Origin of the sequence: Candidatus Protochlamydia phocaeensis, from assembly GCF_001545115.1 — a bacterium.
GTDB lineage: Bacteria > Chlamydiota > Chlamydiia > Chlamydiales > Parachlamydiaceae > Protochlamydia_A > Protochlamydia_A phocaeensis.
On record NZ_FCNU01000019.1, the window covers coordinates 1 to 104,733 of the forward strand.

The window sequence follows — 104,733 nt, forward strand, 5'->3', positions numbered from 1 at the left end:
CCCTCAAGAGAAAAGCCGCGTGCAGCCGAATGGCGAGCAAGCGGCCTAAAATTTGAGTTCTTTAAAATTAAAAAAACAGTAAAATAGGAACCTCATATGTCTGTACGACCAAGTCCCTTATGACACACTTTGGCAAAGCCATTTCTATTCAATCTTAAGCTATGAATTACCATTAATTTGCGATCTCTCTTTTTGAGCAAATACAATTTTAACACTAAACTTCTTTATCATCTGAAGGCGAAGCGACGTACACCACATCTGAAGAAAAATCAAAAATCCACGGTTCAAGAAAAGTTGTTGAAAAAACCTCTAATTTATATCCATTAGAAAAGGTAAAAACTGGATCAACAGATAACTGAGTTGATTGAATATCAATTGCTACGATTGAAAGATTCTTTATTTTTTGGATTGATATAATAGATTCTTCGTCATAGCAACCGCATTCTAATTTATTATGATCTATTAGTCTCCAACATCCTATTGTTGAAAAGCTCCAATCTTTACCGATAAGAATCAGGTTTGGATCATTCCATTCTACAGAATCAATATGTAATGGTAAAAAGCGGGCTACGTTTTTAATTATTTTTTTCATCATTATTGTAACTCTAAATGTGAATAGGTTCTTGTAAAATTTAATCTTTCTGTTTTGCTTAATCCTTTCGGTGGCTGGGGTGGTTTTCCTGTAAATGGATTTATAGGACCCTGATTGGCATTGGTAAACGAAGCACGAACAGGAGCTTTTCCAGAAGAATTCATTATTCTTACTTTCATTTTATTTGAAAGAATATATCCTATACCTGGTGATTCTGTAGCAAAAGTTTCAAAACCAGCTCTTTGAAATCCAGCTTCTAATACCTTACGGCTTGTAGGAATAGCTACACCATTGGAACCAACAATGAAATCAGGTACTGTTGCTGCTACTTCTGTAGTTTGAGATAAGACCTTAGAACTATGGCCTAGTAACTGTTTGTTTCCTTGTTTAGCAAACGCTTTAGCTGCTTGATTGCAAAGAATCTGAGAAGTTCCTCGCGCAGCGCTATAGAGCAATCTACCTACATTTATGGCGTTCACTGCTGTCATCACAGTTTCACCGGCCCATACTCCCGCCTCTTGAGCCATAGCGAATCGATCCATTCCTGAAAAATGCTTGCCAAAATCTCCATTCAAAACATCCACAGCTCCGCCATACTGCTTAGTAGCCGTATCAATGGGACTTGCAAAGCCATTCCCCATTCCTTGCCCAAGACCCTTGAAAAAATAACTGGTGTGCAGTCTTGAAGAAAAATCGGCTTGAGCAGCAAAGCTCTCAAAGTCGAGGGCTTGCATTCTCTCGGAAAAAGACATATGCGTCAAATCAAGATCAAATAATCCAAGCCAATCAACATGCATCAAAGGATTATTGTGCACATACGCATACAGATTCGGCCCATCTTCAAATCCTAAGGGATCGGGATTGATCCACTTTCCCATCGCCGGTGAATAAAAACGGTTGCCAAAGTAAACAAGATCACCTACTTTTCGTTTACCAGCAAAACGCCAGGGATTCGCTAGAGATTGGCCTTGAGACTCTTCACATTCTCCAAACGCACTGTAGCGATACCATTTTTCTGAACCATCAATAGAAAGTAAGCAACAGATATTGCGACGGTGGTCCTGAACAGGGAAATAGACTTGGCGATCTAACTCCAAAGCAAAAACAGGCCTACTATCTTCCTCAGGATCAATAATGCGTAAATTTTTTAATTGATCATTTTCCCAAGAACCGATTTCCTGCTCGCCCTGATAAAGTAAATAACAAGAGGAAGAGTCTTCCTGGATTTCAAGACAGCGCCCTAATCCATCATAAATGAAACGCGTCGTTATCCCCTCTTTTGTTAAGCTAGATAAGCGGTCCAACCCATCATATGCATAAATGATGGATGGGAAAGTTTGCCCAATAAGATTCCCATTGGGATCATACTGATATTCGCTTGCCGCATCTTTAAGCAGTTGATTAAGCGCATTCACTTCATGATGATGACCATTATATTCGCGGCGGTTATGCAATGAATCATACACATAATCATTTGTCAATAAGCCCGCTTCCGCAATTAATTGATTTAATCCATCATATTTAAAATGTTCGGACCATTCACCTGCAGGGTCCATAATGTGGTCAGCCAATAAATTGCTAGATGCATCGTAGCCTTGAATGAATTGATTCCAGTGCGGGCTTTCGATGGACAAGGGTCTGCCAAGCACATCGAAGCGATAATCAATTTGGCCTAAATTAAAAGGCAATCGCTGAGCCAATAAACGGCCGGCCCAATCATAGCGCATAGTTAAGCAAGCATAAAGGCTTTGCTGCTCTTTGTTTAAACGCTCGATTTTTTTTATGTGGAAAGCATTGTAATCATATCGAATCGAAGAGCCATCAGGCAAAATGATATGATTAATTCGATCAAAGGCATCATAGCCATAGCGTAAAATAATTTGATTTCCAAAATCTTCTTCTATCAATCTGTTAAAACAATCATATGTGCGTTTTTGCTGCCGCTGCCGAATCGCATCAGCCATTCCAATCAAATTGCCATGCAGATCGTACTGATAAGAATAAGAAAAACTGCCATCGCTTGAATAAAGGGAAACTAAATGCCCTAAAACATCGTACTGATAACTAAGAATGGTACCATTCGGCTTAGTCTTTGCCACTACGCGTCCAAGCCCATCATATTGATAGCAAAGTGTTTTTAAAGCTGGCTTTTCAGTAAGCTTTTCCACCCAATCACGATTATTATAGCTCCATTCCAAGGTATAATAACGCTCGATTATTCCATTTTTGATAACGGCTTCTTTTTGTTGCGTGAGGTTTCCTTTGGCATCATAAGCAAATAGAGTGGAGGCTATTAAATTAGGAAAATAAATATCCTTTTGAACTACATGCGAAAGAGCATCATGGACTTCGACAGTTTGGCAGCCTGACGGTTCTATTACCGTGCGCTTAAGGACGGCTTGGCCTAATAAATTCCAATGTTGATAGTCATAGCAATAAAGAGTCAGCTGCCCTAAGGCATCCTTCTGCCATTTAGGAACGCCCCAAGAATAATAGCACGTTTCTTCCAGTGCATACATATCCTGGTTTTGGTAAATCCGATGTTGAATACAATTGCCATGAATATCATAGGCAAAAGTTTCCTTTGCAAATACCTGGCCTGTTTCATCGATCTGCTGTTTGGAAAGAACGCGGTCTAAAAGATCGTATTCCTTAGCTTCTACTTGCTGCTGGCCATCCTCTCCATGGTGAATGATCTTTTCTAACCTTCCCAGAGCATCATAGTGATAAGTGATACAGCGTCCCTGAGTGGCCTCCCCTATTTTTCTTCCGGCTCCATCGTATTTATAGCAAGTCATCACACCCATGGGATCTGTGTAGCTATATAAACGCGGGCCTTTATAAACATAGCTTTCTTGCTGGACTAGATTTCCTTGAATATCAAGAACTTCTTCCTTGGTAAGTTGGCCTTTAGCATCATAGGTATAACGCCGGGATCCTCCATCCGCTTGCCAAGCCTGCTTTAACAAGCCGTTGGGATAATAAAGGAAACGCTCGATCGCCCCATCCGGATGAGCAATGCATATAGGCTTGCCGTAAACTGTATAAGAAGTCTTGGTCGTGTGATTATTTTCATCCGTTTCTTCAACAATTTGATTTAAAAGATTATATTTCCTGGTAATTGTCGGATGGATTCCTTGTCCATCTTGATTAACAACAGCAGGTTTTACCCAGCTTATTTGACGTCCCAGCCGATCGTAAGCATATTGGGTCACTTGCCCATAAAAATCTTGTTCGGAGATCAGGCGGCTAAGGGCATCATAGGTATAGGAATGGCAAAAAATAAGCCCATCCGCCGGATGGTGTTCCTCTTTTTTAGTTAAGCGATTGGCTTTATCGTAAAAATAAAGAGTCTTTTTCCCGGATCCAATCATCTCTTCCGATATCTTATTATCGTTATCATCGTAAGCATAAACAATGAGGCGGTTAAGAGGATCTGTTTTCGAAACAATTCGATCCTTGCAATCGTATTCTGTTTTTAGCTCGTATCTAAATTGATGATTCGCATCATAGATTTTTTCGCTAACGGCTAGTCCGCGTGCATTATACGTAAATGCCGTTGTCTTTAGATCAACGAGATTCCAGGCCGTATCATGATTTTGATAGCATTCCCGAATACTCGTAGGCTTTCCTAAGCTAGGAGATCTGCTTTGAAGATCAATTTCAATTTGTTTGACATGCCTAACTGTTACATCCGTTAAATCAAAATGATCGTATGAACTGCCATCATCTTCAATAGTTTGAATGAGTACGCCATAAGGATGGTAATAATGAAAGGTACGCTCTTGAATTTTGCCGCCATAAGACACGAATTTTCCGATCAGCTGATTCGTACCAGGCTTATAAATATATTCAATCTCAACTCCTTCAGGAGTCGATTCTTTTATTAGTAAATTAAAGCCATCCTTTGAATATTGATAAGATTTTTCATAGCTTTCGACAAAACCGGATAATTCATCCGACTCAGTAAAAGCTTCCGGTCCTGCACCTGTTAAATTGCCTTTTAGTTTTTCCCTCGTACAATTGCCACGACTATCATATTGATACGTAAATTTCTGCACTATTTGCCCGGAAGAATTTACAATTTCTTTTGAAGAAAGCCAGCCCTCTTTTCCTTCCCCTGTTGTCCAACTAAAACGCTCTTCTTTTAAGAGCTTGTTTTTTTGGGATTGGCTCTGTAATCCCGTGTCATAATAGCAGATGCTCGTCAATCGCTTGTTACGGCAAAATTGATAAGCGGTCAATTGATGGAGGGCATCCAATACCAGCGTTTCATTCTTTTTATAAATAAATTGGTAGAAAGCCATTTCTTCTGCATTGGGGCCGACCGGGGCTATCAGACTTTTAACTTTCCTTTCATCATCATATTTAATTTTTAAAAATCTACCGTCCGGCTTTGTGACTTTTCCAATTTTAAGCGCCCCTTTTTTACTATCGTCTGTTAAATGATAGGAAACAGGAGTGTGCTGAGGAGAGTGGACATGCTTCAAAAAGAAATTGGTTTGAAAGCTACTTTCACTCGAGCTTTTGATCGTATGCTTCTCTTTTTCCCTTAAGTAATAAACTTCATCTCCACGGTTACTTTTGACAAGCACATAGTCGCTCGAATAGTGAAAGTTAATTTCACTAAAAATCGTTTTACCCGTTGCATCGGTCAGCCAAATTTTGAGCGGACAATGTTCTCCATTAATATTGGCGTAGCTAAATTTAACACGGTTACCGCTAGGACGAGTTTCTTCTTGCAAGTCATAAAAACAGTGTTCTTCCCCGGTACTTAAATTTTTAATTCTCTCATACATTTGATACGTTCGCTGAGAGCCATTACCTAATTTAATTTTCCACCCTTCTTTATCAAAAACGCCTTGCGTACTCGCCACATTGGTATGCGAGCTAAGGCCGGGCCTAGAGAGATTTGTATACCCTTTTTCCAAAAGACGTTTATCGATTCGATAAGTTGAATATAATCCTTCCCTGCTTCGATAAGGAATTGAAAAGCCTTCCCGCTCTTCAATCAATGCATAGTGATGCTTATCTTGCTTTTGAGGCTCAAGAGCGTTAAAAGGAAAATTAGAGCCAAATCCGAATCCTAAAACGGAAGAGAAGAGATGACCGCTATCATAATAGCGATTTAGATTAAGGGATTCGACATTATCAATAGAAATGTCGTTATTGACCTCAAAATAATCGCCTGAAATGACATTCACGCAATCCGCTACAGTAGCAATAGGCTCGCACTCAGCTGTAAGGCGAATGTCTTGATCCAATGCAGAAATTGAGAACACCTTCCCAAGAGTTAGCCAAAAAAAGAATAAAAAAATCCTAATGTTTTTCATCCTAACTCCAAAAAAATGAATGAGGAGGCTAGAATGTAAAAAAACGAATTTTAATTTCAACGTTTAGTTATAAAGATAAGGAAAAAAACTATAGAATTTTTATGAAAAGAACCCTTTGCATTCGTTCTAAATTAAAAAAAGGCGCTTTACCAAGTGTGCGTGAATGGTTTCGCACTTTAAAGGAAAGAATTCATGAAACAATGGCAACTCTTGAACAAGAAGGCGTCATTATTGAATCCGTTTTCTTGGATCGAATAGGAGAAGACGATTTCTTAATCTATTATATGAAGGCAGAAAACATTGAGAAAGCTTTAGAAATATATAAAAAGTCTACTTCTCCTATTGATCTTTATCATAAAGAAAATTGGAAGCTATTTTCGGAAAGCTCTATCGTCCTTGAAGAGCTTATGGATTTAGAGAGATTTAGTTAACCGAATTTCCTAGTGCGTATCGTCAATTAGATCGTTAGCAGTTTAAGGAACATATCCTAAGATAGGGTATTAAAAGCATACTTTATAGTAAATTTTTCTCCTTTAATGAGAAAAATAGGTTTTAATATCCTTTTAAGAGATTTCTGTCATTTTACCAAATTTCAACTCGTCTGTTGCTTAAAAAATTCTTTTTATTCAGATTTTGAAATAAAAAATACACTATTTACAACAACAAACTTTACATTTAGCAAGGTAGTTGAAAAATTAATTCAAACTATTAATTAAACAATGTGAGAATTAAGAGATATTATTGGAACGCCTCATGTCACTGCAGATCCTTGGTACACATCGGGGAAATTTCAAATTGTTGCAAAACAATACTACAAATAAATTTACCTCTTAATGTGAATTTTTGGCTTAATTTTAGATTATAAGCCTTCGTTAAGGATGTCGTCGAATGGCGAATTGTCCATATTCCAGCTTATTTTCTCCCTAAGAGAGAAAAAGAACTCGAATCGGGACTATTGTGAATTTGACGGCAGTCTTTAACAGCATACCTATAAGTGGGAAATGCCTTAAGAGGATATATTAAAACCGCTACTGACCCAGATTCGATTTCTTTTCCCATTTTTCACCCTTTTTCAACTGTTTTCTCTAGAATCACTAGATGAAAATAGTATCATTTAAAATTAAACCGCGAATCAATTTTATTTTTATTAAATTATATTAAAGGCAAAGAATTTAATTATTAAACAAAAACTAATAATTAATTCCTGTAGTTGATATGATAGATTTCTTTTTTAATTGAATAGGAAAAGTGTAGCATGCAGCGGATTGTCTTTTTTATTTTTTCACTTCTCGCTTTGTTTACCCAACGCATTGATTTAACAGGCCAAGAAGAGGTTGCGCTTGTGGAAGACCGCGCCTTGCTTCCTCTCTTGACGCCCACTCTTGCCGATAGGCAAACGCTAAAATTGAAGTTGGCCAATGGCCTCCAAGTCTATCTCATCTCGGATCCTTTAGCAACGCAATCAGGAGCTGTCCTAACCGTGCAAGCGGGAAGCTGGGACGATCCCGATGACTATCCGGGGTTAGCCCACTTTTTAGAACACATGCTATTTTTAGGAACAGAAAAGTATCCGGTTGAATCGGACTATCATGCTTTTATCCGTTCCCATAACGGAAAATTCAATGCCTATACGTCAAGCGATTATACCCTTTACCTTTTCTCGATTCATCATGCAGGCTTTAAGGAGGCTTTAGACCGCTTTTCTTTCTTTTTCAAAAAACCGCTGTTTAATCCGTCAGGAGTTGCGCGCGAGCTGCAAGCAATCGATCAAGAATTTGCCAAGAATTTTACCAATGAAGGGATTCGGGAAAATGCCGTACAAAAGGAATTAAGCAATCCTGAGCATCCCTATCATCGTTTCAGCACGGGCAATTCGCTCACTCTGTCTGCCGTTTCTCAACAGACGCTAAAAAAGTGGTACGAAGAGCATTACAGCGCCAATCTCATGCGCCTGATTGTGTATTCCCCTTTGCCGCTTTCCGCTTTAAAACAGCTTGTTCTCGAACATTTTAGCGATGTTCCGAACAGGCAGCTTCAGCCAAGCCGGCCAGCTGTTCCCCTCTTAGATCCTCGGCGCAAAGCCAGCATCGCTTATATTGCTCCTTTGGCTGACCAGCGGACGCTTCGCTTGACATGGGAGCTTCCCTCCGATCTGGATCCCCACCAGATAGCGAAACCGGAAGCCTTAGTTAGCTATGTTCTGGGCCATGAAGGACCTGGCAGCTTGCTAGCCTTTTTAAAAGCCGAAAATTTAGCTGAGAATTTAGGCTGCTCAGGCTACCGCCTGGGTTCCCGGCATTTACTTTTTTCTTTATGCATTCATTTAACCGAGGAAGGATTAAAGAATGTTGATACCATCCTAGCGCACTGCTTTGGAGCCATTGATCAGCTTAAAAGCCAGGATTTTCCCGCTTATATTTTTGAAGAAGTGAAAAAAATGGCGAGCATGCGCTATCAATACCAGTCAAGAGAAAATCCTTTTAACTATTTAATGCAAATGGGAGGCTGGCTAGCCCAGGAAGAGTTAGAGACTTTTCCAGAAAGAACGCTGATTCCGCAAGCGTTTGACCCCTCTTCCCTTCATCGCTTTTTGGATGCTTTAAGCCCGCGCAATGTCCATATCCATGTGTTGGCAAAGCCAGACCGCCTTCCCATTCCCCTCGAACAGAAAGAGCGTTGGATGGGCGTCGATTATGAGACTCGGCCGATTCCCGCAGAACAGCTCACGCGTTTGGGCCAGGCGAAAAGGCATTCCCAGCTATACTTGCCTACTCCCAATCCTTTTATTCCTCAACAATTGCAGCTTGCCTCCCTTTCAACAAAACAAGAGAAAAGTGGCCTGTCTATCCCCCGCCCTGCTCTTTTAATGGATACCGAGCAAGGCCAACTCTATTTTGCTAAAGACGCTTATTTTGGCTTGCCGCAAACCGTGTGGTCGTTTGAGATTCAATCCCCCGAAATTGATCAAGGCAATCCCCTCAAAGCTGTCTTAACGGACCTTTATACTAAATGTTTGCAGGAAGCCCTCAATCCATTCTGCTATCCCGCTCAAATTGCCGGTCTTGAATACGAAGTAAAAGAAACAAGAAAAGGCCTGCTATTTACCATCAAAGGGTATAGCGATAATGCCGAACAGCTATTTGATGCCATCTTGCAAAAGCTAAAGGCATGCCGGCCATCCGAGCAGCTTTTTCACACCCTGAAGCAAGCCTGCCTGAGAGAGTATCAAAACGAGGGATGCCAAGGCTCTCTCCAGCAAGGAATAAAACTATTTCAAAGCCTTATTTATGAAAGACACTCCACTCACTCTCAAAAAGTAGCCGCTCTCCAAGAACTCTCTTATAAGCAATTCTTAGACTATCTCGAGCATTTGTACGATCAAGCCTTTATCCGCAGCCTCTTTTATGGCCATGTGGAAAAAGAACAGGCGCTTCGGGCATGGGACAAGCTTCACACGGCATTGGCCAACAGCCCTTTTCCAAAAGAGCAGCACCCCATTGAGCGCATTATTGCCCTGCCTGACCAACAAGGCCCGTTTTTCATTGAGCTTGCTGTCAATACGCCCGCGCATGCCGCCATCTTAGGCATAACTACACCGGACTTCTCTTTTAAGAAGCGTGCGGCCCAGCAGATTCTTTCTCAAGCGATGACCAGTGCCTTTTATGCCACCCTTCGGACTCAGCAGCAAACAGGATATTTGGTTCATAATAGCGCTGAAATATTCGATAAACACTTATTTAGTTTCTTTTCCGTCCAATCCCATACCCATGATCCACGCGATTTATTGGCCCGATTCGAATTATTTATTGAAAGTTATCTACAAGAAATGGCAAAAAGTGAGCTAACAAAAGAGCAATTTGAAAAGATTCGCCAAGCTCTTCTTACAACCATCAAACAGCCGCCGCAAAGTTTGATGGAGATGGGCGATCTGCTTAGTACTTTGACCTTTGTTTATGAAGCGGATTTCGATTGGATAGAGAAACGCCGCCAAGGATTTGAAGACTTGACATATGACGAATGCATAGATATGGCTCAGCAATTTCTAGGAAAACACAATAAAAAGCGGTTAGCGATTTTAGTTAAAGGGGACATTCCCGCTCATAAAAACTTCCGCTATCAACCTTTAAAAGATACGCAAGAGATTCGATGCATGTGCCATTATACCCAGCCTGCCGAGTAGACGATGATTGTTGAGACATGGCATTGGATTGGATTCAACTTTGTCATTTTCCTCATTTTAGGATTCGATCTTTGGCATGCCTATGTCAAACCGCATGCCATTTCATTTAAAGAAGCCCTTCTGACATCGGCCGCTTGGATTGCCTTGGCCCTTTTGTTTAACGTCTGGCTTTACTTTGCTTTTGGCCCGGATCCTGCGCTTACTTTTTTGACAGGCTATCTTTTAGAAAAATCCCTTAGCGTCGATAATCTTTTTATTTTTCTTCTCCTCTTCTCCCACTTCAATGTGCCGGATCGCAGCAAACACAAAGTGCTGTTTTATGGGGTTCTAGGCGCCATCATCATGCGCGGCCTATTAATTTGGGGAGGCATTGCCCTCGTCCAGCATTTCGATTGGATCTTTTACGTTTTCGGAGCCTTTTTAATTATTACGGGAATCCGCTTGGCTTTCAAAGAGGAAAAAGAAGTTGAATTTGAGAAAAATTTCGCCTATCGCGTATTGCAATCTTGGATTCCTCTAACCTCTCAGTTTCATGGCCAGCGTTTTTTCGTTAAACAGAATCAAAAATGGCTCGCCACGCCTCTCTTGCTCGTCCTGGTTTTAATTGAATTAGCGGACCTGGTTTTCGCCATTGATTCCATTCCAGCCATTTTGGGGATTACAACAGAGCCTTTTATTGTTTATACATCCAATATTTTAGCGATTTTAGGACTGCGGGCGTTATTTTTCGTGTTGGAAAGCCTCATGAACCGCTTTTATTTACTGCATTACGCATTGGCTTTAATTTTGGGCTTTATCGGTTGTAAAATGCTCCTTCACGATGTCGTCGAGATTCCCACGCTTTTAACGTTGGGCATTGTCATCCTGCTCCTGTCTCTTGCTGCTTTGGGCTCCTTTTTATTTCCTCTGTCAGCAGAACCAAGCCAAAAGGACCAACTCCACCAATCCAAGAAATAACCCGATCAAAGCTCCCAATCCCTGCAATTTAAAAATTTCTTTTCTCCCCTCTTTATAGATAGAGGCGCTTGCTGCTTCAAGATCTAAGGCATCAATTTTGGCTTTCACCAACTTCTTTAAATCAAATTCTCGTTCAATTTTTTGGATCAGATTGTTCTTAATAGAAGGTAAAGCCTTTAAAATTTCCACTTTCGCCTTAAGTTTAAAGCGCTCGATAAAAGGGCCTGCCAAAAACATGCCTGCCATTGGAATCTGCGAACGAAATTGATCAACCAGTGCTTCTAAGCGCTGATCTAAAATAGGAGCCACCTCTTCTTCTAAATCAATGGATTCTATTTTCTCAGCTAAATTCTGCTCCGTCCCTATTTCCGCCAAAGCCTTCTCTGTCATCAATTGACGCAAGCGCTCTTGCTTGCTGGGAATAATCGAATAAAAAAGTAAACGGCAAATTAATCCAATGGAAATCCACCCAATAATAGCATTGCTCGCAAGAATAAGAAAATAACACGCTCTCATATCAAAATCACTTGTAATAAATTAAAATAAATTATATAATTGAATTTGAATTTTTTATTAAGGGTTAATATGTCTTTAGAAAAAAAGCTAAAAGAAAAAATTCAACAGACCCAATTAAAAATGCAAGAAATTAGCATTAACATGGAAAAATTGGAGCGCGAATATCAGCTGCTTCTGGAAGAATTGGCTTTAACTCCCGATCAACTTAAAAATTATGTTGAAGATTCCAATAACTTTTCTCCACCTATATGGGAACAGTTGCAAAATGACAAGCAAAAACTGGATGAAAAGTTGGACTTAGACTTAAAAAGCGTTCGCGATCCTTTAAAAATTCAGAAAACCCTTTCCGAAAGCAGCCATGTCCGCCAACATTGGATTTTTGTACGCTAAAATGCAAGTGCTGCTTTAAGCGATTCATTCATTAAAGCGGCCCTATTCTTACCAAGCATTATTTTCACGCTTAAAATACGCTGTCCTTATTATCCTTATTTTACTATTCAATCCTGTTAAAATTGGACAGCTTGTCCTTCCCGCCCTTTAGTCTGTTGTCCGTTCAATGCGGAAGAAGACAGGCTGTCATAGAAAGGATAGGCACTTATTTTAATTTATCAACCTGATTTGGCATTTTTTGCCCTTTGGACTGCGTCAAAGAGAAAAAATGCCAAAATCAGGTTATTAGGCTTAAGAGGCCCTAAAGATTAATAAGACTTGGCAAAAATCGCATCCAGTGTGGCTTCTCTGCCCGTTAGGACGCATCGCCCTTTCGTCCCGCTTTGCTCGATCGGCAAGCAGCGGATCGTCACTTTTAACTCTGCCAGCATCTCTTCCGTCGCCGGATCGCCGCACCATTTTGCCAGCACAAATCCGCCATGAATCTCCGGCTTTTCTTCGCTTTTCGGCGTAAAGAACTCGCGCATCTGCTCGAAGTTCTCAATATGGCGGTAGATATGCGCATCGCGATAGGCTTTTGCTTCATTGTAATAATTTTGCTGGATCTCTTCCAGCATAGGAACCACTTGCTCAATAAGTTGACCGATTGAGAAGGACTGCTTCTCTTTGACCCCTTGATCGCGTCTAGAAACCATGACTGCTTGGGATTCCAAATCACGGGGACCCACTTCCAAGCGCAACGGAATGCCTTTTTTAATCCATTCCCAGCTTTTTTCTCCGCCCCTTTTATCGCGCTTGTCAATGTGGACGCTCACAGGCTTGCCATAGAAAACTTGCTTTCTTAGATCTTCTGCCAAGCGTTCAGCATAGCTGAGAATATCTGCTTCCAGCTCCGGCTTGGGTATGATTGGAATAATGACGATCTGCTTATGGGCAATGCGCGGCGGAAGGCGAATGCCGTCATCATCTCCATGGCACATGATCAGACTTCCGATTAAGCGCGTCGTCATTCCCCAAGAGGTTGTATAGGCATATTCCAATTGGCCTTCCTTGTTGCTGAAGCGTATGTTGGACGCTTTAGCAAAATTCTGACCTAAATAATGAGATGTACAAGATTGAAGCGCCTTGCGATCTTGCATCATGGCTTCCAATGTATACGTATTTTGCGCACCAGGAAAGCGCTCCCCTGGAGATTTCTCTCCTACAATGACGGGAATGGCAAGCACATCTTCAACAAACGAACGATAGACTTCCAACATCTTCAACGTCTCTTCCACAGCCTCTTCATGGGCGGCATGGGCCGTATGGCCTTCCTGCCACAAAAATTCAGTCGTCCGCAAAAAAATCCGCGGGCGCATTTCCCAACGCACGACGTTGGCCCATTGATTGATCAGCAAAGGCAAATCCCGATAAGATTCGATCCAGCGGGAAAAGGAGTCGCCGATGATCGTCTCAGAAGTCGGACGCACAACGAGCGGCTCTTCCAATTCACCCGAAGGAATGAGGCGTCCATTTTTTTCTTCCAGACGATGATGGGTGACAACTGCACATTCCTTTGCAAAGCCCTCGACGTGGGCGGCTTCTTTTTCAAAGAAACTTAAAGGAATGAAAAGGGGAAAGTAGGCATTCTCGTGTCCTGTCGCCTTAATTCGATCATCGAGCTGACGCTGAATATTTTCCCAAATCCCATATCCCCAAGGTTTAATGACCATGCAGCCGCGTACGGGCGAATTTTCAGCCAAATCTGCAGCCTTAATGGCTTGTTGATACCATTCTGGAAAATCTTCTTCTCTTACAGGGTTAATCGCGCTTTTGTCTTTATTTTTTGTCATAACAGTCTCTTTAATAATCAATAAGGATTAAGCATACAAAATCGAGAATTCCAAATACAGCATAAAATTTTGTTGATTCCGGTCTTAAACAACTTCTTGCTGCAAAGCTTCAAAGATCGCTTGTTGCAGCCGGTTTTCCGTCTGGCTTAGCCGGCCAAAAGAACGCTCTCCAATTGCGATGACAGGACGGATATGGGTTAAGGCGTTGCATAAATAAACAACAGCGTCAGAGGGAATATCCTCCAGGCGCGCCTTCAAAAATTGAATATTTGCTTTCAGATAAGGGAGGAATTGGTTTAATAAAATGCCTTGAAGATAGGGAAGCGCAGGATCTGGAAAGAATAATGTCTCATCGCTTAGCCAAAAAAGGTTAGAAAAAGCGGTCTCTAATAGATGATTTTTACAATCGCACACAATGGCATCTGCATAGCCTTGGCGGCACGCATACTCTTGAATAACCAAGCGGTCTAAATAGGCTAAGCTTTTGCAGGCAGCAAGAGGACGAACCACAGGATAAGGGAAAAGACATAAACGAACGGGAGAAAAGACTTCAAAGCGATAAGGTTTAATGGTCAAGAGCACGAGGCCTGCTTGCCGGCGGGGCAGCCGCAAAGCGGAATCATTGCCGCCCGTCACGACAATTTTTAAGCGCCAGGTCCCTTGCAGCGCTTGATTTTTTCGGATCAGCTCTCCGATCCATTCAAAAGGAATAAGCGGCGGCTCCATATTGAGCTGTCGGCATTGCTGATATAAGCGGGCAAGATGGGCTGAAAGAAATTCGATTCTGCCTTCATTTATTCTTATCGTGGTAAAAATTCCATCACCAAACAGAAACCCGCGATCAGTAACAGGCACACGGGCATCCGCCTCCCGCACACACTCTCCATTTAGGCAGACCCACCTGTCTTCTTCTAACACAGTCCTTCCTGCCTCGCCACTTCTTCAAATTCTGGCAGTAAACACCTGGCAACCTTTTGCAATTTTTTAACTTTTCTTCTTTTTCTATTAGTCATATCCGTTTCGACGCACTTATCTTCTCTTGAGGCCTTGCAGGCTTGCCCTTCTTGAGATCCAATTCGCGCGCTATCGCTGATAGGAGGATGAATTGCCTCGTCACGTAGGGGCTTTTCCACGGTGTTCTCTCTCATAGTTGTGTTTTCTGAGACGACCCGAGGTGCTTGAACAAGAATAATTGCTTCTGATGTTGGATCCGATAATCTATTGTCGTGACTTATAGAAAGAGGGAGCGCTTGTCTGTTATGGATCCTTAACGAGGTAGCCATACAAGGCCTCGCCGTTGATTGATATCCTCGGTTCAAAACTCCCAAAATCAAGCTGATGCATAAGCAACCCAGGAAAGGTGTCAAAATACCTTGAATGGCAGCTTTAAATGTTAACGGAAGAAAAGGCGAAAAGAAGTCCAAGGTATAAAGCAGTCCCATGGCGCCAAGAGCAATCTGGGTAATTCTTTCAAACATTTGCCAAGAGCGCCTATTTTCCTGTGGAAAATAAGAACTGACACGCATACATCCCACATCCCACAGCACTTGTTGCATATATCCTATATTTTGAATCCAGCCCATTTTGCCTCAATTTGAATCAATGAAGACAAGATCTTACAGCCTCCTTGCATTTCAAGTAAGGGGGTTTTTATGACATTTTTTTAAGAGCCATTCTATAAAGAGCTCCTAGCCTGAATTTTGAGTTTATTTAATTGCTTGCCAATTGATTGAGTGAATCCTCTTTTTTCGAATCGGTGTTGCACTCAATCAAGTGGCTTATTTTGGCTGCTCCTGAAGGCTGGAAATTAAGCCTATTTAAAGGAGCGATTCCAAATCTTTTTGCAGGCCATCTAATGTCTTCCATTGATTGTCTTCTTCTACAAAAGACCGTTTAAGAGAGGACAGATGCTGAGCAATCGCCTTGCAATGAGAACTGCTGAATTGCAACAGGCGGGAATTTCCTTTTTGAGAAGGCCTGAACGTCAGAATTAGTCTGGAGGCTTGAATAGCCGTTTCATAGCGCTCTTCTATTGAAAGGTAATGGAGCATGAGGCTTTGGAGTAAAGGCGGAATGACGAAAGAATTAGGAGCGGGGCTATGCATTAAAGAATAGTCCAAAAGATCTTTTATCCAGCAAGATACATCAAGGCATATATAAGAGGAATAATAAGTTTCTTGCCAATGTCCAATCATCTTTAATGGTATGGCCTCTTCCCCAAAGAAAGAAAGAAAATAGAGCAGCTTTGTAGGCATGATTGATTCTTTTTGTATCTCTTGCAAGCTTGTATTCCAAAGAGATAAAAGCTTATTGGAATGTCCTCCAGTCTGATCTATCGAGTCTTCAAAAATCTTTATGCCATATTGAGTCACATGGTCGTTGAAAGCACGCACAGTCAAAGAATGGGCTTGCATATACTCCACTGCCAAATGAAGAGCAAAGGGATGGCCCTTGAAATAGTGAATTAAGCGTGAAATCTCCTTTTCATCTGCATGTAAATAGAACTCTTTAAGATATTGAGTGGCCTCAGAGGTGGTAAAGGATTGGATTTGAATTAATTCAAATTCTAGGAGTCTGGAATATTCGGGTAAACGAGAGGTCAGCAGCAAACACCCATTGCGATTGGGCAAATACTTGCTAAGCATCTCAAAAACCGCATGCGTATTCATTCCATCCAAAATTAAAAGATAGGAAATGCTCCATTTCTCAAGAGTTGATTTGAGCCATTTTAAGCGTTCTTCAGTGTTCCCGCTCGGAATATTTAGTTCATTGGCCAGGGCTAAAAAACTTTGAATAAGGCTATCGCAAGAGTCTGCTTTGATGGTGTAAATAAAATCATATTGAGTCCGATAGCGGTGCGCATATTGGCTCGCCAGTTCGCTCTTCCCTACTCCCGCCATGCCTGTCAAGCAAATGCGCGAGGCGCTTTGATTGGCAACAAGCTGAGTAATTTTTTCAAGCTCCTTTTCACGACCAATAAAATGCCCAGCGGAAGAGGGGACAACAAAAGTCTGAATCTTGTCTGCCACTCGATTGATCGATTGATCGACCGCCTTTTTTTTCCAGGCAGCTTGTTCTTCTTTCCATTTAGCAACTGCAGCTGTATCTATCACTCCCTTTTTAATCATATTCGCTTGAGAGGCAAATCGCTCGCTTAATTGGTTTAATTCTTGCGTTAGAATGCCGCGCATACTGGCCAATAATTTAAAAAGATTTATATAATAATGAGAGAAAATATCCTCTTCGCATGGCATGATCAAGTCCAAAAAACCGAAAGGCACCGCAGTATCTTTATTTCCCTTTAAGACGAGAGCAAAAATCGATTTTATATCCTTCCAGCGCTCTTTTGCCAGCCGTATTTGCTGTGTCATCCCGTTAAAAGTCTTATTATATTGATCGCAAATAGTTTTCATTTCTGTCGTACAAAGAAGAAGGACTTGATCGCTTTTTCTAATTAGCTCAGATACCCCAACAGGTTCTTTATATATTTCTCTTAATCCTATGTAGCCAAGAGCGGAAAGCGTCTCGATACCCGCCTTTTCCAAATCGGGAATAAGACTACTCGTTAACCAAGTCTGAATGGTTTCATCCTTTTCATAAAAAGAGATAAAACAATTTGTTTGTCTTTGAGAAGAAGGCAATTCAAATGCCCTCAAGCACTCTTCAAAAGAGAGCCGTACCGCATCTTTTTGCAAAATCAGTTGATTCAGCCTAGGCTCAGGATAGATGTCCGCCAATTGAATCAAATCCTCCCTTGGAATTTTCTCCAGAAAATGCGCCCATTCTAAATCACTTCCTGCGCTATCGATTAAAGAAACGGCTTTTAATAAGCAACTAGCAGCCGCTTTTTCATCCCTCAAAACATAATGATAATGGAAAAGCGCGAAATAGCCATTTACGGCCTGCTCAATCTTGCCTAAGGCTTCATAAGAAAAAGCGCAAAGGGCTAGCTTGACAACAGAGCATTTACCTGAAGGCTTCTCAGTTGAAAACCTAAGCAAAGAGGCAAAGAAAGCGTCTTCTTCTTTGTATAGATCTAAAGTGAATTTGAATTCTTTCTGATCGGATTCCAGGGGAAGATAAGAGCTTAGATCCGCCTCTATCAGAGAGTAAAGCCAATTTTTTTGTTCATCCTTCATGCGATGAATGGCTTGATGAATAGCCTCTTTCTCTTTTAGCGGGCGAAGAGTTAATTTCTCTTTATATTTCTCCATTACGACATTATAGCAAAGCATGACTTGAAACAGATTTTTCTCCGCAATTGCCTTGACTTTTGAAATTAATTGATCTGCATTCGCTAAATTTTCTTCCGGGAAAGCTAATTTAATAAAATCATTTAGTGTCCAATCTTTCGTACTTAACGTATGCCTTGATCCATCGGAATACTGAATAAAAGCCCATAAATTTTGATCTGAATGGTAAAGGGAGACTTGACGTCCCGCATTTTTCCAACAGCCTAAAAATAGGGAAGTTTTGAAATCATGGGTAAGAGGAGAACTAACAAGATTTGCTATTGGAACTGTCATGATGTTTAATTTCGCTATTATTTAATAATAAAAAAATAACATTTTAATTATCCCATGTTTTCCAGCAAATAAAATATTAAAATGGAAATTAAATTATAACAAAAATTTTTTCAATAAAGATTTATTTTTATTAAGGCTAGCTTTTTTGCATATGAGCCGCATAAGCTTCTCAATAAGGGGCAAATTCTCCATTAATTCGAGAATTTCAAACTAGAAACCGTTATGACTTCAGAGAGCATTTCCAAGAATTTTAAAAAGAGATTCGCCTTTAAATAAAGTCTCTAGATACTCTTGCTCGGGACTGGAATCAATGACTATTCCTCCTCCTAATTGCAAGTAAATGCTCTTGCCCTTAAAGACAAGGGTACGGATGGCAATATTCAAATCGAAATCGCCTGTTCCGGTCATGTACCCTAAAGAGCCCGTATAAGCGCCTCGCGGCTTTTTCTCTAATGCTTGAATGATTTCCATCGCCCTTAATTTAGGGCATCCGGTGATTGAGCCGCCAGGAAAACAAGCGCGAATGATTTCCAAAGAAGTGAGCTCGTTTCTGGCGCGAGATCGCACCAGGGAAAGAAGATGAAAAACATTTGTATATGCCTCGCAACGCCAAATCTCCGGCGTTTCTACACTGCCAGTCTCGCTTACCCTTCCCAAATCATTGCGCATTAGGTCTGTAATCATCAAAAGCTCGGCTCTCTCTTTAGGCGATGCCAAAAGCTGGCGCTTGAGAGATTCGTCCTCTTCTATACTTTTTCCTCTTTGAATCGTTCCTTTGATCGGCCGAGTCTCCAAACGATTTCCTCTTTTTTGCAAAAACCTCTCGGGAGAAGTGGAAACCAGGCAAAAATCCGACCTATTCAAATAAGCAGAGAAAGGAGCCGGATTGAGCTGGGAGACTTGAGAAAAGACATCAAAAGGCCTCCTGATGCCATCAAAAATGAAAGATTGGGACAAATTGACTTGATAGACATCTCCCGACCGTATCCATTCCTTGGCTTGTTCAATTTGATTTAAATAAAGGTCTTTGCGATTAAGAAAAGGGCGAAGAGATAAAGGACCGGCCGGGCGCTGCTTATCGTCAACAGCAGCCTTGCTTTCCCTAAACGCCTGCCATCCCTCAGGAATTGATAAACGCTCCATCCATTGCCGCTCATGCACTTGCAGCAGGGGCATCGCAAAGGCAGACAAAATGACAGTGGCTGACGAGGAGGCGTGATCGTACACTAATACAAGCGCGCAGCGCTCCCAATAGGCATCAGGGGTATAATCCGCCTGCAAATAAGGCAAAGGCTTATCGGGATCGGCGAATGCGCCCATTTCGTATCCTAGAAAGCCGAAAGCATAAGAATCGGCCTGTGTGCCAAGGCGGGAGAAAAATACTTCCTGAAGGCCTTCCCAGGGATTAGAAAAGCGGTAATGCTGGGCCTCTCTTCCGCTTTGCCATCTTATCTCTCTCTCCTTCACACTCACGCTTTCATAAGGGAAAAGGGCCAAGAAAGACTGCTTTGCCGAATCCAGGCTGCCGCCGGAATAAAGCAAGCATGTTCCTGGATAATCAGCAAAATAATTAGCGGCGGCCAGCAAGCTGGTCGATGTAAAAGATGTTAAGCGAAGCGTATGATGCATGTAAAAAAGAGCGCCTAAGCCTCTTCTGACTGAAGCTCATCTGGAATTTTCATATTATGATAAACGGCATCGACGTCTTCAAGCTCTTCTAACCAATCAATTAAGGCCAAGTTCTCTTTTGCCGTTTCCGTATCGCATTCGACATAGGATTTTGGAATCATTTCCAATTCCGCCTCTTCGCAGGCGAATCCCAAATGATTGATGGCATCCTTGACGGTATACAAATGTGCAGGATCGGTCGTAATAATATACATCTCGTCCGTCGCTTCGAAATCTTCAGCCCCAGCTTCGGAAGCAGCTAAAAAAAGCTCTTCTTCTATGGCATTTTTTTTGGCGATCTGGATGACCCCTTTACGGTCAAAATTGAATGTCACCGCTCCGGGGCTTGCAATCGTCCCTCCACGTTTGTTTGTAGCAATACGCATTTCGGAAGAGATGCGATTCTTATTATCCGTCATGACATCAACGACAATACCCACCCCGCCATGCCCATAAAGCTCATATGTCATTTCATGGTAATCGGCTTGATCTGCACTGGACGCCTTCTTAATATTACGTTCGATATTTTCGTTGGGCATATTCGCCGCACGCGCTTTTTGAAGGGCTAGGCGCAGGCGAGGATTACTCTTGAAGTCCGGCCCGCCTAATTTAACCGCGCTAATAATTTCCTTCGCAATGCGAGAAAAAATTTTCCCTTTCTTAGCATCGGCTTTACCCTTGCGATGTTTAATATTTGCCCATTTACTATGACCTGCCATGAATGATCCTTAAGAAATTAAAAGTTACAAGAAGAATTAAATAAATAGCACTGGTTATCTCGAATCCATTGTTGTGCTTGGGAATAGTATTTAAATTGTTTTTCGCGTTCCTTAAATGCCCTACTGTGAATATGTTTTAACCCATTTTTATCCACATAAGTGGGGCAGACATAGTGCAGCATCTCATGATAGACGACATACGAGACAAAATAATCAGGAAAATGCTTATTATCAAGCAAACGGTTAATTTTAATAAGTTTGAGCGGATCATGATACAAACCAAAGGTAATGCGGCTGCATGCCCTGCGGCGCGCATTGCCAAACCATGTGATATGCAGCTTCAACGATTGATCAAAATATTCCTGATTTAAATTGCAGTAAATCTGCTTTAAATCATAGATGCGTCCCTTTGTTTGGAGCTTGCTTAAATCCAACTCGTGAGAATAGTCGAGTTTTTGCAAGTTGTCTTCAATATAGGCCTTAATGCTGGGACCTATTTTTTTATGCTCTCCCTTGAGATAACAAGCGAGCTCTTGCATAATATTATGCGGAGCTTGCAAGAACATGCGATGCAAAGATACCTTGGTGCAATCCGGTTCCCATTTTACACTCAGCATGGTTGAGCGATTATCATTAATTTTTAAATGCAGCTTGATTCCTACTCTATTCTCGAGCTGCTCTTGAAATGTTAAAGCTTGTTTTGGATCGTAAAACATAAAAAATTATAAAAATCTCTCCATAAAAACACGTCCGACATAGCGATCGCCTTCTTTTATCCACGCATCCTGACGGCCGAATTCTTTAAAACCAAAGCGTTTATACAAACGCATAGCAGGATTTTCCGCATAAACCTGCAGATGTAAAAGTTCGATTTTAAATTTTTCTTTTGCCAAATGAATAATGCTATTCATCAGATAAGTGCCAATGCCTCGATTGCGAAATCCCTTTCCGACAATGATTCCAAACTCGCATTGATGAGCCAGCTTACGATAAGGCTGCAGATAAAGCGTGGCCATTCCACAAGGAACCCCATTAACTAGAATGGTCAAGCTGCATTTATAGCGATGAAAGGCAATCCAACGCATGACAGCATCATCGATTTCAACTTCGTCTTCCATAGGAAACCAGCGCAACACACCAGGCTCCATCAGCCATTCCTTCAGATACGTGGCGTCTCCCAGCTCCGTATAGCGAAGTTCTACGCCCGGAATAATCTCAGCTGGCTTATTATCTTCTTCATTCTCTGGTTTATTTTCCGCTTCCATTAGCCAAACTCCTTTAAATAAGCGTTAACAAATTCATCGATTTCCCCATCCATAACGGCTTGAATATTTCCCGATTCCACTTTAGTACGGGTATCCTTTACTAAAGTATAAGGCTGGAAAACATAATTGCGGATTTGGCTTCCCCAAGCGTTTTCCATCTTTTCTCCCTTCAGGGAATTAAGAGCCTTTTCGCGCTCCGTTACTTCTAACTCATATAGCTTTGAACGCAGCATTTGGAAGCACGCTTCTTTATTCTGCACTTGGCTTCGCTGAGTTTGGCATGAGACTACAATTCCAGTAGGCAAGTGAGTTAAGCGAACAGCAGAATCGGTTTTATTGACGTGCTGACCTCCCGCTCCCGAGGAACGGTAAGTATCAATTCTCAGATCTTCCGGCCTAATCTCGATTTGAATATCATCTGTAATTTCGGGAGACACATCTACAGAAGCAAAACTCGTATGCCTTTTGGCATTGCTGTCAAAGGGCGAAATGCGAACTAAGCGATGCACGCCCTTTTCAGCTTTGGCATAGCCATACGCATAGCCGCCTTGAAAGCGCAACGTGATGCTCTTTAAGCCGACGACCTCTCCTTCAACAAAATCAATGATCTCCACCTTCCAACCGCGCTTAGAAGCCCATCGTTGATACATTCTGGAAAGCATGTGAGCCCAATCGCACGCTTCCGTCCCTCCCGCTCCAGAATTGATTGTCAAGTAACAATCTTTGCCGTCCATTTCACCAGACAGCATTCTTCTGACCTCAAGATCGCTCAGTTGTTTTTCAATTTGATCCAATTGCTCTAATAGCTCATCAATCAAGGCCTGTTCATTTAATTCAAAGGCCTCGGGCAATAAGGCTTTGACATCTTCAAAACGCCTTTTTAAATCCTGATAGGGCATTGTCCAGGCCCGCAGCTGATTGCATTCGTTAATGACAGCCTGGGCTTGTTCGGAATGACTCCAAAAATCGCCCTCTTCCATCAATGTTTCTAATTCCTTTACTCGCGCTTCCTTAGAAGCCAAGTCAAAGATACCTCAACATATGAAGTTGCCTTTCTTCTATTCCTTTTAAGCGTAATTGTGTCTCGTTATTCATAAATCCTCTCTACTGATTGTTACAAAAATACTTGAAAATATTAAGAAAGGGCTTAAATTTAAATGCTAGGCCTTTCTAATTCAATAGCCTTGTTTTCAAACAAAAGCTCATCCATAAGTTAGGGAATAATTTAGCGATTCTAATTTAAAAAGTCAAAAATCTAGAAGCCCTAGGCCTTAGAGGGTATATTATAACCGCTAATGACCTAAATTCGCATTCTTTTCCCCTAGGAAGCGATAGGAAAGAACAGGCAATATTCACTCAATATGGCCCGTTCTCCCCTATTGCCTCCTAAGAGAAAAATAACCTCAAATATAGGTTATTATGGATTTTAATATCCCCTCTTAGAGGGTGTATTATAACCGCTAATGACCTAAATTCGCATTCTTTTTCCCCGTAAGATGCTATTTTTTCCAAGGAAAAAGCATTCGAATAGGGCTCTTGACTATACTTCTTGGGAGTGGTTGCAAAGTCTATTGCCTAGATTGAGCATTAATCAAAATTGTTCTATTAAGAATAAAATTATTATACCCTTTTTTTGTTTAAATTTCAATTATTTGAAAACACTTTACTATTGATTTGATACAGTCACAAACATATTTAAAATATTAAAAAATAATTTATTAAAATTTTATCTTAATCGGAATGCAAATTCTTTTTTCCTAAGGATGTTCCCAAGTTTCCAATGGCTTAGAGGATGGATTAAAACCGCTAATGACCTAGATTCGCATTCTTTTCTCCTAAGAAGAGATAGGAGAAAATACCCTCAAATATCGATTATTATGGATTTTAATATTTTCCTAGGCAAGTGAACGCAAAAACCTTGCTCTTGCAGTGACTTGTTGGGAGCTTTAGGCTGTTTGAATGTCCCTCCTTCTTCTCTTTTTTAAGCCGTAGCTAGTGGCGGTCATCACAGCAGCTAAAAAGAGAAAATAGAGGGGCATAGGCTCGACATTCCCATTATGCAAATACCCCATTAAAAAGGTCAATCCGGCAATAAGGAAATAATAAGCTAAACCAAAAAGTGCTCCAGCCGTGCCCATGGTCTCTCGATAATCCGTCAGCGCCTGAGACAAGGCATTGGGAATAATCAATCCGATTCCAAAAAATAACAGGCAAATTAAAACAAGAATGGCACCTAAGCGAACAAAGTTGACTTCCTGCAAAAGGCCTAGATATGCCCACCCTGTCAATCCGATTGAAGCGAGCATTGCACAATAGCAGCCTAACCGGATGATCTTTTCTCCACTCATTTCTTGTCGGTTCAGGCGATGCGAAAGAACAGAGGCTCCTATGCTTCCCAAGGCAAGAACCATTCCAAACAAGCCATATTGTCCAGGAGTGAAACCCAAGCATTCAATAAAAATAAAGGGCGCTTCAGCATAATAACTAAAAATTATGCCGTTGCAAGCTCCAATTAAGATGGCATAGGCCCAAATCTTCCCATCAGTCAAAAATTGACCGGCCACTCTTTTAAACGGCATTCCTCCCTTTCTTTCTCCTTCTTTGGTTTCAGGCAAAACCCAAAAGCAGTAGCTGAGGAGAGCCAGGCCCATGCCCACTAAAACGACAAAGTTTCCGCGCCACCCGGCCAGTTGATCCACTCCCCCTCCAATCAAAGGGCCGACAGCAGGCGAAAGAGCCAGTGCCCCCCCCACGACTGAAAAAATCTGATTGCGCTTAGCCCCTGTATAAAGATCGCGAATCATGGTCTGGGTCACAACAGATCCCGCACTGGCTCCGCAAGCCTGAATGAAGCGCCAGCCCAGCAATAGGGCAATCGAAGAGGATTTATAGCACCCCCAGCTCCCCACACAATAAATCGATAAGCCTGCCAGCAGCGCAGGACGGCGTCCGATATAATCCGATACCACGCCCCATAAACAAACGCCCAAGGCAAACCCAATAAAGTAAATACTAAGCGTAAATTCCGCCCATTTTTCATTTACCTGGAGGGCATGGGCCAAATCCGGCAAAGAAGGCGTATAGATGGTCTCGCTCAATTGAGGAAATCCCAATAATAATACGATCAAAAATAAAGAAAGCGTCGCTTTCTCTTTCACCTTAAACATGATATTCCCCTTTCCTTAAAAACACTCCTTTAAGAATAATTCCTCATTTTGTTATTTACAATACATCCATAATTAAACCATTGTTAACTTTAAGTTAACAATAAAGGACAATTCATGCCTTCGCTAGATCGCTTGAGCTTATTTGTAAAAGTTGTAGAAGCCAATAGCTTTATTGCCGTTGCCGATCAGCTGAATTTATCTCGGGCAGCAATTAGCAAGCAGATTGCTTTATTGGAACAAGAATTGGGAGTCAAGCTCATGGAGCGCACGACGCGACGCTTGAGATTGACGGAAGCGGGCGAGCTTTACTACGCGCGCTGCAAGCACTTATTTCAAGTTATGGAAGAGATGCAGGCCATGATGTCGACCTTACGCAAAGAGCCAACAGGAACGCTTAGAGTGATCTGTGCACGCTATTTTGGAGAAAAGTATGTGATCCCGCATTTAGGAGAGTTTTTGGCCGCTTATCCACGCTTGAAAGTAGACTTGGAATTAGCGGAAAGGGTGCCCAATCTATCAAAGGAAGAAATTGATCTGGTGCTGGGCATGTCCATTCCGGGGCCATTGGAAGCTGTTCAGCGTACGATTAGCCAAACGCGGTATGCTATTTGTGCTTCTCCTGCTTATTTCGAGCAATTTGGCATTCCGAAGAAGCCAATGGATTTGGTGGGGCATCGCTATTTAACGCATAGCATGCGCCAACCCGATGATGTCTTAGAATTTGCAGAGAATTTGCAAATTCATATCGATCCTTTTTTGCGGCTAAACGATGCAAATGCCTTGTTAACATGCGCACTAGATGGGCTAGGAATAGTAAAATTGCATTACTATATGGTTAAGGAGGCATTAAAAGAACAAAAACTAGTAGAAGTCTTAACGCAGTACAGCCAACGCATTTACCCTATTTACGTCTGCTATATTCAAAATCGCTATCTGTTGCCCAAAATTCGCCATTTTATTGATTTTATGCTAGCAAAAGTAGACAAAGACCTCAGCCGGTAAATGCAAAAGCAGAGCAATTTTAGACAAAAATATATCCCCGCAGGCCACTCCCCTTTAAGAAACCATCCATTTGCTGACGGCCTGTATACACTTCATCTCTAAAGGGAAAGAAGGCCAAGATATTTTCTTTACCGAAATCGGGATAATCGGGAAACCATTTTTCTGCCATTTTAGATATTAGCCCCCGAACCGCTTCACTATCTCTTAAATCGGAAATCTTTCCCATGCGATCAATAATTTCTTCCACACAGCCTTTAAAGGGATTGAGGCCACGCTCTTTTATATAATCGGCATAATGAGATTCATATTGCTGCAATTGCGCTTCAATAAAATCAGCATCTATCGTAACAACCCCTCCACCTTTGGCATAGACCCAAGAATCGCCATGAAACCCCTCCATTCCCATAATGGAGACTTGATGCCCTTTACCGGCCTTGGTCATTGCCTGGTAATTGTTATAAATTTCCTTGTCCAATTTCATAAGTGAGTCATTTCGAGTAAAAAGCAATCCGACTTTTCCCTCGACCTTGCTGATTTCTTTGCTGGTTTCCCAGGCAGGAGCAATGATCTTGGCTGCTAAATGAGCGAGATTTTCTACTTGGCTATGTGCCCATTGAAGCAAATTTTTCTTTATTTTAAGCAATTCTGCCTTTATGGGAGCTTGCTCTTCTGTTTTAATAGCTTCTGCTTTTTTCTCTAAGTTGCCTACAAACCCGTTAATTGTCGATTCGGTTTGTTCTGCAACGATCTCCTTGAAATCGGCATAAGTTTGGTCCAAAAACAAATTCATTTTAGGATGCTTGGCCGCCAAATATGTCGCTGGACCGCCGCTCATGCATAAGGCTTTGCATAATAGCTTTTCATCAGGGACAGGATGATGCTTTTGAATATGATTATAGACTGCTTCCATATTCTTTTTAAAAGTCTCGCCGCTTGGAACTCCCTTGCTTTCCCCATAGCCGGCAAAATTAAATCCCATGACATCCATGCCGCGCATCAGATAGGCAAGCATTTCCCGCTTATGCATTTCATAGACACCCGCATTACCGCTGCTCAGGATAACCGTTCCCCCACTGGATTTTTTGTCCAAGTCAATGTCTTTATACTCATAACTGTCTGCTAATTGAATTCCTTGTTCGGCGAATTTATCATAGTCCTGCATATCTTCTTGCGGAAAAAAGTAGACCTTTTCTCCTAATTGATACTTTGTAAAACCGGCTTCTGCAATTCCCATTTCCTCTAATGTTTTGGCAGCAGAAGGGCTTTTTAAAGCAGAAGAGGGAAAGCCAAATCCCGTTGAAGTTTTTTCGGTCAATGGCTCTTCTTTAAACTGATAATTAATGTCTTCAGTTGTCAGTGCATAATGAATATTTTCATCTTTATACCACTCGTCAAGTTCATCCATATCTTTCTGTTGAAAAATAAAAACATCTCCCCTTTCATCAGCCGCGGTAATTATCCATCCATTTTGGATTAAAGGGTCTAAGGCACCTAGAATAGAATCGATCTGATCTTCTGGAAGTTTAAATCCCGAAAGGGCTTCCGTTCCTCCCTCTCTGACATATTTAACCAGCTTGGCGTTCGTTCCTTCTAAAGCTGCCTTTATTGTCTGGACTTGATCTGCCGCTAAATTTCCGTCGGAATTTAAAACGGTGTCCACTCTGCTCAATGCCTCTAAATCTTTGTGTTGGAAAATGAAAACGTCTCCATTTTCATCCGAATCGGTAATCACCCATCCATTGCTCGTTAAGGGATCTAATGACTCGCGAAGGGCATCGACTTGACCTTGCTGAACTTTAAATCCAGAAAGGACCTCTTTCCCTTCTTCTCCTTTATCCCTGGTATATCTAACCACGGCAGCCTGTGCGCCTTTCAACGCCTCCTTCATTGTCTGGATCTGATCGGGTAATAAATTTCCCTGGGAATTTAAGGCAGCTTCAAAATTATTGGACCTAACAACCGCTATTTGCCCGCCTGCTTCTTTCAATTTGGCTCTAAATTTATCCGCCGATAAATACATGCCATCCAAAGTCGAGTTAGTCGATTCATCAATAATTGTAGCGGGCTCCCCTCCTATAGCCTGCATCTGGGCCCGTGTCTTGACGCCTGCTTGCTTGCCTTTTTCCATCCCCTCAATTTTGCTTTTAATTTCCACTCTCTTAGACGCTATCGTATCTAATTCCTTTTGTATGTCTTGCAACGGCTCCTTGATTTTCTCCGCATGGGCTAATTCCATCTCTCGCCTTTTCTCTAGCACGCCTGTTTGCTCCTTAAATAGGAGGTCAAATTCCTTACCTAAACTTTCTGTCTCGCTCGGCGTTAAATTACCTGATAGTAAGCGACTTGAAATTTTGTCTATTTCCTCTTGCATTCTATCATTCTCTGCACTCAATTTCCTATATTCTCGATTCTTGCTTAATCCGTTTTGGAGGGCTTCCTTCTTCTCTTCTAATTTTTTCTCTTTGCTATCAAATAAGGCCAATTGTTTATCATAATGCGCTCGTTTACTTACGCCTACTTCTGTCCATCCATGATAAATTTGCGAGCGAACCTTATCCATTAATTTACCCACAAAACTAGTGACAAATTTTTCAAAAATTTTCTGCATATCCCCTTTAAAAGACGATTGCTCCTTAAAAATCGAGACCGCAACGCCCTCTAATTGAACGGAATCCAGCCGCTTATCCAAGGCCTCCAGCATCGATTTTGCTTTCATTAAGGCCTTCTGCTCTTCCTTCTTTTCAGTCGGCTGCATGATCACTTTTACTTTATTCTCAATTCGTGCAGAAATTTCCTTATTCAATTCTCTTAGCTCTGACTTGATCTGCCCTCTCAACTGCGCCTTTTGTGCCTCTACCCCTTCTAATTTAGCTGTGTCTCCGATATGCCCCATTAATGTTTCAATTTTCTCGGTTAATTCCTTATCGAGGCTATTCAACCCCAAGCGGCCTTTCTCTAAAATAGGTGAGGATACGCCCGTCGGAGAGGGAGCAGAAGAGGTATAATCTCGCACAATAGATTGAAGATTATTTTGAATAGACATAGTTTCACTTTTTAATTTAATTATAAATAACGCGAACACTATTAATTTCATTATATCAAAAACTAAAATACTGTTAATATTTTTAAAATAAAATTTTAATTTATTAAATTAATAAAGAATTTAAGATAAATTCAAATAGAGGAATTTGCTTTAAAATCAGGAAGAACTCATAGTCGAAAAAGACGGGGCACAGCCAAGCTTGTCTCTGTTTTTTGAGATAGAAGGGGGACTCTAAAGAATAAAGGCGGTATGTTTAATAAAGCCTCTTTTGAAGCAGTTAAGACAGCCTCTTTCGAGGAGCGTTTTTGCCGGCCTCTTTACGAAAGCTATTGTTTTGCTCGGATTCCAGAAACAATTAAAGGCCTTTTTTTAGGACATCTGCCCGGCCAAGGCCTTCCTTGTGACGTTCTTTCGGATACATGCCGCACTTATCAACGCGTGATGGTATTATTTATTGATGGCTTTGGATGGCGTTTTTTAGGCAAATATATCGATCAGCTTCCTTTTTTGAAAAGATTTAAAGAGCGAGGCATCATTTCCAAGCTGACGTCGCAATTTCCCTCCACAACCGTTGCCCATCTCACTTGCATGCATACGGGGCTGCCTGTTGGACAAAGCGGCTTATATGAATGGTACTATTATGAGCCTCTAGTCGATGCCATTATTTCTCCTTTTCGCTTTTCCTTTGCCGGAGACTCGCGAGAATTGTCATTGGAACAAACAGGCCTGGCCTATCAGCAGTTTTTTCCTAGCAAGACTTTATATACGCATCTTCAATCATTCGGCATTCCGTCTTATCTTTTTTATCATAATGCTTATGCCTTTTCCCCTTACTCTCAAACAACAGGCCGAGGAGCTGGTATCATTCCTTACAGCTCGTTTTCAGATGCCTTAAATAAATGCGCAGAATTGCTTAAGCAGCAATCGAGAGGGTATTTCTTCTTATATCTATCCGACATTGATACCAAGAGCCATCAATATGGCCCCGATTCTAAAGAAGTGGATCAAGAAATTGAATCGTATTTTACAGAATTGGAAAAGACTTTCAGTCATCATCCAGCCTTTCTAGATCCTCAAACGGCGATTGTATTGATGGCTGATCATGGACAGACGAACACGTCTCCTCAGCAAACTTTTTATCTTAACCTGCAACTGCCGCAAATCAAGGAAGCCATTCAGGCAAATAAACAAGGAAAGCTGCTTGTACCCGCAGGATCGCCGCGCGATTTATTTCTGCATATTAAAGAAGAACAGTTTGAAGATACTTACGCTTTATTGGAGCAAGCCCTAGAAGGAAAAGCAAAGGTATACAGCACTCAAGCGCTAATAAAAGCTAAGCTACTTGGTCCTTCGCCTCTTTCCTCAGCCTTTTTAAATCGGGTAGGCAATCTGGTCATCCTGCCTTATGAAGGCCAGTCTGTTTTTTGGTACGAGCAGGACCGCTTTGAACACCGCTTTTACGGCAATCATGGGGGATTGACGCGGGAAGAAATGGAAACCGTTTTTCTTTTTATGGAAGGCTCGACCATTTGAATCAATCATTCGGAATAGCCTGGATAGCCGCCTGCCCGATTTTTTCTCCCAATGCCTTTCCCACTTGATCATCGATGGGAAAATGCAACCCGCACCAGATGCGCGACCAACCGGCCTCATGAGCCAAATCAGACCAAAGCGATTGAGCTTGAGGAAAAAAATAGGCGAGAATGACTCGTGAAGTAGAAGCAATAGTGGAATGCCCGGAGGGATAGCTGGGATGATTGGGTACTGCAATGAACGTCTTCAATTGATTATCCAACATAGAAGGACGCTTGACCCAATAGGTGTACTTTGAATCAAAGGCCGCAATTGTTGCATCCTCAATGCCCATGGCAAGAGTAGCCCTGACAAGCAGCATTTGAGCAAGCGGAATATGCTGGTTCCACATATAATCATTGGCAATCTTAAGCCAATCGCCGCTTTGCGAAGCACCTTTTCGGCTGATTCCTGCCCAAAAATAGACGAGCCTTTTCTTATCCTCGCCGGCGGTATCGCATGCTAATTTGACAGCCTGCACTTGGTCTTGCCAGAACAAATTGTCATCAGGCGGAGCGGCAAGGCGGAATTGATCTCCCGCCAGCAAAATCCACGGCTTCCAAGAGCCGATCTCTAATCCCCAAAAGGGCTCTTTTCCCGCCCAATAGCGCTCTCCCTTTTTAATCGGATAAGGACGGCTGTTTCTTAAATCTTCTTGTAATCGCGCCTTTATCTTGGCTATGACAATATCAGCCAAGGTCTCAGAATAGATATCTTTTTCCGCTTCATTTTGCTCTTGTCCCGGCTGTAAAAAAGGAAAAAAAAGCGCTAAAGTTTTTCTAGATATCGGATCAAACGAGCCTTCTAAACGCTTTTTTAATCGATAGGACAAGCAAGCGACTTCCCGCTGTGCCACGCAAAGATAAGCTTCGATGCGGGACGCCTGTTCTTCGGCCTTATTTTGATAAATAAAATGAAACGTTTCCTTATCCCATCGGCTTAGCTCATTTCAGCTCATTTCTCTGGGAGATTCCAGGTGGGCAAGCAAGGACAGGTCTGCCTTCGTATAAGTAAAATAGGGCGAGTAAAGAAAAGCGCCCTCCCCCTTCTCTGCAATCAGGCTCTCTTCAAGGAAACAAGATAAACACGAGATCAATAGAATAATAAGGGTAGGCTTGAATCTTACCGTCATAGGCTTCTCCGATTGAGAGCTTGTTGTCGAAACTCATAATGCAATTAGCAATTTGAAAACAAGCCCTGAGAGAGGGGGATTAAAGCCCATCATAACCTATATTTGAAGTTATTTTCCCCTAAGAGAGACCATCAAATAAGGAATCTTATTGCCTATAGGCCATTCATGCTTTCGACGATAGTCTTACAACCTTTCAAAATAAAAGGCCAGCGCGTTGAATTTCATCCTTTAAAGCCTTAAGCCGGCGAAAAGCCTGCATAAAGGTTTTAAAATAAATTTCCCAGCCCTCTTCTTGTTGAAGATCTTTATAAATAGAGCGTATCAACTTAAGATAGTCGCACGCTTTTTGATAGTTCTCCCGATTGCGCTCTTCGACAAGCTCTTGCACGGCATCCTGATAGATCTTAAGCGCTATCAGAGGATGCTTATGTCGCGCTTCGGATGCCAAACGCAAAGCCAATAGCGTATAATGGATATCTTTGAAAAGCCCTTGTCCCCTTAACAGGTGTTGGTTAAAAACATCGATTGCCCGAACGAGGTCCTTTTCATCTAAGTAAATTTCAAGAAGAAGAAGGGAATAGTGGAGATCGCTTAAATGCTCTAGGATTTCTTGGCGTACGCGTGTCCATTGTTCAAGTGGTTCAGCCAGATCTCGGACGTCTTGATAATAGCTGAACTGCGGAGAAGCATAAAAAACTTTTAATGCATACTTCAGTGCCTGTTCTTGTTTTTCGTTTTCCTGATAAAATTTTTTTAGCCAACGAAGAGATTGAAAATCCGATCTTTCCTTCAAGAAATCTAGGACCAATTGCTCAGCCATCTCCTTTTGTCCATGTGTCAGAAAAATATTAGCAATGGACAGCGTTTGAGACAGGTATTCCCGTTGCTTTGCCGCTCGCAGTGCCTCTTCTGGCATCTTTAAAGCCAATAAGCTATCTACCAATTTCTGCACCTGGCCTGTCTGACGATAATGGCTTAAATATACCTCGGGCTCCAATTTATCCCTTTGCAGATCAATCAAAAAATCCTCTAGACCGCTTTCCTCTCCTTCTCGGTCGGAAGATGGCTGATACGCAGCTTGAATGGCATGAATCCAAGAGATCACCCGTTCGCGCTCGGATGAATTGGCGCGCTCTAAAATCACGCGCTTAGCCTCTTCTGCCCCAATAGCATAGTCGCGATAGAGTTGTTCCTCAATCAACCTAAAAAGAACCTGAAGTCCTCTCAAGCGCATAGGATGGGATTCCGGCAATTCCTTCAAAGCCTTCTCTAAGCTTTGCACGCTTCCCTTAACTTCTTTAGCTAGGCTTCCCCATGGATCGCCATGCTCATCGAGGTAATTTAAAATGTGCTGGATAAGAACTTGATTAACCCGCACGCCTTCTTCTATCGCTCCCTCCTCCACTAGCTGATCTGCATCTGAGCGAATTTTTTCCAGCGCAAACGCTATCTCGATCAAGCCCCCTTCATCTGAATGATACCAGGGAAACTCCGAAACGCGGAAAGCTTCTTCAATCCGCCGAAAGTACTTTGCTAAGCGAGGAGAGCGGCTGCTCTTCAAATTTTGGTGAAAGGCTTGAATGATCTCGGGAGATCCTTCGACTTTGTCTTCTAATAAGTCGATAAGCTCCAATAAAGCCGAAGCGTCATACTCTTCTAAATCGGCTTTTAATCCCTTCCATTGAGGAAAAAGCTCTGGCATTTCCAGCCAAGACAATAAGAGGGCGGCCACATGCTTGCATTTGCCTGTGCCTCCTATCGGACAGGAGCAATAGCTTTGCTGAATGCCCTGCGCATCCATAATTACTTCAACTCGATAAGGATCAAACTCATGTCCCTGGCAAAAAGCAGATAAAATCTGATTTTTTAACTTCCCCTGGCTGATCGCTTTGTTCGTCGCATAGCTCTCGCCTCTTTGAAAACTGGAAAAGCCCACATAATTTTGAATAAATTCGCGATTGAGAATAAATTTTTTAGCCAATGAATTCCTCATTAATACCTGGCCTTTGAGAGACAATCTCTAAAATTAATTAATGGGAGAAAAGACAAGCGAATGAAATGCAAATCAAAAAAAGCATTAGAATAGAATTACAATAAATCCCTTTATATCTCTATTATAACACATTTTAAATTATAGTTTAATTGTTTACTCAAACACTTTAATAAAATAAATCAATTATCATTAAGATATTAAATAGTTTTTTTGATTACTATTAGTTATTATTAAATATGATATAATAAGATTAGAGGATAGGCTAATTTTAAATCTTTAAGTTACAAAAACTTGAAAAAACGAAAGTTCTTAACAAATTGAATTTATTTTCTTTAATTATAGTTTTTATAATATCAAGCACTTTGTTTAATTAAAAGATTTTGATTCTAAGTCACCAATAAAATAGGCTTTTTTCTCTCAAAAAAAATAAGAATTCTAATTCTAGCACCTGTGCTTGATTAAGGTTCTTCGGAGAGGATATGACAGACAATAAAAAAAACTCGAAAAATTTTAATTTAAAGAACTTAATTTTAAATATAATTAGTTGTGGATTTTATAATTATCTTCATGGCAATCAATTACGTTCTGGTTTAGAAAATGCTGTGCGAGAATCAGATTTGGATCAGGTAATTTTTTTTCTAGAAGAAGGAGCTGAGGCAAATGACTTACCGATACTAAAAACAGCCATATTTAAGAATAATAAATTAATTATTGAATTACTATTAAGTCATGGGGGAAAGGCTGATATTAGTCCTCCACTTATGGATAAATATGACGGAAAATATCACACTTTTTCTGAGACACATAAAACTTATCCATTATTAGAAATTGCGATTGAAAATGAAGACATTTTAACTATAAGTTTACTGCTAAAATATGGTTTAAAAGCTTGCGAAGGTTTATTTCAAGCCCTTAAAACTAGAAATATCAAAGTTATTAGCTTGTTAATTGATAAAACTACTAACGAAAAAAAAATTATACATATATTCAAAAGATTCTTTTTTGAGTCAAATACGAAATTTAACTTCTTTTATGATAAATTAAACATTGAAGAACACTTAATCTGGGATAAAATTCTTCTCTTGACTGCTATTTACATGAAAGATATAGATGGAATTAATTTGATATTGACAAATTATCAACCTGATAATGATGTTTTATTTGATTCTGTAAAAGATAGTAATTATAAGATGTTTTGTCTTTTGTTAAACTGTTTTTTAAGTGAAGATTGTGATGTTGATTTGAATTTAATTCGAGATGATCAACAAAAAACATTGTTACATGAAATAGCCATTAATGGAACTAAAGAGCAAGCTGTTTTTTTGTTAAATAAGAGCAATTTAAAAGTAATCGATATAAATGCTATAGATAAAGAAGGCCATACTCCACTTTATTATGCTTTAGCTAATCAAAATCAATCTGTTGCTCATTTTTTAGAAAGTATTGGTGCTAATTTGTGATACTGAATACTATTGGAAAATATTTTTAACACAATTTCAAAATTTATCTCATACGCGCGATCAAAAGTGCCTTCTAAATTCGGAATTGGGGAATAGCATTCAAGGTCTCAAGAAAACCTAAAATGACCTTTTTAAATGCATCAAACTCCTCATAATAAGTAAATAACCACTTCTTTTTCCATTTCCACAGACGTTCAATTGATGAAGATTTGAGCTATAAAAGGATGTATTAAAACCCATAATAGCCTATCTATATTTCTCCCTAAGATACTCTTGCTCCCTATGCCCTATATAGGGCGCAAGAGTACTTAGGGAAAAGAACTCGAATCTAAGGCCGAGAAGCAAATGTCTGTTTAAGGCGTTGAAGCTCCTCTTCAAAGGAAATAGGAACATCATCTATATCCAGATGTTGGAAATCTGTCCCTCTTTGCTTGGCCTCGCGAGCGCCGGCTGGATTGATCATTCCAAGCGATTTGACTCTTGTGACAGAGTAGCCATGCTGCTCAAGTTGTTCGAGTTTGTGACGATTATTGGATAGGCAAATGATATCGCGGCTAGACTGCAACCAATCAAGTACAATGGAAGTCAGCTGATAACCGGCTTTTTGATTTCCCAATCGCGCGTCAGCAAGCACGCCTAGAGATTCATATCCCTCTTTGATTGAGCAATCAAAGAGCTGTTCGGCTGTATTCTCTCCCAGCTGTCTAAGTAAAGCGCGATTATAAAGATCATAGACGAATTCCTGTTCTGTCAGCCCGCTCCCCATTCCGCTTTGAGAATCCAAATGCATTAAAATCAATCCAGGTCCTGATTGAGCTGGAAGATGCCTACCCTCTTGCAGGATAAATTGGGATTGCGTCCATTTCTCAAAGTCTTCTCCTCCTTTTAAATCTGGCAGTTGAACGGGATTTAGGTGAGCTGCCAGCTCACGTATGCTTGCCCATTGATAACAACAATTGCATCTTTGCGATCCAAATAGAAAAGAGGGAATGCAGGCGGATTCGGAGCGTAAAATGATTCGGCCTTCATAAATATTTCCCACCAGTCCAACATTGACCGTCTCTTGCCCCAAGCAGGGATGATAGACGCTGCAAGCCAGATGACGCGTAATATAAGGCTTGCCTGTTAGCGGAGAAGAGCAAAAAAGCGTGGCGCCTCTGTTAGCAACAATCAACGCTTGAGAGGAGGGATGAAAAGAGGCTTCAAAGATTTCTAGTAGATCGATCTTAGCCTGACTCTGTTTCAAGCAAGGTCCAAAGTAGGCCACAATCTCTTTCAAAATCTCTCGGTTAGCAATCGAACAGATCCCCCCTGTTTGATTTCCATAAAGAGATAATACGTTGGCATATATCCTTTGCTGCTGCTGTACTCTTTGAATAAAGCGGTTCATATTATCTTGAATGGACCAAGAATGTGAAGAAGAGAAGACTTCTTGCATATCACGTCTCAATTTAAAATTGATTTCTTATACAAAGAGAAAGCCATGTTTTCGCAAGAGAATTTCCTTGTCAATAAAAACTCTAAGAGGGTTTTTAAACCGCTAATAACTAAAGTCGCGTTTTTAATCCTATCTCCTTCTAGAGGTTTTAACACCCTACGTGCATTTAAAAATGGAATAAAAAAAACTCAAAATATAATTTAAATTTAATTAATCAGCCTAATGAGGTCTTTCCATCTATGAAAGATTTAGATCAACTTAACGAGCAAGAAATCCTAGCTTTGGCCATTTCCCTAGAAGAAGAAGACGAGCATTTCTATTCAGACTTAAGTGCAGCTATCCGGCCAGATTTTTCTGCTTCAGCGACTATGTTTGATGAAATGGGAAAGGAAGAATCCAACCATCGCCACAGATTAATTGATTTATACCGTAAAAAGTTCGGCGAGCACATTCCCTTTATTCGCCGCCAAGACGTAAGAGGCTTTATCCAACGTAAATCTATCTGGCTATATCAACCCATTAACTTGGAAAAAATTCGCAAACAAATTGGCGCGATGGAAGCAGAAACAATGCAATTTTATAAGAAAGCTGCAGACCGCATGCAAGATGCAAGTATTCGTCAACTACTAGATGATTTAGCGCAGGCGGAACGCGGACATATCCAACTCGCCGAAGATCTAGAACATAAAAATATTAACGATAATGTTAAGGCTCAAGAATTAGAATCTCAACGCAGGCTCTTTTTACTGCAAATTGTTCAACCCGGTCTGGCCGGTTTAATGGATGGATCTGTTTCCACATTAGCTCCCCTTTTCGCAGCCGCCTTCGCTACCCATAATAGTTGGACAACTTTTGTGGTTGGCTTGGCCGCCTCGGTAGGAGCAGGCATTAGCATGGGCTTTGCAGAAGCGCTTTCTGATGATGGCGCTCTGACTGGCAGAGGCCATCCTTTATTGCGTGGCAGCATTTGCGGATTGATGACTGCTTTAGGAGGGATCGGTCACACGCTTCCCTTTCTCATTCCCAATTTTATGGTCGCCCTCCTCATTTCGATCACAGTCGTTTTAATAGAGCTTTTGGCCATTTCATGGGTACGCCACCGCTATATGGATACTCCAACGCTCTACGCTCTCGTACAAGTTCTGCTAGGTGGCCTTTTAGTTTTTCTCTCCGGTATTATTATTGGCAGTTCCTAGGGCCTGTTGTCAATTAGGCAATAGCCCAGCTTTGAAGTTATTTTCTTAGATGGAAAAGAATTGAAATAGGATTTACTGCTAATGATACACCCTCAATTTGTCTTCTTCTTCCAAATAAAAACTCAATCTATTGATTATAAATCATTAATATTCTTGATTAAATTAGCTTATTTAATTAGGCTTGTAAGCCTCTTAATCTCTTAAGCAACTATGTTTAAAGGTATCACTCTCGTTTTAGGGGCTTGCTTGGTCTGGGGACTCATCTTTGTCATTCCCGGACTTTTAGAAGGATTCAGTCCCCTTGAAGTCGCACTAGGACGCTATTCATGCTTAGGCCTTATCTCCTTGTTTTTTATGCTTTCGCAAGGTCTTAAAAAATGGTTATCTTTTCCAGGAGCTATATGGAGCCAAGCGTTCATTTGTTCCCTAGTTGTCAACGTCCTATATTATATCTCTTTAGTCTTAGGCTTGCGCTATGCAAGCGCTCCTGTTACAGCCCTGATCTTAGGCTTAAGCCCCATTACGCTTGCTTTTTATGGAAATTGGAAACAAAAGGAATGCGCTTTTCGAGCCTTGATTTTTCCAACTTTCTTAATTGGATTAGGTCTTCTTTTGGTCAATTTGCAAGCCTTTCATGCCCATCCTTCCTCTTCTTTCAGCGACTACCTCTTTGGAATAAGCTGCTGCCTTTTTTCCCTAATCGCCTGGAATTGGTATATTGTCTCAAATGCTCAATTTCTTAAAGCCAACCCATCCCTGTCTTCTAGCGATTGGTCAACTCTAATCGGCGTAAGCACATTGGGCTGGGTCCTCTTATTGGGACTATTCATTTTTTTTATGATGCCTACCGAGCAAATGGCAAAATATGCCATTCTAGACGACAATTTAAAACGCTTTTTTCTTGGTAGTTTTATCTTAGGCTTGGTCTGCTCCTGGATAGGTTCCTACTTATGGAATCGAGGAAGCCTCTTTCTGCCCGTTTCGCTAGCCGGCCAATTGACCATTTTTGAGACCATTTTTGGCCTTATCTTTGTCTATTTCTTAGAGCACCGGCTCCCTAGCGCCCTAGATCTACTAGGCATTTTCACTCTTTTAACCGGAGTCGCTATCAGTATGCACGTATTCAACCGCTCGCACGCTTCTATTCATTCCCCAACAGGTTCCCTTTCCCATTCTCAATAACAACGCCTTTAATTGTTTGAATAATCCCATTTTACACAGCTTTCAAAACTTATTAATCAAATAATTACAAATTATAATTAAAATTGATTTTATAGTTAAATTTAATGCTAAAGATCGATAATTTTGATATAATATAGTTATAGATTTTATAAAATAAAACAAAGCCATTTATACAAATAATTAATTTTTAATAATAGGCGTGATATGGATGCTCATACAATAGACGCTTCATCGATTGTCCCTACTCCCATGGATACGCATAGTGTCGATGTTGCATTGGACCGCGTTAACAATTTTCTAGGACATGCCTTCGCCATGGTTGGGCATTTAGAGAAGCAAAATGTGCCCGAGCAGGTAGAAGTAGGAGAAAAGACGGCTTATTCCATTGCCAAGATTTATGCTGAAGCGCGAGTAAATATTGAAACGATAGGCGCACGGATAAAAGAGCAGGAGTATATGAAGGGCGGCTCCGCTCTTACTAAGAAAGAGATTAAAAATCTAGCCAAGCTGATGAAAAAAGCGGAAAAGGAGATCACGAAGGAAATCTGGAAAGCGCAAATTAAAGTAGCAGCTCAAATTGGTTCCGAGGGGACAGATGGAGTGAGCAATGAAAAGGTGCGCAGCAGGATTAAAATTTTGGCCAAGGGCGGCTGGAAAGCTAAAATGATCAGATTGTTTGTTCTTACTTCTAAAACCAATCAACAAGCCATTAATGGATTTAAGAACGCCCAGCTCATCTTAGATGCGGCCAGTAAGCGGGATATCGGCAGTGCTAAAGCAGAGGAATCGCAAATTCAACAGGATAGACGAGTAGAATTTGAAGACTTTCAGAAGGGAGAGGGGTTAAAACGACGCGCAGGCATTATTGGATTGAACGGCATTTATCGGGTTCAAGTGACCTTTTCGGATAAGCAGATTCACAAACAGCTAAAGTCTTATATCGCCCAAGAGCTCAGCCAAACGGAACGGACGACTCTTACTAAGGACATATCGATTGAAGGAGAGAACAAGACAGTCAAAAGCACCTTGATTCCCTTGAATAAGGAATTCGATCAGATACTCAACCTAGGTATCCGAATATTCGAAAAAATATTTGGCGCGAAAGGTGGCGTATCTAGCGTAAACCGTCAGGAACCTCATTTGGTGAATGGCTGGGACTCTCGCTTAGAAAATGAAAAAGGCGAAACGATTTATGAAAGCTTAAGGCACGGCATTACATCTGATAAATTTGAGGGAAATGCCGAAATACGCAAAAAGAACTCCCGCCAAGCGGCAGGCGAGCTCTTAAAAGCAGCTGTGCTTAAGGAAATTGCTTCGCGCGGATTAACGTTAACGCAAGCCCAACAGCAAGGCATCAAACTTAATTTTAATTCTGTCAGCTTGGTCACTCCAGACGATTTGCGCGCATTTGCCCATGGAAAGTCTAGCGAAAAAGGCATGCTGCTCGATCAAGTCGAGGCCTTGCATAGCTTTGAAGATGAAAATGGGAAACCAATTGACTTTGATCTAGGCGATGGGATCAAAATTCCCCTTCAGCTGAATGTCAATACGTTTAACTTTGGGGTCAATGCTGGAGCCGTAGATTGGGAATTGGGAACAATTAACCAATACAAGCAAAACCTCAAAGCTTTAAAAGGGCTGCAGAAACAAGTGGAACAGCTTAAAGAGCATATTTCCGATGAAGGTGATAAAGCCAATTTGGATTCACTAATGAAGGATATCAATGCCTTAATGAAGGATCGAAAGGCCTATCTCAGCGGAGATAATCAATATGAAGTCGGTGCAAAGATCGTCAATGTCACCAATTTAATGGACCGCATTGTGAAAAAGGAAAAGGGCAAAGGCACTGATTTGGAGAAAATGGGCTTCAAGAGCGCCTTCAATTGCATGAGTGGTAAAGACCGAACGGGAGTGATGGACTGCATTGCTAAAACTTATGCAACGATGGCGGATATAAACGGCACATTTCCTACAACGGAAGAGCTTAGGGATAATCAGCAAATCCGCGCCCAATTCCAAAAGATTGTCGTCCCTCTCCTCTTGCAATCAGGCAGTTTGGAAATCACTTATACGAATACCGGAGCCATAGGCTATAAAGTGACCAAACATGCCCTTATTGGCGGAATGTCACCCGATCATTTTTTGGATATAATTGGCCTATCCAAAACAACATCTAGCTAAAAAGTTAGCCAGCCGGATTTATTTCATTTTATAGGCTCGAGATAAAAAACCCTTCTCTATCTCGAGCCTTCTTCGAAGGCTAAAACTCATATAGCGTAGATTCAAATGCCTTCTTCTAGAGAGAAAGTAATCTCGAATCGAGGCGATGGATTCGACACCAGTCTCTCATTAGCCTATTCGGATTTATTTGATGATTTCATGTTAAATGATTAAAATAGAGCACGATTGATTTAATTTAACGGGATTAAAAATATATTTTAAGTTAAAGTGTGCTAAATGGTGAACGAGAGACCTATGCATCACTTAAATCTACCTAAAACGCTCTTGGCCTTCTTTTGGCATTTTCTTAAAAAATATTGGATATGGCTGGTTATTATTCAATTATTCAGCTTCGCTTGGTCGCTCGACCACACGCTGTGGCCCTATGTGATCATGAAGATCATCGATACAATTACAAATTTTGCCGGAGACAAAGCTGAAGCATGGCATGCATTAGCCACGCCTATTATCATGGGGATCAGTTTATGGCTAACTGTTGAAATTTCTTTCCGCCTCTCGGGCATCTTGACAGCTTATATCATTCCTCGCATTGAGGCAGATATACGCATGAATATGTTCGAATATGTCATTCATCATTCCCAGCAGTATTTTAGCTCACGCATGGCCGGAGCCATTGCCAATAAAATTTCTGACATGCCCCAAAGCATGACGCGTCTGCTGCAACAACTCATGCATTTGTTTCTGCCCGTTGGATTGGCACTCATTATTTCTACCACTTTGTTTGCTTTTATCAGTCCCCTATTCGCCTTAATTTTGCTAACTTGGATCGTCATCCATATGGGGATTTGCCTGGCTTTTGCAAGAAAATGCGATGATTATTCCAATATTCATGCGGAATCGCGCAGCATTTTATCCGGCAAAATTGTCGACAGCTTAGCAAATAATGCCAATATCCGCATCTTTGCCAGGAGCCGTTTTGAATCTCGTTATCTCTCGCTCTTTCAAAAAGACGAATTGAAAAAACATTGGCAATCGCTGTGGTATATAGAAAAGATGAAGATTGCGCTTGGAATAGCGAATTTCTTAGGCGCCTGCATCGCCCTTAACTGGTATATGCTTTATAGCTGGCAGCAAGGCCATTTATCCGCTGGAGAAGTGGTGTTTATCTTCAATACGACTTGGAATATTACCATGATGGCCTGGATTGCCGGACTTGAGCTTCCCCAGCTTTTCAAGGAAATCGGCATATGCCGCCAAGCCTTGACCATTATTCAAGATTCTCACGATATTACAGACGCCCCAAATGCCAAACCGCTAAAGGTTCCGCAAGGAGAAATCGTCTTCGACCATGTCACCTTCCGCTATCAAAAGCATCAAAACCTCTTTCAAGAAAAGAACATCGTCTTGCATGCAGGTGAAAAAGTCGGATTGGTTGGTTTCTCGGGATCGGGTAAAACAAGCTTTGTCAATTTGATTCTGCGCAATTACGATATCGAAAAAGGCCGCATCCTCATTGACGGCCAAGACATTGCTAAAGTAACTCAGGATTCTTTGCGCGAGCAAATTTCGATTATTCCCCAAGATCCCTCGCTTTTCCACCGCACGCTGATGGAAAACATCCGTTACGGACGCTTAGATGCAACGGATGAAGAAGTCATCGAAGCCTCTAAAAGGGCCCATTGCCATGAATTTATTGAAAAGATGCCGGATAAATATCACACCCTAGTCGGTGAAAGGGGCACGCGTCTGTCCGGAGGACAACGCCAACGTGTCGCTATTGCCCGTGCCATCTTAAAAAATGCCCCTATTTTAATTTTAGACGAAGCAACCTCCGCACTCGATTCTGTGACGGAAAAAGATATCCAAGAAGGTCTAGATATTCTCATGAAGGGCCATACCACGCTTGTCATCGCCCATCGCCTATCCACTCTATCCGGCATGGACCGCATTTTGGTATTTAAAGACGGCAAAATTATCGAAGACGGCACCCATGAAGAGCTCTTGCAAGCGAATGGCCATTACGCTCAAATGTGGGAAATGCAAGCCGGCGGATTTTTACCAGAAAAACCGGGCGAAGGCGAAGAAGAAGCAGAGGAAGAAGAGTCGTTTTGAAAGAACATGTCTCTCCGAACCGATCGCCTTATTCTCATTGTTTTCAATGAGATTAATTGCAGTTTTTTATTTATTTAAATAAAATTACCTCTCCTTTCTTCACTTCAACTAGGAGAGTAATCAAATGTCTACTATTTCTTCCGTTCAAAATTGCCCATTTTGCGTCGATAATCCTCGCGGACTGCAAATCATTCATAATCAAGTGTTATTTCAAACTCATAATTGGACGGTTGTTTTTGACCATAAGCCGATGACAAAGGGGCATTTGATCGCTCTTCCTACCCTCCATCACGATACGCGCTTTGATTTAACTCGAGAAGAAACAGCGGACTTTTATGAAGTTCAACAACGCATCCAACGGATTTATAGACATGTATTTGGACATGACGCTTGTTTGTTCTACGACAAGAATAGGCTAGGAATTCCTCATTTCCAAATCCATGTCATGCCTGCAACGTCAATATGGCAGCTGATCTGGCTTCAAGTGAAGTTGTTTTTTAGATCCTTCCCCATTCCCGTATGGACGCTTAGCCCTCAGCGTTTGCAAGAGCTTAGACAAGAATTCACTGTTCCTGAAATGCAAGAAGGCTATTCCCCTCTTCATTGCTGCGAAGAACATTCTACAGCAGAGACTTAATTTGATCGATAGCCAAGAAGGCCGTCTGATTGGTCGGTAAAATAGCCATTTAAGATGGGTTTTATTTAAACTGCAGAGCCTACAAAGAAATAGAACGCTTTTTATTTCTTTGTAGGCTCTGCAGTTTTAAAGCTACATAATTAAAGAAATATTTCCGCAAACGGGTGCTATTCTTTGCTTTATTGGCTAATGATGGAAAAGCAAATCTTAACTTGAGTTTGGAGCTTTTTATTCTGAAGTTAAAAGCCGGCTATTCTGTGGAATTAAATGGGATCGGGCTCAAGTTGCTTCAATTCTTCTACTTCTTTCATGGGCAGCCCCAACTCCTCTGCCAAATTTACTTGACTTTGAATGATCGTTAAACGCTTTTCTAATACGGCATAGACTCTTTTTTTTAAGTTTGCTTCTTCAAATGTCAAAGGGTGGCCGCTCCACAATTTTTGTAAAAACTCTACCGACTCTTGATAAAAATCAAGCTTTGCCAAGACTTTATCCGGCACTTTCTCTCGGCTGATATGTAAACCCGGAATTTGCTGGACAATTTCTGCAGCAGATAAATTCCCTTGAAATAAAACCGGGAAGCTTTTTTCCAAGGCATCGAGTAAGGCAATTTCTTTTTTGACTAAAATAGGATCTCCCATATTGGCTTTCAGCTCGATCTCTGCGCGCTCTCTTCCGGCTCCATACACAGCAGCCTTTTTATAGCGCTCAATGGCATGCATGCAGCTAAAATCGGTGGGAAGATAATAAGAAATAACTGTTGATCCATTGATTGGAAATCCATCCAGCTTCCTGCCTTGCCTTTCTCCTATTCTTAACTTTTCCAGGCCGTCTTTGGTCGTCTTATTGTCAGCTGCTTGAAATATTCCATCGGCTTGATAGCGATCTCTACCAAACTGCATATCTCCTTGCCGTTCTCCTTGTTTTTTGAGGGTCGTATTCGGATCTACATCAACGCGATTGACTCCTGTCGCTCCAATAAAAACATGCAAAGAAAAGCTGCCATCCACGTGCTCTAATAGCATCACCTTCCGATCATTTTGGGCGAGAATACGCGATTGATTTTGAATAACAGGAGTAGAGACAGATGCATTTGTGCCATAAATATCTATTGTCGATTGGGAAGGTCTTCCCAATAATGTTTCCTGCTGCGTAAAGACATCTTTCAATTGTGCAAAAACCTCCAGCTCTTGCTCCATTTCGATTTTCTCGGCAGGTGTGAGATAATTCGCTTGGGTTAAATAAGCCTGTCTGTCTAATAGACGTTTTTCAAGGAGCTTGACAGCTTCCAAATTGCTAAGCGGTTTGCCATTTACAGGGGCCACATAATTGTGAATGTCGGCCGGCGCCAGACGCTGAATAACCTGAACAGCCCCTTCACTTTTTAAAGCCCGGTACATGCCTGCCAATAATTCATGCTGAGCCTGCTTAAAAAGAGTCCGGGTATTGGATTTTTTTAAAATGGATTGCTTGAGCTTCATGGCCGCTTCTTCTTTCAGATCAGCCGTTTGCAGCCTATCTAGCTGACCATTCAGCTCGCTTCTTTGTTGATCGGTCAGCCTGGTAGGCAGCATGCTGTCATTGGCTTCTCTCCCCAATAAGTTTTTTATACTGAATTTATATTTCTCTGCATAATAAGTAGGATCATCGCGTTTTAATTGAGCTTGACCGACCGCTTCTTGGTTCAAAGCCTTTCCTGTTAGCTCTTGAAGCTCGTCAAACTGATCGGATGAGAGTTCTTTAAAGCGCAAGCGGGCATCTGCATTGCTAATGACGATGCGGCTTGCCTCTGTTGCCCCATACATCGCTTCAAGCTTTCTTTCTTTGCTAATGACTTTGCCTAAATACGCTTCGCGGGCTTCGGGAGTAAGATCGCGCTTAAACCAATCATTGACAGTCTTGTATTCATAAACGGATTGGCCGAATAGATAGCGGGGGCCTCGATAATAAAATTGCTCTGTCTTGACGCCTTCTATCGTGCTGACTTTTTTTGATAAAACCTCAATAGATTGAATTCCCATTTTTCGAGAAAAACGGGCAATTTGATCTAACGTTTTACCAAAAAAATAAGGCTGATTATAAAAAATCCCCAACACACGCGTTAAAAAGCGATAAAATCCCTTCAGTAGACTAGCGCCAACCAAATGACGCCTTGTCAACTTTTGCATAATCTTAGCCGTACTTGTATACTCAGCGGCAAAAACATCCGATAACTCCCGCTGTACATCCGACAAGGTATTCAATTGCCTAGGGCCCAAAGCCCTTAATTTGTCTGTTGCTTGCTTCATTTTGGAATAAGGAACAAGCGGCACTGTTCCCTCCTTCCAAGGCATTTCGCCGGTTGGAACGGGCTTGATAGGCAAAGGCGGATGTTCAGGATATTTTTTTATGAAAACATCCAGCGCATCTAAAAGATCGGCACGCTGCACCCACGCTCGAGAAGAAGGATCAAATTCAATCTCCCGAAATTTACTCTCTAATAACTGATAGATATAAGCGCGCTCAGGACCATTAAAGTCATAATCCACAATTAATTGGTACAAGTCTTTAAATTGGACAGCACTGGATAAGGGCTTATTGATTAAAGCTGTGATTTTAATTAATAAATCAGCAGGCCCCTTCGCTTGATCAAGCGATGAGGAACGATCCGCTTCTGCTTCTTGAGTCAATATACGTTGAGCAATTTTTTCAAGCCCTTGCCCATTCAATTCAGTCGATGGAATAGAATGGCTAGAGTCAAAAGAAGAAGATAAGCCAATTTTAAGAGGAGAATGAAAAGGAATCATATCAAACTTATCTTTAATAATGTTATTTATATTATAACAAAACACAAAATTCAATTAATCATTTAAATAAAAAAAATAACATCTAAGCTTATATATATAATAAAGACCGTGTAAATATTTATTATAACTTTTTACTCTATTAAGAGCGTATATTAAAGCTCAAATTTGACTGACCAAAGGTAAAAAGACTCCAAGCTCAGGTTGTTAGGGATCGATAGGCATATAGAGACCTGACACAGGCAAATTTCTCTGGATTCTGAATCCTTCAAGTTTTATTTTTAAGAAGGCATCTCTTATGCGTATTCCCTGTAATTTTTTGGCAAATGAGGAATTTTCATGGTTGAATAGAAGGAACAACCAAAGGAGTGATCATGAAAAGCGTGGTTTTTTTTCTAAGAACAGTCATGTGTTTATTTATCTTGCAAAGCAGTCTTTATGCTGAGGTTGTTGATTTTGGTGATCGGCAGGAATTCATATTAGATACTCATACCACAACTTTTAATCAAAAAGACTTTTCCGATTTTAAAAAATGGCTGCTTGCTTTAAATCCTTCGATACAAAAAAAAACACTCATGAGCGCTACTATACTTGCCGTCTTTTATCCACAAAGCCCTTCTATTACGTGGGCAAAAGCCAAAATGCCTTCAAAAGAATTCTCCTCTCTTCTAAATAGTCCTGTATTAACCCCTTCGGCTACCATCACCCCAGTTATGGGCAATTATAATTACATGCCCAATTATGCCTTCTGGGTTGACTTTGCCAATGCAAAGAGCTTTGGAGGAGGATTTCGCTCGAGAGGGAATGTACAAGAAGAGCGCATGTTCATGGAATTTCCCCAGCTTGCCCAACTGGCTTACGCAAAGAGAAATAATCCCCTTCTTCCAGTCAACAAACAAGGCGATCCGGAACCTTTCTTAATTTTCCAATTAGTCAGACGATTTGATATTTCTCAAGTTCCCTATGGCAAGAGCCTGGATAAAGCAAGTACGAGTCAAGTGCTTAATGGAATTGTCCAATTGCCACAGCCTTATCCCCTCGCTCATATTATTGGACTGGCCGCCAAAGATTGGTCAAAGATTCCTGCGAATTGGAGATCTTATTCAACGGATGATCTGCGCGACCTTCTTAAAGCCGCTCTTCTGGGCGATTTAGGAGCCGTCAACTATCAGCTCGAGAATGGACTCGCCACCCCAGAAATTCATAGCGGGCTATGGGGAGCAGGCGCGTTTAAAAACAGTGTGAAAATGATAACCGCCATTCAAATCTTAGCAGCCTATATGGCTCAGATGAAAAAAGGAGCGGTCATTACCAGCATTAACTTATTTTTGCATGGTATTGATCCCTCTTTAATTGCCTTAATTCAACAAGAGATTTTATTGAATCTGCAACAGGGAAAGACGCCTAACGATTTGCTGCAAATGTATCATGATCGGCAAGAAGAGGATCCATCATGGGCTCCCCAGCTTACTTAGAGGGTAAAAAGGGCATACTCTTAAGATGCTTTAAAATTAATCAGGGCCTTCAAACTTTCCTAAGAGAGGATTAAAATCCAATGCTAGCCCTATTCGTTTTTCTCCTTTAGGATGTGTTTCCTAAGAAGGGACATTGCCTAATTGACAACGCGCCCTAAAGGCAATAATTTCGAATATAAGCCAGATGCGTTTAGATCAGCCTAGTTTTATAGGGTTCGCCTAGCGAAAAAACAATTGTCAAATTATTGCGCAACTCTTATGAAAATTCATTAACCATCAGGCATATAAACTCACAGCGCAGATCATTAAATAAAGGAGGCTTAAATGCCTGCTCTTAAAGCTGGAACAAAAGCACCTCAATTTCGGCTACCCGTTGCGCCCGATCGGCACATTTCTTTAAAAGATTTTAAAGGCCAACCCGTTGTCCTTGTCTTTTATCCAGCCGATTGGAGCCCTGTATGTAGCAGCGAATTGGCTCTTTACAATGAAATTTATGCAGACCTTAAGAAAGATTACAATGCCGAGCTCCTAGGCATTTCAGTGGATGGGGCTTGGTGCCATTTGGCTTTTGCCGACCAACGCAGGTTACGCTTTCCACTCTTAGCGGACTTCGAGCCCAAAGGAGAGGTTGCCAAGCTTTATGGAGTCTATCGCGAAGATGACGGAACTTCAGAACGCGCTCTTTTTGTCATCAATCAGGAAGGCCTCATCCAGTGGAGCTCTGTTTCGCCTATCGAGATCAATCCAGGCGCAGACGGCATTTTAAACGCTTTGGATACCTTGACTAAAAAAACTTCTATCTTAGGATAAAATAGCATGCCTAATCTGACTGTACCTGTTACGGAAAATGACCATATTTTAGGCTCCATCGAGGCCCCGTTGACTCTATTGGAATATGGAGATTATCAATGCGCTCTCTGCAAACTAGCCAATCCCGTTCTCAAACAGATAAAAAAGGAAATGGGAGATCAAATGCGCTTTGTTTTCCGCAATTTTCCTCTTCAAACAAGCCATCCCGACGCTTTTATGGCAGCCACAGCAGCCGAGGCAGCCGGCATGCAGCAAAAATTTTGGGAAATGCACGATTATCTCTATGAACATCAAAAAGAGCTAAGTCCCGAAAACCTGATTGCTTTTGCCGAAGCTTTAAAACTTAACTTAGAACAATTTAAAGAGGATTTAAAATCTGAGTTTATTTCAAAAAAGCTTGAAGAAGATTTCCGCGGCGGTGTGCGCAGCGGAGTCAATGGAACGCCTTGTTTTTTTATCAATGGCGAACGCTATGACGGCGGATTATCCTACGATGAACTCCTATCCACATTGAAGCAAAAGCTAACGTCCACCTAGGCACGCTTTATTCCACTTATTCGAATTCGAAGGCATAGTTATACGCGCAAGAACTTGGAATTGAGTTCTCGCCTGAAAAAAAGAAAACCCCATGGGATTTCTAATGGAAAAATTAACTCTCCTTCCTATCACCTTTCAAGAGCTTCAGAAAGAACATTTTGCCCTTCTTTTAAAATGGATGCATATGCCGCATATCCAGCAATGGTATGCTGCTAATAAAAAATGGTCTTTGGAAGATATCTCGCGCTGCTACGATCCGTCTTCTCTTAAACAAAAAGCAATCAAAAGTTTTATTATTTCAGCAGCCCATACTCCCATTGGCTATATTCAATTGTATCCTGTACAAAACTATCCTTGGGAAGACCAAGACCTAACAGCCTTGCCCGCTTCGCTTGCCGGAGTAGACTTTTACATTGGCGAGCCTTCTTTTTTAAGAAAAGGCTATGGATCAGCAGCTTTGCAGCAGTTTTTAAAAGACAATGTCTATCCTTTTTATGAGGCTTGCTTAACAGATCCTTCAATCAATAATATAGCAGCCATCGGCTGCTATAAAAAATGCGGTTTTGAACCGCATCAGATTGTCTGGCATCAAAAGCAAGAATTGCTGCTTTTAAAAAAGCTGCGGTCGAACAGCCTTAAAACAGAAGAGGCGGCGATTCTTATTAGGCCTCCTTATTTGACAGATGCTTTATCCTTAATTGATTTAATTGAACAGCTAGGCTATGCATTGACGCACGACAACATGCTTGAAAATCTCAGGCTCTATCAATCCCACCCTCATTATCAGGCTTTTATTGCAGAGTGCCATCATAAAGTTGTCGGTTGCCTAGCTGTGCACCTCTTGCAAGCCCTCCATAGCCCCATTTTCATGGCTAGGATTACCTCCTTAGTCGTTGATCAATCCATGCGCCGCCAAGGAATTGCTTCGCGCCTGGTTCAAACAGCAGAGGCCTTTGCCCGAGAAAAAGGCTGCCAAGTCATGGAACTGACCATGGGAAAGCATCGAAAAGACCGTGGATCGCATGAATTTTACCAGCACATGGGCTATACGCTCCAGCATGCAAAGCTTTATTGGCGGAAAGAGCTCTTAGCATGAGTTTTATCCTCTTTAAAATTTGCTTCAGAAGAAGCATGAGCCTCTATAAAACGCGAAAACCACGTTATCCTACTCTGAAGCAAGTCCAGCATCGATTGAGGATCGTGCGGATAATGGGACATTCCAGAGTAAACGATCATTTGGACTTCCCCGCCTTTTTGCTTGAACAAGCGATAGAGTTCATCTCCTTGTCCGATTGGGACGCGCCTATCTTTATCTCCATGCTGGATTAATAAAGGCGTAGAAACCGCCTTCAAATGAAAAAGGGGAGAAAAGCGTGCATATAAAGCAGGACTTTGCCAAAGAGAAGAGCCAAAATAATCAGAGAGGAAGCCGGGCACATCTGTTGTTCCATTAAAGCTTATGCAGTTGCTGATAGCCGCTCCCACTACGGCTGCTTTAAACTGGGATGTGCGGGAAAGAGCACAAAGCGTTAAGTATCCTCCATAGCTCCATCCCATTATGCCCAGCCTTTTTTCGTCTGCTATGCCAAGTTCAATCACATGGCGTATGCCTTGCATTAAATCGTCGCAGTCTTTGCCTCCCCAATCTTGAAAGTTGGCATAGCGAAAGGTTTTGCCATAGCCTGTTGACCCACGAACATTGCAGCGTAAGACGGCATAACCGGCTTGAGCTAAAGCGGCAATAGGTCCATATGTAGAAGGCGAGGCGATGAAATGTTGAGAAAAAACACCAAGCGGACCTCCATGCACAATGATAATTAAAGGATACGCTTTTCCTTTCTGATAATGAATAGGATAAGTCAATAACCCCTCAATCTCTATTCCATCCGTTGATTTCCATTGCAAGACAGAAGTCAAGGCAGTTGAATAAGCTAGGCATTCTCGGTTGACTTGGCTGACTTGCTGCAGCCTTTGATCCGCCAAATAGAAAAGATGTGCCTCAGGAGGCTCATTGAGCCTTTCACTATTTAGTCCAAAGATTCCTTTAGAAGCATTCCAATGAACTTGAGAAAAGGCAATCCCTTCGGGCGTGATTACGTACGCATCTTTTGCATCGATTGAAAGCGCAATAATGGCCTGATTAGTTCGATAATTTTCCATAACATAGATAGATCGGCCATCAGCGGACCATCCAATAATTTTAGAGGGAAAAGCATCCATTGTAGTGGCTAGCCTAAAACTTGTATTCTCTTGCGTGTCTGCTATGAACGCTCTAAAATCGATCGGCCATTTCGCTTCCCGATAGGCAGCTAAATAAGCGATCTGCTTTCCATCGGGAGAATAAACAGGGCTAAAGGATGCGCATTGTTGATTGATTGTCTTTTTAATTTGCCACGCGGCGATGTCAAAAATGGCAATATAACTTTGCTTCCATCCTTCAACTTCGACAGTTGGGGCAAGCGTGACGGCAATTTCTTGGCTATTTGGAGACCAATCATAACCTCCCCCTCCCATATAAGGAGTAAATGACGTCACATGAGCTCGTCCAAGAGGCAAAAGGGAAGGTTTGGAAGATCCATTGACTTCGAGAAGCCATAAGCAAGTGAATCGCGCATCTAGAGCTTCCGCGTAAGGCTCCTGTCTGTGCTTTTCTTCAAACTGGCTTGCCGTAAATGCTATCTTCTCTCCATCTGGAGACCACTTAAGACCGGTAATATCGCTAGGCAAATACGTCAGCTGCTTCTTCGAATTGCCGATCAGATCGATTAACCAAATTTGCCGATAGCCATTGGTATCTGGGACTAAAGCTGCCAATTGCAGACCTTTAGGAGACCATTGAGGCGAACTGACCATTTCTCTATTAAATAAATTTTCACATCGCCCCGGCTGCTGCACGGAAGCAATATACAAATGACGCTGGTATGCATGATTGCCATGCTCTAGTTGCGCGCGTACAACTGTAAAACAAACATACTGCCCATCAAACGATGTTTGGACGTCTTCTACACGCTTGACCTTCATCATTTCTCGGCAAGACCAAACGAGTAGAGGCTCCTTTTCTTGCACATTTTTATTCTCTTTAGCCTCCATTCCTTCTGCAAAAAGAAAAAGGATACTAAAAAAAACACCCAAATGACGTTTACCTAATTTGGATAAAACGTAACTGAAATTAAGCATGAACTTTCTCTTTAATCGCCTTTCCTTCATCAGCCTTATTTAATCCTCTCTCAAAGCAAACTAAAATTTGGATTTCGGCCTAAATTTGCTTACAAAAAATCCTATATCTAATAAGGTCAAATTAAAATATTTATATTACATTTTTCCATAGAAGACGAGGAATCGAATGAAATTCTGGATAAATTTAAATATGAATTTAACGAAAGAAATAAAGAAGAAGAGCTGGCTGGTTTTGTTTGCCGCTTTTGGCCTGAGCTCTTCTCTTTTGGCCGAAGAAGATTTTTTTCCTTTCAATCCTCCGCAAAATTTCTCGCTTTTCATTGACCAAGGCCTTGTCCATCACCCTGTCTCAACAGCTAATCCGGAAGCCCAGCGTTTTTTTGATCAAGGATTAACCCTTGTCTATGGATTTAATCATGATGCTGCTTATTGGTCATTTGCCACGGCCGCTAAAATTGATCCGAATTTGGCAATGGCTTATTGGGGAATGGCGCTTGCTCTGGGTTCCAATATCAATATGACGATTACGCCCTCTCGCGAAGAGGCTGCCTATCGATTGATTCAAAAAGCCATGGAGCTGTCCAATCAAGCTACAGATAATGAGAAGGCCTACATCCAAGCCTTGGCCGAGCGCTATACCGCAGATTCGGCAGCCAAGCAGGAGTCGCTTAATCAAAACTATAAAAATGCTATGGAAAAAGTGGCCAAGCAATTTCCTGATGATTTGGACGCAGCCGTCCTATTTGCAGAAAGTGCGCTGGATTTAAATCCTTGGAATCAATGGGATCCGGCAGGAAATCCCCGGCCAGGCACGCTTGCCATTTTAGACGTCTTAGAATCTGTCCTTAAACGCGACCCCGATCACTTGGGAGCCAATCATTACTATATCCATGCCATTGAAGCGTCCAAATATCCTGAAAGGGCCTTAATGAGCGCTCATAGGCTGAGGCGCTTATTGCCTCAGTCAGGCCATATTCTGCACATGCCTTCTCACATTTATTTATTAGTCGGCGACTATCACCTGGCTGCGATATGCAATGAACAAGCTGTGGCTGCTGACCGCGCCTATATCAAGCAATACGGGATGCAAGGCATTTATCCTTTGCATTATTTAAGTCATAATTTGTATTTCCTATCGCGTGCTTATAGCATGGAAGGGCGCTTTGAAGATGCCAAACGGGCGGGCGACGAGCTCTACAGCTTTTATGCGCCTCACTTTCAAAAAATGCCAGAGCTTGAATACTATGCTCCCACCTCGCTCTTTGTTCTCTTGCGTTTTCACCGCTGGCAAGATATTTTGGCTTTTCCATTACCGACTCCTCGGATGGCAGTCTCTACGATCCTTTGGCATTATGGGCGCGCCATGGCTTTGGCAGCTTTAAACCAATTGCCCGAAGCACGAAAAGAACAAGCCCTATTCATTCAAGAGAAAAACCGTCTCAGGCCTGAAACGGTTTACGGCTATAACAAAATTGAACCTATCTTATCTATTGCAGACCTGACCTTAAAAGCGAAAATTGCCGAAGCACAAGGCGACCATTCAGCAGCCATCTACCAGCTCCGAGAAGCTATTTCCATTGAAGATCAACTGCACTACAATGAGCCGCCCGATTGGGTCTTGCCTGTACGGGAAAATCTGGGCGGCGTGCTTCTTAGAAGCGGGCAGTACGCGGAAGCCGAGCAAATCTTTCGCGAAGATCTCAATAAACATCCGCGCAACGGGCGTTCCCTTTTTGGCCTATTGGCCAGCCTAAAATCCCAATCTCGCGAAACCGACGCCTTCTGGGTTCAACGAGAATTCGAAAAAGCGTGGCAATATAGCACAGTGTCGCTTAAGGTAGCGGATTTGTAGGTCCGCCAGCCATGCAGCTTATTGCTTTTATGCTCGTTTAAGAAAGCAGCCCCCTTGCTCTTACTTTATTCAACGATTGAAAAGAAAAGGAAGGCAGTTTGAATCCAAGTAGCGGCTTGCCCCGCTCATCACATGCAAGGCAAAAGCTTGCCGCGAGCGTTCCGATCGATTTGCCTCGCTTAGGTGCGGAAGATAACCATGCATGATCACCAAAGATCCCTTTTTTACTTCCACAGGAACCATTTTGGCATATTCCCACTCAGTTTCATCATAGACCTCATAGTCCCGCTTTCCCTGTTCGTTCTTAATGCACTTCCATTTTAATCCGTTCGAATGTCCTCCTGGAAGAACCCATAAGCATCCATTGTCGATAGTTGCATCTTCTAAAGCAAACCACAGCCCTATAATAGGCTCAGGAGCCGTATGCAAAAATGCGGCATCCTGATGGCATCCCACTGCGCTGCCTATGTATGGTTGCTTAAAAAAATGCATGGATTGAAGAATAAGAGGATCGGCTATGTGCAAATCTTGCAACAGCCGCTGAATACGCGGTTGATAGGAAAAAGCCTGGAAGAGGGGATCTTTTGCATGCAAAGCATAGCTGATTTTCTTTACTGCCCGCTCCTTTCCTTCCCGAAACGATCCATCGGCTAAAAAAGCCGCTTCTTCAAAAAAGAAGCATAGGGTATCGCCTTGTTCTAAATACACATCTTCCCACGGGATGTGCCCTTGGTAACGCTGAAAAAGATGAGGCAATAGCGAATCGTCAAAAGCCTGTACTAACTCTTCAGCCCGCCGGCATAAGGTCTCGCATGCATCGGCACAAATAAAATATGGTAAAACCAGAAAACCATCGCGTTGATAAGCGGTGATTTGCTCTTCATTCAAAATCGGCTTTTCTAAGTTGAAGCCTGCGCAAGCCAAAGAGCTTGCAAAGGATGAAGAAATGCATTCCCTAAAAAGTAGTAAAAAGCTTATTAACCATAAAAAGGCAGGTCGTCTTATATTTAGCAAGTTGCCCATCACTCTCTTTTGTATATTTTTTTATTTAAACCGTTCTATTGAAATCGATTTAATATTATTAAAAACAGGAAGTTTAATTTTCAAACATATTGCAACTTATTTTTAATAATTTTATTACTATCAAAAGTAAAAGATTGTTTGAATTTAGCAAAGCCTTTAGCTTATAGGAAATACAATGAATAAACCCTTTCACATTGATTATTCTCAAATCAGTTCTTTGTATGCCAACGAGCAGATTGAAGGCACCCTTTATTTAGCTTTTAGGGATATACCCGACCTGCTAGAGCGTTATTTGAAGCAAAGGGAATTTTCTCCCATCAACGCATTGGATTTCGGCTGCGGAACGGGCGTATCCACTCGTTTTTTGAAGAAACTAAAACCGTTTTTTCCTTTAGGGTTGGAAGTAGAAGGAGTCGATATCAGCCCGGAAATGATCGGCGAAGCAAAACGGGAAGATCCGGCAGGAATTTATCATCTCCTTCAAAATGACAGAATTCCTGTTAAGGACTCTTCTTATGATCTCATTTTCAGTACGTTCGTGCTTTTTGAGTTTGCCACTAAAAGCGATATGAGGCAAGCTTTAGAAGAGGTGAAACGCGTCATGCGTCAAAAAGCGCTTTTTATTGCTGTTACAGGAAGCATTGACACCTATAACAGGCATCATCAGTGGGTTTCGCTTCAAGTCGATTTTCCTCAGAATAACAACCTGACCAGCGGAAGCCTAGGAAGAGTTGACTTTGTGATGCCTGAGGGAACACTGACTTTTCAAAATTATTATTGGACGGAAAGCGATTATGGAGAAGTCTTCCAAGCAACCGGTCTTCGGTTGTTGGATACCCTTCATCCACGCGGGCACGAAGACGAAGCTTTACCATGGAAATGGAAAAGCGAAAAGCACGCGTCCCCTTATTATATTTTTGTGCTGACTAAAGAATAGCCTTAAGAAAACAAGCGAACTATCAATATTTTTGTGCCTATGATTGAATATCTTTCTTTTCATCCTTTCCCCGGTCTAGCCTCGCCACACGCGCAAACGATTATTGCCTGTTTCAACCGCGCGGGCAGGCCGCCTCCCTCTCAACCACTGATTATTAAATTACCGGATGGAGATGCCTTGTGGTGCAGCCTTTTCGTACCGACTTCTTGGCAGCCGACACAAAAAACCATTATCATGGTCCATGGACTAGGTGGCAGCCATCTATCCAATTATATGATCCGTATGAGCCGTAAACTCTATCAAAATGGCTACCGGGTTATCGCTGTCAATTTACGCGGATGTGGTCCTGGCCGCCATTTAGCGCGCCTTCACTATCATGGAGGAAATAGCCAAGACATTTTAGCTGTCCTTCGCGCGCTAAAGCAGCAAACGCCGCACTCCCCTTTCATTTTATTGGGTTTTTCTCTTGGGGGCAATATTGCCCTCAAATTAGCCGGCGAATTAGGGGCGGAAGGGCCTTCCCTTCTACATCAAACCCTTGCCGTTTGCCCTCCCATTGATCTGGATACGACCGTTAATCTTTTATCAAAACCTTCCAATCGCCTATACCTTCGCTATTATTTAAAAAATATGCAAAAACAAGTCGAGCCTTGGATAGGAAAAAGGAATTATTCGACTTTTTATGAATTTGACAATTTAGTTACAGCGCCCAATTGGGGCTTCCAAAACGCCTTTGATTATTATCACCAATGCAGCAGCTTAAGCTTTATTCCTCTCATTCAGCATCCTTGCCGTGTGCTTTTCGCAATGGATGATCCCTTTATTGATTATCGCCCCATTTTAAAGGCAAAACTTCCCTCTTGCATGAAAGCCAGCTTATGCCGCTTTGGAGGGCATATGGGATTCTTAGGGCGGATAGGAAAGAAACATCGCTATTTCTGGTTAGATCATCTTTTACAAACTTGGATTAATCAAGCAGATAAGCCCATTAACCAAGAAGATAAGCAGCTAAGCGAAATAGCCAGTCTCGATCCTGAAGCATTTGCTGTCACAGTCAAGGCCGAATAGCAGGCTTTTGCCTAGCAATAGCTGTTGCTAATTCATTCGCCATTATTTTAAGCTGCGCCAAAGATTGATCCCTAAGGTCGATCGCTTGATTAAACTCGCCTAGAAAATAGGCCTTGGTTTGCTGAGCTTCCAGCTCTACATGCCTATCGAGCATGCTCTCCCAAGAACTGCTCTGCGGGCGCAAGCCTAATTGATTAAAAAAATTTGCTATCATGCGGCCATTTTCCAGGGCCTGACTGGAAATTTGCTGAGCTAAGACAGGATTATTTGTCTTAACGGCATTAATGTAGTCCGATCCAAGCGAAATGTGTTCATTGAAAAGCGATTCGAACCGCTTTCCAGCCTGCGGGCCGAAAGCTGCTGTAAAGACATTGGCAATTTGACTAGCATTATTTAATAAGGCTTCATTATTCGTCTCCATTACATCCGGATAAGCTCCGCGTGAAGCGGAAACAATCGCTTGATTCAACAAACGTCCATGCGCTTCTAAAAGCACGGGAAGATCCGATTCTGTTCCGACTTGTTCTCCAGTAAGCTGCATAGCAACCGGATGGTTGGGCAAAATAGCAGAAGGAATGGGTCCTCTTTGAGCCTGAAGATGAAAAGCTGTCGACATGGCCAATATAAATACACTCGCCTGAAGTCTAGAAAAAGTGAGCGTCATTTTTCCTCCTTTAAATTTAGGATATTCCGGTAATTGCTGGACTGCTTCCTGATTCAAGAGAGAAACAGCTTTAAATAAAATAACCCTTCATGCGATCAGGCCTTTAGAGGGTGTATTAAAACCCATAATAATCTATATTTGAGATTATTAACCTGAGAGGCGGCTGAGATGACGGACAATAGGAAGTAACTAGCGCTCTCTATCTCATGTCGCTTCCTAAGACAAAAAATTTCAAACTCAGGTTAATATACTCTCAGGGATAAACGATCATCTCCGATGTAATGAATAGCGGTTAACCTGTCAAGGCTTTTGGCCAGGAGAACTTTCTTACACGTCCGGCTTTCTCTGACTCACCTACTATTGTCTTCAATTAAGAGGAGCTTCTTCTTCCTGTTCCGTTTTAAGATTGACCAAAACACCCGGTTGGACTGGATTAAGAGCCAGGCTTTCTTTAACTGGCGTACGGTTTTGCTCGTTTAAATGATATTCAGATAAAAAAGCCATGAGAGGCGTGCAAAGAAACGTTATCGTTTGATTGACAATGCTCAATAAGCCTAAGCAGATCACATCAGGAGGGGCAAAGTGCGCAACTGGAATCAAAAGAGCGGCTAGAATCATATAAATAAAGGCTGCTATCAATTCTGAACGGGCAGAAGAGAAGGCGCGCCAAATATTGGAGCTTGCTTTGAATTTATCGGTCCGCTTCCACTCTAATTTAGCGTTCATCCAGGCCATATAAAAGGACTTATAACGCGTATAATTGAGCGATCTTTCAGCTAAAACCTCATAAATACAATTGCGCCAATTCCCGCCCATTAAGCGGATTTGAATCCAATTACAAAGAACATTCCGCATGATTGCAATGGCAAACAAAACCAATAAACTGGGAGGGACAAAGAAAACTTGCCTTTTCTCAATGGCAAACCAGAGGCTGACGAGCAGGATGGGAACGTTCATCAAAAGATTTAGAGCATCGTTAAAAAGAGGCGAAAGACTATGAAAAAGCTCTCCCAACTTCTGAGGCAATGTCAACTGACTAGAAGGAGACCAAGGCAAATAAAGACGCCAATGTTTTTGAAATTGCTGAACAGGCCCCGCAATCCAGCGAAAGCGTTGTTTTTTATAGGCCTCAAAGGTCTCAGGGATCAATCCCCTTCCTAGCGTATCCTTTAAGTAATAGCCTGTATAGCCATGGTTATGCAAACGTATGGAAACCTCTGAATCTTCCGTCAGGCACCACTCCGCCCATCCTCCCACCTCTTCCAAGGCTTTGCGGCGAAATAAACACATAGTTCCAACCGTATAGGCAATATCCCATTCACTAGCGGCTGGAAGCTCAAGCTTAAAATGCTTTTCGTACTCAAAATAACAAGCCGACAGATAGCGGCTCCCTTCCCATTCCCGGTAATCATGGCAGCTTTGCACAAATCCAGTTTTGGGATCCTGAAAGAAGCCTACAAGCTTTTCTAAAAAGTCGGGCTGGACAACAAAATCGGCATCAATGACAGCGATAATCTCTACTTGAGGTGCCGTCAAGCGCAAGGCAGCATTAAGGGCTCCGGCTTTAGCTCCTTTCAGTGGATCCATATGAAAGAAACGGAAGCGGCTGCCAAGCTTCATGCAATGATTTTCCAAAGGTCTCCATAAAGCGGGATCTTTAGTATTATTATCGACGACTAGAACCTCAAAATGCGGATATTGCAGAGCAGCAAGCGCATCCAACGTTTCTATAACAATATCCGGAGGCTCTGCATAGCAAGGGACATGGATTGAAACCCAAGGCTTGCTAAAATAAGCCTCTTCAATTGCCTTCCTGGCAGCCTTTTGCCGGGGAAAGCGAAAATATAATTGAGAAAAGCGTATTAAAGAAATCCAACTTCCCATCAAAGCATTGCATAAGATCAAAGTTCCAAACAGCACCGCCGCGGAAGCAACGGCAAAAAATAAAGGTCCGTTTAGATACGCTTTCAAAGACCAAGCCAAATTAAATAACCATACCAAACCAAATAAGAGGGGATCTAGCAAACTGACTAGAAAAAAAACTCCAAAAAGAGAAATGACGGGAATCAATCGATATAGCAAGGCAACCAAAAAGGCATTGATTCCCAACGCGATTATTGCAGCTTTTGGACTATTGGAAAGGATGGCAGCTAGCCAAGCCGAGCCTAGATTAGCAACCAGCCACACAACCAATGAGGTCCAATCCGATTTCCAGCGGAATAAATAAAGGGCCAGCAATAATAGAGCAGATCCTCCAAATAAAAACCCGGAAAAATAGATGGCCGTATTGTTCCAATCAGTAATCGGCAATGCTGGCATGGCGTCCCCTTATCCAACCTTGAACACGGTATGTTCTTATACACAATGAATGCAATCGAGCTTGCTTGCGTATTTTCATTCTTTCTATTTGTTTATCATCATCAAATTGTGGTAATAAAAAATTTATTTTGAATCAATATATAACAGACTCACTGGATTGGTATTTTAATTCAAAGCCTTTGATAGGCAAAGAGAAGCACTAATAAATAGATTTTACGGCATTTTTTATGTTTATGCGGTTTGTTATAATCGCCAGACTTTTTCTCAATTTATCGCAAGAATGCAGCAAAAAAATGATCATGAATAGAAAGAAAGCTAAGACGTGCCGTCAATTAGCCAATGACCGGTATTCGCAGTTATTTTCTTCTTAAAACTCAAAATTGAATGGGATAGATAAGGAAAAGGCCTGCTAGGCTAAGCAAGCCAAGCGAATGGCGCAGCTTAAGAGGGTGTATTAAAGCGCTCATGACCTCAATTCGAGTTATAGGAAGAACATACTCTCAAATATAGGTTAATACCCCTCTAAGCCTCTTATCCCGCCTCAATGCCAGGATAGGTGGAAATCTTAGTCAGCTTTTTTTGCAAAATTCTGATCTAAAACAAACAGAGCGGCCTTGTCATCTCCGATCAATTTGATCTGATCTAAATTATCTTGTGCGTTTTTCTCTTCTTCCACTTGTTCTGTAATAAACCATTGCAAGAAGATGTGAGTTGCATGGTCCTTCTCTTGAAGAGCCAATTCATAGATTTGGTAAATCCAATGTGTGACTTTTCTTTCATGCTCCAAAGCCTTTTCAAAGATCTCTTGGACAGAATTAAACTTCACAATGGGTTTATCGATTGCTTGAAGATCCACATGCATATTGCGATCAATAATATAATTATAAATTTTCATTGCATGTTCATGTTCTTCTTCAGCTTGCTTGCGAAACCATTTACCAAATCCATCAAGAGGAATATTTTCAAAATAAGACGCCATTGATAAATAGAGATAGGAAGAATAGAACTCATGTTTAATTTGCTCATTTAAAGCTTTAAAAACTTTATCATTTATTTCCATGATCTTGAACTCCTTGTTGCGATCGTGCGAATGCTTAGAGGGCTGTCATCGAATGCCTATATTCAAGATGATTTTCTTCCCCATTCGGCCTTCCTAGGGAAAAAGAACTCGAATCTAGGCTATTAGCCATTCGGCGGCAGTCTCTTAAGCCTATTAATCTGAATTTAGAGTTTTTTTGCCCTTTGGAGTGACGTGAAAGCCCTTGCAGATGAAAAGTGGCAAGGCGGTCCCTATTTTTTAATATTGATCGCCTTTCTATTTTGTTCATCTCCGCAGCTTTGACGCAGTCGAAAGAGCCAAAAAACTCCAAACTCAGGTTATTATCTTATAAGAGAAAGAATTACTTGAGAAGCAATAAGAATGTCTCTTAGAGAGAGGCTTCTAAATCAATAAAAGAAACAATCAATCTTTATTAATTAATCTCCAAATCTAATTTAAATTTATAAATTTAAATAATAAAAATAGAGAAAGAAAATAGATCAGCCCAATGAGCGTTAATTATTTTTTTTAACTCTCTCATTGAGCTGAATGAAGCAAGCCATGACTGGCTTGAGTTAGTTAGGGCGATTAAATTTTATTCATGTTCCCATAATGTAATAAAGCCTGCGCCGCCTGGAGCTAATGGAGTAGGGATGGCTTTAAAATAGTTGCTTTGAATCATATAAAGAACATCGGATTGCCAGAGTGGGTTATTGATAGGACCCAATACCCCATTAATGATAGCGACGCAATTGACCATGGCTGCAAAGCGGAAATTAGCCAATGGCAATACGCCTTGGGAAGAAGAAGGGGCTTCTACAATCCACTCAGCAGAACTCCTTTGCGCACTAGGTGCTATTGTAAAATTGGTTGGAATAACTGCTGAAACACCTTTGGTGTAGTTAAAAATGCTCAATTGGAACACGCCATTGCCAATATATTGTGAGATGGCGCCGATTAAATCATTATTATTTACAGGAAATCCTATAATTTCATGCATAGGGTTAGGATACATTTCAAACCAAGCATAGTTGTCTTGCGCGCCATTAACCCAATCATGGCCCGTTCCAATTTGTTCTACTGTTCCATTGCTATAACCATCAATTCCCACCCAAATAGCCGAATAAGCATTATTAGGTGTTGGAGCAAGAGTTGGAACCAACCAAATCCCCGCTATGGCACTGACAGAACCTGGGGCAGGATTTTGCAGATTGGTGGCAGCAACATATCCACTCCAGTTTGTGCTTGTTCCAGCTTTAACAGCAAAATGCGGCCTAGACCCTCTGCGCAGTCTACTGTGTTGATGGCGCAAATAACGATCGCTAAGGGGGCAAATAGGTTCAAGCTTACATTCAATTTGAACCATTTCATCAATAGAAGGCAGCAAATCGGAAGAAGGAACGGCTTGTGTTTCTGTCTCAGCAAATCCCCTTGTCATCGATAGCAGGAAAAAGAAGCCGCAAAAAAAGACTTTTTTCATATTATTCTCCTTTAATTTTTGTAATTTCTTCTTCCATTAAATACATGGAATAAAAGTAATTAATAATTTCTTGTCTAGCTGGCAGACAGAAAGAAATCAATCTATTTTTTTGCTATCTTCGCTCTAGAACCTAAGAGGACTTCTTAAAAATGCTAATGGCCTATAGTTGAGGTCTTTTCTCCAAGAAGAAAAGAAGGTGAATTCAGACTATTGACCTGAGTTTGGAGTTTTTTGCTCTTTCGACTGCGTCAAAGCTGCGAAGAGGAACAAATGGCAGAAAAACTCCAAACTCAGGTTATGATAAACTTGACGGCTGTCTAATCCCTAAAGATTGACAATTCAACGACAGCCGCTTATTTCTTAACGAGGGATAAATCAATAAAGAATTGCTGATTCAGCAATTCAATCTCTGTTTGAATATGATTTTTGAACCTTCCAAGCCAATGTAAAATTAAGGCGTTGCGATTAGGTCCCAAGTCCATGCGCCAATTATAAATGGCAGGAAGAACGGTAAGAGGGGCTTGTTGAATAAATATAATGCGAGAGAGAAGCTGTTGATCCCCTATAAAAAACCGATTATGGGTTAAGGCTTGGCTGGCCCAATCCTGCAAGATCTGGGCTCCTTTTCTGTAAACGAGCACGCCGGAATTATAGATTTGCTCGCCGGGTAGCAGCAGCCCCTGCTCAATATCCATTTCATGGAAGATATCTTCTTCTCTTTTCATTGCAACTTCAGCCTCGTTGTCGCACTGATCAAACAAAGGATCAAGCTGACCGCGCACTTGGCAATCCAAGTCTAACCACAGGGTCCGTTTATAAGGAGACTGCAAGAGGGCAAAAGGCTTTTTAAACCAGGCGGAGCGCATTTGCCACACATGCGTGTGAATTGTTTCCCAGATTAAGGCTAATTGTGGATTGATCTTCTCTTTGCCTGCCACAAAAGAACAATCAGCCTCCAACGAAATAACCGCTCCCCTTCCCTTACACCAATCAAGGGCTGCTTTTGACATATTGCCAAAGTCAATAAATGTGACAGGATGGCCATCATGCAGACGCAGGTTCATCCACCACCAAGGTAGAAGCCATTCTTGGCTCTGATCGCATCCTGTCAAGATACCATCGCAATCCAAAGTTAAATCAGAGGCGTATTGATCACTCATTCTATGCTCAAGCGGATAAACTTATCGACGGGCTTTTGCCGTAAATAAGTCATTGATTAATTGCGTATCTAAAAATGCATCGACATGCTCAATTTTATCATTAGGCCCGAATGTCAAAACCCAGCAATAGCGGTTATGAAAAGGGCTGCCATCTTGCGTGGTCGACTCTCCATCCATGACAACGACGCCTCGCATCCCCTCCGCTATGATTTCGCGCACTTTGAATTTAATCGGGCTTGCCAACACTTGATTTAAACGATCAAACGTGGCTTTTTTAAACTCGCTCAGAGACTTATATTTTCCTGCCAAGGGATGAGTGCCTTCTACAACCCATAAAACATCTTCGTCAAAAAAATCCCAAAAGGTCTTGTCACCTTTTTCTAAATGAGTAAAAATCGCTCTGATTAAAGTCTTTACCTTATTTTCCATTATGCCCTCCTTTTAGAAGTTTTATACGGAATCAAATTCAAAAAATGAGTTTTTGAATTCCCTTCGATGTAAGGCAACCTGATAAACCTGATATAATCCTTTCTTCTATTGATTGCAAAAGTTCCCGCAACAAGGTCTTCCACCTATCCCTTAGAGAAAAAAATTATAAACGTTTATCTTTGGTAATTATAGATTTAGATTAAGGAAGCGTTCCGCATTTTTATAGCAAATCTTTTGGCGAACATCCTCCTTGAGCGGAGCCTGTTCAATAAATTGCGCCGCTGCCTGTGAGGATTCATAGGGGTAATCGGTAGAAAACATCAGGCTGTCTTCGCCCAGCGCATTCAAAGCGCACAGTAAAGGCTCATTGGCATACATTCCCGATATAGTAATGGCTATATGGTCCTTAATATATTGAGAAGGAGGCTTCTTAAGCTCTATAGAATGCTTCATGATGCCCCAGCGGCTGTCAAACCGCCAAAGAAAATAGGGCAGCGCTTCGCCCATATGGCCCAGTATTAATCGAATGGATGGAAAGCGATCAAAGAAGCCGCTAAAAACCAAACGAAGCGCATGCGTTCCCGTCTCCATTGCCCAGCCCCAAATAGCTCCATTCAGTTCCGGATGATTCTTAAAGCTATAGGGCATTTGAAAAGCATTTCCTGGATGCAAGTAGATAGGGACATCCAATTCTTGAACGCGCTCCCAAAACGGATAATATGGCTCTTCATCTAAATAATGGCCATTTGTTTGCCCGTTAATCAAGGCTCCCACAAAATGAAGATCTCGCACACAACGCTCCAATTCAGCAGCTGCTGCCGGGGGATCTTGCAGGGCCAAATGAGCAAAGCCCCGAAAGCGCGTCGGATGCTTTTGAATTTGGCCGGCAAGGGCATCATTGGCTTTTCGGGCAAGCCTAACCGCAAGCGCCGCATCGGGCTCTCTTTGCACGCCTGGATCTGTCAGCGAAAGAACCGAAATGGAAATTCCGGCGTTATCCATGGCTTTCAGGCGCAAGTCTTCAAAATCCGATAGCACGCCTATAATGGAATTCTGTTCCTCTTGGTTGAATCCCGCAAAATTTTCTTTTGAATAAGCGATGAAGTCTGGTGTGATGAAGTGCTCTTCAAGGGCGATTTTTCTCATTTTTTGATCCTCGATTCTTGAAGAGTACATCTAGCAGACAGCTCTTTTTATTAAAATAATATTTAAGAGGATAAGTCGCAGCTCTCCACTTGATCGTTCAAAAATTGCGGCACTTGGCCCAATGAGAGCCGCTGCTGCAGCAACGTATCGCGGTAACGAACCGTCACCGTCTGATCGCTCAGCGTTTGCGTGTCGACAGTAAAGCAAAAAGGCGTTCCGGCCTCATCCATGCGAGCATAGCGCTTGCCGATGTTTTGCTTGACATCCAGCTGCACATTCCATTTTTGCTTAAGATTTAAATACAAGTTGCGGGCGATCTCGGGCATGCCTTCTTTATCGACCAAGGGAAAAATCCCTGCCTTAATCGGCGCCATGCGGGGATGAAAGCGCATAAACAAACCGCTGGGACGCGAAGGATCTTCTACATATGCCTCGCAAAGCAAGGCCAGCACCCCGCGATCAGCCCCTGCTGATGGTTCGATGATATGAGGAAAGTAGCGCTCTTGGGTTTCTTGATCAAAGTATTTGAGGCGATCGCCTTGTCCGGAATGCTCTGCATGCTGGCGCAGGTCATAATCCGTACGGTGGGCGATTCCCTCCAATTCGCCAAAACCGGGATCGGTAAAAGGAAAACGGTATTCAACATCGCTGCTGCCTGCTCCTTCCTTCGCGTAATGCGCCAGTTCCGATTGCTCCTGCGGACGCAAGCGCAAGTTTTCATTGGAAAGCCCGATCGATTGCCACCATTGATAGCGGCTTTGGCACCAATAGGCATACCACTCATGCGCTTCGCTGGGATGGACAAAAAATTCTATTTCCATCTGTTCAAATTCACGAGAGCGGAAAATGAAATGGCGCGGCGTAACCTCATTGCGGAACGCCTTGCCAATCTGAGCCATTCCAAAAGGGACTTTTACACGCGAGGTATCCAATACATTGCGGAAATTGGCGAAAATGCCTTGAGCGGTCTCCGGACGCAGATAAGCCACAGCTGAAGGATCTTCTATGGCTCCAACCAAGGTCTTGAACATCAAATTGAATTGCCGCGGCTCGGTCAATGTCCCCGGCGCATCCGTGTCAGGTCCAACGACTAATCGTTGCATATCGCTGGACAAATCAGAATAAGGAATCCAGATAGAAGGCGGAATCCATTCCCCTCCGCCTTGCTTTTTAAGGATTTTCTCAGCCTTCTTAGCCCAGGCTTTTTCCGCTTCGTCGCCTGCCTGTACCGCCAGCCAGCCCAAGGAATGCTGTTGACCGGCTTTCATGACGATCATTTCAGCGCAAAGCAAATGATCGGCACGGTAGCGGTTCTTAGTTTCACGACAGTCCACCATGGGATCGCTAAATCCTCCCACATGGCCGGATGCGACCCAGGTCTTAGGATTCATAATAATGGCGCAATCCACTCCGACCATTTCAATGAGCTCGCCTTTATGGTTGAAGTTGGGACGCCGCACCATGTCTTGCCACCACGCCTCTTTGAGATTGCGCTTCAGTTCGACTCCCAGCGGCCCATAGTCCCAAAAGCCATTGATGCCGCCATAGATCTCCGAGGATTGAAAAATAAAGCCGCGCCGTTTGCAAAGGGCAACTATCTTTTCCATTTTGCTATCAATCAGCTTGGGATCTGCCATAAAAATGTCCTTTCCTAAACAATCATTTAAAATTTAGTTTAGCAATCTAAGGTTTAATTCTCTCGTCTAAAATCAAGAATGATAAAAACTTGCGCACAATTTTTAAAGTTATCCAATTAAATGACATGTTGAGGTTTAGAAGCAACATTTGCTCATTTTTTTCGCTCTTTCTTTCAGCTTTTCTCTTGTTCTTTATTCAGTGCTGTTTATTTAGAAGAGCGCCCTTCTTTCCATCCCAAGATAGAAGTCGTCGGTTGATTTTCAACCTGAGTTTGGCGTTTCCAGATAAAACCCTTGCGTTGCACCACCAAGAGAATAAATCCCAGGGCTATTTATGGCGTATCCCTGGAGGAAAATTGGAAAAAGAAGCATCTCTTTTGACGAATATAAGGGATTTACCTGGGTGACCCCACAGAATGCATTGAAGATGCAGCTCATGCTCAGCGAAGACACTTGCATCAAATTAATTTATCGGCTGGACAAAGCCCGTCCAGAAGAGAGAATCGATTAGGGCGTGCTCTTCATTCTTATAACCTGAATTTGAAGTTTTTTACCCTTTGGACTGACGGGAAAGCCCTTACAGATGAAAGAGCCTAAAACTCCAAACTCAGGTTTATAGGCATCTTTCATCTTTAAATGCTAGATGCCTCACTCCTCTTTGAGATCCTCTAGAATGGGAACATCGGGAGGATAATCTTTATCTAACTGTTCGTCTAATTGCTCTTGCAATTCTGAGATAAAAGACTCCAAAAGCCCTGGCTCGACACGAGTAATTTGAAATAAAGTTGGCTCAAAAAGTGTGTGAACAGTTTTATGAAGAATTAAATCATTTATTCCATCAACGTTATTAGACGCATAGTCATAGACAAGCCAAGTGACTTCTGATTGATGCGCATCGACTTCTGTAAATCCCGGCAAAGCATCAAAAAGCCCCTTATCTAAAGCAATAGCAGACCTCTTTTGCCATGCATGAAAAATACTTCCCTTATAAATGAGCTGCGGAGCAATGCGCTTTCTGATCGTCGATAAGTAATCGGCATGAGGTTGATTTTGTCCTTTATAGCCCTCTTTCAAGTAAGCCTGCTGATCATACATATACCGTTCAAAAGGGCGGCGCAAATTCTGCGTCACATAAGCAGCATGCAAATCCAAAGCACCGAAGTCAATAATATCTCCACGTTGGTTATAAGCAACCAAGATAAAATCGATAATGCCCACTAAATTGTAATATTTGTCAAAAAGCTTGACATCTGTAATCGACGTCCAAAGTGTTCCTGGATCAAAAAAGGCATCTGCAGCCCCTTCAATGACTCGCCAGTTCTGCCTCAACCGAATCGGACAAACAACCGTTTTTCGACCCTTTTCATAAATAGAGCATACCCCCAAAGGCTTTTTTGCCCGATCTTTGGTACAATTGGGAATCCTATTATTAAACGGGCATAAGCGCATTTTACGGCATCTCTGCGCTTCTGGACTCGTACTCTCGGCAGGATATCCAAATATCTCTGCCAATGGTTGATTGGTCATATTGAATCCTTAAATCAAGCCTTAAAACGAATATTTTGAATTTTTTATAGCCATCCCATTTTAGTCATAAAAAAGATGATCAACATTGCCTCCAATCTCAATACAGCCGCTCTCTTTCTCGGTGGCATTAACTTGTTACCCAGACTTTTCCTTATACAGCAGCTAACTGATTACGCCCATTCGGCTTATCCTCCCTGACTTCCATTTTTTAAATTATCACGGATCACTTTAGCACATTCTTGGCAAGTTTTAGCGCATTGCTGGCAAACGTCTAAGGGAATGACTTTACATTCCTTTTCACATTGCTTACAAATAAACATGCATAAGCTTAAGACTTTTGCCGTAAATTTCGCTCGGCAACTTTTAAACCTAATGGCCAAATGGCAAACTTCCGCACATTCCAAGCATATTAATGCGACTGTTTTATTATCCTTTGCACAAGCCATTGCACATATCTTGCATTGATGCAGTGTCTGCATCAATATGTGTATTTCCCCAATGCTAACAGGCGCGACTAAGCTATTGCCCACCTTTTTAATAGGTTTATTGGAATTGCCATTTTCTGGATGGCGATTTGAAGAGTTCATCCTAAGCTTTCCTTTACCTAGCTAGCCTATCGTCTTAATCTAAAAAAACTTATGTAGATTTTTTCAGGCCTTGCAGTCATAACTCCGTAGCAGATTGAGCAATCGGTAAGTGGTGAATGACTGTATAATATTTATTTTAGTGGATATCTTTTGCCTGAGAGAAGAAAATCAAATAATTAATGGAAGGCTATCGCCTAACTCTTTTTTTCATATAAAGCTTAATGCCAATTTAATAAAGTTTTTATTGAATAGAATATGAAGCATTCTCACTGGAAATTAAACACGAGCAATAAGGGAAAACTAGAAGAATTCCAACGGCTCTTTGCCAAGCACGGCCAAACGCTTCACGCTTCAGACGAGGATCTAAATGAAATTGACGCTGATCCAATCCGCGTGATCGCGCATAAAGCTAGCCAACTTGGAGAAAACATCTTAGTTGAAGACACAACGCTTGAAATCGAAGGCGCTTCCATCGGCGTAAATATCCGCTGGCTGCTCGATCACTTGCCCCGTTATATAGGCCGAAAGGCGCAATGGATCGTCTTGCTAGCTTATCGACAAGGAGAAAAGGTTTTTATCTATAAAGGCAATTTGTCTGGTACAATCGTTGAGCCAAAAGGCTCAGGTGGTTTTGGCTTTGACCCCGTCTTTTTGCCAGAAAGGGCAGAAGAGACGCTTGCCCAGTCCAAGCCTGATGCCTTCAATGCAAGAGCAAAGGCAGTGGAAGCTTTGCTGAAAGGAGAGCCCTGGGTTATTCATCCCTGCATTAAAACCTGGCAAGGACCTTGGCAACGCAATCACTCCGGTTGACTAATTAATAGTTTTTTTTTAAATAGGAAGAAGCTGTCGTCAACTATAGACAATTAGCAATTTAGGGCACGTTCTAGGAGAAAATAATCCAAAGACAAGTCAGGAGCATAACGAAGCTGAAGGGAAGGAGGCTAGCAATGAAGCTTTTTAGTGGCATGAATAAATGGTATCTAGGCAGCTTTTTGCTGTTAAGCGCATCTGCTTATTCTCAGCAGCAACCCGGGCAAGCTGTTTTTGTGCAACCGCCCTATGGATCCTCTGTTTATACGGAATACCGATACAATCCTAATCCGCAGATGAGCAACCGCTTGCCTGCTTATACAACTAACCAAGCGGTTTTTGTGCAACAGCCTTATGGATCCACGCCTAACATGCGCGTGAATGCCTATCCCTCAACTACAAGATATTCGACTTCCACAAATGCAAGCCGCTATTCCACGCCTGCTGATTTTCCTTCCACGACTGCGCCAGCCTATCCTTTTGCAACGGTCAGGTCTTATGCTTCCAACCCTTATCCGACTACTGTCCAATACCAAACGTCCAATCCCACTCAGTCGGCGCCTACTTATACAAGCACACAGACTTATCCTTTTACCAGCACACGGCAGGTTGTCCCCACCCCAACCGTTCAACAGACTTCTGGATATAATCCCTATGGAACTGAAGTTTATCCGACAACAAGTAACTATCCCTCGACGAATTATCAGTCTCCTTATCCAATGACAGCCGCTCCTGAATCAGTGTTACAGCCAACATTCGTCAATCCTCCGCCCCGCAGATAGCGAAGCGGTTGAAACAATAAATGAAGGCAAAGCCTTGCCAAAAGGAATCGCTTTTAGAAAAGCCCTCTAAGAGGGTATTTAAAACTGCTAATGGCCTACATACGAGTTTTAATGCACTCTCTAAGAAATGGCTTCGACTAATGGGAGGTTTTCCCCTCGATCCGATAAGTAGCCGCCTAATTTCTTTGTTGCCAAAATAGAAAAGCTGATGACAACGATGGATGTCATTCCAATGACAGAGATATGCCCCGCAGTTGCTCCAAAGCTGATCAGTAAAAATTGATAGAAGCAGGAAGCCCCCGATTTGCCTAGCCGCGAGCCGATGCTATCAATGACCGATTTGGCCCTCATTCTCTCTTCTGCTTCGATCGACAAGAAAGCCATTTCCTTAGTTGTATCAAAAATCGTATATTTGGCTGTCATGGCCAATACATAATAGATAGACCCTAAGGTTACAACGAGCTGCAAAGGACTCATGGCCACGAAAGAAGAGAGCCAAGACACCTGCTCTCCCGGCAAAAGAAGAGAAGAAAAGAAAACCAAGCTTGTTGCAAAAAGCGCCAGCGGAGTTAAAAGAGCCACTTTTGTCCAGCTAAGCAATTGAAAGATCCAACGAGAGGCAAATGCCATGATGACAGCAAATAGCCCGATCAATGAAGTTAACTGGTTAATATAGGCATTATACGCTTGCGGAGAAGGATGCAGCTGTCGAATATTTTCTTTCCAGACCACCTCAATTAAATTGCTGGTCAGCCCAAATCCCACGACTAGCAAGGCAATGCACAGCAGGGGCATACTTTTAAAAATGGATGATAAATTATCTTTGAAAGAATGAGGCTGGCGCGCTTTCTGCTGTTTCTTTGCCTGTAAGCCGTTTGTATCTTTCGACAGCCAATGATTGATCTTCATAATTGCCATTCCGCAAAAAGCTACAATGGCCACCATTAATTGCAGAGTCAATTGCCAAGAAATGGCATTCGCCAAGTGATGGCAAAGAAAATGAGAGACTTGCCCAGACAAGATCCCGGCAAAATTTCCTGTAAACATGCATAAAGGGTAAAACTGCTTGGCGTCTTCCAAAGAGGTGGTCTCATTGACATACCCCCAAAACAGAATGGACAGAACAAGCAAAGACCACAGCTCTGCAGCTAGATAAAAGAGCGTATAATGCCAGAAGCCCACCATGGCAATTCCTCCCCGCGCTCCAATGGGAAGCATTTGTCTTAAATAATGAGAGAATTGGTCCAAGTACAACTCTTGGCGAAAAGGATATAAGACGAACGCAAACAGCAAATAAACGCTCAAAAGTAGGCCGACAAAAAAGTAGAGGGTCTTTTCTCTGCCAAACCGATTATACAGTTTTGCAAAGAAATAACTGGCTGCAACAGCCAACGGAAGCATGGCCCAAATTTTAATAAAGGGAATGACCTCTGCGCCCGCTTCGCTTCCTGTAATCACAATCGTATCTTTCAAGTCTTTCAACGTATGATAGACAAAAATGATCAGGAAGAATTGAATTAGGATCAGAGTACGTTTTTTAAATAAGGATAGAGGAGCAGAAAAAGAAAAAATCTGACTTTTCATGTGCTTTTTTTTTTGCAAGAATTCTTGCAAAAGAAAAAAACACGTTAAAGATAAGAATTTATAATGGCACCCTAGCCTATAGGATAGGGAAAAATTCAATTTTGATTGAATTTTTCCCACTATAGCAAGCCTTTTAATAAATGGCAAGCATATCAACTATTTTCAACTTATTTTTCGACACTACCACCTTATTATTTTGATTATCAAAAACTTGTCATAAATGCTTTTACAGCAACCTTTTCTCTTAATGCACAGTCCCAAAGTAGCGATCGCCAAAATCGCCTAGCCCTGGAACAATGTACATCTTATCATTCAGCGATTGATCCATAACCGTCATCACGACTTGAATGCGAGGATACCTTTCATTCAAAAAGCTAACGCCTTCGGGAGCTGTGCATATGCTGGCAATAATAATATTGTCTTCTTTTACGCCTTTTTCTTTTAAAAGCGAGATAACCATATTCAGTGTGCCTCCTGTTGCAATCATGGGTTCGGTTATAACGACAGGGCGATCAGAAGCAAGCGTTGGCGATAGCTTCATGTATTTAAACTGCGGCTCTGCCGTTTCCTCGTCCCTTTGAATTAGAACCTTACTGACGGAGGCATTGGAAAAATGCGCCAAGAACGTATCGAGTAAGGCATCCCCTGAACGCATAATGGAAACAAGCTCAATAGGGGCTGATAGGGCTTCTCCTTCCATATCCGCCAAAGGCGTAGCGATGTCTTTAAATTCTATAGGCAAGCATTCGACAACCTTGTTGACCAACAAGGCTGCGATTTTTTGCGATGCATCCCTGAATTCCGGCATAGAAGTGTTTTTATCCCTTAATCGGGTCAGCAGAATGCGCTCATACTGGCTAGAAAGAGAAGAGCATTTGACAATAGAAAGTTCAGCTGCTGAGCTGTTTTGACCGGCCAGTTTTTTTTCCAGCCCCCCACAGCTTTTAAAAGAGGCCTGATAGTCATTGGCCATGCTTTGAGGGCCAATCAATACCATTCCGGCCAAAAGCCATGCAGAAGAAAGGCTCTGAATAGTTTTTATTAAGCGCATAAGGCAACTCCTCTTTAAGTGTTTTTATATTTTCAAATAAGGCATAAAGCGAAAGAAGACCTTTTCGGGAATTTTTAAAAGCATAAGTTTGAAAATGGCAGGCAAACTTTTCGCTTTTAACTGCATTCTCGATGGCATTTGATTATGTAAATTTGTAGATAAAAAAAAGCCGAACGGCTTGCCTTTATTGGCAAAACGCTCGGCTATAAATGGCTTTTTATGCCTGTACAGCCTTTTCTTTTTTAAATAGCTGTCAGGGATTTTATGGGCATCCATGATCGTCTTTTGATAGAGGGTCCGACGATTATTTCTTATTCAGAAGGATGCTACTGGATTGCCCTATTGATTTCAAAAGATTAGTATTACATTCAATAAAAACACCACCTCCAACACAACGTGTCTTTTGCAGAACACAAGTGAGAATAGGCGAAGTTCCTCCCCCCTTCCCCAAACGTAAAATCGCTCGATTGGCAAACCAAAAAAGACAATTCATCACTCCTAAAATAATAAGGCTTTTCCCTCCTTCTTATCGATCTACTCCCTCCCTTCCATCCTTTTTCTCGTTTAAATAGCCCCTCAACTGCAATGCGCTTAAAAAGGGAGCTTGACCAATTAATACGTATACGTATTATATTAAAACGTATAAAATAAGGAGTCTTCATGCCTATTCCTCAAGCTAGTTTTATTCTTTTTTTTGTCAATAATCCTTTCGAAAGCGGGATATTTTATAGGCGTTTACTAAGCCTTGAGCCCGTTGAAGAATCGCCGACTTTTGTCTTATTTGCCCTTCCTAATGGCTTAATGCTGGGACTTTGGTCGCGTGCCACAGCTAGGCCGGTTGTACAAGCGAGTGGAGGCGGAAGTGAAATTTGTTTCTCTGAAGAGTCTGATGCTAAAGTAGATGATGTCTATAATAGATGGTTAAAGCTGGGCATTCCAATGGCTCAATCCCCGCTTGCCATGGATGGAATGAGTCGCACATTTGTGGCATTGGATCCCGATGGGCACCGCATTCGCGTGTTATGTTTAGAGAGGAGTTAAAATGACGCAATATTGGATAGCTGTCGCTTGCCGCGAGCACGTCAAGAAAGGAATAGCGGGCGGTTTTTGCCAGGTTTGCCATGGAAAAAGCGAGCCCTTAAGGTGCATGCAAGCAGATGATTGGATTATTTACTATTCGCCTAAAGAGTGCTTCGAAGGCGCAGCCCCTTGCCAAAAGTTTACAGCAATCGGTCAAGTGGGTGCAGGAGAGCCTTATGCCTTCCATATGAGCGAGGGTTTCATTCCCTGGCGTCGCCAAGTCTGCTTTTATCCCAGTCAAGAAATCGCCATTGCCCCCTTGATTGATAAACTCTCTTTCATTCAAGATAAACGGCGATGGGGATATCCATTCCGAAGAGGATGCTTTGCAATCTCTTTTTCCGATTTTTCTTTAATTGCAGCCAATATGGGAATTCATGGCCTCTTTTGATTTTGATCAAACAAGCGCTTTTCAACGAGCAGAAGACAGTCCTGGCTTTTTGCTGTGGCGTGCAAGCACACGCTGGCGAAAGGCCATTGAAAATGCCTTAAAACCACTCGGACTGACTCATCCGCAATTTGTCATTCTGGCAAGCATTGGCTGGTTTACACGGGGAGACGCTAAAGTCAGCCAAGCCCGGATTGGCCAACACGCGGGATTGGACGCCAATACCACGTCCCAAATTCTACGCAGTTTGGAAGACAAGAAGTTGATCGAGCGCGTCCGCTCTAAAGATGAAAGGAGCAAGCATTCTACTTTGACAACAGAAGGCATCCGGTGTTTAAGCGAAGCCTTGCCAGCGGTGGAAAAAGCAGATGCTCATTTTTTCTGTACCATCAACCTTCAAAAGACAAAAGCGCTGGAAATCTTGAAGGCGCTAGCTGCCTTAGAAGACGAATAAAAGCACCGTGGGCCACTTCCCACGGCTGGAGATCGGACAAATTCTCTAATAGATGCAACTTAAAGAATTCTGCTTTAATCAAGCATGCCAATGCGGCTGGCCTGAATTTTTATGGTAAACCACTTCCGTCCACGACTTAAAGTGATTATTTTCCAGTGTTGCAATGGCTATCATTAACATCTGATTTACTTGCCCGCCTTGGCGAAGAGTCGCATGAAGCTCGTATTGTATAGCAATGCGGTTATCGCAGACCAGAGGCTCCTCTTTAGAATGCACGATTTTAAAGTGGGAATATTTTTGCTGAAGTTTGCCCAAGTGGCTAACATATTCTTGTAAATTTCTAGCTAACGTATGTTCATTGTCTTTAATGTGGAATTGAGGAGATAGAATGCTTTCAAAATCGGAAGAGCGCGGAGGAGTCGATTGATTGCAAGAGGTTTGAAATTGCTCGAAAAAATCGTTGATGAGGGTAGAGGCTTGGTGCTTATCTAAAGCCATTGTTTTAGTTGCCATATAGATACCGCCTTTTAAAGGGTTAAAACCTGACTAGAGCGCGCCGTCCATTAATCAATGGCCTGAATTCGAAGTTGTTTTCTCCTTAAGAGAAAGCCCGAATATGGATTGATTCATCAGCTGATTGGCGACACGCCTAACATCCCTCATACAAGACGTTTTCTTTTTACTCAATATAGATTCTTTAAACAGGTGCTTCCAAAGAAGCACCTGTTGAGTCGAGAGATTTTCTTAACAATCTGATTTTAAGAAACTAACTCTCAAAAGGACGGGATTCTTGCAAGTTCCCTAGATGGCTTGTTTTGCTGCGAGATAAGAAAACGGATACGTTTTCCAAAGCTAAAGCAAATCCTCCATTGCCTAAGATATTCGCACATGTAATGACAGGATCGAACAGAATATACAAAGCGGTGATGAGCGAGAGCATCTCTGCATTAAATCCCAAATAAGCCTCAAGGATAGGAAGCATTACTAAAATTCCTCCTCCTGGAACAGCCGCAACGGAAAACTTCGCTAAAACAAAATAAGCAGCAAAAATAAGATAGCTGGAAAAAGCAGGTTCAGCTGATCCAAAGCTTTTCATCACGGCAAACGCAAAAATGGGGATGGCAAAGCAGTCTCCGATTAAATGAATATTGACAGTTGCAGGAATAATGGAACGGGCCAAGTCCGGGCTTTTCGCATTCTTCTCTGTTCCTAAAATGGTCAAAGGCATCGCCGCTGCACTCGACATGCTTCCAAAGCCTGTCATGGCTGCCGGCAGCATATTTTTAAGGCTTTGAAAGCAAGCTTGTCCTCGACAATGGTTAGAAACAAAATAAATAAGCACAATGTAGGCAAAAACCGAAGAACCGATTAAGGCAAAAATCAACGCATAGTTGCGGAAAATATAGCCCATCACTTGATCGTGGCTCATCTTAACTATGAAGCCGGCAATAAAAAAAGGAATGACAAAAAGAATTCCTTTCAAGAGATAATTGATCGCCTTCTCAAGTTTGAAAGCCACCTGTTTTGCCCATAATGGCCTTAACCACCCCAGAAAAACGCCTAGGAGCAATCCGGAAAACATCGCTTGATCATTCTCTATCCATTTCGGAAAAGAAAAATTCCAAGCGGGAAGAAGGGCTGCCCCTTCTTGAGGAAAGCTCATAGATAAATCAAAGCGATAGGCAAACGTTCCGACAGAATAGCTTAATAAAGTCGATAAGAAGTTAGAACAACAAACAGCAGCTAAAATAAAAAGGATCATTTTGGATGCTTTATTGGCTAAATGCACGGCAGTTTTAAATAAGAGGCCAAACACAACAAAAGGCAGAATAAAAACGATAACGGCTTTTATCGATAAGCTGATCGCATATAAAATGGATTGATAGAATGGCGGCAACCATTGCCCCATCCATCCGGCACAAAGAATGATCGCCAATAAAATAAATGGCATTTTACGAAACATAGCGGCTCCCTTTAGGATTTTTTTATTTGAATAGGAAAAAAATGAGAGGGCAAAAGGGAGTGTTACCGGCTAGAGCCGGCTGTTGTAAAGGCAGGACGAGTTGTGATAACACAGAATAAAGTTAACATACCCTAATAATAACAATTCATTATTTATACACCAAGTAAAATTATTTTTTATTAAAACAAGATTCCATTCTTAATAACCTGAATTTGGACAATGAAGACCGTTCCTTACTTTGATGCCTTGGAGATCGGCTATATTCTTTATCATCCAAAAAACTATGGACAAGGCTATACCACAAAAGCCTTATCCCTTTTTTGTGGATTATCTCTTTAAGGTTAAATTGATCAATCGGCTTGAAATCCGCATTTTGCCTTCTCATCTTGCCTCGGAAAAGGTCGCTCTAAAATGCGGCTTTCAATTTGAGAAGGGCTGATCCGCAAAGCCATTTTTATAAAGGGAAAATGCCAAGATTTAAGAGCAAATTGCTTGCTCCAAGAGCAGGATGCCGCAAACAATTAATGAGTGCGTTTAATTCTTCAAGCAATAGCGGCTTCTTCATCGCGCCGCTTCTTCACTTTAAGAATTACCATATTTCTTCTTTCTCCTCATCCGAAATGCCTTTGATCTTAGGATAAAGGGAAAATGCACTTAAAATCTCCTTCCACCTAACGGGATCGCCTTTCCACATTCCCAAAGTTTGCTGAATATAAAAATTCCGAACCCGCTCCAGTCCCCAGTCTATGAGGTATTCTGGATCATCATTTACTGCAACAAGAGTATAAGACAGGGTGGGATATAAAAAATGGAGCAATCCATCCAAAAACTCTACTTGAGGGCGCGTAAGGCCATAACGGACAAATAACACTCTTTTGTTTGAATTCAAAAGATCAAAAAATCTCTTTACTCGACGATCGTACTTTGTTTTGACCTCCCAGTAGTTCTCAAAAGGAGGATTGGCACGAAAGTCATGATAAGAAATAATGCCGTAGACAACATCGATCACGTGAAGACGGGAAGGATCGCCAGGATAAGGGCCTATCACAGCAATTTTATCCGCATCTAAAAAATTGACCCCTTTATTTACAATGAAGTTGACCAGGCTGTCGAAATGAGTATGGACCCAATCAAGGGGATAGGCGAATTTCCGCATATTGTTGGCTTCTAGCTGCCAGGCAACTTGGCAATCAAATCCCAGACTGACCGCTTCGTCATAAAATTGCGTTTTAGCCCCGGCATGAAAGGTTATTAGGACGGTTAAAAACACATAAACAACAATTTTCTTCAACATAGCCTAAATCCTAGATTTAATAACCGATTATCTCATTCTGATAGTGGACAATTTTAACTTTGAAAAGCGCATTTAAAATTGTCCAACTAGCAGGCCGTTTTCCTCTATTGATTCAGTGGTTAGGCATGATTTTATTGCTTATGGCTCGCAAACGAGCAAGCTTCTTTTTGACAGTTAAGTGCCTTCCATGCCGTTCGTCTATCTATTTGGCTGAATCGATCTTGCTAAGCAGCTGCTTTTTAATTTCCTCATTTGGAATTAAATTGGCAACTTCTCTTGCCCGTTCTTTATCTTGCTTGGCAAGAAAAAGTTCAATGGCAATTTCTCTCAAAACATAGGAGCGCGTTCTGGCATCATAAATGGTCCTCACATTGTCCAGCATTTTATTGCCTATTTCATACGCCTTATTTTTGTCCTTATTAGAGAGATAAAACTCTGCAATGTGCCACAAAGCAAAGTTTCTCGATAAAGGCGAAGGCAAGCTGTCTGCTATGTGAAGGGCCTGGGCTTGATTATTCTCGGCTAAAGCGATTCTAATCATGACGAGAGGTTGTATTTCCGATTGGGGCATCAAATACTTGGCAAACTTTTTTGCCTGATCGATTTCTTTATTATTGAGAAGCGTATCTTCAATGAGATCGGCAATTAAAAGATTCCTCTCTTTTTCATCTTCCAACACCTCGATCGCTTCTGTCACAAGATGCCATTGCCTTTTAGCAGCGCATGATTTAACCAATTCTTTCAGTTGTTCCGATTGCGCATTTTTATTTTTAGTGGCTTTTATTTGCTTTAATTTTTCTTCCGCTTGTTCAGTAGCCGGATCTTGTTTGCTTTGAATAGTCATCCTTTCCTCCTTTTTTTGATTAATGGGAATGCTAATTTGATCATGTAAGAAATTTATTTGCCTCTATAAGCAAATATCCTTTGGTTATTTAATAAGCTTAAAGCAATCAATTTTTTTTGTTGTCAATCCTCCTAATCCATTTGACACGACGGCAAAGGAACGTTGCGAAACAAGCCTATCCTTGACATCGACAACAACATATGTATAGCCGGAATAGATATGCGCTTTTTCCGGATTGACTTTAACGCGTGAAAGAGGATCAGGAGTTGCCCCTGCGGATCCGACAATGGTTTGCGTTAATTTGCGCGTGGCTAGAGGATAAACTTTCTTATTGATGGCCCATCGAGAGTAGATATGCTCATGCCCGCAATAGAACATGTCATATTTAAATTCTTCCATTAAATTCCAGATCACCCTTACGGAATCATTGACTGGAAATCCCTCAATGGAAAAAGCAGGCCCATGGCTAAATGCAAATTTATGATGCGCTTCAGATCCACTGGAAACCTGATAAAACCAAGCAATCTGTTCGGAATCAAATCCATTATCAAAGTTTTGCAGCGTTCCCTGGCTTTCATAAAAGCCAAAAGAGTCGAGCACAGCAAAAAGAGAGCGTTCTTTGCCTTCTCCATATTCAAAGAAATAGGCTAATTTATTATAGTTTGGAGGCCCATTGCTAGGCATCTCATTAAACGTTGCTTGATAGACAGCTTGCATAGGAAATTCCGTCCACCCAGAATTGCCATATAAGTCCGTATTCCCCACAGCTACAAAGATGGGTATTCCCCCTAATCCTGCCTCCATAAATGCTTTCCAATAAGCCAGATTATTTGTGCTGCCATCAGCTGATAGGGTTCGATTGACCATATCGCCAATAAAGACGACAAAATCTGGACGCGGTTCCAATTCCGCTATTTGGGAATTGATGTATCCCAATATAGCTTGATTGAAAGCGGCCGGATCACCTTTGGGAGCTCTGCTATCTGCATAAACAACAAAGCGAAAAGCATAAGCTTGAGAAGCGGTTAAGAAAATAGTTAAAACTGCCGCTAGTTGGAAAATAGGTAATAGGTAACGTCTAAAATTTTTCATTCTTTCTTCCTCGCCTTGTAAAATAAGAGAATGCTTATCTCCAATCGACCGATTGCAGAAATTGCATAAGAGAAAGAGGTTTTCTTCCTAAAAATGTCTCCAATCTCGTATCAGGACAGTTGCATTTATTGTCTCGGATCATTTCCGCCAATGCCAACGCCCGTTCGATATCTTCTTGGGTCTTTTGCTGCGTCAATAGATCTGCCTTAAATAAATCTTCCGAAATATCCATATAATCAATATGCCGACCGGCCAATGAGCTCAAAGCATGGGCAATATCCAGAAAAGAATAAGAGACAGGCGAAGTCATATTATAGATGGCATGTTCGTGGCCCCGCTCTGCTATCACTCGCGCCATTCCTTTAGCGATATCCTTTCTATCGGTAAAACTAGACTTGCCATTTTTTGCCGGAATGCGCAATTTCGTCTTATGAAGGGCTTCTTTTCCGATCAAATTCAAGATCATATCGAAGTACATGCCATTGCGAAAAATGGTGTAGGCAAGGCCGCTGGATTCCAAATAAGCCTCCGTTTCGCGATGTCCCTTCTCTAGGATTGTATCAGGCGGTTCTTCAGGTTCAAGATGAATTAAGCTTGTATAAAGGACATGCCGGACTCCAGCTTCCTTGGCCGCCTCAATCACATGGCTATGCTGCTTAATCCTGTCTTTTAAATTGCTTGAAGAAATGAGAACGACTTTATCCATTCCTTTAAAGGCTTTTAGCAGGGAAGAATAATCAAAATAGTCCCCTATTCTAAATTGCACCCCTTTGGAAGTAAAATCTTGCCCCTTGGACACATCCTTGACTAAGGCTACGATTTCGGAAGGAGGTTTTCTTTCTAAGAGAAAATGGATTAAAGCCCTACCCAAATGGCCGCTAGCTCCTGTGATAAGCACTTTATCCATTTTATTAGCCTTTCTTTAAAGCGCTCAATTAAAACGCCCTCTCAAATATCGGTTATTATAGGTCTAGGACGGCTTCTTAAGCTGGAATTTGGCTTTGATCTTTTTCTTCCCTTTCCCAAAAGCGAAGCTTAGCCAATGCTTCCTTGAACTGATCGAAGAAGGATTGTATATCGATCCCTTTTCCTGCTGTGATAATACCCAATTCTGAAGAGACACCTTCTCCTTGCCCCGCAAATTTGATGGCTTTAATAGAAGACGCTTGCAAGAGCTTCACTCCCTCTCCGATTGCACCGATCGGCTTGCAATGGCGGTAAGCTTCATTGACAAAATGAATGGCATCGCCTTGATTGGCAATCTCTTTTCCGCCTGCTACAAATACGGCATCAAATAAAACTGAACTTGTAATGGCATAGCTTTGTTCGATTTCAAAATCTTGGCCGTCTTCTGCTTTTAACATACCTATCCTATTTGCAATGACTTTCACCGTGGCACCTTCATCTTCCAGCAGATCTATCAATTTTTCAATGGTGGCATAATCAGCGCCATTGGCCGCTAAAACGGCCACCTTTCTGCCCTTAATGGAATCCGTCTTGTGGTTATCCATGCTCAGTGCAGGCGAACTCTTGTTATATCTATTGCTCCGATCTTCAGTCGGAGGCTCAACCCCGATGCCCTCAGCTACAGCGATAGCTAAAGCATGATTAATGCGGTTGAGATGTTCGACCATTTTCTCTCTGATATGCATATACTGCACTTTGCCAAGCTCAAAGTGAAATCCTTTGATCATATGGCGTTTCTCTGCATCTGACATGCTATTCCAGAAAAGCGAAGCTTGGCTATAGTGATCGCCAAAGCTCTCTGGTCGTTTGCGCACCTTTTCTCCACTCATTTTTTGCGGAAAACTTGCAAATCCGCCTTGGCTCCAAAGGGCCTGCATAGGGCATCCTTTGCCTAAGGAATTGGGTTCATAGTTGACATTGCCTTTATTAATTGTCTGACGCATAAACCCATCGCGCTGGTTATTGTGAACAGGCGCAATCGGACGATTGATGGGAATTTCATGGAAATTCGGTCCTCCCAGGCGGGTCAACTGTGTATCAATATATGAAAAGAGACGCCCTTGCAGCAAAGGATCGTTCGTAAAATCGATGCCGGAAACAATATTGCCCGGATGGAAAGCTACCTGCTCTGTCTCTGCAAAGAAATTGTCTGGATTGCGATTAAGCGTCATTTTCCCAATTTTTCTCACCGGAATATCCTCTTCTGGCCAGATTTTGGTCGGATCCAAAATATCGAATTCAACTTTTTCCAACTCGTCCTCTTCTAAAACTTGCACACCCAATTCAAATTCAGGGTAATTTCCCATTTCTATAGACTCCCATAGATCACGACGATTAAAATCGGGATCCTTGCCAGCAATGATTTGCGTTTCTTCAAAAAGCAGGGAATAAATCCCGTTAATGGGCTTCCAATGAAATTTTACAAATCGGCTTTTGCCTTCTTCATTGATGAAACGGAACGTATGAATGCCAAAGCCTTCCATCGTGCTATAGCTGCGTGGCAGCGCCCGGTCAGATAAAACCCACATGATCATATGCATGGATTCAGGAGTTAACGAGATGAAATCCCAAAAATTATCATGGGCGGTAGAGGCTTGAGGCATTTCATGAAGAGGCTGGGGCTTGCCTGCATGGATGATATCGGGGAATTTGATTGCGTCCTGAATAAAAAAAACGGGAATGTTATTGCCAACAAGATCAAAATTTCCCTCTTCCGTATAGAACCGGGTAGCAAACCCACGTACATCACGGACCGTATCTGCCGAACCACGAAAGCCCAATACAGTCGAAAAACGGACAAATACAGGCGTCTTAACAGACGGATCCTGCAGAAATTTGGCCTTCGTATAATCTGCCAAGGATTCATAGACTTGAAAATAGCCATGGGCGGCAGACCCCCTGGCATGCACAACCCTTTCCGGAATGCGTTCATGATCAAAATGCGTAATCTTTTCCCGAAAGAATTGATCTTCCAATAACGAAGGGCCGCGTTCGCCGGCTTTCAACGTATTTTGATTATCGCTGACCCGAACGCCTTGATTGTTCGTCAAAAACTCGCCTGGTTCGTTAAATGCCTTGCTCAGTTGATCAATCTTCTCATTCGCATTTTTATCCTCGATATCCCTTTTATTCTTATTATCCATGGCACGCTCCTCGTCTAATGAAAGACTTTAAATGACAAGGGAAAGAAATGAACGATTCTTAAAAAGACAATTTAATCGCACTTTAAAAAAAAGATTTACTTAATAACAACCTTTTACTTTATCAACTTGAAATGACAAAAGAGCAGCGTTCTATAAAAAATCGGCTTGCAATTTTCTAACCCCCTTAATTTAAATCGATAAGAACGGATTTTCTCTTTTCTCAGCTTTTTCCTTTTTTAAACTCCTTTATTGGCTAAAATTGTCGCATGACAAGTTTTATCTAAATGGGCAAGCCAATTAGATGACCTGGCAATAATTGACAAATCAATTAATTTCCTTTTTATGACAAATAAAACGTCTCATTTACAGATCATCTTGGATTTTGGCTTCGCAAGATCTCAAGCAAGGTGCAAGCGGCTTTTGCGGCCAAATTAGAAAAAGCAAGCATTTCCATTCCGGAATGGTGTATCTTGTTCGTCTTATTCCATGACAGACAAGCCACGCCTGCTTGGATAGCCGAGCAAGTAGGGATTGATCGGGCGATAATTAGCCGGACGGTAGAAAAATTGGTGAAAAGGAGTTATATCCGGAGAGGACGAGGAGCGGATCGCCGCTTGAATTGACTAAACAGGCTTTGGAAATTGTTCCAAAGCTGGCTAAGTGGACCGATGAAAATGACCATCATTTTTTCCATGCTCCGTTTGAACTTGCAGGCGCTTTTACATAAAATTCTTTCCATAGAGGCAAGACATGCTAGCAAAATCAGTTACGAAAAATGTAGATATCCAAGCCAGTCCTAAAAAAGTCTTTCTCTTTATTTCTAATCCGCTTAATTGGCCTCAATATGCGATTGTCAATTTAAAATCTGCTCGCAAAGGAGCAGAGGAAGGCTGGTATGAGATTGAGAGCATTCACGGCACTGGCTTTGTCAAAACGCTGGCGAATGAGGAACATGGAATTTTAGACCATATCTGGAAAGACCCGAATGCAGGCTGGACCGTCTTTGTGCGCGTCGTTCCCAACGGCAATGGCTCTACGCTGACCAATACTTTTTTTATTCCCGCTCATTATGACGACCAGGCATTTGAAAAGGCAATGGAAGGCATTGAAAAGGAATTAGCTGTCCTAAAAAAGATTTTGGAAGCGTAGGGCCGAATATGCAGCATGGCTTATTTGTAGAAGTTCAGAAATCTTTTCAAGCAGCAGCAAATCCCGTGAGGGCTAATAAGCAGCAGGCTTATATGCGCAATCTTTTTCCCTTTTTCGGTCTGCAGACGGAGGCCCGCCGCGCTTTGCAAAAGGACGTTTTTTCTTCCTTTGCCCTCAGCTCCGAACAAGAAATAGAGCCTCTCTTAAGGCTATTATGGAATCAAAGGGAAAGAGAATATCAATACTGTGCGATAGATTTGGCTAAATATCATATAAAGAAGTTGTCCTTGCTCTCTCTTCCCCTTCTGCAGGAATTGATCAAGCAAAAATCCTGGTGGGATACCGTAGACGATCTGGCCGTCAATCTTGTTGGGAAGCTAGTAGGAAGCGAGCTTCAATTAATGGACAAATGGATCAGCGATCCCGATTTATGGATTAGGCGGACAGCCCTTATCTGCCAATTGAAGCGTAAGAGCGCAACGGATAGCCATCGCTTATTTGAATATTGCCTGCAAAGGGCGCATGAGGAAGACTTTTTTATTCGCAAGGCCATTGGATGGGCCCTGCGAGAGTATTCAAAGACCAATCCTCTAGCAGTGAAAAACTTTATCGCTCTCAACCAATCGGTCTTAAGCGGATTGAGCATACGCGAAGCGAGCAAATATGTGTGATCTATTCAGTCCCAATTGATGGATTGCTTCTTTTGCGCCTCATCCAATAGTCGGAGCCATAGTCAAAAGTTAATTCCGTCCCTTTGGGAATAAAGCATTTGGCAATGAAGATGAGATGCAGCACGCCTCGATCCACCAACCAAAGAGGCTGCAGGTTTGGCCGATTGCTGTGATTGGCAAAGCGCATCACATTTCCTTCGCGGAGCGGATCAATGACAAAATATTTTAACGACCAGAAGCGAGTTGGATAATGAAAGCTGTAGGCATTGAAATGGGGCCGGCGCCTATCAACCCGTTGAATTATTCCCGTATATTCTCCCACAAAGGCTTTCTCTGGAAAATCGCTGCCTGCAAATAACCCATACCCCATGATAGGATCAATCCATTTGATGAAAGTGTCTGCGACAGCTCCGTCAGCAAGCTGTTTTTGATAAAAAGCATCTTGTTCATCTTTGGGAATAAGAATCCATTCAAAACGCAATAAATACGGGCAATTGCGAATGCAATCTTCCAATACTTGATAAGAGGGAAAAGTTAAAAATGGGCGGTAAGTAATCTTAAACAGCTGTTCAAATTCTTCAAGATTAAATACCTGCAGGCTAGATTGATCTTTGAGCTGAACGCTAACGCTAAAAGGTTTTACTTTTTGCAAGAGAGCTTGGCATTGCCGCCTGCCTAGCAACTGCGCCAACTCAAGAGGAGTAAATCCATGCTTATCGGGATAAAAGCGCCATTCTGACTCCTTGAATTGATTGACAATGCTTGCCTGATCATCAATGACGGCTTGATGCAAAGGGGTCATCTTACTACCATTCATGATCTTATTTTCCTTTGAAGCAATGGAAAAGGCTGTTTTGCAACCGAGGATTTGACGCAATCGAAAGGGTAAAAAACTCAAAACTTGGGTTAATAATCGGAAAAATGACTTTCAGGCAGTGTCTGTCCCCCATCTATAATCAAACTTTGCCCCGTAATATAATCCGCTTCTTTGGAAGCCAGGAAAAGAATGGCATGAGCGACATCTTCAGGCGTTCCCAAACGCCCAAGAGGAATTGCACGAATCATATTTTGAATATGCTCTTCCCCTAAATTCTCAAGACCCTCCGTCATGATATTGCCGGGCTCTACCGCATTGATATTGATTCGATATTTTGCCAATTCGACAGCAGCGGTTTTCACAAATCCCGCTATTCCACCTTTAGAGGCCGTATAATGCGAGTAGCCAGGAAGAGCTGTCCGCGGGCCGGAAATGGAAGAAGTAATGACAATTTTACCGCATCCTTGAGCCTTCATGCAAGGAAGGCACGCTTTGACGGCTAAAAAGGTTCCGGTCAAATTAACATTAATGACTTTTTGCCATTCTTCGAGTGTCATATTCTCCAATCTAGCATGCGGATAGATGCCGGCATTGTGGCAAAGCACGTCCACTTTGCCATAGTGCTTTAAAGTGTCCTGAACCATGCTTTCCATGTCTTTGGGATTGCTCACATCCGCTTGAATATAGAAGGCCTTTTTGCCTTTTTTTTGAATGGCTGCTTGAACGCCTTTAAGCCGCTCTTCATCTCTTCCAACCAGCATGACCTTGGCTCCTTCATCAGCAAAAAGATTGGCGATTCCTCGCCCAATCCCTCGCGAAGCCCCAGTCACAATGACTACTTGATCTGTAAATCGTTGTCCACGGGAAGATGTGGCTGAAGCGTTCTCTTGAGCAGAATATGAGGATGAAGCCAACATATGCATTCCTAAAAAGCATGAGAAAATTAAATTTAAACTATGCCCTGTTAGCTGACAAGATTTTTACTAGCCATTAAATCCCTTTTATTTGCCCTCTTTGTGGATTTTGGTCTGGCTCGCCCACCATAAAAGCAAGATAGTCAAGGCGCCATTAATGATGATGGCCCATGCGTTAAAGGTAGAAGTAAACGTAAATCCTCGCATATCTAGAGGCAACTTTATAAAAAAAGGAAGCAAAAGATGGCTTAGCGTATGCAGAAACTCTGCCCCCGCAAGAAAAAACAACATATCCCTTAAGGAAATCATTGCAATTCCTCCCTTATCACCCCCTAGTCTTCAAAGTCGCATAGGCTATGATGAATTTAGGAACCCCCTAAGAGGAGGTATTAAAGCCCATAATAATCCCTATTTAAATGATAGGGCACTTTTTGTTAAAGGAATATTGCTCACCAAAGTTTTTCAGCTTTTATGACTTAGAGGTTTTTTTTTAAGTCCTAAAGACTTTGATCAGTGCTTTGATTTCATTTAAGCCAATAGAGGGATTAGAAAATAATAAATAAGCCGGTATAGCTTTGGGATGATAACGGAGCCAATACTCTTTGCGTTTATTAAACTTAAACGTCCAATTGATGATTTTATAGATTCCCCTGACAACACCTGTAAATACAGGGCCAAAACCGTTAATTTCTCCCAAAGCATCTACGGGCATCATACCTTTGGTCAAAAACCGGCAATTTTCCTTTCTGAGAATAGATAAGACAGATGTTACCAAAAACTCCGAGGTATCGTGAAAAGCATCCGGCAATGTAGCCAAAAACTTTAACAACCATCCTTGGTTCGCCTCTACTCGACTGAGCATCAGCATGGAGGTGATCTGATCGCCATCTTTGACATAAAACCAGCGCTTGCCTACATAGCTCTCAAAAAAGTTGAGGTGACCTAAATAAATGTGCGGCCCTTTTATGGCTTGCTGCCATTTCTCTCCCACCTGCTTCAATTTTTTTTCAATTTCGTCATCAAAAGGGATATATTCATGAATAGTCAGGCCATGCTTGATCGCTTTGTCTACTCGATGCTGCAGCCGATGGCTGGACTGACAAGGATCCATCGCAGGATCAAAGATAAATTCCTGGCATACTTCCATTAAAATAGAGCAATGAGAGCTTTTCGCCCACTTTGCAAAGTTTTCAGAAACAATGATATAAATGATATTTAAATGAGCATCTTGGCAATAGTGGTAGAAGCCTTCTGCCAATTTCTCAGTCTCCTGAGGCGGACAAATGGGATCTCCAAAGACAACAGCGCAGTTGGATTCGATGCGATAAGCAATGGTTCCCGTACAATCGGGAAGATAAAAGAAATGACAGGGAAAGTCAAACATGGCTTCGGAAGCAGATGAGCCATATTTAACACATAATTCGCGTTCTCTTTGATTGCTTTCATTTAGTGGTAAAGAGCTGACTAATTCCATTTGATCTTATTCCTGTCGATTAAACGGTAAAAAAAAATTTAAATTTGCGAATTACGTACCATTTACCATTTGTTATTTTTCTTTCAAGAAAAGAGGATCGCAAAGTCGATTATATTAAATAAAAATAAGCCTCGTGCTAGCGACGACTTCGTAGAAAACCTATCTGTTATTTGTCGCCAGCGTAATGATGCTTGCCTGGATATGGGAAAAACAGCTCGATTATTTTTCTAAGCATTAGCGGCTCGTTGCCCTGGATCTCCGCTCGCAAGGCGATTCCGGGCAATCATCAGAAGGACTTTATGCCCTTTCATGGGTTAAAGACATCAAAGCCGTTGGCGATGAACTTAACCTATCCTAATTGGATAGTCGCTTGCTGTTCCGGTATAGTCAAGTAGGCTGTTCACTTTTGCTTAAAGGACTTAAAGGGATTGATAATCATCGATGGAAGAGCGGAAATGGATCCAAATAACCCTTTTATCAAGCAACTATTGATTATTGGATCCAATTCCAGACTGACTGCACACCTGAGTTTGGCAATGGTTTTTATGAGCAATTATTTTTTGCAAGGCTTCTGCCCGCTTTTGCCGCAAATAGGCATTCCCACTTGGATTGCAATAATCGAAGGCCCATGCTTAAGTGATAGGCAAGCGATGTAAAGTCCCATTCTCTCTACTCATTTAGACACTATCAAATCAGCCGCCATGCCTGATTTGTCGACCAGCCAGAAGCCTTTCATTGATCTCTGGCAATCGTCACTGAAAGCCTAAAGACTAGGCATGCGAATTTAGGTGACTAGCTGTTTAATTGCTTGGCAATAAACGAATATGCATTTTATTTTTTGCTTCGTAAATCTTGCCTTCTAAAGGCATTTCGACTAGAAGCATATCGCAATTTGCAAATTCGACTGCAGGAAGCTCGGTCCCTTCTTCAGTTGGAAGAGCATCCGCAAGGCCGCTCCAGGTCAGGGCTAACGCATTAAGCGCATTGCAATGGATGACATGAATAATTGTCTTACCCTTATACTCTTCAACCATTTGCTGCAAGTCTACCAAGGCACGCTCTCTCACCTGTTTCGGGCTCTCGCCGCCTTCAAATTTAGGCCTGCTAAATTTTTCACTTGCAGAAAGTGTATTCCAGGCATCCATGACACGTTGATAAGCGTAATCTCGCGGCCTGCCTTCCCACTCTCCATGCGATTGCTCAGCTGTACCCGGATATTGCTTTCCAAAGGAGCAATGGACCGCTGGCTTTAACTCTTCATAAATTTTTTCAGCAGTCTGCATCGCCCTTTTTGCATGAGAAGAGGTAATGACATACAGCCCCTCTGAAGGCAAATATTTTTTTAATTCGGCCGCAAGCATTTCCGCCTGATGAATTCCCTTTTCCGTCAAAGGAACCCCTAAGTTTTTTCCCTGAATAACTCTCACACCCTTCCCAGCAGTAGCCGTGCCATTTAGAGCACTTTCTCCGTGACGAATAAAGTAAATTCTTTGAACTACATCTGTTGTCACCTCCAACTGTCCATTGATTTGAGTTATCGGTTGATCTTGATAAAGCCAAGACTGTTGATTGCTTACAGCTTGCATATCTGTAGTTAGCATAATTAACCCCATTAAAAAACTAAAAATAAACATAAATAAATGATTTAAATATTAAATAATATCAAAAGATTATTTTTTAATTCAATTAATTTAACACAAATACTGAAATAACAATTAATTCGTTATACATAATTCATTTTGATAATCATGCAATCAAATAAGGTTAATGAGTTATTAGAAGGTATATTAAAACTCAAATGTGACTAGCATAGAGAAGAAAAGGGCTTGCTAGACTAAACAGCATGAGCAGTAGCCGCGGGTTGGACGCAGCCGGAACCCACGGACAATATGTAAAAACCCTTTTTTTAAGAACCAACCTTAGTGGTTTTGGGATAGCTTCTAAGCGTTTAATTGTTTTGTATAGAACCAACGCAAAGAAAAGGGAGCAATCAAGGTTGTGAACGTGATTACAAGGATAAGGGCTGCATAAACATCATTTGTAAAAACGTTTGCATCAAGTCCGACATTGGCAAAAATTAGCCCTACCTCTCCCCTGGGGATCATGGCCATTCCAATAACCCATTTCGTCATCCGATTCTCTCCCTTTAGAAAAAAAGCAGAAAATAATTTTCCTGCAATCGCGACTAGTATTAAAATACCGGTGAGCAACCAGATAAAGGAAGAATCCCACGAGACGACTTTCAAATCCAATGATAAGCCGATGGCAACGAAAAAGATAGGCGTAAACAAATGAATAATCGGCTTCATTTGTTTTTCAACACTATGGCTAAACTCTTTTGATTCGCGTAAGAATACGGCAAAAGGGAAAAAAAACTGTCTAGATAAAGCCAAGCCCGCAGCAAATCCTCCCAATAACTCCGGCGCGCCCAAAGAATGAGCCATCCACGCAAAAAATAGGATCAGCGAAACAATTGTGGTCGGCAAAAGGCCAGGAATGTCGCTTTTCTTATCCCATTTTTGAATGATATAAGAAATCCCTTTCGCTAAAATGGGGGAAATTAAGAAAAACAGAATGATGAACAATAAAACTTTTGCCGTGCTCCATAAGTTGATCTCTCCGCTTACGGAAAATTCATAGAGCATCGTCAGCAAAACGATTCCAATGATGTCATCAAAAACAGCAGCTCCAATAATAATTTGCGCTTCATGGCTATCCTGTTTTTTCAAATCGCGCAAAACCCTTAAAGTGATTCCAATACTTGTCGCAGTCAAGGTGCATGCGATGAAAAGACTGGCCAATAAAGAGAAATCAAATAAGTAGTAACTAACAAAAAATCCCAATACAAGCGGTAAAATGACTCCTCCAAGCGCCACAATAAACGCCTTACCGCCAGCGGAAGATAAATGCCCAATATCCGTTTCTATCCCTACTTCAAAAAGGAGCAAGATAATCCCTATTTGCGCTAGCAAATGAATGGGATTGCTTATCTCAATCAATCCCAGCACACTTGGCCCGATAATGATTCCAGCAACCAGCTCCCCAATAACTGTGGGAATCTGGAAGTAGGCGGCAAGCTCGCCAAATAATCGAGCCGAAATGAGAATGAAGACCAGTTGAAGTAAGAATGTCGGAGCATCCATTTATGACCTTATTCCTTGAAATGATTCATAGGGCGAATTTCGCTTTCCATTGTCTTATCCATGCGAGACATCAAATCCCTGATTGATGGCTGCAAACATTTGATAGAAACCTGATAAGACCACGATTTCTACAAAGCCATACATGCCATATTTTTTAATGGCATCTGCTTGCACCTGCTCGGGAATATTTTTCCACACCAAGGTGGCATTCAAAACCTGCGCGGCTAATTGATAGGGTTCCGGAAAAGACTGCCCCAATATCCCATGTGCATGTATGGACTCCGCTACCGCTTTCGGCACGCCTGCTGCTAATGCGTGCTGGACATGATCCATCCACTCAAATGCCGCATTCGTCTCTTTTGCCACGGAAAGCACGACAAATTGATAAATATCCCTCGGCAAATGTCCTTCAAACTTAAGGTAATAGCCAAGTGCTTCTATTTTTTGGCAAAGCTCGGGATGATTCATTAAAGCAGCATAGGGGCCATCGAATGGAGCGCCCTGGCTCTTTCTTTTAGCCACCATGGCTTCATAGATGGCTTTGTCTTTGGAATCTAAATCAACGGGGTTAAAAGGCAGCTTAACCATTTTTAGCTCCAGGATTATTCTTGATAAGACCAGTCAGCGCAAGCCTTTGCCCAATCCCCTACCGGTGTCGGGAAACGTTTATCCGCCTTGACGTCAATGACTGTCGGTCCCTTGTTTTGAAGGGCAGCAGCAAAAGCAGGGGCAAGTTCATTCGGCTGTGAAACCGTGATCCCGTTACAGCCAAGGGCTTTAGAAAAGGCGGCCCAATCCAGATCGGGCAAGAGAGTTAATTCATTGGGCACAGGCCCTTCTTGATGGGCTCGCAGCCAGACATTTCCCAAAGCGGCATTATTAATAACAACATAAATGATCGGCAATTGATAGCGGGCAGCTGTTGCGACTTCAATGCCTTGCATATGCATGCATCCATCGCCCGTGATGACCGCGACTTTTTTATCTGGTTGTGCGCACTGCACCCCGATTGCAGCCGGAATTGCCCATCCCATAGGCCCTAGATTGGTCGCCGAAATATACGTAAGAGGAGCATACGCAGACCAGTAATGGCCGGCAAAAGCACGGTGGGCGCCGGAATCGATCAAGACAATGCCGTCGCGCGGCAAAGCGGAGCGCAGTTCGCTCACGATCCGCGCTGGATGAATGGGAATAGCCGCACTCTTGCAATTTTCAGGATTCTGCAGCCGAGGCTGGGCAAGAATTCCCGCCAGCCATTTTTTGCGGACATCCAATGTAGATTCCAAAGGGACGCGAATTGCATCGCTCTTAGTCTCCAACCAATTTAAATACGCTCCTGCGTCGCCTATGACAGTGCTTCCCCTCAAATGAACGCCCATCGCCAATGGATTGAGATTGACGCAGATAGAATTTTTTGGCGATAGATGCAGAGTCCAATGCATCGTATCTCTTTCATTAAGGCCTGATCCTAACACGATCAGCAAATCCGGTGGACGATCCAGGATAGCCATTCTGGAATGATGGGTACCCGCATAGCCGAATACGCCAAGCGAAAGCGGATGATCTTCAGGAAAAACGCCTTTTGCACGCAGTGTCGTCGCAACGGGAATGCTCCAGCGTTCTGCAAATTGAATCAAGGCTTGCGAAGCCTTGGCATGTTCGATGCCGGCTCCGGCTAAAATGGCAATGCGCACAGGAGGCAAGCCATCCGGCCCGCCTTGAAAATGCTTTAATGTCGCTTCCGCTGCTTGTAAAGACAGGACGCCTGCATGGATTAGATCTGCGCTGATCGGTTGATACTCAACCTCCATATTAGCGACCTGGCTGTCTTTTGGAATAGAGAGATGAACAGGACCTGCGGGTTCGGCTAGAAGGCGGATGATGGCATGGCGCAGCAAGTGAGGAAGATTTTTGGGATTATCAATTGAACTGGAATAATGGGTCAATCCTTTCAACGTACTGACATCATCAAGCGTTTGGCTGCTGGCATCTTGAAACATGCCAAGGCCTTCAATGCAAGTTGCTGTCTCCCCGCTAATCAGGAGAAGCGGCGACCCATCTGTTTGCGCAGCTGCAACAGCCGTTACTGTATTGGCAAGGCCAGGCCCGCCAATACAAAGCGCAGCGCCAAATTTTCCACTGGCTCGCGCATACCCATCTGCCATATAAGCTGCTCCCCCTTCTTGGGCAGCTATAATTGGCTTCACAGCTGTTTGTCTTCCAAGCGCAGGCAAAAAAGGATCGACAAGCCCGCCCGGCACCATAAAAAGGTATTCAATTTTTTCTTTTGATAAACAATCGAGAATAAAATCCGTGCCCAACATCTGTTTGCCTTAAAAAATCATTTATACCTGAGCTTGAAGTTTTTTTGCCTGTTGGACTGACGTGAAAGCTCTTGCAGATGAACAAATGACAAGACGGTCCCTATTTTTTAATATTGGCCGTCTTGTCATTTGTTCATCTCCGCGGCTTTGACACAGTCGAAAGAGCAAAAAACTCCAAACTCATGTATTTATGTTCGTTGATTCATGCCTATTTTTATAAAGCAAACACATGATTTTATAAAAATTATTTGAACAGAAATGTAATGGCAAAAGAACTCAATGCGCTTTATTCAAATCCAGGCAAGATTTAAAAGGAGTCAAAGTTCTTGAAAGATATTGGTGCCAAATTCCCCGGGACGCGATTTCCATTCAAAATACTCTATGAGAATTATTTTTCCTTCTTTATTCCTCTCTAGCTGACATGTAGATATGCCGTTATCGAGTTTGCCATCAAGTTGTAGCTGACAATAGCTGAACTCAAGCTGATGGGGGGTAGACAATTTGCCCACTAAAAAGCCTTTGTAAATTTTTCCTCCTTGGTATTCAGCAAATATCATCCCCTCTTGCTGTGAAAAATGAAAAATTGTTTCCTGATTGACCACTCCGTTTTCAGCCGTTTTGATGACATGCATTTTAATTCCGTCCAAATTAATCGGCTCGAGCGGATCGATAGTAAAAACCAATCCGGACGCAAAAAGGAAATGGGTAAAAACAATCGTTATAGTTGTTCTGTAAAGATGGTGGAACATAGCAAGCTCTTGGTGTTTAATTGTTAAAAATAAAAAGTCATAGGCTTGAATGCGAGCTAATTCAACAGTAAAACATGAAAATTATTTTTTAATTTCCTTTAATAATTTGCGGTTTTCATTATAAAAATAAGCAAACAAAACGATAAAGGGAAAGACTAATGGAAGAAGAAGCATACGATGTAGTAGTTTTTGGAAGCGGCGAGGGTGGAAAATATATTGCCTGGAACCTTGCCAAGCAAGGGCAGAAAGTTGCTGTCATTGAGCGGAAATATATTGGCGGCTCCTGTCCAAATATCGCTTGTCTTCCTAGCAAAAATATCATCCATAGCGCCAAAGTCGCTTCCTTATTCTTTAGAAGCCCCGAATTTGGAATTACCAAAGATAATTGCAAAATCAATATGCAAGCTGTACGAGAACGCAAACGGCAGATGGTGAATGGGCTTGTCAACATGCATATTGATCTATTCAAAAAAAATGGAGCCGAACTGATCGTAGGAGAAGGCAAGTTTATCGGGCCTAAAACCATTCAAGTCACCGATGCGCAAGGAAAAGCCCGCCATTTAACCGGCAAAAAGATCATTTTAAGCACAGGTTCGCGCACAGCTATGGAGAACATCCCGGGCTTGAAAGAGGCAAAGCCCCTTACACATATAGAGGCCCTGGAGTTGGACCATATACCCGATCACCTTATTGTAATCGGAGGAGGCTACATTGGTTTAGAACTCGCTCAAGCGATGCGGCGCTTTGGCAGCAAAGTGACAATCATTGAACGCAATGAGCGGCTTGTCCACCGAGAAGACAAGGATGTCTCCGAAGCACTTCAAGATTTATTCAAAGACGAAGGGATTGATTTTATTCCAAACGCCCATGTCGCAAGCGTTGAAGGGATCTCGGGCCAATCTGTAAAAGTCCATCTTGCTCAGTCCAACCGGACTATAGAAGGAACGGATTTGTTAGTTGCAACCGGACGCACGCCAAATACGGCCGGTATTGGTCTTGAACTGACGGAAGTCGAATTGACAGACAAGGGGCATATTAAAGTCAACGAACGCTTGGAAACGACAGCTCCCGATATTTGGGCTGTAGGCGATTGTGCCGGCAGTCCGCATTTTACCCATATCGCCTTCGATGATTTCCGCATCGTGTTGGAAAATATGAATGGAGGCAATCGGATAAAGACAGGTAGGCAAGTCCCTTATTGCATGTTCATCGATCCTGAATTAGCCCGCATCGGTTTAAGCGAAACAGAGGCCAAAGCCCAAGGCATTCCCTATAGACTGGCCAAAATTCCCATGTCTCAAGTTTTACGCACCCGGACTTTATCGGAAACGCGTGGATTTATGAAAGCCTTAATCGATGCAAAAACAGATAAAATTTTGGGATTCACTGTTTTTGGGGTCGGAGCCGGAGAAATCATGGCATCCGTGCAAATTGCCATGCTAGGTGGACTGCCTTATACAACATTGAGAGATGCCATATTCACCCATCCCACATTGATTGAAGGACTTATTCCCCTGTTTTCAGCCGTTCCGGCAGCTGAGAAAGCGCACGCCCAGGCTTTATCAAAATGATAGAGCAAAATTTTTACGTTGAGTAGGAATTGGCAGCTTGCACCTCTTCGCTCGCCTTAAAATAAAGAGCCGGACAGCTTTTTAAAAAGCTGTCCGGTTAGCAGCTATTGCACATAGCCTTAGAAAATTAGTCATTTCAATCTAAACAGGCACGATGACAAGCGGTCCTTCAGGTTTTTTGAAGGCATTAAAGTAAGCGGGCTCGACATTGAAAATAGAGGCGAGCACTTCGTTGGAATAAGCCCCTATGGCTTCCCCTATTCCAATATAGTCCGGTGTGGCATGGCTAAAAAAGGCGATCACTTCCACTTGATCCGGACCAATATTTTCAATATTGTGAAAATGACAAGCGGGAGCAAAGGCCCCTTCTCCGCCCTTCACTTCTAATACTTCTACATGTCCATTAGGTGAAAGCACCGTAATGCGTGTTTTTCCTTTGACGATGTAAACGAGCTCGCCCGCGTTGGTATGCCAATGCGGCTCTACACAGCCTTTTGGATTTAATCCAAATCCCAGTATCCCTAATTCTTGCAGAACGGGAAGATTGGCTTTTGTTCCCACCTGCAAATAGCCCCCTTTCGTCTCGACCGTTTTTGCGCTATCTTCGATGTCAAACTTATATTGGCTTGCGATGTCTTCTGAAACGCTCTTCTGCTGAGGAAGCGTTTTAATGAGCTCATTATTTTTTGCTTTCTTGAGCCCATCAATAAAGCCAGAAGATGTATTAAACGTGCTGTTAAAGACACTATCCGAAATGGAGTGCACGGCTTTTGACAAATACATCATCTCCGGGTAGGAATGGCTCAACGTAAAATTGATGACGCTTTCCTCTTCACCGATATTTTCAATATGGTGCACATAACCGTGAGGAATGAAAAACATCTCGCCTTTTTTTACTGTGAACGTTTCCACTCCGTTCGGCGTACGCATAACCACTAAAACCTTTCCCTGCGTACAATAACCAATTTTATGGGCATTGGCATGCCAAATCGGATCTAAAGAGCCTCGTTTGCTTAGTTTTAAATTAGCAAAGGAAGTATTGACAAACCCAGGCACTTCTTTGGCAGTCACACATGTCAGACTGCCTGCCTGATTACTCACAAGAGGTTTAATCGATCCTAAGCTGAAAAAAAAGTTGCTATTCATACGCTTCCTTATAAAATTAGTCTTAAGGCATTACTATCATCAAATAGAAGATGAGCAGCCATTTAAATTAGCCTTATCTTCTTTTGATCTCCTGAAAGTGATAAATTAAAAATTAATTTATGTATAATTTTTTCTATCAAACGCACGAAGCTGTCAGGTTTTTGGCCGTTTTGCACGCGGAAAAGTTTATAGAAAATTGTAAAGCGTCGGATTGACCGGATACGAGGATGCATTAAAACTCAAATTTGAATGGCATAGATGAGAAAAAAACTCAAACTCAGGTGACTAGACAAAGCAAGCGACGCGAGTGGCGCATGGGCAGCAGCCGTGGGTGGCGGCGCAACCGCAATCCACGGACAACGCGTAAAAATCACGTTAGGGCGCAGCTGAAGAGACTGCCATCAAATTAACTTGGCGATCAAAAGTGGCTTATCCATTTAACCCGCCTAATTTAACAACAGTCCCTATCAATGGAAAATATTTAAAACTCTTTATTTTCTATAGGATGGGCTGCATTAAATACCCAAGCAGCAACCGCGCCGCCCAGTAAATTGGCAATAAGATAGACCCACAGGTTAGACCAGGCGCTGGATTTGAGAACGCTTAATCCTAAAGCGACTGCTGGATTTAAAGCCGCGCTAGAAAGATTTCCGATCGCATAGGCTCCCACAAGCACAGTAAAGCCAATTGCTAATCCAAAATAAGAATTTCCATCTGTTGCTCGTGCGGCTGCCACATTCAACACGACATAACACAAAGCAAAAGTAAACAAAAACTCCAGCACAAATGCTTTATCATATTGGATTTCAATAGCATGAGAAGAAAATCCATCTTTTAAATAAGCAGTCAATAAGGCGGCAATGATACCGGCAACAAATTGAACAACCCAATAGATTCCCAAATCTCTGCTGGAAAGTTTTTTGGCTATAAAAGCCGCTAAAGAAACAGCAGGATTATAATGCCCTCCTGAGATATGGCCTCCGGCAAAAACCATGACCATTAAAATGGATCCAATAGCTAACGGAGCCCACAAACCAATATTATGCGGATCAAGCGTGACCAATCCTACGGTCAAAACAAGAAAAAAGGTTCCTATAAACTCATAAATATATCTGATATAATCTCTTTCCATATCACTCCTTATTTAGGTTAATTTCTTTCATATAATAACTATTTAAATATTTAGTAAATAAATTTGTTATAAAGCCATTTACAACTTCAATTTCTATCCATTGTCTCCTGCCAAGCGATTGAGTTGACAACAAGGCCGGAGTTCTAAAATGAGAGTTTGCCACGCATAGGAATAAAGCCCTTTTCCTCTTGTTCATTGCTCATATGAAAACGCCAATCAGTTCTGGGAAAAAAACAATTTTATCCCACAAAATATTTACGTTTAAGTCTTGGCTATGCGGGAAAGAGAGCTTGATTTTCAATTGAAAAAAAAATTAGATTGCTTTCATCAGTTTTTAGAAAAATAGATTCTCCCATAGACCTTTTATGAGGGATAAGCCCATGCATTTTATTTTGAAAATCGCCCTTTTATGTTTAGTCTTTTGCGGATATGAAGACCTTTCAGCCTCTAGCGGTCACGATAAATTTCAAGCGTTGAGCCAAAAGAAATTTAAAAAATACAAGTCTATTCTTGCAAACTCTACCTGGATTGTTCCCCCTTCCACTCTGATGGCAATTAACTATACAGCCGGAACGGAAACTGCTCTGACCGATCAAACAGTCTGGGTCATTAGTCGCTTTGAAAATGGCTATTTTTTTGGCGATGCCTATGTAGGCATCAATGGCATTCCCACCTCGCATATGAAGCTAGTCGGATCTGTCACGCCTTTTGGAGAGGTTTATATTGCTTTTTATCCCGCAGCAGGAAATTTGTTAACGACCGACGTTGTCAACGGGATAGGAAAATTGAGGAGAATCCAAAATGAATATGTCTTTATCATGCAGATGAATAGTGCTCCAACCAACCTCACTGGACTTGCACACTGGTCTTACATGATCAGCGTAGATAAAGAGGACTATCTTTACCAGAATCTTCCCGGTATGAACATAAGCGTGCCCCAATTCATCAGTCTTTTCTAACCTGAGTTTGGACTGATCTGAAAGTTCTTGCCATTTGTTCATCTCCGCAGCTTTGACGCAGTCGAAAGGGCAAAAAAACTCAGGTTTCTAATTCTCCATGGCCTCGCCTCTTTTATCACTTCCTTAGCTAAATTTTAGCGTTGAATAAAAGCGCTGCCTTTAACCGAGCGAGGATGGCAAAAGAGGTATTTGAACGAATAGAAAAGAGGATAGCCGCGATAAAATCGCACCTATTATTGCATTAACTATCTGCAATAAATAAATTAATAAAACCGCTTTCAATTCCAATATCCCTTAATTTCTTTCTCTCCAAAGGCGTTTTAATTTCAGCCGGCCACCATACATTAAAAACCGTGATTAAGAAGGCCATGTTTCCTGGGTATTAATCCCATCAAAAACAGGCCTTCAGATCCCATTCCTGCTTACTTTATTTATGCGATAAAGGAATTTGCAAATCTTTCTTTATATAAATTTCAACATAACCGGGCAATCTTGTGGGATCGTTGAGTTGCTGTAAGCGATCGATAAATCTTTGATCTTTTTGCTCTGTGAGATACACAATGCGCCAGACATTAAGGGGGGTATTTTCTTCACCTTCGACGGAATGCTGCACATGAAAAAGGGGCTGATCATTTTGCAAATAAATGTCTTCTCCCTCGCTATTTTTTAAGCGTTGAGATCCGATAAAAGTCACTTTTTGATCTTTATAGTTCAAATAGACCTTTTCAAATACCTCGGCATAGACATCGCTATTTAGCCATTGCTTCTGCTCTGTAGACCTGACAAATACCTCATCTCCATTTTCCAAAACTTTTCTATCCCAAGATTTTCCGTCCCGTACAACATAAGAGAGGTATGTTTTAGGATCCCATGCTTTTCTTATTTCTACATCCCACAGCAGCTGGCGAGTGAAATGGATGGGAATGGGCGTTTCATAATACTTGGACAGAATGTCATTGATATTTGCGTCGTCTAATCTGGCTTGCGTATAATCCGGATTATTCCACGCTTGCTCAAATTCTTCTTCTGCCTCATTCATGGCATATGCATTTAGAAAGGAAAAGGTACATATAGATAAAGCCAACGCAACCATCGTTTTGCGTGTTTTACAAATAAATTTAAACATAATTCGCCCTCTTGAGAAAATTTATTTTGAAATAAGAAATTTATTTTCCATCCCCTTAATAATGTATTTACCGCAGTTTTTGCTATTTCCTCCTCTACCCTTACTTATTAAAGGAAATTGCGAATACTAGTGATCAAGATTAAATCTCAAGTCCGACTTTTTTTAGAGAATGAACAGTAATTTTATAAAAAAAATTCATCTTTATTTAAAGAAAATTCTATACAAGAAATGAGTAAATCTTCTTACTACTAAGAACCTGTTAAAAAACTTCTAAGAAACAGTGATCCGAATTCGGCTTCCATCAAAAAGCTTATCGGATAAAAAATCTATGGCCCAACACTCATTCTTGCTGCTTGCCAAGGTCGGCAATAGACGAATCTTAAGACTGCCCCCTTCTTTTAGGGATCTTATCCCTGCAGTCCCTCTTTTTGTATAATCTATAAATCCGCTTATGATTGGTTGATCTTCTCCCCCTTTCTTTGCAATAACGTATGAATATGTCTGTAACCATCTCTCACTCGTATTGAAACAATTTCCTTAATCTTTAGCGTCAAAACAGCCTATCGTGCGCATTTGCCTACCTGTTATTTAAGTGATCGAATAAGGCATATTTTTATGACTGGATCTGGAAAACTCAGTAATACTCAACCAGCTAGCCTCGCCGCTTGCATGAGATGGAGCTCTAACAAGTATTCTTTTTTTTCAAAAAATAAATTTATTTATTGACAGAACCTTAAATCAATTATTAAGGTATGAAATGTTAATGGTTAAAGGGACTTTTTCTAGATTCAATTAAGTTGGTTTAAAATCCACTTTTGCGCATCGTCTAAATTAAAAGCTTGGGAAATTAAAATGTTTTCATGTCTTTTATTTTAGATGATGCATCAAAAGCCTCTCTTTCATTTACTTAACTGAATTCAGGGATAGGCTCTCAGGGATTTGAACGGTTAACTATACTTAGGATACATATGAATTTACATATGCTCGTTTTGCTGTTGGCATTAGCCATGCCTTTGACTGCAACCCAGGAAGGTATAAGGGCTGCCAATTTACAAGATCGTATCTTGTTAAAAAATCAAGATAATATTCTAATCCCAGATAATGACAAAGAATGTTGCAAGGGGTGCAATGACTGTCGTCGGACCCTATCTGGGGCTGAGCTATTGCAACAAGTACAAAAAACTCTGAATGAGGGAATATTTGCACTACCGCAGATTCAGCCACTAGTAGCACAACAAATCATTTTACCAAACCTGTCCAACCCGCAAGTGATACAAACACTGGCACAGGTTATTGCAGCAAATGGTATCGGCGGACCTGCTGGACCTGCTGGACCTGCTGGTGCGACAGGAGCTACAGGAGCTACAGGAGCTACAGGAGCTACGGGAGCCCAAGGTCCAGCAGGCGGAGTTAGCGGATTTGGTGATTTTTTCGCGTTAATGCCCCCCAACAATGCTGCGACTGTTGGAGTGGGTACTGCCGTAGAGTTTCCACAAACTCAAGGTACTACTCTTGGAATCATACGCCTATCTAATACTCAATTTGAATTGAGTAGCATTGGTACTTATCTAGTCATGTTTCAAGTGAGTGTAACTGAACCTGGACAATTAGTTTTAGGTCTTGATACTTCCACAGGAGTCACTGAACTACCATATACAGTAGTCGGACGAGCAACCGGCACTTCTCAGATAGTGGGAATAGCTATTGTGACTACGACAAGCATAAATGAAGTACTGACAGTTCGTAATCCTAGCTCGAATTCTACTGCACTAACTATTACTCCTCTAGCAGGAGGAGTTGATCCTGTTTCAGCACATCTTGTGATTATTCGACTTTTATAATGACAGGATTAACCACTAAAGAATATGTAAATAATGTTACGGCCAATTAACATAGGAAAAATACTTGTATGTCATACACTCTTAAAAAGATACATGCAGCGATAACGGCCTTATTGCTAATAGCGGCCGATCAACTCCATGCTGATTATGGTCACTCATCAATAAGTGGAGAATGCAGGGATTTCTATTCTTGTGCACCTGCTTGTTGTTGTGGTAAAGGCTTCATAAGCGCTGATCTATTATATTGGAGAGCTTTTGAAGATGGACTGGATGCATGTTTTCCCACTGAAGCTGTCGATTACGTCTCTTCGGATGGGAACATCATTTCTAAGTTCAAAGGCAAAGGCGAAGATCCGGACTTTAATTGGGATGCAGGTTTTCGACTTGGGACTGGATATCAGTTTGCGAGCGGTTGGGATATAGCAGCATTCTGGACGCATTTTCATTCGCATTCAAGCAGACATCATAGGAATAATTACGAATCCAGGGATGAGCACGAACTTCGTTGGAAATTAGACTTTGAAGTTGTGGATCTTATCGGAGCACGTGAAATTAATTTAGGATCTTGTTTTACACTTAGTCCATTTGGCGGTTTGCGTTGGGCAAGGATTGAACAAAAGCTTCGCTCAAACTTTATTAGTAATGCTGATTTTTATTCCGGATCGAGTTCGCAAATCTTTTATTCGGATTTCAGCCCTTCAGGCTATTCATCAAGCAATTTCTCAACATTTAGTTCGCATAACAAAGAAAAATTTTGGGGACTTGGCCCTTTAGTCGGTGTTGAGTTAGATTGGAATTTGGGCTGCGGCTTAAGTTTGTATGCAAATGCTTCCGTAGCTTTTCTATATGGGCATTTTCATGTGCGATTAAATGAATCGGATGAGTTTGTAGACGGTGCTGACTTCTGCAATGTAAAGCGGAATATGTGTGCCTGCCAAACAGTTCTGGATGCTGGACTAGGTGTTCGCTGGCAAACATGTTTTTGCGGAAGCATTGTGTGGCTGCAATTAGGCCTGGAACATCACAGCTACTTTAACCAAAATCGTTTTGGAGATTATGGTGACTTATGTTTGGACGGAGCGAATTTTTCAGCTGGCTTCGCATTTTAACTAACAGGTGATCAACTCAAAAAGGAAAATATAACAAGCCTGGAAATTATTGAATTCAAAGGCTATCTAAGCCTACTTCTACATAGCCTTATAATTTTAATATAATTTCAACCAGGCTTTTGATTTTTGTGTTTTCCTATCATCTTAAAATTTAATTACATGAATTCATTAACAGGATCTATTCTTTTCAATTACTCTTGATTTAATAAGCTGGGTTAATAAGCCCTTTATAAATCAAAATGCTTTCCAAGAACTTCTAAAGAAATTTACTTTTCTCAACAAATTGAGAGCCTGTTAAAAAACCTTATTTTCAATTATCCTTTATGAGGATTCATGAGAGGATTTTGAATGAGAAAGAAATATTCTAGCGATTTATCGGATGAGGAGTGGCAACTAATAGAACACTTATTTCT

General features: G+C 41.8%; 88 protein-coding genes. 34 read left to right on the forward strand and 54 right to left on the reverse strand.

The annotated features are described in order from the left end of the window. Window positions 1–214: 214 nt before the first annotated feature. Both BN3769_RS06215 and BN3769_RS06220 read right to left on the reverse strand, forming a co-directional pair. Window positions 215–595 carry a hypothetical protein gene (locus BN3769_RS06215; RefSeq protein ID WP_068468687.1) on the reverse strand — a complete coding sequence of 127 codons (381 nt, stop codon included), beginning with the start codon at window positions 593–595 and terminating at the stop codon, window positions 215–217. Next, window positions 595–5,874 carry an RHS repeat-associated core domain-containing protein gene (locus tag BN3769_RS06220; RefSeq protein ID WP_195155558.1) on the reverse strand — a complete coding sequence of 1,760 codons (5,280 nt, stop codon included), beginning with the start codon at window positions 5,872–5,874 and terminating at the stop codon, window positions 595–597. The genes BN3769_RS06215 and BN3769_RS06220 overlap by 1 nt, the downstream gene beginning before the upstream one ends. Window positions 5,875–6,026: 152 nt before the next feature. Here BN3769_RS06220 and BN3769_RS06225 point away from each other — a divergent pair, with 152 nt between their 5' ends. The 3 genes from BN3769_RS06225 to BN3769_RS06235 all read left to right on the forward strand — a co-directional run bounded on the left by BN3769_RS06225 (window position 6,027) and on the right by BN3769_RS06235 (window position 11,062). Further along, entirely contained in the window at window positions 6,027–6,356 is a 330-nt protein-coding gene (locus BN3769_RS06225; protein WP_228840633.1) for a DUF6176 family protein, read from the forward strand. Between the two features lie 824 nt (window positions 6,357–7,180). Next, a complete protein-coding gene (locus BN3769_RS06230; RefSeq protein ID WP_068468691.1) occupies window positions 7,181–10,105 on the forward strand; it encodes an insulinase family protein in 2,925 nt (974 codons plus the stop codon). Window positions 10,106–10,108: 3 nt separating this feature from the next. Continuing rightward, window positions 10,109–11,062, forward strand: coding sequence for a TerC/Alx family metal homeostasis membrane protein (locus tag BN3769_RS06235; protein WP_079989435.1), 954 nt, complete (start codon window positions 10,109–10,111; stop codon window positions 11,060–11,062). On the opposite strand, the gene BN3769_RS06240 is transcribed toward BN3769_RS06235, so the two are convergent. After that, window positions 11,015–11,578, reverse strand: a complete 564-nt coding sequence (locus BN3769_RS06240) for a DUF445 domain-containing protein (RefSeq protein WP_068468693.1) — start codon at window positions 11,576–11,578, stop codon at window positions 11,015–11,017. The two genes, BN3769_RS06235 and BN3769_RS06240, sit on opposite strands and share 48 nt — an antisense overlap. Before the next feature lie 69 nt (window positions 11,579–11,647). Here BN3769_RS06240 and BN3769_RS06245 point away from each other — a divergent pair, with 69 nt between their 5' ends. Beyond that, window positions 11,648–11,968, forward strand: a complete 321-nt coding sequence (locus BN3769_RS06245; RefSeq protein WP_068468696.1) for a hypothetical protein — start codon at window positions 11,648–11,650, stop codon at window positions 11,966–11,968. Between the two features lie 308 nt (window positions 11,969–12,276). Here the strand turns inward: BN3769_RS06245 and proS are convergent, their stop codons facing one another. The 10 genes from proS to BN3769_RS06295 all read right to left on the reverse strand — a co-directional run bounded on the left by proS (window position 12,277) and on the right by BN3769_RS06295 (window position 25,145). After that, window positions 12,277–13,800, reverse strand: a complete 1,524-nt coding sequence (gene proS / locus BN3769_RS06250) for a proline--tRNA ligase (RefSeq protein WP_068468698.1) — start codon at window positions 13,798–13,800, stop codon at window positions 12,277–12,279. Between the two features lie 84 nt (window positions 13,801–13,884). After that, entirely contained in the window at window positions 13,885–14,718 is an 834-nt protein-coding gene (locus BN3769_RS06255) for an aminotransferase class IV (RefSeq protein ID WP_068468700.1), read from the reverse strand. Then, window positions 14,712–15,383 (reverse strand): hypothetical protein, encoded by a 672-nt coding sequence (locus BN3769_RS06260; protein WP_068468702.1) that lies wholly within the window; start codon window positions 15,381–15,383, stop codon window positions 14,712–14,714. The genes BN3769_RS06255 and BN3769_RS06260 overlap by 7 nt, the downstream gene beginning before the upstream one ends. Window positions 15,384–15,617: 234 nt before the next feature. Beyond that, entirely contained in the window at window positions 15,618–18,326 is a 2,709-nt protein-coding gene (locus BN3769_RS06265; RefSeq protein WP_068468704.1) for an ATP-binding protein, read from the reverse strand. Window positions 18,327–18,554: 228 nt separating this feature from the next. Then, a complete protein-coding gene (pabB, locus tag BN3769_RS06270; RefSeq protein ID WP_068468705.1) occupies window positions 18,555–19,955 on the reverse strand; it encodes an aminodeoxychorismate synthase component I in 1,401 nt (466 codons plus the stop codon). A gap of 14 nt (window positions 19,956–19,969) precedes the next feature. Then, a complete protein-coding gene (locus tag BN3769_RS06275) occupies window positions 19,970–20,713 on the reverse strand; it encodes a YebC/PmpR family DNA-binding transcriptional regulator (protein ID WP_068468707.1) in 744 nt (247 codons plus the stop codon). Between the two features lie 17 nt (window positions 20,714–20,730). Next, the gene (locus BN3769_RS06280; RefSeq protein ID WP_068468709.1) at window positions 20,731–21,429 is read right to left on the reverse strand and encodes a hypothetical protein; all 699 of its coding nucleotides are present in this window, start codon (window positions 21,427–21,429) and stop codon (window positions 20,731–20,733) included. A 6-nt stretch (window positions 21,430–21,435) separates the two neighbouring features. Beyond that, window positions 21,436–21,978, reverse strand: coding sequence for a GNAT family N-acetyltransferase (locus BN3769_RS06285; protein ID WP_079989436.1), 543 nt, complete (start codon window positions 21,976–21,978; stop codon window positions 21,436–21,438). Then, window positions 21,978–23,073 (reverse strand): peptide chain release factor 2 gene (prfB, locus tag BN3769_RS06290; RefSeq protein WP_228840634.1). Its coding sequence is split into 2 segments (ribosomal slippage): window positions 21,978–23,003 and window positions 23,005–23,073, totalling 1,095 coding nucleotides; the frame shifts between segments, so codons are not numbered across the junction. The genes BN3769_RS06285 and prfB overlap by 1 nt, the downstream gene beginning before the upstream one ends. 851 nt (window positions 23,074–23,924) lie before the next feature. Beyond that, window positions 23,925–25,145, reverse strand: a complete 1,221-nt coding sequence (locus BN3769_RS06295; RefSeq protein WP_068468713.1) for a multidrug effflux MFS transporter — start codon at window positions 25,143–25,145, stop codon at window positions 23,925–23,927. A 114-nt stretch (window positions 25,146–25,259) separates the two neighbouring features. Between BN3769_RS06295 and BN3769_RS06300 the strand changes: the two genes are divergently transcribed. After that, the gene (locus BN3769_RS06300; protein WP_068468715.1) at window positions 25,260–26,147 is read left to right on the forward strand and encodes a LysR family transcriptional regulator; all 888 of its coding nucleotides are present in this window, start codon (window positions 25,260–25,262) and stop codon (window positions 26,145–26,147) included. Between the two features lie 19 nt (window positions 26,148–26,166). Here BN3769_RS06300 and BN3769_RS06305 read toward each other — a convergent pair whose 3' ends face one another. Further along, window positions 26,167–29,190 (reverse strand): alpha/beta hydrolase family protein, encoded by a 3,024-nt coding sequence (locus BN3769_RS06305; protein WP_068468717.1) that lies wholly within the window; start codon window positions 29,188–29,190, stop codon window positions 26,167–26,169. A 249-nt stretch (window positions 29,191–29,439) separates the two neighbouring features. On the opposite strand from BN3769_RS06305, the gene BN3769_RS06310 reads away from it, so the two are divergent. Then, on the forward strand, window positions 29,440–30,723 hold the full coding sequence (locus BN3769_RS06310) for an alkaline phosphatase family protein (RefSeq protein WP_068468719.1): 1,284 nt from the start codon (window positions 29,440–29,442) through the stop codon (window positions 30,721–30,723). A 1-nt stretch (window position 30,724) separates the two neighbouring features. On the opposite strand, the gene BN3769_RS06315 is transcribed toward BN3769_RS06310, so the two are convergent. From BN3769_RS06315 to BN3769_RS06325, 3 genes are all read right to left on the reverse strand, one after another. Next, a complete protein-coding gene (locus BN3769_RS06315; protein WP_068468721.1) occupies window positions 30,725–31,618 on the reverse strand; it encodes a phosphatase PAP2 family protein in 894 nt (297 codons plus the stop codon). Window positions 31,619–31,711: 93 nt separating this feature from the next. Beyond that, complete coding sequence (locus BN3769_RS06320) at window positions 31,712–31,894, reverse strand: hypothetical protein (RefSeq protein WP_068468723.1); 183 nt, start codon at window positions 31,892–31,894, stop codon at window positions 31,712–31,714. Between the two features lie 193 nt (window positions 31,895–32,087). After that, window positions 32,088–33,875, reverse strand: a complete 1,788-nt coding sequence (locus tag BN3769_RS06325; protein WP_154017841.1) for an SWIM zinc finger family protein — start codon at window positions 33,873–33,875, stop codon at window positions 32,088–32,090. A 491-nt stretch (window positions 33,876–34,366) separates the two neighbouring features. Here BN3769_RS06325 and BN3769_RS06330 point away from each other — a divergent pair, with 491 nt between their 5' ends. Next, complete coding sequence (locus tag BN3769_RS06330) at window positions 34,367–35,347, forward strand: ankyrin repeat domain-containing protein (protein ID WP_068468727.1); 981 nt, start codon at window positions 34,367–34,369, stop codon at window positions 35,345–35,347. A gap of 328 nt (window positions 35,348–35,675) precedes the next feature. On the opposite strand, the gene BN3769_RS06335 is transcribed toward BN3769_RS06330, so the two are convergent. Continuing rightward, window positions 35,676–36,785 (reverse strand): hypothetical protein, encoded by a 1,110-nt coding sequence (locus BN3769_RS06335; protein ID WP_068468730.1) that lies wholly within the window; start codon window positions 36,783–36,785, stop codon window positions 35,676–35,678. Between the two features lie 239 nt (window positions 36,786–37,024). On the opposite strand from BN3769_RS06335, the gene mbfA reads away from it, so the two are divergent. From mbfA to BN3769_RS06360, 5 genes are all read left to right on the forward strand, one after another. Continuing rightward, window positions 37,025–37,981 (forward strand): iron exporter MbfA, encoded by a 957-nt coding sequence (gene mbfA, locus BN3769_RS06340; protein ID WP_068468732.1) that lies wholly within the window; start codon window positions 37,025–37,027, stop codon window positions 37,979–37,981. 210 nt (window positions 37,982–38,191) lie between these two features. Then, on the forward strand, window positions 38,192–39,163 hold the full coding sequence (locus BN3769_RS06345) for a DMT family transporter (RefSeq protein ID WP_079989438.1): 972 nt from the start codon (window positions 38,192–38,194) through the stop codon (window positions 39,161–39,163). Between the two features lie 204 nt (window positions 39,164–39,367). Beyond that, window positions 39,368–41,344 carry an inositol phosphate phosphatase SopB gene (locus BN3769_RS06350; protein WP_068468734.1) on the forward strand — a complete coding sequence of 659 codons (1,977 nt, stop codon included), beginning with the start codon at window positions 39,368–39,370 and terminating at the stop codon, window positions 41,342–41,344. 276 nt (window positions 41,345–41,620) lie between these two features. Continuing rightward, a complete protein-coding gene (locus tag BN3769_RS06355; RefSeq protein ID WP_228840635.1) occupies window positions 41,621–43,456 on the forward strand; it encodes an ABC transporter ATP-binding protein in 1,836 nt (611 codons plus the stop codon). 124 nt (window positions 43,457–43,580) lie between these two features. Further along, on the forward strand, window positions 43,581–44,093 hold the full coding sequence (locus tag BN3769_RS06360) for an HIT family protein (RefSeq protein WP_068468735.1): 513 nt from the start codon (window positions 43,581–43,583) through the stop codon (window positions 44,091–44,093). A gap of 263 nt (window positions 44,094–44,356) precedes the next feature. On the opposite strand, the gene BN3769_RS06365 is transcribed toward BN3769_RS06360, so the two are convergent. Further along, complete coding sequence (locus BN3769_RS06365) at window positions 44,357–46,879, reverse strand: phosphatidylserine decarboxylase (RefSeq protein WP_068468737.1); 2,523 nt, start codon at window positions 46,877–46,879, stop codon at window positions 44,357–44,359. Between the two features lie 371 nt (window positions 46,880–47,250). On the opposite strand from BN3769_RS06365, the gene BN3769_RS06370 reads away from it, so the two are divergent. From BN3769_RS06370 to BN3769_RS06385, 4 genes are all read left to right on the forward strand, one after another. Next, entirely contained in the window at window positions 47,251–48,351 is a 1,101-nt protein-coding gene (locus BN3769_RS06370) for a hypothetical protein (RefSeq protein ID WP_068468739.1), read from the forward strand. 324 nt (window positions 48,352–48,675) lie between these two features. Beyond that, window positions 48,676–49,161 carry a redoxin domain-containing protein gene (locus tag BN3769_RS06375; protein WP_068468742.1) on the forward strand — a complete coding sequence of 162 codons (486 nt, stop codon included), beginning with the start codon at window positions 48,676–48,678 and terminating at the stop codon, window positions 49,159–49,161. Between the two features lie 6 nt (window positions 49,162–49,167). Next, the gene (locus BN3769_RS06380) at window positions 49,168–49,698 is read left to right on the forward strand and encodes a DsbA family protein (RefSeq protein WP_068468744.1); all 531 of its coding nucleotides are present in this window, start codon (window positions 49,168–49,170) and stop codon (window positions 49,696–49,698) included. Window positions 49,699–49,801: 103 nt separating this feature from the next. Further along, entirely contained in the window at window positions 49,802–50,794 is a 993-nt protein-coding gene (locus BN3769_RS06385; RefSeq protein ID WP_195155559.1) for a GNAT family N-acetyltransferase, read from the forward strand. Here BN3769_RS06385 and BN3769_RS06390 read toward each other — a convergent pair. Next, on the reverse strand, window positions 50,767–52,875 hold the full coding sequence (locus tag BN3769_RS06390) for a S9 family peptidase (RefSeq protein ID WP_068468747.1): 2,109 nt from the start codon (window positions 52,873–52,875) through the stop codon (window positions 50,767–50,769). The two genes, BN3769_RS06385 and BN3769_RS06390, sit on opposite strands and share 28 nt — an antisense overlap. Before the next feature lie 190 nt (window positions 52,876–53,065). Here BN3769_RS06390 and BN3769_RS06395 point away from each other — a divergent pair, with 190 nt between their 5' ends. Next, window positions 53,066–54,727, forward strand: a complete 1,662-nt coding sequence (locus tag BN3769_RS06395; RefSeq protein ID WP_154017842.1) for a tetratricopeptide repeat protein — start codon at window positions 53,066–53,068, stop codon at window positions 54,725–54,727. Window positions 54,728–54,796: 69 nt separating this feature from the next. Here the strand turns inward: BN3769_RS06395 and BN3769_RS06400 are convergent, their stop codons facing one another. Then, complete coding sequence (locus BN3769_RS06400; protein WP_195155560.1) at window positions 54,797–55,615, reverse strand: phytanoyl-CoA dioxygenase family protein; 819 nt, start codon at window positions 55,613–55,615, stop codon at window positions 54,797–54,799. 310 nt (window positions 55,616–55,925) lie between these two features. Here BN3769_RS06400 and BN3769_RS06405 point away from each other — a divergent pair, with 310 nt between their 5' ends. Both BN3769_RS06405 and BN3769_RS06410 read left to right on the forward strand, forming a co-directional pair. Then, the gene (locus BN3769_RS06405; RefSeq protein ID WP_068468753.1) at window positions 55,926–56,687 is read left to right on the forward strand and encodes a class I SAM-dependent methyltransferase; all 762 of its coding nucleotides are present in this window, start codon (window positions 55,926–55,928) and stop codon (window positions 56,685–56,687) included. A 39-nt stretch (window positions 56,688–56,726) separates the two neighbouring features. Beyond that, window positions 56,727–57,755, forward strand: coding sequence for a YheT family hydrolase (locus tag BN3769_RS06410; RefSeq protein WP_068468755.1), 1,029 nt, complete (start codon window positions 56,727–56,729; stop codon window positions 57,753–57,755). Here BN3769_RS06410 and BN3769_RS06415 read toward each other — a convergent pair. From BN3769_RS06415 to BN3769_RS06455, 8 genes are all read right to left on the reverse strand, one after another. Then, window positions 57,742–58,419: a hypothetical protein gene (locus BN3769_RS06415; RefSeq protein ID WP_068468757.1), complete on the reverse strand. Its 678-nt coding sequence runs from the start codon at window positions 58,417–58,419 to the stop codon at window positions 57,742–57,744. The genes BN3769_RS06410 and BN3769_RS06415 overlap by 14 nt on opposite strands. 366 nt (window positions 58,420–58,785) lie before the next feature. After that, complete coding sequence (locus BN3769_RS06420; protein WP_079989440.1) at window positions 58,786–60,738, reverse strand: glycosyltransferase; 1,953 nt, start codon at window positions 60,736–60,738, stop codon at window positions 58,786–58,788. Window positions 60,739–61,303: 565 nt separating this feature from the next. Beyond that, window positions 61,304–61,798 carry a ferritin gene (locus BN3769_RS06425; RefSeq protein ID WP_068468759.1) on the reverse strand — a complete coding sequence of 165 codons (495 nt, stop codon included), beginning with the start codon at window positions 61,796–61,798 and terminating at the stop codon, window positions 61,304–61,306. Between the two features lie 574 nt (window positions 61,799–62,372). After that, on the reverse strand, window positions 62,373–63,257 hold the full coding sequence (locus BN3769_RS06435) for a G1 family glutamic endopeptidase (RefSeq protein ID WP_068468763.1): 885 nt from the start codon (window positions 63,255–63,257) through the stop codon (window positions 62,373–62,375). Window positions 63,258–63,610: 353 nt separating this feature from the next. Beyond that, window positions 63,611–64,417 (reverse strand): glycosyltransferase family protein, encoded by an 807-nt coding sequence (locus BN3769_RS06440; protein WP_068468765.1) that lies wholly within the window; start codon window positions 64,415–64,417, stop codon window positions 63,611–63,613. 21 nt (window positions 64,418–64,438) lie between these two features. Continuing rightward, entirely contained in the window at window positions 64,439–64,846 is a 408-nt protein-coding gene (locus BN3769_RS06445; RefSeq protein ID WP_068468767.1) for a nuclear transport factor 2 family protein, read from the reverse strand. A gap of 186 nt (window positions 64,847–65,032) precedes the next feature. Continuing rightward, on the reverse strand, window positions 65,033–65,992 hold the full coding sequence (locus BN3769_RS06450) for an amidohydrolase family protein (RefSeq protein WP_079989448.1): 960 nt from the start codon (window positions 65,990–65,992) through the stop codon (window positions 65,033–65,035). 62 nt (window positions 65,993–66,054) lie between these two features. Then, a complete protein-coding gene (locus BN3769_RS06455) occupies window positions 66,055–67,629 on the reverse strand; it encodes a glycine--tRNA ligase (RefSeq protein WP_068468771.1) in 1,575 nt (524 codons plus the stop codon). 334 nt (window positions 67,630–67,963) lie between these two features. On the opposite strand from BN3769_RS06455, the gene BN3769_RS14710 reads away from it, so the two are divergent. Continuing rightward, window positions 67,964–68,140 carry a hypothetical protein gene (locus BN3769_RS14710; RefSeq protein ID WP_154017843.1) on the forward strand — a complete coding sequence of 59 codons (177 nt, stop codon included), beginning with the start codon at window positions 67,964–67,966 and terminating at the stop codon, window positions 68,138–68,140. 137 nt (window positions 68,141–68,277) lie between these two features. Here BN3769_RS14710 and BN3769_RS06460 read toward each other — a convergent pair whose 3' ends face one another. Both BN3769_RS06460 and BN3769_RS06465 read right to left on the reverse strand, forming a co-directional pair. Further along, window positions 68,278–69,156: a NotI family restriction endonuclease gene (locus BN3769_RS06460; RefSeq protein ID WP_068468773.1), complete on the reverse strand. Its 879-nt coding sequence runs from the start codon at window positions 69,154–69,156 to the stop codon at window positions 68,278–68,280. Between the two features lie 185 nt (window positions 69,157–69,341). Next, the gene (locus BN3769_RS06465; protein ID WP_068468775.1) at window positions 69,342–69,743 is read right to left on the reverse strand and encodes a four-helix bundle copper-binding protein; all 402 of its coding nucleotides are present in this window, start codon (window positions 69,741–69,743) and stop codon (window positions 69,342–69,344) included. Between the two features lie 255 nt (window positions 69,744–69,998). Between BN3769_RS06465 and BN3769_RS06470 the strand changes: the two genes are divergently transcribed. Then, a complete protein-coding gene (locus tag BN3769_RS06470) occupies window positions 69,999–70,553 on the forward strand; it encodes a non-canonical purine NTP pyrophosphatase (RefSeq protein ID WP_068468777.1) in 555 nt (184 codons plus the stop codon). Window positions 70,554–70,690: 137 nt separating this feature from the next. Then, window positions 70,691–71,335, forward strand: coding sequence for a hypothetical protein (locus tag BN3769_RS06475; protein WP_068468779.1), 645 nt, complete (start codon window positions 70,691–70,693; stop codon window positions 71,333–71,335). A gap of 120 nt (window positions 71,336–71,455) precedes the next feature. On the opposite strand, the gene BN3769_RS06480 is transcribed toward BN3769_RS06475, so the two are convergent. The 3 genes from BN3769_RS06480 to BN3769_RS06490 form a co-directional block, all read right to left on the reverse strand. After that, on the reverse strand, window positions 71,456–72,919 hold the full coding sequence (locus tag BN3769_RS06480) for an Npt1/Npt2 family nucleotide transporter (RefSeq protein WP_154017844.1): 1,464 nt from the start codon (window positions 72,917–72,919) through the stop codon (window positions 71,456–71,458). A 244-nt stretch (window positions 72,920–73,163) separates the two neighbouring features. Beyond that, window positions 73,164–73,970: a uracil phosphoribosyltransferase gene (gene upp / locus BN3769_RS06485; RefSeq protein ID WP_068468783.1), complete on the reverse strand. Its 807-nt coding sequence runs from the start codon at window positions 73,968–73,970 to the stop codon at window positions 73,164–73,166. A 24-nt stretch (window positions 73,971–73,994) separates the two neighbouring features. Beyond that, window positions 73,995–74,246 carry a hypothetical protein gene (locus tag BN3769_RS06490; protein ID WP_068468785.1) on the reverse strand — a complete coding sequence of 84 codons (252 nt, stop codon included), beginning with the start codon at window positions 74,244–74,246 and terminating at the stop codon, window positions 73,995–73,997. A gap of 384 nt (window positions 74,247–74,630) precedes the next feature. Between BN3769_RS06490 and BN3769_RS06500 the strand changes: the two genes are divergently transcribed. The 3 genes from BN3769_RS06500 to BN3769_RS06510 are packed head-to-tail and all read left to right on the forward strand — an operon-like array spanning window position 74,631 to window position 75,892. Continuing rightward, window positions 74,631–75,011: a VOC family protein gene (locus tag BN3769_RS06500; RefSeq protein ID WP_068468789.1), complete on the forward strand. Its 381-nt coding sequence runs from the start codon at window positions 74,631–74,633 to the stop codon at window positions 75,009–75,011. 1 nt (window position 75,012) lies between these two features. Further along, window positions 75,013–75,441: an EVE domain-containing protein gene (locus BN3769_RS06505; RefSeq protein WP_068468791.1), complete on the forward strand. Its 429-nt coding sequence runs from the start codon at window positions 75,013–75,015 to the stop codon at window positions 75,439–75,441. Next, on the forward strand, window positions 75,428–75,892 hold the full coding sequence (locus BN3769_RS06510) for a MarR family winged helix-turn-helix transcriptional regulator (RefSeq protein ID WP_068468793.1): 465 nt from the start codon (window positions 75,428–75,430) through the stop codon (window positions 75,890–75,892). The genes BN3769_RS06505 and BN3769_RS06510 overlap by 14 nt, the downstream gene beginning before the upstream one ends. A 78-nt stretch (window positions 75,893–75,970) precedes the next feature. Here the strand turns inward: BN3769_RS06510 and BN3769_RS06515 are convergent, their stop codons facing one another. Both BN3769_RS06515 and BN3769_RS06520 read right to left on the reverse strand, forming a co-directional pair. Next, window positions 75,971–76,405: a hypothetical protein gene (locus BN3769_RS06515; RefSeq protein WP_068468795.1), complete on the reverse strand. Its 435-nt coding sequence runs from the start codon at window positions 76,403–76,405 to the stop codon at window positions 75,971–75,973. Between the two features lie 253 nt (window positions 76,406–76,658). Beyond that, a complete protein-coding gene (locus tag BN3769_RS06520) occupies window positions 76,659–77,855 on the reverse strand; it encodes a cation:dicarboxylate symporter family transporter (protein ID WP_068468797.1) in 1,197 nt (398 codons plus the stop codon). Window positions 77,856–78,074: 219 nt separating this feature from the next. Between BN3769_RS06520 and BN3769_RS15020 the strand changes: the two genes are divergently transcribed. Next, window positions 78,075–78,194 (forward strand): GNAT family N-acetyltransferase, encoded by a 120-nt coding sequence (locus tag BN3769_RS15020; RefSeq protein ID WP_228840636.1) that lies wholly within the window; start codon window positions 78,075–78,077, stop codon window positions 78,192–78,194. Window positions 78,195–78,444: 250 nt separating this feature from the next. On the opposite strand, the gene BN3769_RS06525 is transcribed toward BN3769_RS15020, so the two are convergent. The 5 genes from BN3769_RS06525 to BN3769_RS06545 all read right to left on the reverse strand — a co-directional run bounded on the left by BN3769_RS06525 (window position 78,445) and on the right by BN3769_RS06545 (window position 84,195). Continuing rightward, window positions 78,445–79,149 carry a DUF1796 family putative cysteine peptidase gene (locus BN3769_RS06525; protein WP_068468799.1) on the reverse strand — a complete coding sequence of 235 codons (705 nt, stop codon included), beginning with the start codon at window positions 79,147–79,149 and terminating at the stop codon, window positions 78,445–78,447. A 202-nt stretch (window positions 79,150–79,351) separates the two neighbouring features. Next, window positions 79,352–79,993 carry a hypothetical protein gene (locus BN3769_RS06530; protein ID WP_068468801.1) on the reverse strand — a complete coding sequence of 214 codons (642 nt, stop codon included), beginning with the start codon at window positions 79,991–79,993 and terminating at the stop codon, window positions 79,352–79,354. A gap of 84 nt (window positions 79,994–80,077) precedes the next feature. Beyond that, window positions 80,078–81,085: a metallophosphoesterase family protein gene (locus BN3769_RS06535; protein WP_068468803.1), complete on the reverse strand. Its 1,008-nt coding sequence runs from the start codon at window positions 81,083–81,085 to the stop codon at window positions 80,078–80,080. A 34-nt stretch (window positions 81,086–81,119) separates the two neighbouring features. Continuing rightward, window positions 81,120–81,992 carry an SDR family oxidoreductase gene (locus tag BN3769_RS06540; RefSeq protein ID WP_068468805.1) on the reverse strand — a complete coding sequence of 291 codons (873 nt, stop codon included), beginning with the start codon at window positions 81,990–81,992 and terminating at the stop codon, window positions 81,120–81,122. Window positions 81,993–82,068: 76 nt separating this feature from the next. Beyond that, window positions 82,069–84,195 (reverse strand): catalase, encoded by a 2,127-nt coding sequence (locus BN3769_RS06545; protein WP_195155561.1) that lies wholly within the window; start codon window positions 84,193–84,195, stop codon window positions 82,069–82,071. A 407-nt stretch (window positions 84,196–84,602) separates the two neighbouring features. On the opposite strand from BN3769_RS06545, the gene BN3769_RS06550 reads away from it, so the two are divergent. The 3 genes from BN3769_RS06550 (at window position 84,603) to BN3769_RS06560 (ending at window position 86,015) form a co-directional block, all read left to right on the forward strand. Then, entirely contained in the window at window positions 84,603–84,818 is a 216-nt protein-coding gene (locus BN3769_RS06550) for a MarR family winged helix-turn-helix transcriptional regulator (protein ID WP_068468807.1), read from the forward strand. A gap of 127 nt (window positions 84,819–84,945) precedes the next feature. Continuing rightward, the gene (locus BN3769_RS06555) at window positions 84,946–85,344 is read left to right on the forward strand and encodes an SRPBCC family protein (RefSeq protein ID WP_068468808.1); all 399 of its coding nucleotides are present in this window, start codon (window positions 84,946–84,948) and stop codon (window positions 85,342–85,344) included. 8 nt (window positions 85,345–85,352) lie between these two features. After that, window positions 85,353–86,015 (forward strand): DNA alkylation repair protein, encoded by a 663-nt coding sequence (locus BN3769_RS06560; RefSeq protein WP_068468811.1) that lies wholly within the window; start codon window positions 85,353–85,355, stop codon window positions 86,013–86,015. A gap of 1 nt (window position 86,016) precedes the next feature. On the opposite strand, the gene BN3769_RS06565 is transcribed toward BN3769_RS06560, so the two are convergent. The 4 genes from BN3769_RS06565 to BN3769_RS06580 all read right to left on the reverse strand — a co-directional run bounded on the left by BN3769_RS06565 (window position 86,017) and on the right by BN3769_RS06580 (window position 89,220). Continuing rightward, a complete protein-coding gene (locus BN3769_RS06565) occupies window positions 86,017–86,832 on the reverse strand; it encodes an SET domain-containing protein-lysine N-methyltransferase (RefSeq protein WP_079989442.1) in 816 nt (271 codons plus the stop codon). 89 nt (window positions 86,833–86,921) lie between these two features. Beyond that, window positions 86,922–87,749, reverse strand: a complete 828-nt coding sequence (locus BN3769_RS06570; protein ID WP_079989443.1) for an SDR family oxidoreductase — start codon at window positions 87,747–87,749, stop codon at window positions 86,922–86,924. An 84-nt stretch (window positions 87,750–87,833) separates the two neighbouring features. Continuing rightward, entirely contained in the window at window positions 87,834–88,055 is a 222-nt protein-coding gene (locus tag BN3769_RS06575) for a hypothetical protein (protein ID WP_068468815.1), read from the reverse strand. Between the two features lie 181 nt (window positions 88,056–88,236). Beyond that, entirely contained in the window at window positions 88,237–89,220 is a 984-nt protein-coding gene (locus BN3769_RS06580; protein WP_068468817.1) for a phosphatidylglycerol lysyltransferase domain-containing protein, read from the reverse strand. Window positions 89,221–89,675: 455 nt separating this feature from the next. Here BN3769_RS06580 and BN3769_RS06585 point away from each other — a divergent pair, with 455 nt between their 5' ends. Further along, on the forward strand, window positions 89,676–89,876 hold the full coding sequence (locus BN3769_RS06585; protein WP_068468819.1) for a hypothetical protein: 201 nt from the start codon (window positions 89,676–89,678) through the stop codon (window positions 89,874–89,876). Between the two features lie 144 nt (window positions 89,877–90,020). Here the strand turns inward: BN3769_RS06585 and BN3769_RS06590 are convergent, their stop codons facing one another. The 5 genes from BN3769_RS06590 to BN3769_RS06610 form a co-directional block, all read right to left on the reverse strand. After that, window positions 90,021–90,821 carry a histidine phosphatase family protein gene (locus tag BN3769_RS06590; RefSeq protein WP_068468821.1) on the reverse strand — a complete coding sequence of 267 codons (801 nt, stop codon included), beginning with the start codon at window positions 90,819–90,821 and terminating at the stop codon, window positions 90,021–90,023. Between the two features lie 339 nt (window positions 90,822–91,160). Continuing rightward, on the reverse strand, window positions 91,161–92,363 hold the full coding sequence (locus BN3769_RS06595; RefSeq protein ID WP_068468823.1) for a cation:proton antiporter: 1,203 nt from the start codon (window positions 92,361–92,363) through the stop codon (window positions 91,161–91,163). A 54-nt stretch (window positions 92,364–92,417) separates the two neighbouring features. Continuing rightward, window positions 92,418–92,951, reverse strand: a complete 534-nt coding sequence (locus BN3769_RS06600) for a carboxymuconolactone decarboxylase family protein (protein WP_068468825.1) — start codon at window positions 92,949–92,951, stop codon at window positions 92,418–92,420. Between the two features lie 14 nt (window positions 92,952–92,965). Then, the gene (locus BN3769_RS06605; protein WP_068468841.1) at window positions 92,966–94,687 is read right to left on the reverse strand and encodes a thiamine pyrophosphate-binding protein; all 1,722 of its coding nucleotides are present in this window, start codon (window positions 94,685–94,687) and stop codon (window positions 92,966–92,968) included. A 317-nt stretch (window positions 94,688–95,004) separates the two neighbouring features. Next, window positions 95,005–95,436 carry an avidin-fold protein gene (locus tag BN3769_RS06610; protein WP_068468843.1) on the reverse strand — a complete coding sequence of 144 codons (432 nt, stop codon included), beginning with the start codon at window positions 95,434–95,436 and terminating at the stop codon, window positions 95,005–95,007. Window positions 95,437–95,594: 158 nt separating this feature from the next. Here BN3769_RS06610 and BN3769_RS06615 point away from each other — a divergent pair, with 158 nt between their 5' ends. Next, window positions 95,595–97,007, forward strand: a complete 1,413-nt coding sequence (locus tag BN3769_RS06615) for a dihydrolipoyl dehydrogenase family protein (RefSeq protein WP_068468845.1) — start codon at window positions 95,595–95,597, stop codon at window positions 97,005–97,007. Between the two features lie 141 nt (window positions 97,008–97,148). On the opposite strand, the gene BN3769_RS06620 is transcribed toward BN3769_RS06615, so the two are convergent. Together BN3769_RS06620 and BN3769_RS06625 are read right to left on the reverse strand one after the other, a co-directional pair. Then, window positions 97,149–98,153: a cupin domain-containing protein gene (locus BN3769_RS06620; protein WP_068468848.1), complete on the reverse strand. Its 1,005-nt coding sequence runs from the start codon at window positions 98,151–98,153 to the stop codon at window positions 97,149–97,151. A 481-nt stretch (window positions 98,154–98,634) separates the two neighbouring features. Beyond that, entirely contained in the window at window positions 98,635–99,285 is a 651-nt protein-coding gene (locus BN3769_RS06625) for an MIP/aquaporin family protein (RefSeq protein WP_068468850.1), read from the reverse strand. 380 nt (window positions 99,286–99,665) lie between these two features. Here BN3769_RS06625 and BN3769_RS06630 point away from each other — a divergent pair, with 380 nt between their 5' ends. Then, on the forward strand, window positions 99,666–100,244 hold the full coding sequence (locus BN3769_RS06630; RefSeq protein WP_068468852.1) for a hypothetical protein: 579 nt from the start codon (window positions 99,666–99,668) through the stop codon (window positions 100,242–100,244). A 241-nt stretch (window positions 100,245–100,485) separates the two neighbouring features. On the opposite strand, the gene BN3769_RS15130 is transcribed toward BN3769_RS06630, so the two are convergent. Then, the gene (locus tag BN3769_RS15130; RefSeq protein WP_255354185.1) at window positions 100,486–100,614 is read right to left on the reverse strand and encodes a hypothetical protein; all 129 of its coding nucleotides are present in this window, start codon (window positions 100,612–100,614) and stop codon (window positions 100,486–100,488) included. Between the two features lie 57 nt (window positions 100,615–100,671). After that, complete coding sequence (locus BN3769_RS06635; protein WP_068468854.1) at window positions 100,672–101,370, reverse strand: hypothetical protein; 699 nt, start codon at window positions 101,368–101,370, stop codon at window positions 100,672–100,674. Between the two features lie 968 nt (window positions 101,371–102,338). Between BN3769_RS06635 and BN3769_RS15025 the strand changes: the two genes are divergently transcribed. Next, a complete protein-coding gene (locus tag BN3769_RS15025) occupies window positions 102,339–103,211 on the forward strand; it encodes a hypothetical protein (protein WP_228840637.1) in 873 nt (290 codons plus the stop codon). A gap of 68 nt (window positions 103,212–103,279) precedes the next feature. Continuing rightward, entirely contained in the window at window positions 103,280–104,320 is a 1,041-nt protein-coding gene (locus tag BN3769_RS06645) for an Lpg1974 family pore-forming outer membrane protein (protein ID WP_068468856.1), read from the forward strand. The last annotated feature ends 413 nt before the right edge of the window (window positions 104,321–104,733 follow it).

Excerpts from the sequence above, each read along its gene's own strand:
- BN3769_RS06215 (WP_068468687.1), bottom strand. The coding sequence starts at position 595 with ATGATGAAAAAAATAATTAAAAACGTAGCCCGCTTTTTACCATTACAT.
- BN3769_RS06225 (WP_228840633.1), top strand. The coding sequence starts at position 6,027 with ATGAAAAGAACCCTTTGCATTCGTTCTAAATTAAAAAAAGGCGCTTTA.
- BN3769_RS06230 (WP_068468691.1), top strand. The coding sequence starts at position 7,181 with ATGCAGCGGATTGTCTTTTTTATTTTTTCACTTCTCGCTTTGTTTACC.
- BN3769_RS06235 (WP_079989435.1), top strand. The coding sequence starts at position 10,109 with ATGATTGTTGAGACATGGCATTGGATTGGATTCAACTTTGTCATTTTC.
- BN3769_RS06240 (WP_068468693.1), bottom strand. The coding sequence starts at position 11,578 with ATGAGAGCGTGTTATTTTCTTATTCTTGCGAGCAATGCTATTATTGGG.
- BN3769_RS06245 (WP_068468696.1), top strand. The coding sequence starts at position 11,648 with ATGTCTTTAGAAAAAAAGCTAAAAGAAAAAATTCAACAGACCCAATTA.
- proS (WP_068468698.1), bottom strand. The coding sequence starts at position 13,800 with ATGACAAAAAATAAAGACAAAAGCGCGATTAACCCTGTAAGAGAAGAA.
- BN3769_RS06260 (WP_068468702.1), bottom strand. The coding sequence starts at position 15,383 with ATGGGCTGGATTCAAAATATAGGATATATGCAACAAGTGCTGTGGGAT.
- BN3769_RS06265 (WP_068468704.1), bottom strand. The coding sequence starts at position 18,326 with ATGACAGTTCCAATAGCAAATCTTGTTAGTTCTCCTCTTACCCATGAT.
- pabB (WP_068468705.1), bottom strand. The coding sequence starts at position 19,955 with ATGCATCATACGCTTCGCTTAACATCTTTTACATCGACCAGCTTGCTG.
- BN3769_RS06275 (WP_068468707.1), bottom strand. The coding sequence starts at position 20,713 with ATGGCAGGTCATAGTAAATGGGCAAATATTAAACATCGCAAGGGTAAA.
- BN3769_RS06280 (WP_068468709.1), bottom strand. The coding sequence starts at position 21,429 with ATGTTTTACGATCCAAAACAAGCTTTAACATTTCAAGAGCAGCTCGAG.
- BN3769_RS06285 (WP_079989436.1), bottom strand. The coding sequence starts at position 21,978 with ATGGAAGCGGAAAATAAACCAGAGAATGAAGAAGATAATAAGCCAGCT.
- BN3769_RS06295 (WP_068468713.1), bottom strand. The coding sequence starts at position 25,145 with ATGTTTAAGGTGAAAGAGAAAGCGACGCTTTCTTTATTTTTGATCGTA.
- BN3769_RS06300 (WP_068468715.1), top strand. The coding sequence starts at position 25,260 with ATGCCTTCGCTAGATCGCTTGAGCTTATTTGTAAAAGTTGTAGAAGCC.
- BN3769_RS06305 (WP_068468717.1), bottom strand. The coding sequence starts at position 29,190 with ATGTCTATTCAAAATAATCTTCAATCTATTGTGCGAGATTATACCTCT.
- BN3769_RS06310 (WP_068468719.1), top strand. The coding sequence starts at position 29,440 with ATGTTTAATAAAGCCTCTTTTGAAGCAGTTAAGACAGCCTCTTTCGAG.
- BN3769_RS06320 (WP_068468723.1), bottom strand. The coding sequence starts at position 31,894 with ATGACGGTAAGATTCAAGCCTACCCTTATTATTCTATTGATCTCGTGT.
- BN3769_RS06330 (WP_068468727.1), top strand. The coding sequence starts at position 34,367 with ATGACAGACAATAAAAAAAACTCGAAAAATTTTAATTTAAAGAACTTA.
- BN3769_RS06335 (WP_068468730.1), bottom strand. The coding sequence starts at position 36,785 with ATGCAAGAAGTCTTCTCTTCTTCACATTCTTGGTCCATTCAAGATAAT.
- mbfA (WP_068468732.1), top strand. The coding sequence starts at position 37,025 with ATGAAAGATTTAGATCAACTTAACGAGCAAGAAATCCTAGCTTTGGCC.
- BN3769_RS06345 (WP_079989438.1), top strand. The coding sequence starts at position 38,192 with ATGTTTAAAGGTATCACTCTCGTTTTAGGGGCTTGCTTGGTCTGGGGA.
- BN3769_RS06350 (WP_068468734.1), top strand. The coding sequence starts at position 39,368 with ATGGATGCTCATACAATAGACGCTTCATCGATTGTCCCTACTCCCATG.
- BN3769_RS06355 (WP_228840635.1), top strand. The coding sequence starts at position 41,621 with ATGGTGAACGAGAGACCTATGCATCACTTAAATCTACCTAAAACGCTC.
- BN3769_RS06360 (WP_068468735.1), top strand. The coding sequence starts at position 43,581 with ATGTCTACTATTTCTTCCGTTCAAAATTGCCCATTTTGCGTCGATAAT.
- BN3769_RS06365 (WP_068468737.1), bottom strand. The coding sequence starts at position 46,879 with ATGATTCCTTTTCATTCTCCTCTTAAAATTGGCTTATCTTCTTCTTTT.
- BN3769_RS06370 (WP_068468739.1), top strand. The coding sequence starts at position 47,251 with ATGAAAAGCGTGGTTTTTTTTCTAAGAACAGTCATGTGTTTATTTATC.
- BN3769_RS06375 (WP_068468742.1), top strand. The coding sequence starts at position 48,676 with ATGCCTGCTCTTAAAGCTGGAACAAAAGCACCTCAATTTCGGCTACCC.
- BN3769_RS06380 (WP_068468744.1), top strand. The coding sequence starts at position 49,168 with ATGCCTAATCTGACTGTACCTGTTACGGAAAATGACCATATTTTAGGC.
- BN3769_RS06385 (WP_195155559.1), top strand. The coding sequence starts at position 49,802 with ATGGAAAAATTAACTCTCCTTCCTATCACCTTTCAAGAGCTTCAGAAA.
- BN3769_RS06390 (WP_068468747.1), bottom strand. The coding sequence starts at position 52,875 with ATGCTTAATTTCAGTTACGTTTTATCCAAATTAGGTAAACGTCATTTG.
- BN3769_RS06395 (WP_154017842.1), top strand. The coding sequence starts at position 53,066 with ATGAATTTAACGAAAGAAATAAAGAAGAAGAGCTGGCTGGTTTTGTTT.
- BN3769_RS06405 (WP_068468753.1), top strand. The coding sequence starts at position 55,926 with ATGAATAAACCCTTTCACATTGATTATTCTCAAATCAGTTCTTTGTAT.
- BN3769_RS06410 (WP_068468755.1), top strand. The coding sequence starts at position 56,727 with ATGATTGAATATCTTTCTTTTCATCCTTTCCCCGGTCTAGCCTCGCCA.
- BN3769_RS06415 (WP_068468757.1), bottom strand. The coding sequence starts at position 58,419 with ATGACGCTCACTTTTTCTAGACTTCAGGCGAGTGTATTTATATTGGCC.
- BN3769_RS06420 (WP_079989440.1), bottom strand. The coding sequence starts at position 60,738 with ATGCCAGCATTGCCGATTACTGATTGGAACAATACGGCCATCTATTTT.
- BN3769_RS06425 (WP_068468759.1), bottom strand. The coding sequence starts at position 61,798 with ATGGAAATAAATGATAAAGTTTTTAAAGCTTTAAATGAGCAAATTAAA.
- BN3769_RS06435 (WP_068468763.1), bottom strand. The coding sequence starts at position 63,257 with ATGAAAAAAGTCTTTTTTTGCGGCTTCTTTTTCCTGCTATCGATGACA.
- BN3769_RS06440 (WP_068468765.1), bottom strand. The coding sequence starts at position 64,417 with ATGAGTGATCAATACGCCTCTGATTTAACTTTGGATTGCGATGGTATC.
- BN3769_RS06445 (WP_068468767.1), bottom strand. The coding sequence starts at position 64,846 with ATGGAAAATAAGGTAAAGACTTTAATCAGAGCGATTTTTACTCATTTA.
- BN3769_RS06450 (WP_079989448.1), bottom strand. The coding sequence starts at position 65,992 with ATGAGAAAAATCGCCCTTGAAGAGCACTTCATCACACCAGACTTCATC.
- BN3769_RS06455 (WP_068468771.1), bottom strand. The coding sequence starts at position 67,629 with ATGGCAGATCCCAAGCTGATTGATAGCAAAATGGAAAAGATAGTTGCC.
- BN3769_RS14710 (WP_154017843.1), top strand. The coding sequence starts at position 67,964 with ATGGCGTATCCCTGGAGGAAAATTGGAAAAAGAAGCATCTCTTTTGAC.
- BN3769_RS06460 (WP_068468773.1), bottom strand. The coding sequence starts at position 69,156 with ATGACCAATCAACCATTGGCAGAGATATTTGGATATCCTGCCGAGAGT.
- BN3769_RS06465 (WP_068468775.1), bottom strand. The coding sequence starts at position 69,743 with ATGAACTCTTCAAATCGCCATCCAGAAAATGGCAATTCCAATAAACCT.
- BN3769_RS06470 (WP_068468777.1), top strand. The coding sequence starts at position 69,999 with ATGAAGCATTCTCACTGGAAATTAAACACGAGCAATAAGGGAAAACTA.
- BN3769_RS06475 (WP_068468779.1), top strand. The coding sequence starts at position 70,691 with ATGAAGCTTTTTAGTGGCATGAATAAATGGTATCTAGGCAGCTTTTTG.
- BN3769_RS06480 (WP_154017844.1), bottom strand. The coding sequence starts at position 72,919 with ATGAAAAGTCAGATTTTTTCTTTTTCTGCTCCTCTATCCTTATTTAAA.
- upp (WP_068468783.1), bottom strand. The coding sequence starts at position 73,970 with ATGCGCTTAATAAAAACTATTCAGAGCCTTTCTTCTGCATGGCTTTTG.
- BN3769_RS06490 (WP_068468785.1), bottom strand. The coding sequence starts at position 74,246 with ATGGATGCCCATAAAATCCCTGACAGCTATTTAAAAAAGAAAAGGCTG.
- BN3769_RS06500 (WP_068468789.1), top strand. The coding sequence starts at position 74,631 with ATGCCTATTCCTCAAGCTAGTTTTATTCTTTTTTTTGTCAATAATCCT.
- BN3769_RS06505 (WP_068468791.1), top strand. The coding sequence starts at position 75,013 with ATGACGCAATATTGGATAGCTGTCGCTTGCCGCGAGCACGTCAAGAAA.
- BN3769_RS06510 (WP_068468793.1), top strand. The coding sequence starts at position 75,428 with ATGGCCTCTTTTGATTTTGATCAAACAAGCGCTTTTCAACGAGCAGAA.
- BN3769_RS06515 (WP_068468795.1), bottom strand. The coding sequence starts at position 76,405 with ATGGCAACTAAAACAATGGCTTTAGATAAGCACCAAGCCTCTACCCTC.
- BN3769_RS06520 (WP_068468797.1), bottom strand. The coding sequence starts at position 77,855 with ATGTTTCGTAAAATGCCATTTATTTTATTGGCGATCATTCTTTGTGCC.
- BN3769_RS15020 (WP_228840636.1), top strand. The coding sequence starts at position 78,075 with ATGAAGACCGTTCCTTACTTTGATGCCTTGGAGATCGGCTATATTCTT.
- BN3769_RS06525 (WP_068468799.1), bottom strand. The coding sequence starts at position 79,149 with ATGTTGAAGAAAATTGTTGTTTATGTGTTTTTAACCGTCCTAATAACC.
- BN3769_RS06530 (WP_068468801.1), bottom strand. The coding sequence starts at position 79,993 with ATGACTATTCAAAGCAAACAAGATCCGGCTACTGAACAAGCGGAAGAA.
- BN3769_RS06535 (WP_068468803.1), bottom strand. The coding sequence starts at position 81,085 with ATGAAAAATTTTAGACGTTACCTATTACCTATTTTCCAACTAGCGGCA.
- BN3769_RS06540 (WP_068468805.1), bottom strand. The coding sequence starts at position 81,992 with ATGGATAAAGTGCTTATCACAGGAGCTAGCGGCCATTTGGGTAGGGCT.
- BN3769_RS06545 (WP_195155561.1), bottom strand. The coding sequence starts at position 84,195 with ATGGATAATAAGAATAAAAGGGATATCGAGGATAAAAATGCGAATGAG.
- BN3769_RS06555 (WP_068468808.1), top strand. The coding sequence starts at position 84,946 with ATGCTAGCAAAATCAGTTACGAAAAATGTAGATATCCAAGCCAGTCCT.
- BN3769_RS06560 (WP_068468811.1), top strand. The coding sequence starts at position 85,353 with ATGCAGCATGGCTTATTTGTAGAAGTTCAGAAATCTTTTCAAGCAGCA.
- BN3769_RS06565 (WP_079989442.1), bottom strand. The coding sequence starts at position 86,832 with ATGAATGGTAGTAAGATGACCCCTTTGCATCAAGCCGTCATTGATGAT.
- BN3769_RS06570 (WP_079989443.1), bottom strand. The coding sequence starts at position 87,749 with ATGTTGGCTTCATCCTCATATTCTGCTCAAGAGAACGCTTCAGCCACA.
- BN3769_RS06575 (WP_068468815.1), bottom strand. The coding sequence starts at position 88,055 with ATGATTTCCTTAAGGGATATGTTGTTTTTTCTTGCGGGGGCAGAGTTT.
- BN3769_RS06580 (WP_068468817.1), bottom strand. The coding sequence starts at position 89,220 with ATGGAATTAGTCAGCTCTTTACCACTAAATGAAAGCAATCAAAGAGAA.
- BN3769_RS06585 (WP_068468819.1), top strand. The coding sequence starts at position 89,676 with ATGGATCCAAATAACCCTTTTATCAAGCAACTATTGATTATTGGATCC.
- BN3769_RS06590 (WP_068468821.1), bottom strand. The coding sequence starts at position 90,821 with ATGCTAACTACAGATATGCAAGCTGTAAGCAATCAACAGTCTTGGCTT.
- BN3769_RS06595 (WP_068468823.1), bottom strand. The coding sequence starts at position 92,363 with ATGGATGCTCCGACATTCTTACTTCAACTGGTCTTCATTCTCATTTCG.
- BN3769_RS06600 (WP_068468825.1), bottom strand. The coding sequence starts at position 92,951 with ATGGTTAAGCTGCCTTTTAACCCCGTTGATTTAGATTCCAAAGACAAA.
- BN3769_RS06605 (WP_068468841.1), bottom strand. The coding sequence starts at position 94,687 with ATGTTGGGCACGGATTTTATTCTCGATTGTTTATCAAAAGAAAAAATT.
- BN3769_RS06610 (WP_068468843.1), bottom strand. The coding sequence starts at position 95,436 with ATGTTCCACCATCTTTACAGAACAACTATAACGATTGTTTTTACCCAT.
- BN3769_RS06615 (WP_068468845.1), top strand. The coding sequence starts at position 95,595 with ATGGAAGAAGAAGCATACGATGTAGTAGTTTTTGGAAGCGGCGAGGGT.
- BN3769_RS06620 (WP_068468848.1), bottom strand. The coding sequence starts at position 98,153 with ATGAATAGCAACTTTTTTTTCAGCTTAGGATCGATTAAACCTCTTGTG.
- BN3769_RS06625 (WP_068468850.1), bottom strand. The coding sequence starts at position 99,285 with ATGGAAAGAGATTATATCAGATATATTTATGAGTTTATAGGAACCTTT.
- BN3769_RS06630 (WP_068468852.1), top strand. The coding sequence starts at position 99,666 with ATGCATTTTATTTTGAAAATCGCCCTTTTATGTTTAGTCTTTTGCGGA.
- BN3769_RS15130 (WP_255354185.1), bottom strand. The coding sequence starts at position 100,614 with ATGGCCTTCTTAATCACGGTTTTTAATGTATGGTGGCCGGCTGAAATT.
- BN3769_RS06635 (WP_068468854.1), bottom strand. The coding sequence starts at position 101,370 with ATGTTTAAATTTATTTGTAAAACACGCAAAACGATGGTTGCGTTGGCT.
- BN3769_RS15025 (WP_228840637.1), top strand. The coding sequence starts at position 102,339 with ATGAATTTACATATGCTCGTTTTGCTGTTGGCATTAGCCATGCCTTTG.
- BN3769_RS06645 (WP_068468856.1), top strand. The coding sequence starts at position 103,280 with ATGTCATACACTCTTAAAAAGATACATGCAGCGATAACGGCCTTATTG.